The organism is Bacillus sp. DJP31 (genome assembly GCF_049310945.1).
GTDB lineage: Bacteria > Bacillota > Bacilli > Bacillales > SA4 > Bacillus_BS.
Window position 1 is genome coordinate 1 of record NZ_JBMERO010000002.1, and the last position, 115,343, is coordinate 115,343.

Below are 115,343 nucleotides of genomic sequence, written 5' to 3' on the forward strand. Positions count from 1 at the left end.
GCTCTTTCCAAAACATCTGTACATCATTATTTATTAATAATTTCTGTTTATCTGATAGTTCTTCTCTTATTAACCTCAATCCGAAATACTTAAGTTTCCAGTCATTATCATGATTACTTAATAGATTGATAATTTCACTTGAAGGTAAGCTTCTATTTTTGTTTCCTAGAATTTTCAAACTATACTCAGCTAAGATTCCTGAAGTCAAATCTGGCTTTGCGATTCTTCTAATAACAAAACCGCCTGTATTGGCATCTTGTTGTCTAAGGATATAATCTACTATTTTCTCTTTTTTTACCAAGTCCAAATTCCCTGATTTACCCAAAATGTCTATAACTAGAAAAGTAGCAAACATTGTACCTTCTTTCTGGTGAGCTATTACATTATAGGAGCCCTCTTTAGTCTCTAAACCAACAATATGATTGATTAAGTCTGAGTTTAATGAATTTCCTAACAAAATATTGATATTAACAATGTAATATACATCCACTAATGCTATTTCTTTTTTCATTGATTCCTTTAATAATTTTTCTTGCCAGTATTCTTTTATTAATGAACTGTTAGCAATTCCATATTCATTGCAAAGATAGGCTAAATCATAGAAATACCCATAATGGCTGTCTACTGAAAGATTAAAAGATTTTAAAAATCCCTTTAAATCATTAACAGTAGTTTCACTAATTTTTAAATTTTCTCCTAAATAGAGATGATATGTAAATAATTCATCTAGTCTTTCTTCATTTGAAAGATTAGACTGTTTTAATAATGTTTGTATTTTCTGGTCATAGTTGCTTTCATAGATTAAAGGTTGTTCTGTCATCTTCAATATAGAATTAATTTTTAGTTTATCTATTTCATTTTCGGCTTTATATTGTTTAACATAATTAATTATATCTATTTTATTATATCTTGTATTCAAATATTGCAGCGTATAAACCGCTTTCCAAGTTTCATCCAAGGATGTCTCTTTATTAATCATAGTGTTGTAGTTTACATATTTCCCATCTTCTACCTCACCTAGCTTAATTAAAGCTATTGTGCTTTCAACCCATTTATTATTTAAATTACTTACTTTGTTAAACGACCACCTGCTAAAGCAGGTGGATTTAGACATAAATGTCAACGACTAAAGTCGTATATCAAGACTGAAGTCTTCTCAAAGTCCTTGTGCTAAAAGCATACTAAATTAGACTAAACTCATTCTTAAATCTTGAATATTTCATCTTTTCCCTCACTAAACTGGTTAGCTATATAGTTTCTAATAATTTCCTCAGTGATATTGCCAACTGTTGCACAGAAGTACCCTCTTGCCCACAAATGTTGTCCCCAGAATCTTTTCTTTAGTTCTGGAAATTCATCTTGTATAAGCCTGGATGATCGTCCTTTTAGGTACTGCATAATCTTACTTGGCGCAAGGCTTGGAGGACACGATAATAACAGGTGGATGTGATCTTTGCCCACACTTCCCTGCAGAATAGTGATCCCTCTGGCTTCGCATCCTTGCCTTATTAGCTCTCGCGTTCTTTTGGCAATTGGACCATGGAAAACCTTATACCTATATTTTGTGACCCAGATAACGTGGTATTTTATATCAAATACAGCATGACTACTTTTTTGATAACCGTCCATACTTCACCTCTATTGTAGTATGGACATTTAAAGATAAGGCTAAAAGCGTATACCGTCTAAAGACGGTGGATTTAAACCACGCATTTGTAAATTAAAGATGTCGGCTCTTTTATTGAAAATTCTATGCCAGAAAATGCGGCCAATTTTTTCCCTATGACGACATCAGGTCTGGCTCCAAACATAATAGATGCTCTACCTTTTACACGAATATATAAGATTACTTATATTTGATAGCCTCAGAAATATCCCCCTTCTGAAAATATGAAAAAATCACATACTATTAGGAAATTATGACAAAATAAACAATTACGAATCAAAAATTACATTAATCAACATAATAACATTAAAATATCAACTCAACTACGAGTACATAGGAGTGAATTTATGAAAACCGATCAGCTTAACCAACTAGATAATTTAAGAAAACTACAAGAGAAACTATCAAACGGATCGATTGACTATTGGAAAGAATATTCAAATATCGACACATGGCAATTTTGGGTAAATGTTAGTATGTTAGTAGTACCACTCATCATTCTTTTTATATTTATTGATCGACAAAAAGCATTTCACTTAGGTTTTTTTGGATATAGCATTCATGTCTATTCGGGATATATTGATGGTTTTGGGACTAGACATGGATATTGGGAATATCCATTTCAAGCAATACCTATCCTCCCTATCAGCTTTGCACTAGACACGTCATTAATTCCAGTCGTTTTCATGCTACTTTATCAATGGACATTAAATAATAACAAGAATTATTACCTTTACGCTTTTCTGGTATGTGCGATATTCTCATTCGTTTTTAAGCCTATAATGTCTGCATTAAGTTTAATAAGACTAGAAAATGGTGCGAATTTCTTCCATCTATTCCTAGCATTCATTGTAGGATCTATTCTTGCGAAATGGATAACAAACTTATTTTTATATTTTGAAAAGGGACGATAGTATGTAATTTTAAGAATAAGGTACCCCATTCTAAATCTTCATCTTCAGGGCTACTTATTTATCTAACAAAAGTTTACAAATCTTAAACAATAACTAAACTGTTCACATAACCTAACTGGAATTAGGACAATCTAAAAACACCATTGGGCTATGGCCAAGCGGTAAGGCAACGGACTTTGACTCCGTCATGCGTTGGTTCGAATCCAGCTAGCCCAGCTACTTTACTATTCACTAATAAAAAAGCAGATAATCGGTTAAATTAAATTCAACCATTACCTGCTTTTTTTATGAGGCAGAGCAATCTAACTTTGCTCTTGTTTTTGTAATATTTCTCAGTGCTGATTGATTATATCCTATGACCAATCGCTTACCGTCTGTAATTATCGGTCTACGTAACAGTCGGGGTTGCTCGACCAAAAGGGTCAATATTTCAGTTATGGTCATCTCGTTTACATCGATGTTTAAATTTTTAAACGTCTCACTTCTAGTTGCCAGAATTTCGTCTATACCCTCAGTAGTTAAGGATAATATTTGCTTTAATTCAAGTAAAGAAGGTGTTTCTCTAAACAAATGCCTCTCTTCAAATTGAATATCATGTTCCTTTAACCATGCTTTCGTTTTTCGACAAGATGTACAACTAGGATATGTGTAAAACATTAGCTCACTCATACTTCAACCTCCATTCATTCAACCATCGTAATGTTCATATGTGCAATTTACTTAATTCACGCAATTTATATTTATTATATATAAGTATCGTATATCATTTGTACAATGTATGTATAGTTATTTGTTTATTGAACATCATATATTTTTATACAAAATGAGATATCACTTCGAGTTATTCAAAAATAAGTCACAAACATCCTTGTTTCATATATTTACATCAGAGGAATCGTCTATTATAATAAATAGGTGATGGATTCAGGCATAAAAGGAGGGATACATATGGATCGTATGTACCGAGTACTGGGGTTTTGGACTGGGATATTTTCAGTCATGTTCTTTTTAGGTGATATGTATACAACCTCATTATTATTCTTAGGGCAAACTGTATTTTTTGTATTATTAGGCTATTTAAACCTTTCAGAACGTATGTATATTTATATTTTCGGTGCTTACTTAACCGTATTTTTTATTGGATTTACGTACTGGACCACATTTATGATGGTCCCAGGAACAGGCGGTCACTAATACAAGTATAATAAAAAGCGATGGGAGAATACTCCTCATCGCTTTTTATTTTTTAGTGACGTTTTTAGACTGAACGACGACGTGAAAAGAACTGCTAATCCCACCTTGCATCAGGAGTGACCGTATCGCACGGTTTTTTTTACTTTTCTCAGAAAAAGGGTCTGTATCCATATGCTCTTGAAGATAATCTAAAATACCCTCCTTCATTAGAAATTCATCCTGACGAAACAAGCCAAGAAAATCTAGTCCGCTATTTATCCCTGCTTTTATTAGCTTATCGAAATGAATATGAGTCGTTAAATCCATTTCACCAACATGTTTCAGTGGATCCCGGATGAGCTGGTGCTTGTAAAAGCCACGTAGGCTACCCTCTCTATGGTAAGGTGTATTCCATTCTTCATCTGTGTAGCCGTAATCAATCGTATACACAAGCCCTTCTTGAACCCATTCTCCTATTTTTTGAATGAATGAGCACATTTGACGAGGAATTTCACATTGTTGACCTTTGTTTATGCTCACTTGAAAGTCCTGAATAAAATTACTAATATCTTGGTTCACAAGTGGAACTAATTTTTCATGAAGCTCGTTTCCATTTTTTTCGGTCACACGTACCTCCAATAACTCGTTGTCCACCTTTTTTATAACATCTACTGGAAACGCATCGAAGAGTTCATTAGAAAAAATAATTCCTTTAAAATAAGGGTGAATTTTTTTTAGTTCCTCTAGTTCGGTTATGACTTCGACATTTTCATGACACTTCACAGCTTCTTCTATGATTCGCCTATGGTATGGGCTTGTCTCTAATATAAAATAACTTCCTTTAGAGTACGTTTCTGGTGATTGCTCTCTCCATACATTAAGAACTGTCTTGGCAAAAGTACCATTTCCCCCACCCATCTCGACAATAATAGGTTGAACGGCTTGTTCTGTCATATGCTTTATAAACACTTTGGCTAAAGTTTCTGCAAAAACGGGAGAGACTGAGCTACTTGTATAAAAGTCTCCTGACCTGCCAATTTTCTGTTGATCTTTCATATAATATCCGTAAGTCGGATGATATAAAGCCAATTCCATAAAGGTTGAATAGGATATAGAGTGGTTTGAATCTTTTTGAATGGCCTTTACAATATGTTCAATCATCTTTTCTCCAATCAATAACCATTTAAGAAAGGGTTGGTGTCCATCTCTTGCTGAATCGTAGTCTCTCTCCCATGACCAGATAATACGAGAGTTTCTTCAGGAAGTGTTAATAACTTTTGGTGAATACTTTTCATAAGTACATCTTGATTTCCTCCTGGAAGATCGGTTCGACCAATACTACTCTCGAATAGGGCATCTCCGGAGAAAACAAGTTGTTGATCTTCTAAATAATACGAGACACTTCCAGGTGAATGCCCAGGTGTTTCCAATACTTTAAGTTGGAAAGTTCCAACCAACAAATCACCTTCCGTTAAAATGATTTCATCTGCTTTTCTTAAACGGATTGGCTCCATATAAGGAACTTGGTTTGATAGGTTTAAAGAGGGATCTACTAACCAATCCTGCTCTTTTCTATGGATATAGACTGGAATCCCCCACATATCCCGCACATCATCCACAGCGCCAATATGGTCATAATGGGCATGTGTTAACAATACAGCAATGGGCTTTAACTTGTTTTCTTTTACGAAACCAAAAATTTTATCCGGCTCACTACCTGGGTCTATAAGTAAGCAGTCCAATTGTTCATTCCAAAAGAAATAAGCATTGGTTTGAACAGGTCCTAAAGACATTCTTCTCCATTTCATGTGTTTCCCTCCATTTACAAACTACTACCGTTATTTTACACTAAAAGAACGTGTTTCTAAAATAAAACCTTCTTTTGAAAGGAGAAGTATGGAACGAGTAATAGGAATTGAATTAATCCAATCTGAGTTTCATGATATTATTGAACCCTTTCTATCCCTTACGACCTCTTACAAAGAAAGAATTGAAACCTTTTACGTCTTTACTTCCCTTGATGAGGTAAACGATCTAGTAGTTGAGTTGTCTGAATTTGAAATCATTGAATCCATTCACAAACTTTATTTTTTGGAAAACCCAACCCTTTTTCATGACTTTACTGACTATGGCTTTCACACTTCATCAGGCTATTATTTACTTGAAGGCATGACTACTTATTTCACAATTGATCAGAGGGATGAGGGTGATCAGGAGATGGCTTTGTTACAATTTGATGAACATTTACTTGCCATCGATGAAGGGATTTATTATGTAGATCAACACCACCAAGAACTGATTCAAAATATTGCCAACGCCTACAACATCTCGATTCATTTTTTTGAACTCGACAAATGATCCTAAAACGATTAAAATAAATATGATAAAGGCTACATATGCTAGAGGTCAACATCACTAACATATCGTGATTAAGGATAGAAGATAACCTCTCATGTAAAAAATTAATAGAAGGGGGTATTATTCATGGGTTTAATTATTATTTTTGCATTAGTTACTTTACTTGCTGTAGTTGGGGCGGTCCGTTCCCTTCGCGAAAAAAATATGATGGGTTTAGGGTTTGCTGCAGGTACAGTTATCGTGTTTGGCTGGTTTACCATCATGACTCTTATCCATCATGGTTTTCCAACAGCACATTAAATTTAAAATAGAAAAGCCATCAACATTATGTTGATGGCTTTTCTATTTTCCTTTTCACACTCTCTAGCTTATCGTTCATTGTTACTTTCTTATCACGGCGGTCATCAATTCTAATATTGGTTGCCACTCTTTGTATCCCTTGTTGAAAAGGAGCTTCATGTATGGCTTGTATCACTTTAAATAAAACAGGCAATTCTCCCTCAATCAAAGTACTCATCGGTGTTAACTGAAACGAGATTAATCCATCCTCTTTAAACTTTGTCAGGATACTTTGAATTTCAGCCACATATGTACTAACGCTTGGTGTTTCTGTACCTATAGGAATAACTGTTACATCTACTATTGCCATACCTTTTCCGCCTCTCACATTTGTTTAATCAATGAACTTATCTCTTTCTTCTTCATATCTATAATCTCTTCTAATTGATAACCGATTAAACATAGTGTTCCATCCGGCGATATATTCAACGGGCGATCTAAAGAATCTTCTAGGACCAGAGTTTCTTCCCCATTTATGAGAGAGAACTTCATTAATTGTAACGATGCAAGCTCATTATTTTCTTCTTTAGGCTTGAAGTAAATAAAACTATCTGTTTCTGAGTCGTAATCATAATTCGGAATCCACCATCTATCTGAGAATGTATTAATCATCGGTAATTTGAAGCTTCCCTTTAGTTGCATCATCTCTGTGTCAAAAAATTGATACAACGATTCTGTTTCAGTACCAGAGATCGTGACTAATAGGTCCTTATACGTTCGGTAAGCTAACACACTGTCTAGAATTTTAATTTCCACATTGTCTTGACTATCCAAACTTAAGAGAGGAGCATTTAAATTTCCGTCGTTTTCCCATTTTAGATAGGCAATCTTTGTTGGTCCAACCCATTGAACAAAAGGTTGACTCACTTCACTTATTTGTTGGAGGTTTTGATTCACATCTAGTACATAGTTTTGAAAGGACCAATCTTCCTGAAAGCTTGTTATAAAAACTTCCATTTCTTTAAATGGATTCCATACATACTGAATCTCAACTGAATCTATAGTAGTTGACATCTTTTCTTTACCCTGCTGATCTACTATTGTTACTTTTGCTTCATTGCTAGAAACGGACGTTTGTAAAGCAAAGTAGCTTCTATCTTGACTTGCTTTGAGAGTGATTATTTGTTCAGTGGTTTCATAAAACAACTCCGCTACTCCAGTGTAAAGGTGATATTTATAAATTTTAGATCCATCACTATCATCTGTTATGTATAAAATAGTCGTATTGTCATACCAATCACCTATAGAATTGAATTGGCTTCCATTCAGTTCAATAGGGATGATTGATAAGCCACCGAAGAAATGTCCAGATGGCCCCTCCTTAAAACTACTATTTGTCTCTTTTAATGCAGCATCAACATTTCCATCCGATTTAAATGAAGAACAGCCAGAAAGTATGAAGAACTGCAAAGCAATCATGCATACAAATGCAATTTTGACCAAATTTCTCACCTCTACTACACGTCTACTTATTAATACGTTTATTATCATCAAAAAGTTACATTCTCTTCACAAAAAGATTACCTTCATGGTAACACATATAATTACGGTTAAGTATCAAATCCCATTCATCCCACAACTGAAGTCTCGGGTGATCTGGGCTATTTCATAAATGGGAGACGAATACACTCATGACTCTTATTAAGAAAAGCACAAGCGCCTTGATCAGCCTCAGGCATAGTAAATTGTTTGAAGCAAAAAAAAGTGTGATCTTCCCTTTTATTTGCTTCAGGTTATTTGACCTCGAGGGTCTAGGCGCTGGAGCTAGACATAGACCCTGTTTGAAAAAACTTATGCCTTCTTATCTTTCAAAAAAACAGCCGCACTAATGCGACTGCTCTGGTTTACTTAAATGATTCCTCTACATATATAAACTAGCTAAGAATATCCCTAGACTTTCTTCATAAATTTCATCATATTGGGATAAAGGTAACGGATTAACTCCACTTCCTAATTCAATCGTAAAACCTGGTCTTCTCCACCTGTAGATATACCAGTCTCGAAATCCTGCGTGACTGTCAATATTCCGAATCGCCTTATAGCCACTTACTCGTTCATATTCATTAGCTAATTGGGCAGCCTCTGGAGGCTCAAGACCTAAATATCCCCAATACATCTCTTCTCCTTGTGTATGGAAAGCAAGGACTCTTGAAAAATCACTTCTCAACGTAAGGTTAGCCATTGCGATTGCTTCGGGTTCAGTCAGTGGTTCGTCACCTGGGTAATCCCTTGGTGCAGGTTGCTTCGGTATTTTCCGCTCTTTTTCAATCTCCCAGTTAGCAGGATACTGATTATTTAAGTCTACTCCACGTATGTTCGCCTTCCAATTTGAAAAATCAAGACTAGCTTTGTTTATCTCTAACACATTGCTCCTATATGGCTCTAAGTTTGGTGGTCCCGTTAAAACCAAATCAACACCATCCGGATTAACCATCGGCACAATTGACAGGGTTACCTCTTTGTAAAAGGGTTGCATATAAAAGCCACGAATAGAGCTATCGGTTGTGAGTGCAACCAAATAATCATTCACAAACTGCATAACGAGCGGTGTAGTAATCCATTCATTCGCATGAAAAGAACCATTGATGTGTACTCTCTTTGACCCATTTCCAATTTTAATCTCATACAATTCATTTCCAAGCACTGAATTTCCGATCGATTGAATCTCAATAAAAGGATAGATCTTTTTTAGCTGTTGAAGATCCTCGACAAGTCTCTCATAGGAATACTCCTGTTTACCATTAATCACTCTAGTTATCTTTCTTAATGGGAGCCTGATGATACTACCCACCTGTAAGTTCTGAGCGTTATAGCGAGGATTTAGAAGTACAAGAGCATCTACAGCAATGTTCCTCTGACTAGCAAGTTTCCAATAAGTATCACCTTTTTTTATCGTATACCATTCTTCTGTAAAGCCAGATATATTTACAATACCACCAATTTGTAGTCCACTCTGATAAGCCGTTTTGTTAGAATCGATTACTAATGGTAAAGGCAATGCAAATAGTTGACTGTAATACCAAAGCGTATCACCAGCTCGAACCCTAACCTCCATGTATTCCCCTCCTCCAAAAAAAGGCATGCTGATTAAATGTATGTGAGTGAACAACGAAATATTAATTGAACAAAGGACCTTTGCTAAAAAGGAAGAAGGGAGTGGGCACTGAGAATCGATCACATAAAACCACCAACAAAAAAAGCCCTGATTTCTCAGGACTTTTCTTATTGTACCCCTTGCTCACCACGATAATTATTTCCATCATAGAATCGCAAAAGATCTCCATAAACAATCTTATCCGAATAATCTAATTCTCTCTTAGCCTTATCCAGATACGGCTCACAAATACTACCTTCTACAACTTCTCCTGAAGTCTTGTCGAAGCATTGGTTATCCGTATAAATGTATTGATCTGTAATAAAACTTCCATCACGTAACACAGTAAATGGAATTTTCCCTTTAGAGAATATATCTGTTCCAAAATGAACATCATTTCTAGAATCTATTCCCATTAAATGCAATAGTGTAGGTTTAAGGTCAATTTGACCAGATACAGTTGAAATCGTTTTACCCTCTTGTCCAGGAATATGCACAATTAATGGAACTCGTTGTAATTCAACAGAATCTACCGGTGTAATTTCTTCTTTACCTAAAAACTGTGCCATTGCTTTATTATGGTTTTCTGAAATTCCATAATGATCACCATAAATGACAATAATTGAATCTTCATACATACCTTCATCTTTTAATCGTTGAACAAAATGTTTAATCGCTTCATCTGTATAACGAACTGTTGGAAAATAACGATTTAACGTTCGGCTATTCGATGTATATTCATTTACCATTTTATCTTCTTCCCCTAATTCAAATGGGAAGTGGTTCGTAAGTGTAATCAGCTTTGTATAATAAGGCTCTTGTAACGTCTTTAAATGCTCAACAGATTGATCAAAGAATTCTTTATCCTTTAATCCCCAACCAATTGAGTTTTCTTCAGTAACATTATAGTCACCTATTTCAAAGAAACGATCATACCCCAATGAGTCATACATAATATCACGATTCCAAAAACTTTTATTATTTGCATGAAGAACAGCAGAAGTATAGCCATGTTCTTTAACAATTTCAGGTGTCGCTGTATATTCGTTTGTTCCATGAGTAAAGAAAACGGCACCTCGGCCAAGAGGATAAAGTGAGTTATCTAATAAGAACTCAGCATCTGACGTTTTTCCTTGACCTGTTTGGTGATAGAAATTCTCAAAATAAAAGCTATCTTCTATTAAGTCATTTAGAAAAGGTGTAATTTCTTGTCCGTCAATAGTTTCACCAATCACAAAGCTTTGTGTGGATTCCATGGATATGACGATAATATTCTTATCTTTTGCGATTCCAAACAGTTCATCATTTGGTTGTCGAAGATTAGCTTTTAAATAGTTTTCAATCTCCACAAACTCACTGCCGTTAGCCCACGCTCTTTGAGCAGAAGATTTAGACTGTAGAATGGCATCATAAATGTGATAATTATAAGTACCTATATTTTTCACTAAAATTTCACGGTCAAATGTTCTCGTTAATAACTGTGGTCTTTCTGTTTCAGCTAGACCAAGATTAACAACAGAAATAATAATTGCGACTAAAAGGTAAGCTTTCTTTTCTTTTCTTTGAATAAGTCCAGCCATTGTTTCAATACTTTTACTCTTTGCAACTTTTAAAGCTGCCCACAAAATAAATAAATCAATAAAAATCAGTAGATCTGGGAATGTAATTAATTCTGTAATACTATTTCCTAAATCACCCATGTTGCTTGTCTGAAATAAGACAGGAATTGTTAAGAAATCATTAAAGAAACGATAAAAGACAACATTACCAAAAAGAATAAAGCTAGTGATAAAGCTAAAAACGAATAATAAGCGCGTTCTATACTTCTCTTTCACCAAAAGTGTGATCCCTAGTAAAAATAATAAAAAGCTTAATGGATTCATAAACAAGATGAATTCCTGTTTCCATGACTCTATTTTAATATCAAAGCTAGTTTTATAGACTATATACGTCTTTAGCCACAGCATGAAAATTGTTAAATATAACGGCCACATTCTTTTTAAAGTGGATTTATTCATAATCTTGTACCTCCTTGGAGCAATTTACTACTCTATTTAATAATCAGAATATTACATTCTCTTTTTACAATTATTGGTTTATCTCAAAAGGAAACACAGTTAATATTAATGTTTTTTTTACAAAAAATCAATGTTTATTTTACAATAGACTTTTATAATGAAATTATCACAACATTTTTATAGGCTCGTCTTATATGACGAATGAAGTCCACAAAAAGTTTCAGTTATAGGTACATTTCCTAACTAAAAATATAAAAAAGAGACTCTATACCTACTCAGAGTCTCTTTTTTATAAAGAAAAAACTATTCTATTTTCCTGTGTTTGACTTAACTAACCATGCTCCACCAATTACACCGGCATCATTTCCTAGTGTGGCGATGGAAATCTCTGCCCCTATTGCTACTCTTGGAAATGTAAATTTTTGAAAATATTCTTTTACAGGTGCTAGTAATAAATCACCAGCACGTGACACACCTCCACCTAGAACAATTTTCTCGGGATTGACTCCGTTTGCTAAGTTTGCAAGTGCTAATCCTAAATGAAACGCAGTTTGGTCTATAACTTTTAACGACAGAGGATCATTCTTTCGAGCAGCGTCAAATACATCTTTCGCCGAAATCTTACTATCCTTTTTAAGAAATAGTGACGATTCTGGATGTTGGTTAACCATCTCCATTGCTTGTCGAACAATTCCAGTTGCAGAAGCAATCGTTTCCAAACATCCTGACTTTCCACAATTGCACGGAGCCCCGTTCACTGGAATGGAAGTAATATGACCAATTTCTCCACCCGCTCCATTAGCTCCATGAATGACTTCTCCATTGGCGATAATCCCGCCACCCACGCCAGTGCCGAGGGTTACGACGATAACATTAGTTGCTCCTCCACCTGCACCTTTCCACATTTCACCCAAGGCGGCTATGTTTGCATCATTATCAACAAATGCTGGCAAACCAGTAGCCTCTTCTAGGTGCTTTTTTAGTGGATAATCCTTCCAGCCTATATTAACTGCTTCATAAATTAACCCAGTATCCATTTGTACAGGACCCGGAGCTCCCATTCCAATTCCGGCTAACACATCTTTTGTTTCGCCAAGTTGCTGAAGTTTCTCTTCAATGGCTGAAGCGATATGCGATGTAATATTCTCTCCATCATTACTTAAGTCAGTTGGGATCTCCCATTTATGGGTAATTTCTCCTTCAACCGTTATAAATGCCATCTTTATAGTTGTACCACCTAGATCAATTCCTACTAGCCATTTTTGTTTCATACTAATTCATTCCTTCTTCGTCTGTCTTTTTCCTTTTCTATTGCTTGTCTTATTAGGAGGTGTCCGAGTTTATAGTTTTGGACATCAAGCAGCTGCAACTGGTACATTTCACGAAGTTCATCTTCCATCATGTCTAGATCTGCTAACCGATCACCTATGTAAATAAACGTACCATGTTTCATTAACAATTGCTGAACATCATAGATTGTTTTCATTTTTTCACCTACTATGCATTTCTTCGGAGGTACTATTCACTTTAAGAGTAGCGATAATCTTTTTACAGGTCAAGCTTTTAAGTAATACAAAAAAGTGCCATGAAAATGACACTCTACTCGTTTAACGATCAGGATCTTTTGGATGTAAAGCAGTAGGTCTTCTATTTTTTAACGGGATAGGTGCTCTAAATAACACATCTCGCATAGCTCTGTACGAAAACGGAATAAAAGGCCATAGATAAGGTAAATTAAATGATTTCATACGAACCAGCATCACAAGCCAAGCAGTCATTCCTATTACAAGACCAATCACTCCACCTATAGCAGTTAGGATTAAAAAAAGTAAGCGTACAATTCGATTTGCTAAACTCATTTCATAGCTTGGGGTTGCAAAAGAGCCAATAGCTGCAATAGCAAAATATAAAATGACCTCATTAGAAAGGAGTCCAACTTCGACTGCCACCTGACCGACCATTAAGGCAGCAACTAAACCTAAAGCAGTTGCCAAAGCGGATGGAGTATGAATAGCTGCCATCCTCAGCATATCCAAACCGATCTCGATAATTAAAAATTGGGCTATAAGGGGAACTGCTCCCACATTGTTTGGTCCAATAAAGCTAAGTGCTTCAGGTAAAAGCTCTGGTTGAACAGCAAACAAATACCATAATGGCAACAAGAATAGTGAAGCCCACACGGCTACAAAACGAACCAAACGAAGATAGGCACCTACAACCGGTTTATTCCGATATTCCTCCGCATGCTGTAAATGATGCCAAAATGTTGTTGGAGTAATCATGACACTTGGTGAGCCATCCACAATAATCAGTACATGACCTTCGTACAAATGAGCCGCTGCCGTATCCGGTCGTTCGGTGTATCTAACAACTGGATATGGATTAAGATGACGCCCTGAAATAAATTCTTCTATCGTTTTTTCAGCCATTGGTAAACCATCAGTATCTATTTTGCTGATAGAATCCTTAACTGCTTTTACTTGTCGCTCTTCTGCAATATCCTCTATGTAACATACACAAATATCAGTTTTACTTCTTCTGCCTACTTGCATATATTCCATTCTTAAAGTCCTGTCCCTTACTCTTCGTCTTGTTAAGGCTGTATTAAAGACTATGGTTTCTACATAGCCATCTCTGGCTCCACGTACAACGCGTTCTAAATCAGGCTCTTGTGGCCCTCTGACAGGGTAGGTCCTTGCATCAATCATAATGGCATAGTCTATCCCGTCTACAATCAGTGCAGTCGGTCCAGCTAGGACAGTATCCACAACAGCGTCAAGATCATCCACCTTTTCAATTTCTACATACGGGACATGAGTTTTTAATAGCTTTTCTAAAGGATTTGGTTCAAGTTGCTGTGGTTCAAGAGTAGAAAGTAACTTCATTAAATAGTGAAGGATATCATCTTTAACAAAACCATCAATTAAAAAGAAAGACATTTTTCTCCCAGCGTATTCTTGATCCAGCTGGATGACATCAAAGCTTTTGTCAACACCAAGCTCTTGTTTTAAGTAGACTAGATTTTCTTCTATATTGATAGACACATTCTTTTTTTCTTTGATCATATTCCCACCTCATCATAGACATTAGAATCTATGTTCTACATCCATCATTAACGTAACAAGTAGGAAACATACGTAAGCACTGTAAGAATTTGACCCTGATTATCTTACTAGGAATGATTGTACCATCTGTTTCATAATATTTAGGGATAGGTCGTTTGGAGGGGTTGATAAAAATGAATTTAAAAATGAAGCGAATGATTTATATTGCCGTTATTTTCTTACTAACTATTACACTTACAAAGCTTCTGTATCCTCAAGAAGTAAGAGAAAGCCTAACCTATTTTCCGATTGACCCTTCTTTATCCTTTTTAACAGCGGAAACTATACTTACTTTACAAACCGAGAAGGGAAATGATGAGCATTTCGTAGACTGGGAGACCATCTCAGAAACAGACAAAAAGGTCTATTTACGACAAGATGTCTCCATTTTGTTTCGTGGTGGATTTTTAGTAGATTCCATGTATCAATGGAAAGAGAATGCTTCTACCTTAGAGCAATTGAAAAATGTTAGAGGTGAGGAGAGTAGCTTATTTCAGTCTATTTCTCTTCATCATGCCGAAATCCATTTACAAGACGATGTCATTAAAAGTGCCCAAACCATGACAATGAAAAACCTTTACATAATCGATTCTTCCTTTAGCCCACTAGATTCTTTTCAAAAGCCCTCTAATAAAGAACAATCAGAATGGAAGAAAATTGTTGATCATGTCCTAACTGAGCATCTAAATTATAGCTGGAATGAGTTGATTAGCTATTTCCAAATAAATAGAGAAAATTATTATGAAATAACCATGCTAGATTTAATAACATACAACAGCAAACCACTGCCAGGCTTTGACCAAGGCAAGTCTCAAGAAATAATTGGACAGCTATGGGAAGGACTATACAAAAATTACCTCCTAGGAATTAAACTTTCTCCTAGTGAGACCATCTCTCCAATCGGTAGTAAAGTTCCACTTATCCTATTGAGTAAAGACCTTACACATCTTTATATATTAATTGAAGGAAAAGACGGAGAGAAAATTAAACTAGTGCAGGAGCTGTGAGGCTAAAATCATGGTTGAAAGATTTATCGACAACAATCCAAATTTACCCATATTTTTAGATCTCTCCATAAAAAAACCTGCTGAAGTTTAAGCAGGTTTTTCATCTAAATGCTTGTTTTAAGAAACGTTCCCGGATAAAAGGCAGTTGCATAGCGAACTGAACGGCCAAACGTCGAACTAGTGGGTTTCCAAGAATTGAATTTAATACTCGATAACGCTTTCTAAAGATAGAATACACAAGAAAAACAAGAGCAGCTACTAAAACAGAATTCCGCATCATCCATCCCTCCTACTACTAATGTGCAACAGAGGGCTCAATCTTATCCATTGGAAATGTTCAACAACAAATTTATTAGTAGGCCGATTAAAGTAGCGATCATTATAGATAAAAAGTTTGTTTTATCATTGTTCATCCATGCCTTTCCACTCACTAACTTTGTGTCATCATGGCAATGCTTTAATTTCTCTGTTAGTACATGACATTTGGCACACTTATATTTCGCTTGAATGGTCGCACCAATGATGGTGTCAACCAAAGAGCCTAGTGAACCTACTGCTGTTATGATTAATACAGTTTGAAGGGTAAGCTGGTCAAATAAAATATAGGAAGATAAAGCGATTATAAGAGCACCAAATAAAGTTGCGATGCTACCAAGAATGGAAATGGCACCAGATGTTCCGGCTGGCACAATTTTTAAAGTTAGCACATGAATAGGTAACTTTTTACTTAAGCTCCCAATCTCGGATGCCCAAGTATCTGCATTGGCTGCTGCAATAGAGATACAAAAAGAAAGGAGCCAATAGTCAGAAGGAAAAAGCCAATATAATAAACTAAAGAGTGCTGGCAAAGATCCATTTGCTAGAACTTGAGCGTAATCTCTTTGATCACCTTTTTCTACTATATCCTCCATCGTCTTTTTCTGCTTCCCTTTATATTTACTCCAAAAACTTGATGTAGCAAAGAAGATTCCGAGTAGAATAATTCCTTCTATATGTAGTCCAATTGTGATGAAAATCGCAATTATACATGCAGATATTGCACCGCTAAAGGTCAAACTTCTTACTTTAAATCCTAAAAAAACGAAAACAAGAATTAGTATAAAAAGTAGAGTATTATTCAAGGCAATCAATAATCCTTTTTTCCGTGATAATTATTTGTACAGGTACATCAAACGACTCAATAGGAAGCTTGGGTAAAAGCTGACATTCAAACAGTAAAGAAATTGTTTGTTCTTGATACCCCTCTAAATAACGGTCAAAGTAACCCCCACCATATCCAATTCGATACCCTTTTTCAGTAAAGCAGACGCCCGGTACGATCAATAAATCAATCTTTTGAGGGTCAACTGACTTTGTTTTTGAAACAATAGGTTCCAGCAAACCAAAATAAACCGTTTCTAATTGATTAAAGGTAGTAATTCTTTTGAAGACCATCTTCTTTTCTTCAGGCAAACACTTTGGAACAGCTACTTCTTTCCCTTCTTGCCAAGCTCGTTCAATGATTTCCCTCGTTTCTATCTCATTGCCTCGGGAGATTGTGATGCCGATAAGATGGGAGTTTTTCCAGCTTTCCGTTGAATATAAAGTGTCTGCAATTTGCTTTGAGAATTTTGTCACTTCATTTTCAGAGAATGATTGAAGTCGTTTTTTCATGTCCAGTCGGAGTTCTTTTTTTGTTTTACTCATATAACAACACCCCAAAGGTTTATTGATACATATCTTTAATGGTAATCACTTTTAACGCAAGTAATTCTTCTTCTGTGAGCTTTGATTGAACGGTAAGAAGGAGCTCAGCTTCTTCCTTTGAAGTTAATCCATTAGAAATCATAGACTGCATGTCTTTTATTTCACTTAATGTGAATTTCTTTAACAACACCTTGGTTGCTTCTTCTTTTGTATTAAAAGGAAGATTCTCTGCATTTGAAAGAGTTTCATCCTCTAAGAATTGCTGTAATTCAGGATTATTTTTCACCTCTTCTAAGATGAGATCTATCTCACCACTATTTTCTAACTCCGCATAGACCTGAGCTATCACTTGGTCAGCAACATACCCAGTACCCACCTGATACACACCATATCCGATGACTGTTAATAGGACCAAAGAAACAATGATACCGATTATGTATTTCATTTTATTACAAACTCCTTTCTCAGTTACCGGCAAAAAAATTATAGTAATTAAAGTATATAATCAAACCTCTATTAATTTCAAAAGAAAAGCCATTTTCTTGCTAAATCAAAATAGCCGCAAACCTTCAATTATAAAGGTCTACGGCTATGTTTTGTGAACATTATTTTGTTTCACGGTGAAGAGTAACTCTCTTTAGTCTTGAGCTGTATTTCTTAAGCTCAATACGTTCTGGATTGTTACGCTTATTTTTCTTCGTAATATAGTTACGATCGCCAGTCTCTGTACATGCTAGAGTAACAGTAACGCGCATTATATATCCCTCCAAACTTTCATTACATTCAATCAGACTTTACTATGATAGCATTTTTAATTAAGAAATGCCAGTCCAATTTTACCGTAATTAAAAAACAATAAAAAACGAGCTTCATCGAATGTAGTAAAGCTATTTTTTCAACTCAAGTGGTGTGTGCTGTTCATGTAAAAGCACTTGGTAATATTGTGCTGTTTTTTCACCAATACAATCCCAATTGTATTCTTCAATAGCTGTCTTTTGTCCATTTTCAGCGATTTTTCTGGACAATGCTGGATTGGTTAAAAGCGCAATGATGGCCTTGGAAAGCTCTTTAGATGACCCAGGTGCAACGGTTAACCCTGTCACTCCATTTTTCACAAAGCTAGTGAGTCCACCCGTATGTGATACCACAACTGGTTTTTTTGCAATCATCGCTTCTAGTGCGGCAATGCCAAACGGCTCATAAAGACTTGGAAAAACGGCAATGTCACAGCTTCTCAATAGTTCATTCCGTTCATCATCGTGTACAAAGCCGATTAGGTGAATATGGTCACCTAATCCTCTCGAATGAATTTCATCCTGATATTTCTTTTCTAACGGACCTTTACCGGCAATAATAAACGTAACATTCGAATGCTTTTTTAGCACTAAAGGTGCCGCTTCAATTAATGTTTGAAATCCTTTTTCTGGCACCATTCTTCCAATCGAAAAAACAATATGGTGATGGTCAGGAACGGATTCTATCCAGCCTTGATTTGCGCATGAAGACGGGTTAAAGTACGTGTGATCTACCCCATTTGGAATGACCACTAACTTTGCATGGGATAATGGGTCCAACTCCATAATCTCATTTTTCATATATTCACTGCAAATGAGTATAGAGGTTGCTTCTCGAATTAACCGAAGTTCACTCTCTTGTATACTTGTTTGCAAATCTGTATAAATCCCTTGATTCCTTCCGTGCTCTGTTGCATGTATGGTAGCTAATAACGGAATAGTAAAGTGTTGTTTTAATGTGATTGCAGAGCTTTCAACTAACCAATCATGCGCATGAATGATGTCGAAGTTTATCTTTTTTGAAAGTTCTAATGCCTGCTCTACAATGCTCAGGTTTAGACTTCCAATCCAATGGAGAAAATCCTGCACTCCCGGCTGATAGCTATTCACTCTATATACATGTACCCCTTCTAACATTTCATATAATGCACTTTCTTGGTCTTCCTTCGCTGTAATCACATACACCTCGTGCCCTAGTTTAGCAAGGGCTTTGGACAATTCAAAAACGTGACGAGCTAGGCCTCCGATAATTCTTGGAGGATATTCCCAAGTTAGCATCAATATTTTTAGAGAGTTAGAAGCTAGAGGAAGCTTCTCAATATATTGATCATGTTCAGAATGAAGCGGTGAGAGATCAATATTTAACATAAAAGGATAGTCTGATTCTAGACTCATTAACAGTTCCTCTGTTATATTCCCTTTTTCGAGTTGCTCTAAGACAGATACAAAACGCTCGATATGTTCATTACATCGATTAGCGGCATATTGGCTAGCACTTTGGTTGTCTAAAATAAATGCCCAATCACTACTAGTAGCTAGCATCCAGTCTCGACATAATTGCTGAATGGTGCGTTGAATTAGTGGGTTCGATAGGTCCGTCGTTGAGTATAATTCGACTAATTTTTTTTCCATCCAATGCAAGTGACGATACATCCATTCATTCCGCTCATTTAACCAAACGTCCCCATACCCTTCACGTCCCCATGTTGAGAATGTGACATGAGCTGTTTCTAAATCTTGATAATGTCGTGCGAGATACTCACTTGGAGTGATCGCTTCTATTTGGTTGTTTGGAGTAGCAAGTACTTCGCTAAACCATGCAGGTCCTTCAAACCACCAATGTCCAAACAATTCCGCATCAAAAGGTAAGGTTACAATATGAGGAGGAAAACTTTGTCCACCAAACTGGTTTAGCTGTTCCTCTAAGGTTGCTCTAAAATCCCTAGCATGCTCAACCGTTTTTTGGTTTGCCCATTCAGGAACATAGATCTCTTTCCATTCAGTATCACCTGTTATGCGATGATATTTTAAACCCGTGTCAATTCTGATCCCATCTGGGTGAACAAAAGATTGAATATAATCCCAATCTCTTTCATAAGCTAGATCCCTGTAAAATTCACGGTAGTCACGATCGCCTGGATATCCTTCTGATGAACTCCAAATTTTATTAGATATTTTTTGATTTCTTGCAAATAGGGCGATTCCATGTGGAGAGTAAACAGGAGCCCCTACACCCTTTGTAGGTATCGGATCAGCAAAGTTTAAGGAATGCTCGTCCACAAAGGTATACTGTATCCCTTCACGATAAAGAATTAAATCTACCCCTGGAGTATAGGCGCATTCAGGTAACCAAATTCCTTTTGGTTTCACACCGAAATGTTCTTCAAAACATGAGATACCTTGCTTAATTTGCATTCTGACGCCTTGTTCGGTTTGTAAATACGGTAAAAAGGTATGGGTCGCAGAAGAAGTGATACATTCAATCATTCCCTTTTTAAAGAAATGTTTGTAACCTTCTAAAATGTTCTGATCATATTTTAAAAATGTTTCTCTAATTTTCTCGTATCGATCTTCGTAGAATTGTATAACGACTTTTTCTTTTGGATCTGTTACACTTGCCTTTTCCTTCTGTATGAGTGCATCCGTTTTATCTAAAAAATGCAAATATCTTCTTTGTACCAAGGGATCAGCTAGCATTTCCATTAGTGGTGGTGAAAATGATATCGTCCATTTTTGCTGTTGATTCTCTTTTTCCAAATTCCATAGTAATGGTATGTAGCTTTCTGTAATCGCTTCGTAGAGCCATCTTTCCTCTAATCGATTCGCTTCTCGGTGTCTTACATAAGGCAGATGAGCATGAAGAACAAAGTTCACATACATAGAATTCATAATATTCACCCTCAATTATTTGATTTTTTCATAATAAGAATAGGTAGAAAAATTCTCCAGCCAGCTTGGGCTTGACACTAAGCCTGTCTTCCATTTATACACATTCTCTGAAAACATCCCCACTTGGTTAGGCGAGTTCCGAGGCGTTTCAATGGAATTTGAACGAAGAATAGTAAAAAATGCTCCTTGATCTGTTTTAATTCCAAGATCAGCGATATATGTTCGATTTGGTTCAAGTTCTGTAATAAACCAATTGTTTATCATTTCAGGTAATGGAATTTCACATTCAAAGTGAGCATTTTGCCCATTAAATACAAGGGAAGTAACATCATATACTTTTAAAAATTTAGGTAGAAAACTCCATTCTTGACCAAAATGATGCTCTAAGAAGCTTTTTTTAATAGATGATAGCTCCCAATATGTATAAATAGTCGTTGCATTTTTGACCATTGCACACATCATATCTAAATTATAGGATGAAGGCTTGTCCAGATACTGAGACAGTTTGTGAGGTTGATCTTCCATCTCATGTTGATCTTCGTTATTGCCCTCAGTCTCTTTTATATGCTTACTCCAACGGTAATGAATTTTTCCAACCGTTGTCTCCATTTCCTTGGCAATCTCTCTAAAGCTTAATCCTTCATTTCTTAGATTAATGATCTCCTGTATCATGCATTCCACCCCAAACTTTTAGTCTATGCTCTCACATGAGTGTTATATGCCTTTTCTATTGCTTTTGTTCATCTTAACATTCGTTTCAAACTCTCACAATAAACACATTTTGTCGTATTATGCGGGATTAGATGGGACATAAGGTTTAGTAAATATTAAATTTTTGAAAACGTTTTCTTTACAGAATTAGACATTATTTTCAACGCAGATACTACAAAAAAAAACAAAAAAAGAGCGAATTCAACGCTCTTCATTTTGTTTAAGATAGAGATCATCTGTATCAACTAACGGTGCATTAACTAAAAGTAAGGCTGGGGATATACCCGTTCGACTTCTTTCTTTGTGATAGAAATCTTCATTAATTAATGAATTGGCTCGGCTTGCACTTGTATCATAGACATTACTTTCCGAATGAACTTTCGTTTTATTTGAAATTTTGTTGTTTGCTTCAATTATATTTTTGTCTTCGTCCATGTTAGTCCTCCTCCTTAGAATTCACAACTAGTTTTAGGAGTTTACAACCGAACTATACAACTAATATAGGATTAACCCAAGAATAAAAGTAACAACGACAATCAGCAAAGGTGCTACTTTCCAATAGGTGAGAAGAAAAAAGAATAGAAGAGCAATAGCAAATGATAAAGGCTCGTTCACAGCACTCGTAAAGACTGGGTCATAAAAAGCAGCGATTAATATACCTACTACAGCTGAATTTACACCCGTAACCGCACCTTGAAGTTTTTGACTTGATGAGATTACATTCCAAAATGGGATTGTTCCAATGACTAATAAAAAGGCTGGAAGAAAAATAGCAATAGTTGCTACAACAGATCCAAAGATTCCCCCTTGAACGGCTCCAAGAAAGCTTGCAAAAGTAAATAGAGGCCCTGGAACTGCTTGTGCCAATCCGTATCCTGACAGAAATTCATCTTTCGTTACAAAACCTGACGGTACAACTTCTCGTTCCAATAAAGGTAAAACCACATGCCCACCACCAAAAACGAGTGAGCCTGAACGATAATATATATCTGCAATCGTTAGCCAACCTTGTTCAAATATTGTTGTTAAGATAGGCAGTATGCCAAGTAATAGGAAGAACAAGGCTAAGGAAATGAAGGCTACTGTTTTTGAAATAGGGAAATGAAGTTTACTGACTCCTTCGTTTTGTTTACGAAATAGATACATCCCTACTACAGCAGATGAAATGACAACGATCACTTGAGATGCAACAAATGGCCAGATGCTTATAAGAACGGCCGTGAGTATAGCAATTGTCTTTTTACTTCGATTATCTGTGATATTCTTCCACATCCCCATTATTGCTTGCAGGACCACAGCTACAGCCACTAGCTTAAGGGCAAATATACCTTTGGATAAACTTTCAGGTATATGTGAAAAATACACACCAAATAGAAGCAACACTAGGATAGATGGGAGAGTAAATCCTATCCAAGAAATGAATCCACCTACTATTCCTCCCCGAATTACGCCAATCCCGAATCCCACTTGGCTGCTTGCAGGACCAGGAAGAAACTGACAAATTGCAACTAATTGTGCATATGCTCCTTCATTGAGCCATTTTCTCTTTTCAACATATTCATTTCTAAAGTAACCTAGATGAGCAATAGGCCCACCAAATGAAGTAAGACCTAATAGTGTTGAGACTTTCAAAATCTCTATATAAGTTACTATCCGATCTCTCATACCTTCTCACCTTCTTACGTTTTCTTATACCATTATATCAATTGTTAATCCTTGAAAAGTAAAGGTTTTGTAAAGTTGGTTATAGGACAGTTGTGCTTCAAGTTTAGTTTTCTCTTCGGATATGGTATAAATGAAAGAGATATCTTTTGGAAAAAGAAGTACGAGGTGAAATCATGGAGTTTGTTATTATTGGATTATTCTCGTTTGCGATTCTCTTATTAATTTTATCCTTTTTTAAACGAGATAAAGTAAAAGATTTAGAAGAACAGTTAGAACAACTATCTTTAATGACCATACAGGAAAGTTATCAAATGAACAAAAGAATCAAGATTCTTGAAGAAGAACTATTATTCCAGGACGATGATTTACAAAAAACCTTTAAGAAGTAATGGAAACTAAATAATGAGAGGTTAAATTAAATATGAGTAAGAGTTTTTTACGTGGTCTTTCAATCGGTATTATTTTAATAACATCTATATTTACCCTTTATTTAAATCCGTTTAAGGATGAAAAATATCTAGAAGAGCAGCAAAAACTCAGTGATCAAGCTGTTTCAACTTATCTTAAGAGTAAAGGTCAGACAGTCATTACGTTAAATGAATATAATTCACTTAAACAAACGAAGGAAGACTACACTAAATTGGAAGATGAATCTAGCCAATTAAATGAGACTAAAGAACAGCAAAAAGCTATATCTTATGGCTATAGATTAGAGATTAAAGAAGGTATGAATAGTCCTGATGTAAGTGAAGAATTGGAAAATGCAAATATTATTGAAAGTGCAAAACAGTTAGAAGAATACTTACAAACCATGGATTGGGAAAGTTCCATACAAATTGGTATATTTGAAGTAAAGAGTGAAATGACACTTGAAGAAATCGCAAAAATTATTACTAAAAAAGGGTAGTTGGACTCCAATTTTTCACAATCTGAAGCGGTTCGGATGTTTTTCTGTCATTTAAATACATACATGTAAAAAAACCTTAGTCATAAATAGACTAAGGTTTTTTTTATTACGCATTTAAATCGTAATGTTGTCCTTTAACTAAGTAAAAGATATTCTCAGAAATATTTGTTGCATGATCAGCTGTTCGTTCAATGTATCTAGTAACAAATGCAAGCTGAGTAATTTGGGCAATTTGTTCAGGATGCTTTGGCATCATAGAAAGTAGCTCTTTAATAATTTCCCCGTACATCTCATCTACTTTGTCGTCTAATTCAGAGATTTTTTTAGCAAGTATTAAATCTTGTTCATTATACGCTTTTAATGAATCCCTTAGCATTTCTAAAGCTAGTCGATGCATTTTTGGAATATCTTCTAATGGCTTAATAAATGCTTCTGATCCAATACGGATTGTTGCTTTTGCAATATTAACTGCATGATCTGCCATACGTTCTAAATCTGCTGCTATTTTTAATGCTGCCATAATTCTACGTAAATCCGTGGCAACTGGTGATTGCTTAGCAATTAATAGGATAGCAAAATCATTGATTTCTTCTTCAAGCTTATCAATTTTATTATCATTCTCAATAACGACAAGTGCTTTTTCTATATCTTTGTCTAATAAGGATGCCATTGCTGCTTCAAGGGCTACTTCTGTGAGTTTACCTAACTCTAAAAGCATTTCTCTTAACTTATTTAAATCAACTTGAAATTTTTCACGAACTGTCAATAGGATCACCTGTCCTTAATTATTGGAATAATTAACCAAATCTACCTGTGATGTAATCCTCTGTTCTCTTATCATTTGGATTTGAGAAGATGTTATCTGTTGCTCCAAATTCTACTACTTCTCCATTTAGAAAGAAAGCAGTTTTGTCAGAGATACGTGCTGCTTGCTGCATATTATGTGTAACAATAATAATACTATAACTCTTCTTTAATTCTTGAATTAGCTCTTCTATTTTTAATGTTGAAATCGGGTCTAATGCAGAAGTAGGTTCATCCATTAGAATGACATCTGGCTCAATAGCTAGGCAACGCGCAATGCAAAGTCGTTGCTGTTGTCCACCTGATAAACCATATGCATTTTCATGAAGACGATCTTTAACTTCTCCCCATATGGCCGCCCCACGAAGACTCTGTTCTACAATTTCATCCAACACTTTTTTGTTACGAATTCCATGAATTCTAGGGCCATACGAAATATTTTCATATATGGACTTTGGAAATGGATTTGGTTTTTGAAATACCATTCCTACTCTTGTTCTTAAATCTTCTACCTTAAATGATTTATCGAGGATACTTTTCTCTCTATATAAAATTTCTCCAGAGATACGTACAACTGGAATGAGCTCGACCATTCTGTTTAACGTTTTAATATAAGTTGATTTACCACAACCTGATGGTCCAATGATTGCAGTGACTTCATTTTCAGCTATAGAAAGGTTAATGTTTTTCAACGCTTGATCCTCACCGTACCAAAGGTTAAGGTCTTTCGTATCATACACGATTGTCTTATTTATTTTAGCGGTTTCAGAACTATTCCCCTTAGCCACCACATCAATTTTTCTCTTTTCACTATTAGACAGGACTGTCATAGTTCAAAAACCCCCAAAAATTAAAATCTTCTCTGAAATTTATTTCTAATAATGACTGCAATGGAGTTCATCAAAAACAGGACTAACAATAAAATAACGATCGTAGCTGCAGCAAGGTTTGCATATTCATCCACAAGTGCAGAGTCAATCGTCCAATAATATATTTGCATAGGTAATATTGTAAACTTATCTAAGATCCCGTCGGGTAGAGGGATAAGTAATGCTGGTATACCTATAACAACTAGTGGGGCGGTTTCACCTATAGCACGTGATAAGGCTAAAATAACCCCGGTTAATATACCAGGAATGGATGCAGGTAACACAATATTCTTAATGGTTTGCCATCTTGTAGCACCCATACCGTATGAAGCTTCTCTTAAAAATTGTGGAACTGCACGAATTGCTTCTTGGCTTGCAACCACAACTACAGGAAGAACAAGTAACGACATGGTTAAACCACCCGCCAAAACAATAGAACCTAAATCAAGATTTCTTACAAAGATAGTCAATCCCAGTATTCCAAATACGACTGATGGAACACCTGCAAGGTTTGATATATTGGTTTGTATAAATGACTGAAGTCGACCCTTTTTAGCGTATTCCTCTAAATAAATCGCCGTACCAACACCTAAAAACATGGTCACTGGAGCGACAACAAGCATGAGCCAAAAGGTACCAAGTAAGGCCCCCATAATCCCGGCCTTTTCTGGGTCGGTAGATAATTTATTAAAGATAAAGTCTGTATCAATCCAGCCCCAACTTTGTGACACAACTCGGTAAATGAGAATAACTAAAATAACTAATCCAAATAAAGTGGCCAAAAAGAATAACGTTTTCGCAAGATTATTAGCAAATAATCTTGTACCCATTTTTTTTTGCACTTGAGTAACATCAACATACTTCATAATTAATATTCCTCCCTTACTCTACGAGAGATATATTGTGCAATAAGGTTCATAATTAAAGTAAAAACAAACAATGTCATGGCAACAGCATATAAGCTGTAATACAAGGTAGAACCAGCAGGTGCATCTCCACCCGTTACTTCTACAATATAGGCAGTCATCGTTTGCATCGATTGAGTGACATCAAATGTGAAATTCTTTGAGCTTCCACTTGCGATCGTCACAATCATTGTTTCTCCTATTGCACGAGAAATACCAAGCACAAATGAAGCAATAATTCCTGAAATAGCAGCAGGAATCACGACTTTCCAAGTTACCTCAAGCTTAGTGGAACCAAGGGCTAATGCTCCCTCTCTCATTGCATTTGGAACAGAGCTCATTGCATCTTCAGAAAGAGAGGCTACCATAGGAATAATCATGATTCCCATTACGATACCTGGACTGAGGATATTAGTAGGTTCTAAAGCAGGGATAAATGTTCTTAGTATAGGGGTAACGAACGTAAATGCAAAGAAGCCATATACAATCGTCGGAATACCAGCGAGTATTTCGAGAAGTGGCTTTAACGTTTTTCTAAGTTTTTCAGATGCATATTCACTTAAGAAAATCGCTGTCATTACACCTATAGGAATAGCAACAGTCATCGCAATGATAGACGAAATAATTGTGCCTGTTAATAGTGGTAATACACCAAAAGTAGCTTCATCACCAAGTGGCTTTAATTTTGTTCCTGTAAAGAAATCTAAGATAGGGACTTCTTTAAAAAAGATGATTGTTTCACTTAAAAGTGTAATTAATATACCTAATGTAGTCAAAATTGAAATAATAGCAATAGCAAATAAAAATCCTGGTATTAATTTTTCCGTTACTGTTCCTACATTTACGGAACTTTTTCTCTCTTCTATTAGTTCACGGATATTTAACTTTTTCTCTTTTTCATTCTTTTTATCCATCTTTAAAACCCCCTTCATCCTTATTTATTATGTAAGATGAACCATAAAATCATTCAAAAAAACACATAAGAAGATGAGAAGTTACTACTTCTCATCTTCTTGAATAAATTTAGCTTCCTATAAGAAATTACTTTAATCCGTTTAAGAAGTCAAGTGAAGTTTGAATGTCTGCATCAGATAGTGGAGCGAATCCAGTTTCAGCAGCAACTTCTTTAGCATTTTCCATAGTATAGATAGCATAATCTAAAACTTGTGGCTTTTCCTTCGCCATACCTACATTTAGGTAAGTAAATACAGGGCGAGTAAATGGAGCATAGTCACCATCTTCAGCAATAGTTTCAAGTGATGGCGCAATTGCACCCTTACCAAAGTCAACCTTTACAGCAGTTAACTTATCATCGTTGTTAGCATAGTAACCATAACCAAAGAATGCTATAGCGTTCTTGTCTTTAGAAACTAAATCAACTAAAGTTGAGTATTCTTGTTGTAGGTTAGCACCTTCAACTAAAGCTTGCTCATCAAGAATGTTTTCAAAGAAAAACTCGTAAGTACCGTGGTTTTCATTTGGACCATACGTTTTGATTTCTTCAGCTGGGAAGTCAGCGCGAACATCAGACCATTTTTTCTTACCCGCACTTGCAAGGAAGATGTCGATGATTTCTTGTTGAGTCAATTCCTGAGCCCATTCATTATCTTTATTAATAACGAATGTTAATCCGTCTAATGCAACTTTCATTTCTTGAACTTCAAGTCCTAATTCTTCAGCAGTAGCTTTCTCTTCGTCTTTAATTTGACGAGAAGCATTGTTATAATCAGTACCATCTTCAATTAGGAATTTTTTGAAACCAGCAGAAGTTCCTGCACGGCTTACTTCAACAGAAACGCCTTCTTGAGCGCTTGTCATGTAGTTCTCAGCCATTTTAGCCATGAAAGGATATACTGTACCAGATCCGTCGATTACAACACTACCTTCTAGTTCTTTCGCTGCTTCTTCATTACCTTCAGTAGTTTCACCTTCAGTTTCAGTTTCAGCTGGTTCTTTTGTTTCTTCTGCTCCACCACATGCTGCAGCGAATACTACAAGAGTTGCCATTACTAAAAGCAATAGTAAGTTTTTTAAGCTTTTCATTCCTTAATTCCCCCTAAAGTTGGTTGTTGTTTTGTCCTACGAGATTTAGAATAAGCTTTTAGTGTTAACCTTGTTTTAACCTAATGTAAAGCTTTTGTAAATTCGTGCAGGAATTTGTATGAATTTGTAACCATCTAAATATTTTAGCTCATACATAGTATTAGTAGCCATCGTTTTTTTTCATACTTTAGTATGCTTACATAAAAACCAAACTACAATCAAACTGTTGTCCCACCCTCTCCGTCCGTTACCTTCCTTTGTGAGACAGTAGATGAGTATCTACTTTTTTCACGATCTTGCTTATTTATTTCAATATGACGAACGAATAAGTAAATAAAGGCATGTCCACCACCTAGGAAACATAAAAGGATGGGAATACTTTTTTTCTCGTTAAAAATACCAACTGCAAGTAAGAAGCATATTACAGATACAATTCTTCCACCGTTTAAAAAGAGTTCACGGACAACAATATATTCAATTCTCATTTTCGCAGCATTCCAGCTCTGACCTATTACATCATAAGTTAATGACATATATGGAATTAATAAAAGCGGATACGCTATGGCGATTACAACGGCATATGTAAGTAACCCTGCATACGTTAAATCAAATATAATTAAAAAAATGGCCGCATATAATAGAAGGCCTCCAACTAGGATCGACTTTTTTCTATACTTTTCTTTAATTAATCTTGTTGTCATATAGTAGCAGACAAAGGCAACAACAGAATTTATTAATCCAAATTTCCCTAAGGCTAGTTCACTATTTGTTGTTATAAAAACGAAAACGGAAATAACAAAGATAAAAGTGCCCTCTCTTAAACCTTGAAAAAAATGAGCATTTGTAATCATCCTCCAATTACGATTGTTTTTTCTCTCCTTTATAATTCGAATAAATTGAAAGGTTCCGCTAGAAGGTCTTCGTTTTAAAAACATACTTAGCACTACAGCACCCGCAAATAGTACTAGAGAAACAGTGAAAATTACTTTGTAGCCTGCAAACCTTTCCATACTAGATATAATATATCCGGCAAGGATTGGTCCAATCATTCCGGCGAATGAAGTGAGAAGTCCTAAAAATCCATTAAAAAAATCTCTCGTTTCTGGTTCTGTTATCTCGAAGGTTAAAACGTTAAAGGCTAACCAATAAAATCCATAACCAACACCTAGTAAAGCTCCTAACAGAACTAAATACTGTGAAGCAGCCTCTCCGATAACCAAAACAGTTACGAAGAATATTGCTAATGATGAAACACCTAGTCGTAATACAATGACACGGTCAATTTTTTTTGCCCATCGTCCAGCTAGTATAAATGTTAGAGGTTGAAAAATAACGATCGATAAATTGTAAATTCCTATATCAAGAAACTCTCCTGTTTGTTTCCACAGATAGACATTTACAAATGTATTAGATAGACCGATACTTAAAGAGTAAAGGCCTCCAATACTTAATAACAGGATTAAATCTCTATTAATTTCTACGTCACCGATTATTTTTTTCATCTTCATAGCCTTACTCCCCTTTGTATGAAATGTATTTTCCCTCAAAAGGATAGAGATATGTAAGAAAATCATAATCTGTAGAGACTAAAATTTACAAACAATTAATATCAACTTCCACTAAAATACAGTAATATATATATAGTAAGAAAGTATTAGTATCGGAAATAGTAGTAGGGAGTAATGTTATGCTAACCTATATCGGAGAAATTGCCGAAATGATTCCAACCATATACGCTGATTCCCTTGGAACAGATGCACATACCATCTTTGAACATAACCCTAATATAGAAGGGATTATTGTTGTTACTAGCCAACAACATCCAGTGGGCTTAATTATGAAGTCAATGTTTTACAAAAAACTAGCACTTCGGTACGGCTTAGATTTATTTATGGGTAGGTCTGTAGAACTAATAATGGACAAGAAGCCATTAATTGTTGATTACTTTATACCCATAACAGAAATAAGTAAGCGGGCAATGGATCGCGGACAAGACCATTTATATGATTACGTAATTGTCAGCAAGGAACAATATTTCTTTGGCATCGTTAGCATCAAAACACTACTTATTAAATTTGCTGAGGTTCAGGTTGAAGTCGCTAAATATACAAATCCACTATCTGGATTACCTGGGAATAATTTAATTGAAGAAAAAATGACCAATGTCTTAACAGAAAGTGAATACTCTGTCCTATACATGGATCTGGATAATTTCAAGGCTTTTAATGATACATACGGCTTTAACAAAGGTGACGCTCTTCTTCGAGAAACCGCTTCAATTATTTCTCGAAACGGTAAACATTCATTTGTTGGTCATATTGGAGGAGATGACTTCATTTCCATCATTCCTCACTATGATTACGAAGAAATTTGTGAACGAGTTTTATCTGATTTCAATGCTTCTATTAAGGATTTTTATTCTAGAGAAGATTTTGAAAGAGGATTTGTCCGAACAAAAAATCGTTCTGGAATTGAAGAAGATATTCCACTTGTTACTTTATCCATTGCTGTTATTACAAATAAGGCGGGAAACTTCCGAACTATTGATGAATTAAGTCAATCTGCAGCTGATGTTAAAAAGATTTGCAAGCAAATATCAGGCAGTTGTTACAGTGTCAATCATTCCTTGGAACATTGTCAATAGACATACCTTATTCTATAGTGGTCTGTTTTACACATACAAAAAGACGACATACACTGGTATGTCGTCTTTTTGTATGTAGTTTACTTAGCTGCTGTATATCTCTTTGTAACTTCTTCCCAATTAATAACATTCCAAAATGAAGAGATGTAATCAGGTCGACGATTTTGATAATTTAGGTAGTAGGCATGCTCCCATACATCTAGTCCTAATATTGGTGTCTTATCTTCCATTAGTGGTGAATCTTGGTTAGGTGTGCTCATGACTTCAAGCTCACCATCACTTACAACTAACCATGCCCAACCCGAACCAAATCTTGTAGTAGCTGCAGTTGCAAACGTTTCTTTTAACCCGTCATAGCTACCAAATTTATCATTAATAGCCGTTGCTAGGTCACCAGTTGGTTCCCCACCACCGTTTGGAGAAAGAATCGTCCAGAATAAGCTATGGTTAGCATGTCCTCCACCATTATTTCTTACAGCAGTGCGAACGTTTTCAGGAATTGAATTTAAATCAGCAATAAGGTCTTCAATGCTTAGGCTTAAAAGTTCCTCATTACCTTCTAATGCATTATTAACATTTGTAATATAAGCATTGTGATGCTTTGTGTGATGAATGTTCATGGTTTCCTTGTCAATATGAGGCTCAAGAGCATCATATGCATAAGGTAGTTCTGGTAATTCAAATTTCGCCATAATCTATTTTCCTCCTATTATGTAGTAACTTTAAACATCGATTGAGTGATGTTCTTCCTGATACTAACATTACCAAAATAAACCGATTCTTTCAATTAATTAGATTCGCACCCAAAATAGTATATCCAACTCATTTACGAAATATCTGATTAGATTTGAAACTTTATAGAATAACAATAAAGAAATAAATGATCATAATAATTTGGATAATCAACTTTACAATTGTGCTACTTAAGAATCCAATAACGGAACCAATCCCTACTTTTACAGCTTGTTTGAAGTCCTTTTTCTCTACTAATATCTCTGCTGCTATTGCACCAATAAATGGGCCGAGTATGATTCCAGCAAATGGTATAACAAAAGGACCTACAAGCAATCCAATTGTACTTCCCCAAGCAGCAGCCTTTGAACCACCAAATTTTTTAACTCCAATTAGATTTCCTAAGTAATCTGCGAGTAGAAGTAAAGCAACAAATAGCCCTTGTATGATCCAGAACCAAACACTTAATTCTTCAAAACTGAAAAGAAATCCATAAACGATAAATCCTAAGAGTAGGAGCAGCATACTTGGGATAATTGGATAAACCAACCCAATAAATGCCCCTATAAATAAAATAATAACGAATATCCAATAAAGTATTTCCATCAAAGTCCCTCATTTTCCTTGTTTATATAATCATGCTTACTATAAAATGAATTCGTGTACTACAAAGTACTAAGGAGGCAAACTTTCATGAATTTATTCAAACAATGGTATAAAAGCCTTTATTCACCTAAGGATATAGTTAAGCTACGATTTCAATCCATAGGAAAAACAATTTTATATGTGTTTTTCTTGTCATTACTCTCCATTGTTCCTTCTGCCATATACGGCAGTAAAGAAATAACAGAGGTTGTTGGTAGTATTAACGAAATCGCACTTTCCACCCTACCCGATTTCACAATTGACCAAGGCAAGCTAACCTCGTCAATTACTGTCCCAGAAAAATATGAATATGGTGATACCATCATACTGTTTGATTCTACTGGTAAGCTGTCAGCAGATGACCTTGAAGATTACGACAAAAGCTATGGATTTTTTTTAGATGAATTTGCTTATTATTCTAACGGCTACGTCCAAAGCATACCATACGATCTATTGAGTGATCTAACCATAACAAAAGAGAATCTTTTAGATTTTCTCAATTCTGTAGAAGATGTGTTACCCATTATTATTATCCTTTTTATTATTACAACCTTCCTGCTTGCTGCTAGTATAAAATTTGTTGAAATTTCATTGTTTGCCCTTTTCGGACTTTCAATATGTAGACTCATATCCAAGCATCTTCCCTACCGAAGATTATGGGTGATTAGTGCTTATTCCATCACTCTTTCTTTAACATTTTTAACAATGATGACCCTACTGAAAATCAACGTTATTTCTTCATATTTTGTCTATTGGTTTGTTTCATTGACCATTCTTTATTTAGCCTTGCGAGAGATTCCGGGAAAGAAATAATGCACTAAACTTCGAGAACTTTCTAGTTCTCGTTTTTTTATTTTTTTATGATTATCCCTTTAACTCAGAACGAAATTCCCCGACACCAATTGTTTTTAAGAAAAGGTCAAATATGTGTCTATTTGGGATTTTCTATAGAAAATCTGTTTTCGAAAAACTTTGTTGCTTTTTAGAATAGGGGTTGATTGTAACGAGAGGATGCACCATTCCCCGGGGTGGGCGGTGAGCCTCCTCGGCCGAGAGAACGCCTTGTGTTGAGTCTCACCTGTCCCACTGCTCTAAGCAGGTGCCCGAGCACCAACTGTTCCAATCAACTCATTTATTTAAGGGTTGCTTGACCACTTTTTAGAGAAAGAGCTTAAAGAGGGTGTTCAAAAAGTCCGGCAAAAATAGCTTCAAATTTCTTCGTCAGCTCGTCTCTCCGCTCCTCACGTATACAAAACATACGCTCCGGTGCTCAAGACTTCGCTTCCTCGAACTTCTTTGCTCTTTTTGTCCTCCTTTTTGAACAGACTCTTAAAGAAAAACACCAACACGACTACTTATTCTGAGCTAGTGGGATAATCAGTATTGTTTATACTAATATCTTCTATATGACAAGTGAGTTAGTTTCTAATTGGCAAAGTTGAGCTATTCCCCAACCTTTTTTATGACTATCTTTGTTCCATCTACTTTAACGACTATGATATCAACTCCACTATCCACCCATTCTCCATCCGTTACCGCACTAAAGTGTTTTCCATTGATCTCAATAGTGCCGACTGGACGAAAAGGCGTAATAGCTTTCCCTTTCTCGCCAACTAATGCAGGAAAAGTGCTGTTCACAGAATTATAACCCTCTTCAGATGTTAAACGATCCTTTAAGGCCATTTTAGACCACATTTTTCGGCTCGGAAATTTCTTTAAAAGCAAAGGCGCAAGAGCAGCACCCATAAGCAGTCCAAAAGCAGAAACAACCCCATAAATTATCGTAGGTGCAGGGATGATGACGGCTGTAATCATCATAATCAAACCAATGACGGCTATCGTTCCATCGTTTATAAATTTTCCATCAATAAAGACAAAAAGTAACCCAGAAATATATAAAAACAATATCCAGAAAATATTTTCACTAGAAATATGAAAGACAAAGTAGCTTGTAACAAGTGCTAACCCTATTACTCCTAGCACACCCTTTGTCCTTACAAGCATTTCTCCAACAAGAAAAAGAGTCCCAAGAAGTAACACTAAAAATCCAACCGAAGGAATTAATAAAAAGTCCATCTTCCCCACTCCCAAATAATAGTTATATTCTTTATACGTTTGAAAACTAGAAAAGTTTCCTGATAGTTATGGAATTTTTTTTCTGAAAATAAGGAATATTAGCATTGGACAAGCATAGCTTCTTATAAAGATGATTAAAAGAGGTGTGCTTTTATGAAAAAGCTTTCTATATTACTTGTCGTACTCCTAGTTGTGTTTAGTATTTTTTATGATTTAAAAACAGGAACCTTACCCCTTACTAAAGCTGTAGCTGCAACAGATGAAAAAAATAACGCTGAAAAAGAAGGAAAAAAACAACATCAGAATAATGATCAATCAATTGTTGAAGTAATTGTAAAGCCTGGTGATACTGTATTATCGTTAATTGAACGGCACCAACAAGGCAGCCTTCCTATATCTATCTCTACAGTCATCAAAGACTTTCAGAAGCTGAATAACGGAACCTTACCAGAAAAGATCCAAATTGGCAAAACCTATAAATTACCTGTATATAAGTAGTAACTCATTCAAACTACTTGTTATTTTTTCAATTAGATTGTTACAATAGACTAGACTAAGAAAGAATATATTAGTCCTAAAAATGGTTATGCAAATTTCATGACCAAAAGGAGCGATCTAATCGTGGGTGAACTTGTACATCGTACGAAAACACGCCCTGTCAAGGTTGGCAATTTGACAATTGGCGGTAGTAATGAACTCATCATTCAAAGTATGACAACGACCAAAACTCATGATGTTGAAGCAACAGTTGCGGAAATTAAACGTCTAGAGGAAGCTGGCTGTCAAATCGTTCGTGTTGCATGCCCAGACGAGCGAGCAGCATATGCCATTGCGGAAATTAAGAAAAGAATATCCATCCCTCTTGTTGTTGATATACATTTTGATTATAAACTCGCACTAATAGCCATTGAATCTGGAGCCGATAAAATTCGGATTAACCCAGGAAACATTGGTCGCCGCGAAAAAGTAGAGGCTGTCGTAAAGGCCGCTAAGGCAAAGGGGATTCCGATCCGAATTGGTGTGAATGCAGGATCACTTGAAAAGAAAATTATTGATAAATATGGTTATCCTACTGCTGATGGAATGGTTGAAAGTGCACTACATCATATAAAAATTCTTGAGGAATTAGATTTTCATGATATTATCGTGTCAATGAAAGCCTCAGATGTTCAATTAGCCATTGAAGCGTATGAAAAAGCAGCTAAAGCTTTTGATTATCCTCTTCATTTAGGAATTACAGAATCCGGAACGCTATTTGCCGGAACAGTTAAAAGTGCTGCTGGTCTTGGAGCGATTATTAGTAAGGGAATTGGTAATACCGTTCGGGTTTCTTTAAGTGCTGATCCTGTTGAAGAAGTAAAAGTAGCTAGAGAGCTGTTAAAATCCTTTGGACTTATTTCAAACGCTGCTACCTTGATCTCATGTCCAACTTGTGGTCGTATTGAAATAGACCTAATAAGTATAGCTAATGAGATTGAAGAGTATATCTCGACGATCAAAGCTCCAATCAAGGTAGCTGTGTTAGGCTGTGCTGTAAACGGTCCAGGTGAAGCAAGAGAAGCTGATATAGGGATAGCTGGAGCTCGTAAAGAAGGACTTCTTTTCCGTCACGGTGAAATTATTCGTAAAGTACCTGAAGCAATAATGGTTGAAGAATTGAAGAAAGAAATCGATAAAATTGCTGCAGAAAAAATTGCAGAGCAAGAAAAAGCGAAAAGCTTGACACCTAAATAGGTGTCAAGCTTTTTTCAAACTTAAAAGAACGGTAAGATAAACATTCCGACAATGATTGAAATAGCTCCTATACCAATTGCCCATGCACCGAGTTTTGTTGCTCCTCGTCTTCGTGCAATGAAGCCAATGATAATCCCAGCAGCTCCCAATACAATAGGTAGTACGAATAATGAAAGGATGGATAACGCTAACGCTAACCCACCAATTCCTCGTCCACTTGTCACATCATCTACGTTTGCTTCACTCGTACTAAATTCACGTTTATTAGCTATACTAGTGCTCGCATTACGTGAGATTGTTTCTTTATCGCTATCACGACGATTAAAATCAATAATATTCGGTGCAACTTCTGCAGCATATTCCTCATTCTGCTTTGTAGTCTCCGAACTAGCATTGAATGCACTAGTAGAGAAATTACTGCTAGCAGTATTGTTGGTAGTAGCTTCACTACCACTAATGTTGAAATCAACGATCTTAGGGGCAACTTCTGCTGTATATTCTTCGTTTAGATTTGTACTTTTGTTTTGTTTAGAAACAGTAGCACTAGTAGCACTTTCAGTTTTGTAATTGGAACTGATTTGCTTTGGAGTAAATTCTGCTTCATATTGTTCATTTGGAATACCATAGTTGCTTTCGTTTTGGTCCTTAGTAGATGTTGTAGCATTTAATTCACTATCGTAACTCCTGTTATCACTGCTTGTGCTTGCACTAGGAGCAAACTCTACAGCATAATCCTCGTTTGTATAAGCATCTACAGTGGGTGCATTACGATTAAGCTCATACTTTTTAACTTCTACTTTTTTAGTGATTAGCTCTTTGTCACGGTTATAACCATTTTCCATTGTAGAATCCCTCGCTTTCCTTAGTTAAGGAGCCTTCTTAGTATGAGATTTAACCGGGAATTTATAGGTGTTAAAATTTTCAAAGGAATGGTTGAAACGATGAACAGAATGTTTAGAAATAATGTGGTACACTTATGTTAATGAAGTAGGAGGGTTTTGATTAACATGCAAAAAAGAAAACTTGGTATAGATATTGATGGGACCATTACATGTCCCACTTCCTTTATTCCTTACTTAAATAAGTCTTTTCAACTAAATTTAACCTTGAGTGACCTTACTGTTTATGATCTATCAGCCATCATTGGAATTTCCAATGATGAATTTTCGAAATGGATGAAGGAGAATGAGCTTTTAATATATAAGGATGCCAAAGTCGTGGATGAACATGTAATGGATGTTTTGTCAAATTGGGCTAAGGTACACGATTTATCTTTCATCAGTGCACGTCATAATGATCATTTTGACATTACAGAAGAATGGTTTTTGAACAACCAGGTTCCCTTTCATCATATCGAGTTAATAGGTAAACATGATAAATTGGAAGCTGTAAAACGTCATGAAATCGAAGTGTTCTTTGAAGATAAACATGATAATGCTTGTGACATTAGTGTAGAATGTGACATACCTGTTATCTTATTTAATACCCCCTATAATCAGGATCCTGTTCCATTGAAAGTGGTTAGGGTTAACAATTGGCAAGAAGCTAAACTATGGGTTGACCAATATTTTAAGGAAAATTAAAAAAACACACGACTTTGCGTGTGTTTTTTTATATCTAATTAAACGCACTTAGGACATTTTCCATACACTTCAAACTTATGACCAGTAATATCATATCCTGTTAGATCTGTTGGTACTATATCCATCGGACAAGCTTTGATTTCCTTCGTCTCTCCACATAACATGCAGATGAAGTGATGATGATGTTCATGGGTCGCACATTTAAATCGAAAATGCTTCTCCCCTTCAAGCTCAGTGGCTTCTAATACACCCATCTCTGCAAAAAGTGACAAATTTCGGTAGATTGTATCAAAGCTTAACCCAGGATAATCATCCTTCATATTATTCAATATATCTCTGGCTGTTAAATATTTATTAACCGAGGAGAAAATGCGAAGCATCTCTTCTCTTTTATCTGTATGCTTATACCCTTTTCTCTTCATTAAATCTATAGCTTCTTGTAAGTTCATCGCGTTTTAATTCACCTTCCATTTTTGAGCAGCAATTGTACCTACTAAAAGGACAACCGAAAGTATAACAATAGTTCCACCTGGAGCTAAGTTTAAATAATATGATAAAATTAATCCGCCAATAACCGCTATTTCACCGAAAAGGATTGATAAGAATATTGTTTGTTTAAAGCCTGTTGCAACCCTAATACTTGCCGCCACAGGTAACGTCATTAACGAAGAAACCAGGAGAATTCCCACGACTCTCATCGATGCTGCTATAACTAGAGCAACCATCATAATAAAAATAAAATTTACTAGCTTTGTTTTTATTCCTGCTGCTGTAGCATGCTCTTCATCAAATGATAAAGAAAAAAGTTCTTTATAAAATAGTAGGATAACAATGATAACGGAAAGTGTAATTGCCACAATTGTCCACATATCGGAGCGACTAACCGCATTTACGCTTCCAAACAAATAATTAAATAAATCTGTATTAAAACCTTCGGCCAACGATATTAAGAGAACCCCTAAACCAATCCCTCCTGAGAGAATAATCGGAATGGCTAATTCTTGATAATACTTGTATACCTTACGAAGCTTCTCGATAAATAAAGAACCAATGACGGAAAAAGCCATCCCCATATAAAGAGGGTTTAGAGTATAGGCACTCCATTTTTTTTCTAAAAGCAAGCTAGCTGCAATTCCAGCTAACGTTATATGACTTAAGGCATCTGCGATTAATGCTAGTCTTCTGACCACAATAAAAACGCCTAGTAATGGAGCTAAAACACCAATTAAAAGTCCTGCAATAAACGCATTTTGAATAAATTCGTATTGAAATAGTCCTGCTAGCATTTTTCACAGCCTCCATGATCATGTGTTAATACATGAACATGATGCCCATAGAAGTCAGATAAGTTATCCTGCTGCTTTGAGAACTCTTCTGTATTTCCATGGAAGTGGAGATGATTATTTAAGCAAGCCACATGACTTACTTTGTCAGTAATGGTGCCTATATCATGTGTTACTAATAGGAGGGTGATTTTTTTTTCTACATTTAGGCTACCAAGCATTTGATAGAAGTTATGGACTGTCTTAGAATCAACCCCAACAGTAGGTTCATCAAGTATCAGAAGCTCTGGTTCACTAACGAGTGCTCTTGCGATAAACACCCTTTGCTGTTGTCCACCAGACAGCTCTCCAATATTACGATTCATAAATTCGTTCATTCCAACAGCTTCAATTGCATGACGAATCAATTCCTTATCAGTGCTCGTTATTCTTCTAAACAGACCCTTTTTAGAAACAAGACCTGTCGTAACAACTTCAAATACGGTTGCTGGAAAACCAGAATTAAAGCTATTCGCCTTCTGGGAGACATAGCCAATTTTATGCCATTCTTTGAAGTTTTCAATTTTTTCGCCAAATAGTTTTATAGAACCTTCGGAAGGATGAAGCAAGCCAAGCAAGCATTTTAGTAAGGTTGACTTCCCAGAACCGTTAGGTCCTACGAGTCCGAGAAAAGCCCCTTTAGGAATACTAATATTTATATCATCTAATACTTTTTGTTGATTATAACGAAACGATAAATGTTCTATTTCCATTATTGTTTGATTTGCCATGTTTTCCACCAACTTTAAGAATCATTACGATTTACCAATCATTCACATAGTATACATGAGCCTAGTAAGATTGTAAATAAATTAAATCAGCTCCTTTTAAGAGCTTAATAAAAGCTTTTGATTTTTTGTCGTTTTCTTGTGAATACCTTACCCTACCTGCCATATATATGTTACTGACAGCTAATTTCACAAAGAACAAAGAACTGCAAAACTTCTTTGTATGGAACCCATTTGGAATTGAGCCCATATACTGTGAAAGGGAAAGGGAGGTACATCATGAAACTATTGGAGCAAATTGTTAACCAGAGATTAAACCGTTTAACAAAAGATGATTTACTGAGATACTCTAAGCAGCATGACATTACGCTTACTAATCAGCAGGCCGAGAAGATTGTAGGGTTGATTAGAGGGAAGAATATTAATATATTTGACCCAACCGAAAGAGTCAGCTTAATTAAGCAAGTAGCCACTATAACAACACCAACAATCGCTAAAAAAATTAATGAGTTATTTCAAGAATTTACTGGAACAAACTAAAAACGAGAGACTATGCTCTCGTTTTTTCTCTAAAATCTTCCTGCCATTTTTCATTGAATTTCTGGTTTTGCAGCATCTCAATCTCTATTTTATAAGGTGGAAGCTTATCACTTTTATCTTCACCAATATAAGGAGTCTCAAGAATTTTAGGTATATCATAGAGTGATGGATGATGAACGATATAGTTCAGTGCTTCAAACCCGATGTGCCCAAACCCGATGTTCTCGTGTCGATCCTTCTTAGCGCCAAACTCATTTTTACTATCATTTATGTGAAGAACCTTAATGCGGTTGATCCCAATAATCTTATCGAACTCTTCTAGTACACCATCAAAATCATTAACAATATCATAACCAGCATCATGAATGTGACATGTATCTAGGCATATAGATATATTCTCGTTATACTTTACCCCATCAATAATCATAGCTAATTCTTCAAATTTGCTTCCACACTCAGACCCTTTTCCAGCCATTGTTTCCAAGGCAATTTGAACCTGTTGATTGGGTTCAAGGACTTCATTCAGACCTTCGATTATCTTGGCGATTCCTACATCTATACCTGCCCCTACATGTGCACCTGGATGAAGAACGATTTGTCTTGCACCTAGTGCTTCAGTCCGTTCAATTTCAGATCGTAGGAAACGAACTCCTAAATCAAATGTATCTGGATTTTGCGAATTTCCAATATTAATGATATATGGAGCATGTACCACAATATTTTCAATTCCATTTTCTTTCATGTGCAATAATCCCGCTTCTATGTTCAAGTCTTCAATTTTCTTTCTTCTTGTGTTTTGTGGAGCGCCTGTATAGACCATAAATGTATTAGCACCGTAAGAAACAGCTTCTTCACTTGCAGCTAACAGCATTTTTTTCCCACTCATTGAAACGTGTGATCCTAATTTCAACATAAGAGTCCTCTCCTCCTTTGTTTTTTACATTTTTATCGTTTGTTGGAATCTTTTCTTTTCAGTGTTCTTTTATATTTTTCAGTTTCGCCTTGTAGTTTCTTTTTGTAGCCTGGTTTCACTTTACTTGGCTTTTTAATAAAGCTTTTAGCCTTCTTATCAATATCTGAGAGTTCTTTTTTTCGTTCTTTTCTTTTCTCACGAGCACCTAGGTCGATCCATTCTTGGCCCTTTATATCAATGTTCTTGAAGGAAATTCCTAGTTTTTCCAATCTATTTACTGCATCTTCATCCGATGGTTCATAAATCGTGACAGCAACTCCTGATAAACCTGCTCGTGCTGTTCGACCCACTCGGTGAACATAAAAATCTAAATCTGTTGGAATTTCAAAGTTAATAACATGACTAACCCCTTTAATGTCAATTCCTCTAGAGGCTAAATCGGTTGCTACTACATATTGAAACTCTGCATCGTTGATTTGCTTCATCATTTTTTTTCGTTCTCTTGGTGGTAAGTCTCCATGAATAATTCCTACCGTGATTCCATTTTGACTTAATGTATCTGCAATTGTATCTGCCATTTTTTTCGTGTTGGCAAAAATAATGGCTAAATAAGGATTTATCGAACGACACACGTCTACCAATAAACTCGATTTACTTCTATGCTTTAATGGCACTAAATAATGCTCTATTTTCGCAGCTGTTACTTGCTTTGGTTCAACATGAGTAAATTTCGGATTCTTCATATATTTTTTCAAAAACGGTTTCAGTTTCTCTGGAATCGTTGCAGAGAAAACGAGCATCTGAAGGTCTTCCTTCATCTTTGCACAAATCTGATCTACATCTAAAATAAAGCCCATATCAAGCATTAAATCAGCTTCATCAATGACCATGGCATTGGCTGTATAAACTAACAATGCTTGCTCTTTAATCAAATCATTGATACGCCCAGGTGTACCAACAACAATATGTGGTTGAGTTTTTAATCGCTCAATTGTGCGTAGCTTATCTGTCCCACCAATGAAATTCTTTGCAGTTATGGCAGGGTTTAATGAGATGATTTTCTGAACTTCCTCATAAATCTGCTGTGCTAATTCTCTTGTGGGTGCTGTAATAACCATTTGTACTTCTTGTTTTTCTGGGTCAATATTATCAATCAAGGGTAGTAAGAATGCATGTGTTTTACCCGTACCAGTCTGTGATTGACCGATGACACTTTCACCCTTTTGAATAGCAGGAATTAAACGTTCTTGAATTTCTGTCGGCTTGTAAAATTGCAATTGTAATAAAGCATCTATAATAAACTGCTTAAATCCAAATTGCTCAAATAGTGTTGTTTTCTTCATTTATCATTCACCTCATAATGTTTTATACGACTTAGTAAGTGTAACCTATTTTTTCGCATCTTCTTATTATAGTTGAACAGAAGACAGATTTCCATGTATCTTGCCTATTTGTTCTTGTCCTTTCAAACATATTTAAACTCCCTCGCATATTGTATCAATGACAAATTCATTAGAAAGGGGGATAAATATGTTTCCAAGAGGAGCAAGAGTACCGATGGGCCAAATGTATAATATGAGTCGAATTTCACCATTCCAGCCATTTCCCGGAAGCCAAGCACCCATACCAAGTAGAGGTGCCGGAGGTCTATTATCTAAATTTCTTCCTAAACAAGGCGTAATGAATGGCATTCAATCACCCGGGCAAGGAGCCGGCGGCTTTTTATCTAACTTACTTTCAAAGCAAGGAGCGATGAAAGGCATTGGGGCACAAATACCCGGCCAAGGTGCTGGTGGCTTTTTATCAAACTTACTAACAAACCCAGGCGCAGCAAGTGGAATGCTAAATAATATTCAAAAGGCAGTCAATATGGCTAATCAAGTTGCACCTATGGTTCAGCAGTATGGACCAATGGTTAAAAACATCCCATCATTAATCAAACTATATAGAGAATTAGGTTCAAGTGATGATGCAGAAGATAAAAAGGGTGTAGAAGACACTGTTGAGGCAAAGGATGTCCCTGTCTCAATAGATAGCAAAGAAGAAGAAATGCCTAACATAAAAAAGGGAACTTCCAAACCAAAGCTATACATTTAATATAGCTTCTTTTTTGTCACCCTTGTCTTCATACGATATAATAAAAGATAATAGTATTTCATGCTATTATTTTTTTAAATCGATCACATTATCCTTTTATAGATACAAATTGTTAGATCAAGGGGGACCTAATATGGAAGTTATAAAAATTTCTCCAAGGGGTTATTGTTACGGTGTAGTTGATGCAATGGTCATTGCCAGAAATGCTGCGCTTGATAAGAGTTTACCGAGACCTATTTATATTCTTGGCATGATTGTCCACAATAAACATGTCACAGATGCCTTTGAAGAAGAGGGTATCATTACATTGGATGGGCCGAATCGATTAGAAATTCTGAAGCAAGTTGATCACGGAACTGTCATTTTCACTGCACATGGTGTATCACCAGAGGTTAGAAGAATAGCTCAAGAAAAAGGTCTTACTACACTTGACGCAACATGCCCGGATGTTACCGTTACACATGATTTAATTCGTAATAAGAAAGCTGATGGCTATGAATTTATATATATAGGCAAAAAGGGACATCCAGAGCCTGAAGGTGCTGTTGGTATTGCACCTGAAATTGTTCATCTAGTAGAAAACGTTGAAGATGTCATGAACCTGGAGATACATTCCGAAAAATTGATTGTAACCAACCAAACAACAATGAGCCAATGGGACGTTCAAGATATCATAGCGAAGGTTCAGGAAAAATATCCACATGCTGAGGTCCATAGAGAAATATGCCTTGCTACACAAGTTAGACAGGAAGCAGTAGCGGAACAGGCACCGGATGCTGACCTTACCATTGTAGTAGGTGATCCTTTAAGTAATAACTCAAACCGTCTTGCTCAAGTGTCTGAACAAATTGCAGATACGTTGGCCTATCGAATTTCAGACATATCCGAGCTAAAGCTTGAATGGTTACAAGGTGTAAAGAAGGTTGCCGTTACATCTGGTGCCTCAACCCCTACACCTATTACCAAAGAAGTTATAGCCTTCTTAGAACAATACAATCCAGAAGATACCAAAACGTGGGAATTAATTCATGCTGTTCCACTAAATAAAGTATTACCGAAAGTAAAATCAAAATAGCATCCTGCGGGATGCTATTTTTCATCTAAATGTAAATGGATTTGTGTTTGTTTGAGCAGTGAAAACATTAACATTAAACTTTTTTACCACTGCACCCTTTTTAAGTAATGAAGCCACACCGTTCATCATTACCTTTTCCATATGGTGACCGGGGTCCACTATAGATAGTCCTAGTGCCATTGCTTCATGCGCTAAATGATAATAGATGTCTCCACTTACAAACACATCTGCACCTGCAAAATGAGCATGTGGGATATATTTGTTGCCATCCCCACCTAAAACAGCAACTTTTTTAATTTTTTTTGTTAAGTCGCCGACAATTCTAACTCCATCCACATCTAAAGTCTTTTTTACAAATTGCGAAAACTGCTCTAAAGTCATTTCTTCTTTTAAGAATCCCACTCTTCCAAGACCGTGTTCCTTCCCCTTATTATCTAACGGGTATATATCATAAGCAATTTCCTCGTAAGGATGTGCCTGTATCATGTCTCGTATTACTTTACGCTGAAGGCTACTTGGAAAGATGGTTTCGACTCTTACCTCTTCTACATGTTCTAACTTACCCGTTACACCAATAAAAGGATTAGCGCCATCTTCAGGTTTAAAGTTGCCAATCCCCCTACTACTAAACGAACAATGGCTATAATTCCCGATATGACCAGCTCCGGCACTAGCAAGAGCGTTCTTTACTTTTTCAGCATGCGTTTCAGGGACGAACACGACTAATTTCTTAAGCTTTGCTGTTTGGGTGGTAGTCAAAAGCGTTACCTCTTTTAATTCTAGGGCCTCAGCAAGCAAATCGTTCACTCCACCTTCTGTTATATCTAGGTTTGAATGAGCAGAATAAACAGTTATATCATGCTTTAAACATTTTTCAATAATTCTCCCCGTAACAGTGTCCGTTCGAATATGTTTAAGTGGGCGAAAAATTGGAGGATGATGTGATAGGAGGAGATTAACATTTTTCTTTATCGCCTCATCTACCACTTCTTCTAATACATCCAATGTAACCATTACATTATGTATTGATTTATTTAATGTACCAATCTGGAGTCCAAACTTGTCATCTTCAAAAGCAAGAGACATCGGGGAGAATCTTTCGAATATTTCTATAATCTCAAAACCATTAGGCACTTTAGTCACGTTATTTTAATGCCTCCTCAATATATTTAATATATAGGTTGAGCTCTTCCTGCTTTAGATGAATTTCTTTGGTAACACTTGCCACATCTAATTGATTGAGTATTCTAACCCAATTTTCTTTTTCAAGATTCCACTTTTTGATAAAAACAGGATTTTTCTCTTTTAATAAAAGAGGACCAAGTAATAGTTGTTTATTTAATTCATCTTCATCATAAGGTCGCATGGGATTTCCAACTTCTGCAACAAGCACCTCATAGATCTTCTCATCTTCTTCAAGAATGTATTCCTGAATAATACACCACCCATTTTGTAGCAGCCACTTTCTAATTGAAACCGCTGATATATTGGGTTGTAGGATTAATCTTGATACACCTCTTAGTTTCTCTACTCCCTCATCAAGAATGGAGGTAATGAGGGAACCTCCCATTCCACAAATCGTGATCGTATCAATTTCTCCTGGTTGTATAACTTCCAATCCATTCCCCATTCTTACGAGTATGGATGAATCTAAGCCTAATCGACTAACTTGGTTTTTAGCCGTTTGGTAAGGCCCTTCTACAACCTCTCCTGCTACTGCAGAGCTTATTATTCCGTTTAAATAGCAATAAATAGGGAGGTAGGCATGATCTGATCCGATATCTGCCAGCCTTACTCCCTTTGGAACAGCATGAGCTACTTTCTCTAATCGTTTGGATAGCTTTAGTTCATTCATAATCCCACCACTTTCAATCTGTAAAAATAAGTACCACCATCATAATCAATTAGATGGATGGTTACAACTCTTGGTTTTTAGAAAAGCACAATCAACTTTTGTATACTAAGAATACTTTAAAGTTCTGTTTTTTTGACCTTTTTTGACCTTGAGAGGCTAGGGATAGATAACATGAAAAAAAGTCTTTGCTTTCGCAAAGACCTTTACAATATTATTTTTTCTCAGCTAACCATGCTGCTAATGATTTTGCTTGCTCAGCATTTAAGCCCTGTGCAGGCATAGTTCCTTGTCCGTTAAGTATAACTCCTTGGATATGTTCTGCATCATATTCACTACCAATTTTAGCAAGTGCAGGACCAACAACACCTTGCAATTGGTCACCATGACAACCTAAGCAGTTTGCTGCGTATAATTCTTCAGGTGCGGCAGGCGCAGCAGTCTCGCCACCACCTTCTTCACCTTTTGCAATTTCATCCATGTTGTCAACTCCAACGAATGAAATAAGAAACATAAGACCAATGCCTAAAATTGCGATAAGTGCAAATGGTATTAATGGATTACGATTCATGTCCTATTCCTCCTTATGTAATTCAACTATGATTAAAGTAACTAAACTAAAGAACTGAACTAATTGGTTCAACAATGACAATTATACTCATTTGATCGTTAGTAAGGTCTATAAGACCCTTTTAGATTATAATATTACTTTTATTTTATACGAGCAATCTCTATTTTACTTGAAATTCTCCTTAAGTAAAAGACCTAATGTCAAACTAAGAGTGAAATTCACAAAATCGACAAAAAAACTTCATCTTGACGATGAAGTTTTTAGTGTTTTGTTCAGCAGTACCAAAAACGTTAAGAACATTTACTATGCTTGAGGCTACCAAGGTTTTATCTTGATTGTCTAGCTCCAACCTCCCAGCCCGCCTGAGGTCAAATAACTCAAGCAAAAAAGGCAAAGTACGCTTTTATAAATTGAGAAAATTAGCTTTTCGGGATCTACCGGGTCACTTCTTGTTTTCTTGCTAACAACCAATTTCTCTTGCAATTACAATACGCTGTACTTCTGATGTTCCTTCACCGATTTCTAGAAGTTTTGCATCTCTCATGTACCGTTCTACATGATAGTCGCGCATATATCCATTTCCACCGTGAATCTGTACTGCTTGATTGGTTACTTCCATACAGATTTCTGAAGCATACAGCTTACACATGGAGGCTTCAATTGAGAATGGTCTTCCTTGATCCTTTAACCAAGCCGCTTTGTAAACCATATTTCTTGCTAGCTCGATTTTCATGGCCATATCAGCTAGCTTGAACTGAATAACTTGAAATTTCGAAAGAGGTGATCCAAATTGTTTACGTTCCTTTGCATATGCTAATGCCTTTTCATAGGCACCCTGAGCAATCCCTACTGCCATAGCTCCAATTCCAATTCTTCCTCCGTCTAAAGTGACTAGAAATTGCTTGAAACCATCTCCGCGTTTTCCTAAAAGATTCTCCTGTGGTACACGGACATCTTCCATTACTAATTCAGTAGTGTTTGAAGAATGAAGGCCCATTTTTTCATAGTTATCAATAACAGAAAAACCTGGTGCATCTGTTGGAACAATAATTGCACTAATTTCCTTTTTATCTCCGTCTCTACCTGTAATAGCTGTAAGAGCAAGATACTTCGCATAGCTAGCATTTGTTATATAGCACTTGTTCCCATTAATAATATAATCTGAGCCCTCTTCTACAGCTACTGTCTGTGTTCCACCCGCATCTGAACCTGCATTAGGCTCTGTTAATCCAAAAGCACCAAAGGATTCACCTGAACAAATTTCAGGCATGTACTTACTCTTCTGTTCTTCAGTTCCGAACATGGCAATAGGTGCTCCACCCAGTGAAATATGTGCAGAATATGTAATTCCTGTAGAGCCACAGGCACGACTTAACTCTTCAACAACAATGGCAAAACTTATCGTGTCCGCTCCAGATCCACCGTATTCTTCAGGGAATGGTAATCCCATTATTCCTAATCTTCCAAGATTATTGAATATTTCTTTTGGGAACTGCTTCTCTTTATCTCTTTTCTCAGCACCCGGAGCAACCTCTTCGTCTGCAAATTCACGAATCATTTTTTGCAAAAGCTGTTGCTCTGATGTTAAATCGAAGTTCATGATTTCCCCTCCCTGAATGTGTATGCGTTTACATTACTTATTCATTATAAATGAAATTCGGGAATTTTCATAACATTTGTAACCTTTTTTTAATTTTACAAAGCAGTGAGCCTCTCCTCACTGCTAGTTAGAAAATAAAGTATTGTACCGATAAATATCCAAAAAACAAAAGGCTGCCTGCAATCCCTGAATATTTTATCGTTTTCATCTCCATTTTTTTCCCAACAAGGAACCAGAGCAAGCAATGAGAAAGAACGGTTGCTCCTATGACAAAAGAATAATCATCATAAAAATAATCCACCAATTCTATTGAAGTCACAAAAAATAATAAAAAGGCAAAAACAATAAAAAAGGTCTGGTATAAATGATTTTTCTTATGAAAAAACAAGGAAAATGCAACTAAAATAATAATTAAAATGAAATTTAAGCACATTTGCAAACCAAAGGACATTTCAGTAAAATAAAGTGCAAGAAAGGTTATCGGTAACAAAAACAGAAAAAGTACAGGAAGTAAGGCTATAAATCCAGTTATTTTTAAGTTTTTTTTCTTACCTTCAATTTCATGGTTTCCTTCCGAGTAAAGAGTTAATAGGAAATTACAGTATTGTTCTGGGAGTAAACGATTTTTCTTCCAGTACTCAATTTCTTTTAGTATGATTTCTTTTCTTTGTAGATCCATCCTTATCACCTAAGTTCCAAAAAAAATAGCCTACTTCAATTTTAAGAAGTAAACTACTGAATGTAAATACTTTATTCTAAAAAGTCTTTTAAACGCTTGCTTCTGCTTGGATGACGTAGCTTTCTTAGAGCTTTTGCTTCTATTTGGCGGATTCGTTCACGCGTAACACCAAATACTTTTCCTACTTCTTCTAAAGTTCTTGTACGGCCATCATCAAGGCCAAAACGGAGACGCAATACATTTTCTTCACGATCTGTTAAAGTATCCAAAACATCTTCTAACTGCTCTTTAAGCAACTCATAGGCAGCATGTTCAGAAGGAGATGTAGCATCCTGATCTTCTATAAAATCACCAAGATGGGAATCATCCTCCTCACCAATTGGTGTTTCTAATGATACAGGTTCCTGAGCAATCTTTAAAATTTCTCTAACCTTATCAGCTGTTAGATCCATATCTTCGGCAATCTCTTCTGGTAATGGTTCTCTACCAAGGTCTTGAAGAAGCTGACGTTGAACGCGAATGAGCTTGTTTATTGTTTCTACCATATGAACTGGAATACGAATTGTTCTTGCTTGGTCAGCTATAGCTCTTGTAATGGCCTGCCTAATCCACCAAGTTGCATACGTACTGAACTTGAACCCTTTTTCAAAGTCAAACTTCTCAACTGCTTTTATTAAACCCATATTTCCTTCTTGAATTAGATCTAAAAATAGCATTCCACGACCAACGTAACGTTTCGCAATACTAACAACGAGTCGTAAATTGGCTTCAGCCAGGCGGCGTTTTGCTTCTTCGTCACCTTTTTCAATTCGTTTAGCTAATTCAATCTCATCTTCAGCAGATAATAGGTCAACTCGCCCAATTTCTTTTAAATACATTCTGACAGGATCGTTAATCTTCACACCTGGAGGAACACTTAAATCGTTTAAGTCAAACTCCTCATCTTTAGCTAATTGTTGAACGTTAGGGTCCTCTTCACCATCACCAATAATTTCTACACCTTGTTCACCAAGGTGTTCATAATATTCATCCATTTGGTCTGATTCTATTTCAAATCCAGACATCTTTTCTGCGATTTCCTCGTAAGAGAGAACTCCACGCTTCTTCCCTATTTCTACAAGCTGTTCCTTCACTTGGTCAAGGGTTAATTCTTCTGTGTCTGTTACTACATCTTTAGAGTGAGCTGGTTTTTCAGCCATAAGATCCCCTCCTTCCAAATTATTGCGAGGTATTTATACATAAACATTACTTGAGATCTTTTCTCATCTGGATAATTTCCATCTCGATTTGAGCTGCTCTCACAAACTCCTGTCTACGCTCTGCATCTCGCCTCTCGGCTTCCTTTTCCTTTATTTTTACTGCTTTAGGAAAATTCAACACCAGTTTTACGTAATCTGTTAATTCTTGTGGAGATATTTCTTCATTAATAGTAAGCATAGAAATTTCAGATATCATTCGTTGTAGGTCTAATTCCTCTATCCTACTTAGAAAAGCATTCACATTCGGTGAATTCCCCTCTTCATAAAATGCATAAAGATAGGCAGCGATTGCACTATGTTCTTCTATATTAAACAGTTCAAGGAGTGCATTCTGTACTTTATATGCTATATCACTATCCTTTAACATATGAGCAAGCAATAACCGTTCTGCGTTGTGATATGCCGGAAGCATCCTTTTTGGGATTAATGGCCTATTAGATATAGTATTTCTTGATGTAGGCTGGTTATCCCTCTTTTTATATTGCTTATATACCTGAAATTGTTGAGATTTTAATGCTTCTAATGAAATAGAGAATTCCTCAGCAAGTGATCGTAAGTAGTGATCACGTTCAACTGGCTTTTCAAGCTGGGCTATTTCTTTTAAAACCTCATCAATATAAGAAATCCGGTCAGCTTCATCTCGCAAATCCTTACCTTTTCTTAAATACTGCAGCTTAAAAGCCATCACCGTTAAACTTGCCCCTATTACATCGGTTCTAAACTTGGACTCTCCAAATTTATTGATGTAGTCATCAGGATCAAGTCCTTCTGGCATGACTGCAACTCGCACTTCGCACCCAGCAGCCTTGAGCAGGGATGTAGCACGATATGCAGCTTCAATTCCAGCTTTATCGGAATCATAACAAACCGTAACATTGTCTACGTTTCGTCTAATAATCCGAATTTGTTCATCTGTTAAGGCTGTACCCATCGTTGCGATTACATTTGATATGCCTGCACGGTGCAAGGCAATAGCATCCACAAATCCTTCTAAAAGGATAGCCTGTTGTTTTTTCCGGATATGAGACCTTGCTAGATGAAACCCATATAGGGTTTTACTTTTTTGAAAAATTTCTGTTTCTGGACTATTTAAGTATTTGGGCTCACCTGAATCAATAATTCTACCGCTAAATGCCGTAACTTGACCTTGTAAATTCCAAATAGGAAACATAATTCTATTTCGGAATCGATCAAAGTATCGACCTTCTGGATTTCTAATTGAAATTCCTGCACTTTCAAGTAGGTCCAGTGAGAAACCTCTTTTTTGTAAAAAATTTGTAGCAAAGTCCCATGAAGAGGGTGAATAGCCAATTCCGAAGGTATCTATAATTTCTTTTGTAAGTCCTCGATTATTTAAATATTGTAAAGGTTGCTCGCCTTCCTTTGTATTTACCAATAAATGATGGTAAAATTTCTTTAAGAGCTCGTGGGCTTCAATCATTTTCAACTCGTGAGAAGAGTACTTAGACGTAGCAGGCTGGTCATATGATTCTGGAAGTTCAACACTTGCATTTTTGGCAGCATGTTTTATTGCTTCTAAAAATGAAAGACCTTCAATTTCCATTAAAAAAGAGAATATATTCCCACCTGCTCCACAACCAAAGCAGTGATATATTTGTTTCTCGGTTGAAACAGAAAATGATGGTGAATTCTCACCATGAAAAGGGCATAATCCAAAGTAATTTTTCCCTTGTTTCTTCAATTGAACATATTCACTAACAACGTCTACAATGTCTATTGTATTGCGAATCTTTTCGATAATATCTTCAGAAATCCGACTCACCTTTGACAACTCCATTGTTATTATTTCGATATTTAATCCTATTCTCCTTCAAGATTCGACAAAATTTTTTCGAAATTCATTGAAAAATTTCTTCTATCCTCATTAGAGAATGGACTAGGTCCTTTTGAGTGATGACCTTTTCGCCTTTCTTTTGCCGAAAGGTACCTCATGTTTAAAGCCAATCCTATCGTTTCCTCAACAAATTGCCTTCCGCGAGGAGAGATGACGATCATTTCTTTTGCAAGTAACAAGCTTGCAAGACCAATATCTTGGGTAATCACAATGTCATGTCTTTTTGAGTGATTCATGATATACATGTCGACTTCTTCCTTGTTAGAGTCAACATATATCCACTTACCACCAAAGTTGTTTGTCGAAACATGGGCATATGAGGCTACAAAGGTAACATCAAATTGAAGCGAGCTTGCGATATGTAAAATTTCACTTTTAACAGGACATGCATCTGCGTCAACAAATATTTGATAATTTTTTTTCGTCATATTTCTCTATTCTACATCCCTCCAAAAGAATCCTTCTAACAAATACATGTTTTAACTTTCTTACTATTACTGGACATGCTTTTTGTTTAGAAAAGATATTCTTTAAATCGCTTTTTCCACATCATTTAGATTGAAACAACTTGCTATACCATAACAAGAGAAATTCCCCCTGCAAAAGTTATACTGTCTAATTAGACAAAAAAAATACATTTCCTCTTGACAAATGCTCTACAGTTAGTTTATTCGTAAACAGCAAAGTCTAAACCTAAAATCACTCTTTTTTATCAACAATTTTTAATTATATTACAATAAAGGAAATTATGCTATAAAAATGTGCCCAAGAGTTAATTTACTCCAAGGATTTTTGCTAGTTAGATTAGATTGTTCAGTTAAATTGGTAACTATTCAGAAACCTATTTGGAGGAGTGCGGCATTGTAGGAAAACACTAAACTATATAAAATCACATTTTCATATCATACGTAAAAAAACACACTCTAGAGGTGTGCTTTTTTACGTATGATTTGATTGATAAATATTTTGAATGACGTTTGCTGTTTCTTCAACCGCTTTATTGGATACATCAATTACTTTACAACCAATTCTTGTTGCAATCTTTTCAAAGTATTCCAGTTCCTCTTTAATTCTTTCGATATTAGCATAGCTGGCTTCATCATTAAGTCCAAGAGCTTTTAATCTTTCTTTTCGAATATCATTAAGCTTATCAGGGCTAATTTTCAAGCCAAAGCAGCGAGAAGGTTGGACCTTAAATAACTCCTCAGGAGGATCTACTTCTGGAACAATTGGGACATTCGCTACTTTTAGTCGCTTATGTGCTAAGTATTGAGACAATGGTGTTTTTGATGTTCTAGATACACCTATAAGCACAATATCCGCACGCATTATTCCCCTTGGATCTCTTCCATCATCGTATTTAACAGCAAACTCTATTGCTTCTACCTTTTTAAAATAATCTTCATCTAATTTACGTACATTCCCTGGTTCACAAAGCGGCTTAAGACCTGTCGCTTGTTGTAGCTTGTCAATTAACGGTCCGATAATATCGACAGCTTCAACTTTTTCCCTCTTAGCCTCTTCAAGTAAAAAGTGACGCATTTCAGGAATTACGAGAGTAAAAACAATAAGTCCATTATTCAATTTTGCTAGATGAATCACTTCAAGCAACATAGCTTTGTCTTCAATGAAAGGTATTCTACGTAAGTCATTACTTGACGTTTGAAATTGACTTATGGCTGCTTTTACGACTAATTCTGCTGTTTCTCCAATCGAGTCTGACACCACATAGATGATCTGTTTGCTCATCTAAGCCCTCCATCCTATGATTTGTTTTGTTTGAAACTAACAGGTACTTACGTTTTTAAATGACTTCATCATTCCCAAGATCAACAAGCACCTTCGTCATATTTGTCTTCGTAAGTCTACCTACTACCTCAAGGCCCTTTTCTGTTTCTTTAATAATTGGAACAGCATCAATTTGTTTTTCAATTAACTTTAAGGCAATATCAATTAATAAATCTTCTCGTTTGCATACGGTTATGTTCGGCATTCTTGTCATAATGATATTCACTGGTATGCTAGATAGTTCTTGTTTTCCAAGACTGGCACGTAATAGATCCTTTCTAGATAACACACCAACTAGAAGAGATTCCTTATTTACTACGAATATTGTGCCAACATCCTCTAAAAACATTGTACATATCGCGTCATAAACGGATACATTTTCATCAACTACAACAGGAATCGATTGGTATTGCTTCACTTGAATTTTTTTTATTTTTTCAGTAAGTAACTGTGAACCCGTTTTTCCCGTGTAAAAGTAACCTACCCTTGGCCTTGCGTCTAAATATCCTGCCATTGTTAGAATCGCTAAATCAGGTCTTAATGTTGCACGTGTAAGATTCAATCGACTCGCAATATTCTCACCAGTAATTGGACCATTGTCCTTCACAATCTGTAGAATAAACTCTTGCCGTTTATTCAGCTCTATTGGTAACACCACCTTCTAAAAAAGAGAGATCCTAATGTGTTATACTTATTAATTATTATTATATAGTATTTAGCTGAAACTTGGCTACTCAGAACCTTAATAGAAAAAAACCTCGGTTCTAGTTACATCACCGAAAGTTTAAGGGTAGAACTTTTTTCTTCATGGTTGCATGGGACTTTGAAATTTTTCGAGCTGACTTAAAAACTTTTTGGACTTTAACATTAATCCAGAGTACTCATCATAAAATCGAGTGATGACTAATTTTAGTTCCTGTTTTGTTTCAGGTTTAACCGAAATAGTACCTAGTCGATTCAAATCAAATGAATAAAATAGTCGAAGAAGCCTTACAGTAGCTGGTGTTATTAGGAGACTTCTCGGGTCTTTTCCAACACATAAGTGACACAAAAAGCCACCTTCTTGTACTGAGAAGGAAAACTTTCCTTCTGTTCGAGAGCAACTTACACAACTACTTAAATGAGGATAAAGTCCAATTATTTGTAGCATTTTCAGCTCATAAATCATAGTCAGAATTTCTAAGTCCATACCTTCATTTATTAAATGTAAAGTTTGATATAGAAGTTCAAATAAGTATGGGTTTGGCTTTTTTTCTTCGAGAGCCTTATCTGTAAGTTCGATTATATAGGAGGCGTAAGCAGTAGCAAAAATATCAGACTTAATATGTTTCATGCTAATTAAACTTTCACCCTGCTTAAGAGTTCCAAGTCCGGAGCTTGTTTGAATTAGGAAAGATCCATATGTGAAAATTTGTGATATAGAAGCTAAGCGACTGTTTGGTTTTTTTGCTCCACGTGCCATTAATCCAATTTTCCCAAGCTCTTTTGTATACATGGTGACAATTTTATTTGTTTCACCATAGTCATTCGTTCTTAAAATGATTCCTTCAACTTTTTGAAGCAAAACAGTCACCTTCCAAGGGGAGGTCAGGAAATGGGAGAATCTATTTCTGCTAGCTCCTCATTAAAATCTTCGGTTCTTGTTTCATGCTCCTTTTCAAGCTCTTTAAAAAGAAGGTACGTGTCTATGTTACCTGTCTCGCTAAACACTTTCCAAGTAAAATGTAGCATAAAAACCCCACCTTTCTAATTTTTACTAGCATTGACAGAAAACAGAAAACCATTTCCTTAAATTTAGAATGACCTTTGTGCCCATGTTTCATGTGAGATAAATATTGTTAAATTTTAATACTCATCAAATCCAAAATCACGTAGGTTTGACGATTTGTTCCGCCAGTCCTTCTGTACCTTAACCCACAACTCTAAGAATACCTTTGAACCAAGTAATGCTTCAATATCTTGTCTAGCTCTTTGGCCAACTTCTTTAAGCATTGACCCCTGTTTCCCGATAACAATTCCTTTTTGAGAAGATCGTTCAACAATTATTGTTGCACTAATATAAACGGTATCTTTACCCTCTCTTTTTTCCATTGAATCCATTACTACTGCAATTGAGTGTGGTATTTCTTCTCTCGTTAAATGCAACACTTTTTCCCGTATTAATTCAGTTACAATAAATCGCTCAGGATGGTCAGTTACCTGATTTTCTGGGTAATATTGTGGTCCTGATGGCAAGTATTTTTTAATTTGAGCGATCAATGTTTCTACATTATTCCCTTGAAGTGCAGAAATTGGGACAATCTCTGCAAACTCGTATAGATCTTTATATTGAGTAATGAGATTTAATAGTTTCTCTGGAAGAACTTGATCTATTTTATTAAGGATCAGAAATACTGGTGTATTCGTTTCCTTAAGACTTTCAATAATAAATTCGTCTCCACGTCCAAATCCTTCTTCGACGTTGATCATGAATAAGACGATATCTACTTCTTTTAATGCACTATGAGCGACTTTCATCATAAAGTCTCCCAGTTTATGCTTAGGTTTATGAATACCTGGTGTATCTATAAAAACGATTTGTGAATCGTCTTCAGTGTACACTCCTTGAATTTTATTTCGAGTTGTTTGTGGTTTATCACTCATGATGGCGATTTTTTGTCCTACAACCCTGTTTAAAAATGTTGACTTTCCTACATTAGGACGACCAATGATTGATACGAAGCCAGACTTATAGCCTTCCTTTATCATTTTAAATCCTCCGGTGAAAAAGCCCCTGGTAGTAATTCGGAAACGGTAAGTTCATGAATCTCACCATTTAAGTTGGTTAGAATGACCAACATATCCTTTGGACAAAGCTCTGAGATAACTTGTCGGCAAGCACCACAAGGTGGAACAGGTCGTTCTGTATCGGCTACAACCGCAATGGCTACAAAGTCATTATCAGCCTCTGATATCGCCTTAAAAAGAGCCGTACGTTCTGCACAATTTGTCATGCTGTAGGCAGCATTTTCGATGTTACAGCCTTTGTATACTTTTCCGTCTCTTGTTAATAGAGCTGCGCCCACTTTAAATTTAGAATAAGGTACATAGGCTAATTCTCTTGCTTTTTTTGCTTCTAGGATTAATTGCTCTTTGTTCAATGTTTTACTTCCCTTCTATCAGTCGAGTACGACTATCTACATTTTACCTTAAATCCAATAAAATTTCACGTCAAATTGCAAGAAAATTTAAATTATTAATCTGACGATTTTATTCATAAATATAATGAGTCCAATCATAACCGATACGATGGCAAAAATAAAGACTGCGGCAGCTGAAAGGTCTTTTGCCTGCTTTGCTAAAGGATGATACTCCTTTTTAGTAACAAGGTCAATTGTTCGTTCTATCGCAGTATTTAGTAACTCTAGAGAGATCATACCTGCTATCAGGATGAATATAATCATCCATTCCGTTGAAGTTACGTCTAAGAAAAAAGCAACGATACAAACAAGGATACCAATGAGTGTATGTATCCTAATATTTTGTTCAGTGCTATAGGCATGTAGAATACCTTCCCATGCATAGCCAAAGCTCCTCAAAAGTCTCGTCAATTTTCGATACATTACCTTGTCAGGCCAAAATCATCTAGGATTTTAGTCTGAAGAGTAAACATTTTTTTCTCATCCTCTTCATTTAAATGATCATAGCCGAGTAAATGAAGAAATCCATGTACACTTAAAAACCCCAATTCCCTTAAAAAGGAGTGGCCATATTCTTCAGACTGTTCCGTTGCCTTTTGCACTGAAATAATAATATCCCCCAAATGCTTAGGTATATGGTCTCCTAAAATTTTTATCTCTCCTTCGCCCAATTCTTCCATTGCAAAAGAGATAACATCAGTTGCTTGGTCCTTGTCCCGATATTCACGATTAATCTCTTGAATTCGTTCGTTAGTTACAAAGGTCACCGCGAGTTCCGCACCTTCTTTAACGTCCTCTACATTTGCAGCAAACTGAAGCAAATCTTCGATTCTTTCTATCTGTTCATGCTGGAGTGATATTGTTTCATCTAAAAAATCAATCATTAGCTTCAAGCTTCTTTCACCTTCTTATTCGTAACTTCTGGATATTCAATTCTAGAGTGAAAAATCCCTTGCATCGTCTCACAAAATGATTTAGCTATTTGATCCAACTCCTTCATCGTAATATCACATTCATCAAGTTGTCCATCCTGTAAGCGGTCATTAATGATATTCTTTACAACAGATTCAATTTTTTGAGGTGAGGGATGGCTCATCGATCTAACTGCAGCTTCAACACTATCTGCAATGCCTATAATCGCCGTTTCCTTTGTTTGAGCCTTTGAACCGGGATATCTAAACTCTATCTCAAGGATTTCTTTTTCACTATTTTGACATGCTTTATGGTAGAAATACTTTAGGAGCGTTGTTCCATGATGCTGCTCGGCAATATCAATAATCTCTTTTGGCATCTTATTTTTCCTAAGCATCTCAGCACCATCTGTAGCATGAGAAATAATAATTGTTTTACTAAGCTGAGCGGAAATTTTGTCGTGTGGATTCTCTCGATTCATTTGATTTTCAATGAAAAAATGTGGTCGTTTCGTTTTTCCTATATCGTGATAATAAGATCCAACTCTTGCTAATAGGCCATTTGCTCCCACCGCTTCACATGCAGCCTCTGAAAGATTTGCTACCATTACACTATGGTGATAGGTTCCCGGTGTCTCAGTTAAAATCTTTCTTAATAACGGGTGATTGGGATTGGATAACTCAATAAGTTTCATTGTAGACAGAATTCCAAATCCAGCTTCAAAAAATGGTAACAACCCTATTGCTAGTACGGCAGAAACAATACCCGATAAAAGAGCCATAATAAAGTAAGGTGTAGATTCAAAACTTATTATATGACCATTTTTTAACATGACAAGAGCAGATATCAGGATAAAGTTAATAATGCCAACAAATAATCCTGCCTGTAGAATTTTTGTTCTTTGGTTATGTTTCCCGAGAAATAATATACCGGCAATACAGCTTATTAAAATATAGATACCGATAGAGAAATTAAAAGTATTAGAAATTCCACCGTTAAAAATAATACTTCCACAAATCGCAAATATCATACTTGCAAGCATAGCGATACGCTCGTTAATTAATAGTTTAATGAGGATTGCGCCCATTGCGACTGGGACCACATAGCCAATCTCTGAGAAATTGATCTTTTGGAACAAACTAATTATTTTCATGAGAATGATGGTAATGGAACAAATGAACGTATAAATCGTTATGTATTTTAGTTCATTCTGTTGGCCGTCTTTAAAATAAAAGTAAACAGAACTAATTAACAATAAGATTACCAATACTAAACCTATAAACGGCAGACTTGTGTCTTTGTTATCTAAGAATCCAGCTAAAACAAGCTGACGATAAACTTCTTCGTCAATTAATTCTCCTTCTCTAACTAGAATTTGCCCTTGTAAAATATAATCAGGTTCAATGGCATCCATTGCGGCTTTTCTATTGGCATCTGTTGATTCCTTATCAAAAACAACGTTAGGTACAATAGCAAATTTACAGAGTTGAACGATTGATCTCTTTATATCTGTATTTACATTCACATATCGAAGTTCCTCATCTACTCTTTCACGGGCTAAATCAATTTCCTGAACCTCAATCTGCTTAGACATAATGGTGTTAACCGCCGTTACTGCACTGTCCCTTGCCATGACTCTAGTCTCAGGAGTGGCTAATAGGAGTGAGGCAAGTGAATCTCTTGAAATCTCCTTATGAAGTCTAACTTCATCCGGTAGAGTATCATTTAATAGTCCGATTTTCTCATCTAATGTTACTTTTTCTAAAAGTTCTTCTCGTGAAGGAGCTGTTATTTCACCCGTCTCCTCATTTTCTAAATCGAGGGGTCTTGAGAGAATATCAGCCTCGACTTCAGTAATGGCTTTAAAGATGGCATCTATAATATCAATTTGATTTTGAGCATAGTTTTTTTTCAGAGAGTAGACGTCATCCACTTGCTCAACTGCATCATTTCTTTTCTGCTCAGTTTTTTGTGCGTCTGGGATTAAGGTAGGTGACACAATGGTCTTTTCTGCATCAGAAAATAGCTTTAACTCCAATTGCTCTGGTCTAATGTTGCTGTACATTGAAAAAAATAAAATGGTGGCAAACAAAAGGTACAACCCTGTTATAAGGAAATGATCGTTTTTTATTAATTGTACATAATGTAGTATTTTCTTCCAATATGCCATGGTAGGACCTCCTTTTTGCCTTTTAGCAAAGCTACTTTAGTACAAGAATAACATGACGTATTAAGAATTACATAGTTTTTCGAAGGAACAATTCTAAAACATCTGACTAAAATGCAATAAAGAGCCCATAGTAGGGCTCCTTTAATGGCTTATATCTTCATATGCCTTAATGATCTTCTGTACAAGTGGATGCCTTACAACATCAGATTGCTCTAGATAGATGAACGTTATGCCTGGAACGTTCTTAAGGATGGTTTGGGTAACAGATAAACCTGAAGCAACACCCTTTGGAAGATCAACCTGAGTAACGTCTCCAGTAATCACCATTTTAGAATCAAAGCCTAGTCTAGTTAAAAACATTTTCATTTGTGCTGTAGTTGTATTTTGGGCTTCATCTAAAATAACAAAAGCATCATCTAATGTTCTACCTCTCATATATGCTAAAGGCGCAATCTCGATGGTTCCCCTTTCAATCATACGGAGTGTATGCTCTTGACCAAGGACATCATGTAATGCATCATACAAGGGCCTTAAGTATGGATCCACTTTCTCCTTTAGGTCACCAGGTAGAAAGCCTAGGCTCTCGCCTGCTTCTACTGCTGGCCTTGTTAAGATTATTTTTTTTACTTGTCCATTCTTTAAAGCGGAAACAGCCATAACGACAGCTAAATAGGTTTTTCCTGTGCCCGCTGGACCAATACCGAATACTAAGTCACTTCGTTTGATGGCTTGAATATAGTGTCGTTGTCCAAGCGTTTTAATACGAATTGACTTTCCTTTTGCATTCTTCGTAATCTCCTCATCATAAAGCTGAATAAATTGATCCATCTTACCAGCCACCGCTAATTGCACCGCATAGGCTACATCTCGGTCAGAGATTGATATTCCTTTACGAATAACTTGTAACAATCCATCCAACACTTCTTCAACAAGCTCATACTTCTCTGACTCAGTTGAAACAAGTACAGCCTCTCCCCTTGTCACGATGGATACACTTAGTAGCTCTTCAATTCGTTTAAGATGAGAGTCTTGATTTCCAAATAAAGCTATCGCTTCATTCGGATTATCTAATTGTGGTTTGATGGTTACGAATTCTGCTGGCATCCTTTAGTCTCCTTGAACAATAGGTTGTACTGTTGAAATTTCTTCTATAACTTGGTAATGTATACTTAATTTAACTTTACCATTCTCCATACTTTCGTGCAAAACTTTTTCCCCTTTTATTTTAGCTTGTTCATCCAACTGCTTCTTTAATTCACTCCTTCCATCTTCCAATCCAACTTTTATCGCTTCTTGTTTCGAATATTCTCGTTTAGCCGTTTCACTTTCTCGAATTGTTTTCTGACTATATCCAACAGGCATTTTCCATTTTAAGAAATAAAATGATTTCTTTTCATGACTCGATTCATAGTTGGTAAATGTAGTTCTTCCAAATCCCCATACGGGGATGCTCCAATTTCCTATATCTAAATAATGCTTTGTTTTTACAAGGCCAGTTAAAACAGTAAAGGTAGTAGTTAATGGCACAGTCACGTCTGCTTTAAACCATGTTTCTCCCATTATCTTACCTCTAGCACTAACTACTTCTGTCTGTCCTTCTTTTCCAATAAAGCCAGATACTAGCAAGTCCCCTTTTTGGACATAATCATTGATTGCGACAAGCGCTTGGCCTTCCTCAACATACATGTTGGAAATAACTGCTTTCTTCCTTGCTACTAAATGACGTGGACTAAAAAATTCAGTCTTTTTGGGCTGATTTTTCTCAACGACCTGAAGATGATAGGTCGTCCCATTTAAATCGACACCAACCCAAGTAATATCGTTGATTTTATCTGATAAGTGTTTTTGAATTTCATCAACGTCATTGATCATGAATTGAAATTTTCCTTTTTCTACACCAATCTTCTGTAACTCTTTACGTATGATATGTTCAGTTTCAGGGTTAGCTCCTCGTACTTCTATATTCCACACCATATTCGATAGAATGAATAATATAAGTAGACAAGAAAATGCGCCAATCACAAATCCGCTATTATATAGTGCGCTTTTTAGTAAAAAGGGGAAACCGCTTCCCCTTATAAAGGATAGCTTACAGCCACTTTTGCGTATGATTCTTCGGATTTTATGTATGTCTTTTAAATGAATGGAGCATGTCACAGCATCCGATTGTCGTGCTACTTCCCAAATAGCAATTCCCTGCCTCACACACTCATTAATAAACCGCTCAATTCCTTTTCCTACTATTTTTATTTTTACATGTCCTGAAAAGAAGATTGTCCACTGATTTTTCATTCTAAAAAAACTCCCCCTTAAAAGATTTTAAGCCTTTTCTAAGTAAATAACTTGTTCGATTTTACCTTCGAGCAATATTTCTTCTGGAAGGATTGTTTTAATAACAAATGAGTTTCCTTTTATTAAAAGCTGTCCTTGTTTTAAAAGTAGCCGAAGCTCTTGATCTGAAAATGAAAGCAATCCTCTATGGTTTTCGATATAAATATGTATTTGACCAATCATCGTTATCCTTGGCAAGTCCATCGTCACATCAGCCGGTAATGATAGTTGATGTGTCATCCATCGTTTCATCTTTGTTCTAAGTTTTTTCATAAATGGACCCCCTTTCATCTCATATTTATGTTTAAATATGGTTACGTATCACAGGTTTTTGTAGGAAAATGTAAAGATGATTAATTTATAGGGGCAAAAAGCAAAAAAGCTGCCAAATTAGTTCGGCAGCTTTTTTGAAAGAGATGAATGGTGAGGTTTTTTGGAGCGAGGTGCCCCTAGTATCTCTGCCATTACGACTCCTTGTATTAAATTTTGCTTTGTGAGATTTCGGATTTGTACTTGAGAATGATTTGTAATAGGTTTCATTTTCTTAGTTATTGAATCTTCTCTTTTTTGTTGATAAGGTATGGATGTGTAAGGAGTAACTAGCTCTTCATTCCTTACTTCAATTATAGGTACTGTTACAACTTGTTCTTCCTGTTCTCGCTTTGGTTTCCTTTCACCAAAGTGCTGCGGATGCATTGGATCTAGCCTAGGAGGAATCAGAGGCTTTCTGTTCTCTCCTTCTGCGTCCTCCTTATTCTTTTTAGAAAAGAGTGAGATTGCACCAAATATGAGGGCAAGGATTATTGGAAAAAACCCTTCCATTTAACGTCCTCCCTTAACACGTGAGTTCATTATTTTACGTCCTCTTCAGTAATTACGTTTGATTTCCCAATTGAATCTCTCATATCTGTGTCAGCACTAATATTTTTGATGTTCATATAGTCCATTACTCCAATATTTCCTGATCGCAAGGCCTCTGCCATCGCAAGTGGAACTTCTGCTTCTGCTTCCACTACTTTAGCACGCATCTCCTGAACACGAGCTCGCATTTCTTGCTCTGTTGCGACAGCCATTGCACGTCTTTCTTCCGCTTTCGCTTGTGCAATTCTCTTATCTGCTTCGGCTTGATCTGTCTGTAGAACTGCCCCTATGTTCTTCCCGATATCAATATCTGCAATATCAATGGACAATATTTCAAACGCTGTCCCTGCATCTAATCCTTTTTTCAATACTGTTTGTGAAATCATATCAGGATTTTCTAAGACCTTTTTGTGGTCTTTTTGTGAACCAATTGTACTTACAATCCCTTCGCCAACACGAGCAATGATTGTTTCTTCACCAGCACCACCGACCAATCGATCAATATTGGCACGAACTGTAATTCTTGCTTTGGCCTTAACTTCAATTCCGTCCATTGCAACACCTGAAATAAATGGTGTTTCAATTACTTTTGGGTTAACGCTCATTTGAACAGCTTGTAGCACGTCACGGCCTGCAAGATCAATGGCTGCAGAACGCTCAAACGGTAATTCGATATTAGCTCTGTGAGCCGCAATCAATGCATTTACCACGCGGTCAACGTTACCACCGGCTAAATAATGACTCTCTAATTGATTAATATTGACATCAATTCCTGCCTTTTGTGCTTTGATAAGAGGATTGATAATTCGACTCGGAATAACCCGACGAAGTCTCATTCCTATTAGGGTAAAGATGGTAATCTTAACTCCTGCAGCTAATGCTGAGATCCACAACATTACTGGTACAAACGTCAATAATACAACTAAAAAGATAAACCCAATTCCTACTGCTAGTAAAAGTAATAATGTACTTGATTCAATCATGTAAAATCCTCCTTTAAATTAGTCCTCTGTTACTAGTTCTCTAACAACGGTCCTAGCTCCTTCAATTTTAACAATCTTAACTCGTGTATTTTCTTCAATAAAGCTACCTTCTGATACAACATCTAAATATTCTTGATTAAACTTAGCCAAACCCGATGGTCTTAAAGGAGTAGTTGTTACTCCTTCTAACCCAAGTAGCTCAAGCCGATTAACATTCGATACGTAGCCTGAATCAGTACGAGTGGCGTCTTTAAGAATGATGCGATCAAATAGTCTAATATTTTTATTAAATACTTTAAGTAAAAGCAAGGAAACGACTATACATGACACGATAGCAATAAGAATTGAAATTGCGGCTAGCTCGAAACTTCCTGTGGAAAGAAAGATACTTGCAATTACTGCAATAAAGCCGATAATACCTAATATCCCACCTGGGACAAATAGCTCCAGGACCATTAATAGAAAACCCACAAAGAATAATATGATTGCTTCCATTCCTGCGAGTCCTGCTACCAAATGACCGTAGAAAAATAATAGCAATGAAGAAAGTCCAACCGTACCCGCTACTCCGAATCCGGGTGAATACAACTCAAGTAATAGTCCTATGCTCCCTAAAGATAGCAGAATGGGTACTACAACTGGGTGAGTGAGAAAACGTGCCACATTCTCTGAAAAGCTTACTTCAGATTGTATGATAACATGATCCCTCAGCCCTAGCTTCTCTAGTAGTTCATTTAAACTATTTACTGTGCCCTCTGAATAACCCACCTCTAAAGCCTGAGTAGGTGTCAAAGTTAAAAACTTTCCTTTTCCTGCATTCAGTTCAGGTAGATCAATATTCTTATCCGCCATAGCCAATGCATAAATTGGGTCTCGGCCATTTAACTCTGCAGCACTTTTCATTGCCGCAAGCCAATAGGACTCTGCTTTTTCACCTGCTGTATTTCCTTGCCCATCAATAATACCAGCAGCACCCATGGTGGAACCTGGTGTCATATAAATCTCATCAGCATTAAGGGCAATATAGGCTCCTGCAGATAGAGCTTGTTTGTTTACAAACGCGATTAGTGGCAGTTCTGTAGTCGTTATACTTTTCGCAATATCAGAAGCCGCGTCTACTGCTCCTCCGGGAGTATTTATGTCCAAAATGATCACTTTGGCATTCATTTCCTCCGCTTCTTTAATCGAACGATTAATAAAGGCAAGTAACCCATTTTCCACAGTCTTTTCAACTGGTATAACATAAACGCTCTTTGAATCATTACTTTCAACCGCATTAGCCGAAAAGTTTGCTAGGATTGAAGATAAAAAGAGCATGAAAAATGCAAGCCAAATATAGCGTCTAACCCTCATTCATTCCCCTCCTTTCTTTAAAGTGTATGAATACTTATTATAAAGTACTACGTTTGACTTTGGTAAAGGTTTCAAAAAAAAAAGTTAACGCTACTATTCTTTAGCATACATGATAATTATATTCATAACAAAAGGCGCGAGAAACCCCTTTTAGCCCAGGCAAAGCAAATGTTCTATACAACAAAAAAACACCTTCAAAAATGAAGGTGCTAGGATAAATGTTGTTGGACTAAACGATTTACGAGACCGCCATCTGCCTTACCTTTTACTTTAGGCATTATAGCACTCATAACTTTCCCCATATCTGCTTTTGAAGAGGCGTTCACTTCTTCCATTGTTTCTTTAACAATTTCAGAAATTTCCTCTTCACTTAATTGTTTTGGAAGGTACTCTTCTAACACAATTATTTCAGCTTTCAATTTATCCACAAGGTCTTCACGACCAGCTTTTATAAACTCAAGGAGGGAGTCTTTACGCTGCTTAACTTCACGAGAAAGGACAGTTAAATCGTCATCTTCAGAAAGCTCACTTGTTTTTAGCTTAATCGCTTCATTTTGCAGTGATGCTTTGACCATTCGAATAACGGATAGCTTTTCCTTCTCTTTGTTCCTCATCGCTTGTTTCATGTCGTTGTTTAAACGTTCAAGAAGACTCATTCTTACACCCTCTATTAGAATTTACGCTTTCTAGCTGCCTCAGACTTTTTCTTACGCTTTACGCTAGGCTTTTCATAGAATTCACGCTTTCTTGCTTCAGAAAGTGTACCAGTTTTTGATACGGAACGTTTGAAACGACGTAGAGCTTCCTCGATAGATTCATTCTTACGTACGACTGTTTTAGTCATTCTATTTCCCTCCCTCCGAACAATCACGTGCAATAAATTAAACATGTAACTCAATAAACATGTCTTTTGCCATTATAATATATCAGTCACTTAGCGTCAACATGTTTTCAGCCATGGTAGTAGTTCTTTAATTCTGTTTTCTTGTCTAAGATCATATATTTTGACCTTCCTACATATAGCGGAATTTCTAGCTTGTCAAAATCCGGCAGTCCATTTTCTAAGAATTTATCTTCGTCTCGGTGAAATTTAGTAATCTCTCCAACGACCCAATCATGGTCACCATACGTTTGGATATCCATTACCTTACACTCATAAGCCACGTAAGCATCGTGTAAAATAGGACACTTTACGGTCTCTCCTTTATCATATCCAAGATCTAGCTCCCTGAATTTATCAACATCGTTTCCCGACAGAGTTCCACTTGATTGTATAATTGAGGCGAGGTGTCCTGGTAAAAAATTGATGACGAATTCATTAGAGCACGTAACAAGATTATGAGTGAATCTTTCTTTTGCTATGGCTACTCCATAAATGGGTGGATTATAGGAAATATATGTATGCCAGCCTGCTGCCATAATGTTTGTTTTCTCTTCAAATTTGCTGGTAACTATTGCGACCATTCCAGGGTAACTATGCATTACTATTTCATTTGTACTTTTTAACATTCACTCACTCCTTTGTTGGTCTTTATTTCACACCTTGTCCATAAGATAAACTAGAGGTGAGTCTATGTCCATAGATATCATATGGTTCGTTGTGTTTATAGCAATATTTATGTTTGGCTTGACTATTATGAGGTCTGGTTTAAATCGTCTTGCAACTGATCAAGTAAAAGAGAAGCTATTGCTCCTAACGAATAACCCTTTGCAAGGGCTTCTCATTGGAATGCTAATTACGGCCGTTTTACAAAGTAGCTCGGCTGTCATGGTGATTACCATCGGTTTTGTTTCAGCAGGATTGTTAACCTTTAGAAATAGTATTGGAATTATGCTTGGAGCAAATATCGGGACGACCATTACAGCTGAACTAATGACGATTCAAGTAGGTGAGATGTCATTGCCCATTGTCCTTGTAGGGATCTTGCTCCTTCTAATTCCTAACCGGACTACATTTTCAATTGGGACGGCACTAGTTGGAATAGGATGCATGTTTGTAGCAATGAAAGGATTTACTTTTCTTGCCCATTCAATCTATTCATATTCTATTGTCAAAACGACCCTTCTATATACCAATCACAATGACTTAGCAGGCATACTGCTAGGTGCCTTCTTATCTGCCATTATTCAATCTAGCTCGGCCGTTATTGGAATTTTAATGGGCTTTCTTCATCATCAACATATATCTATAAATGCTGGAATCGCCATCATGCTCGGTGCAAATATTGGTACTTGTGTCACAGCTATATTAGCAAGCATTAGTACAACAGTAGAAGCGAAATGGACAGCCTATGCACATATATGGCTCAATGTTTTTGGGGTCATCCTATTTATCCCCTTTATCAATTTGCTTTCAAAATTCGTTATAACACTTACTCCTGTATTAGAGACACAACTTGCTCATGCGAGTGTGATCTTTAATATTGCATGTTCTCTGCTCGCTTTACCACTAATCAATGTATTTGCTAATTTTATTATGAGCACTTATAAAAAATAGAGCCACACGAGCGTTTGTCTACTCGAGTGGCTTTTACTATGAAAAACTTAGTAACTATTTGTTCCTTTTTCCCCTTTAACAATGGCGATACCAGAGCTAGCGCCAATTCTAGTCGCTCCTGCAGCAATCATTGCATGTGTAGCTTCTGCATCGCGAACACCACCCGAAGCTTTTACTCCGAGAGAAGGTCCTACTGTTTCTCTCATTAAGGAGATGTCTTCTATTGTCGCACCGCCTGTTGAAAAGCCTGTTGAAGTTTTCACGAAATCAGTACCAGCACTTACCGCTAGCTTGCAAGCCCGTATTTTCTCTTCTTCAGTTAGTAGTGACGTTTCAATGATTACTTTAACAAGTGCTTTGCCCTTTGCAGCATCTACAACAGCACGAATATCTTGTTCAACGAGTTCGTCATGTTTGTCCTTTAATGCACCTATATTGATGACCATGTCTACTTCTGTAGCTCCATTTTGAATGGCATGGCTTGTCTCGAAGGCCTTTGTGTCAGAAGTTGTTGCTCCAAGTGGAAAACCAATTACAGTACAAACCTTAACTTCTGTACCAGTTAATAACTCTGCTGAAAGTTTAACCCAAGTAGGATTTACACAAACTGATGCAAAATTATAACTTTTTGCCTCTGCACATAACTTTTCAACTTCTGCCCTAGTGGCATCTGCTTTTAATAATGTATGATCTATCATTCTTCCGATATCTACTGCCATTATGTATTCCTCCATGTGTTGAGTGTTGTCCGTACCTCTTCATCATATCATTTCAAGAAATAAATTACGAGAATTCTTTAATCACGGTTAGTATTTTACATTTTGTTGATAACTAACCCGTTAATTTGACAAATTCCTATAGTAACTTACTAAAAACCTCACTCAGTCCTCTTTTTGTTATTGGTTCTTTCTAAAAAGACTGTTGTTTTTTGGAGACTGCTGAAAAAGTCCTTTTTTTAAAAAATATGTGCTAAAATACCTGTTGATTGTAACGAGAGGATGCACCATTCCCCGGGGTGGGCGGTGAGCCTCCTCGGCGTTAACGCCATGCGTGAGTCTCACCTGTCCCACGCATCCCAGCAGGTGCCCTAGCACCATCCGTTCCAATCAACATATACTCCCTAAAATAGCTCATTTTTCGATAGTTTCTACTTTTTCAGTGGCCTCGTTTTTTGATAGGTGTTTGTGAAAGCAACCCAATGCTTAATAAGCTGTTTGGAGCGAAATGTTCGAGACTCCTACTTAGAGCAAATTGTGATCATAAAAAAAAGCCCAAGCAATGGGCTCTATGAACTTAACTTTGTATTATAGTTCTCTAACAACTCGTGTTGTTCCACTACTCTAACAAATTGACCCTCGTTATAGGGATAACCTGCTCTTGTGATTTTCACCTTAACAATTTGGCCAATCATTTCTTCAGTAGCCGGAAATACCACCTTTAAATAATTGTCCGTGTAGCCAACATACAAGCCTCTAGTAGGGTCTTCCTTATAAACTTCTTCAGGAATAACCTCTAGTACTTCATTCTCAAATTGAGAGGCATACTCTTTGGCTAGTTGGTTGGAAAGTTCAATTAAACGATGAACTCGTTCATTTTTCACTTCTTCATTTACTTGGTCTTCCATTCTAGCTGCCGGTGTACCTGTCCGTTTTGAGTAAGGGAATACATGTAGCTCAGAGAATCCGTAATCTTGAATAAAATTGTACGTTTCCATAAACTCTTCTTCCGTTTCACCTGGAAAACCAACAATCACATCTGATGTTACGGCTAACCCCGGTAAAGCCTCACGAAGACGTTCCAAGCGCTCAGCGAAGAATTCCATCGTATATTTTCGACGCATTCTCTTCAGCACGCTGTTTGATCCTGATTGAAGGGGTATATGAAGATGGCGAACAATCTTATCTGATCGATCTAGTACTTCTATCACTTCATCGGTAATTTGACTGGCTTCAATTGAGGAAATACGAATTCTTTTTAGCCCAATTACTCGCGTGTCGAGTGCTTTAAGAAGCATGGCAAAGTTATAATCCTTCATATCCTCACCATATCCACCTGTATGAATGCCAGTGAGGACAATCTCTCTATACCCTGCATCAACGAGCTGCTGGGCTTGTTTAATGACCTCTTCAGGGTCACGAGATCTCATTAGACCACGAGCCCAAGGAATAATACAAAATGTACAAAAATTATTACAGCCTTCTTGAATCTTTAACGATGCACGTGTTCTATCTGTAAAGGCAGGAACCTCTAGTTCCTCATAAACACGTGCCTTCATAATATTTCCAACAGCATTAATTGCCTGACGTTCTTGTTTAAATTGCTCAACATAATCTAGCATCTTTACTCGATCCTGGGTGCCCACTACAATGTCTACCCCTGGAATCGCCATAATTTCAGCTGGAGATGTTTGGGCATAACAACCCGTAACACAAATAACACCGTTAGGATTTTTACGAATTGCACGGCGAATCACTTGACGGCTCTTCTTATCCCCAGTATTTGTAACTGTACATGTATTGATGACATAAACATCTGCCAATTGTTCAAACTCCGTGCGTTCATAGCCAGATTGTTTAAACAACTGCCAAATTGCTTCGGTTTCATAATGATTTACTTTACAGCCTAATGTATGAAAAGCCACTGTTGGCATTTTAGTTCACTCCTTGTAATTCAAAGTGATATGAAATGGCAGATAAAACGTAAAAAGGTGCTGTTTCAGTTCGTAAAATTCTTGGACCGAGTCCACAAGTTACAAAACCCTGACCATTTAATTGCTTTATCTCTTTTTCTGTCAATCCGCCTTCTGGACCAAAGACAACAAGTATCGATTGACCAGGCTTCATCGTATGTAAGAGGCTTGCAAACTGAGATTTCTCTCCAGCTTTTGCAGCTTCCTCAAACGCTACCATTTTATAATCAAACTTCTCACTCAATTTTATTAGTTCTTCAAATGAACATGGTTTCTGAATGGCCGGAATCCTGGTACGGTGTGATTGCTCTGCTGCTTCCTTTGCAATTTTAACCCAGCGATCAAGCTTTTTGTCGCCTTTTTTTTCATCCCACTTCGCAATCGATCGAGCCGCATTAAAAGGGACAAACTGATTACAACCTAGCTCTGTTGCTTTTTGAATAATGAGCTCGAGCTTATCCCCTTTAGGCAGCCCACTCGCAATAATTACGTTAACAGGAAGTTCTTTTGTTTCCTTCAACCATTCTACAATAAGTAGATGAACATCATCATTGGTTAATTTCGTAATTTCACATAGGAAGGATTCACCCAAATCATTACAACATATGATTTGATCTTCTAAATCCATACGCATCACACGGTTAATATGATGGGCATCATCTCCAGTAATGATAAGCTCCTGATTGGAAAACTGTGTGGAAGGAACAAAATATCTTTGCATAATTTCACCCGCTTATTTGGCTATGGTCTGATTAAGGATCATTACTTCTCTAACTATATTTCAAGAAAATAAGAGGAATAGCTATTGCTACCCTCTACTCCTGTAATGGACGTCTCGCAATAAACGATATCCAATCTTCCATTGTCAACGTTTCAACAATTTCGAATCCCGCTTCTAGAAGACCGCTTTTTACATCTTGTTTCTTCTGTTGAATGATACCAGCTGTAATAAAGTATCCACCTGGCTTAACAAGGTGGAAAGCCTCGTGCACAAAACGTAAAATAATTTCTGCTAATATGTTGGCTACAATCACATCTGAGGGCTCTTTTATATCGTTTAAAAGATTATTCTGAGAAACAGTTACACGATTACTGACTTTGTTTAGCTTTACATTGAGAGCGGCTGTTCTGACCGCAATGTCATCTAAGTCATATGCACGAACGCTATTTGCTTCTAGCAGTGCTGCTGCAATACTCAACACCCCAGAGCCTGTTCCAACATCAATAACTGTATCACCAGGCTTCACTGTTTTTTCAAGTGCTTGAATACACATAACGGTTGTAGGGTGTGTCCCTGTCCCAAACGCCATACCTGGGTCTAGTTCAATGATTAACTCATCACTACTAACCTTTTCGTAGATCTCCCATGTAGGAACAATTGTGAACTTTTCTGATATTTTTACAGGATTATAGTATTTCTTCCAAGCCGTTGCCCATTCTTCTTCATTTACTTCACTAATGGTCACTTGGTTATGTCCAATATCAATGTTATAAGTAACGAGGGCGTTGATCGATTCCTTAATTTCTTCTACTGCTTCCCCTAAAAAGCTATTCACTGGTAAATAGGCTTTAACAATGACACCTTCTAGTGGATAATCATCTGGATTGAGCTGGTAGATTTCTCCGAATTGTTGTTCACGTTCCTTAAGTAATTCGCTCGGATCTTCAATGACTACGCCACTTGCCCCTGCCTCATGTAAAATATTTGATACAGGCTCAATTGCTTCATTTGTCGTATGAATACTAATTTCAGACCATTTCATTTTCTACCAACTCCATTCCAGTTATTCTCCTTTAAAAGCACGTTTAACCTTTGCAAAAAAGCTATCATGCTTTTCATCCGGGGCATCTATACCGCTAAGTTCAGTAAACTCTCGGATTAAATCCTTCTGTTTGGCAGAAATCTTTGTTGGTATAATCACACGAATCTGTATATGCTGATCTCCTTGACCATAACCACGCACATTTGGTACACCTTTTCCACGCAATCTGAATTTCATACCTGTCTGAGTTCCAGCTGGAATTTTTAATTTAATCTTCCCATGAATTGTCGGAACTTCAATTTCATCACCTAGCGTTGCTTGAGCAAAGGTTAATGGCATCTCACAATAGATGTCATCTCCCTCACGGTCAAAAAACTCATGTGTTTTGACGCGGAACACTACATATAAATCTCCAGAAGGACCACCATTTGTTCCTGGCTCACCTTGGCCAGTTACTCTTAGCTGCTGTCCATCATCCACACCGGCTGGAATTTTCACGTTGATTGTCTTACGTTTTTTCACCTTTCCAGATCCACTACAGGTCGAACATTTATCCTTAACCATTTTGCCAGTACCACTACAGTAAGTACATACTCGACGATTAACGATGCGACCAAAAGGTGTATTTTGTTCTACATTTAGCTGTCCTGTTCCCTTACAATGTGAACACGTTTCTGGTTTCGTGCCTGGCTTTGCTCCAGAGCCGGAACACGTGTCACATGTTTCCTCTCGAGGAATCTCGATGTTCGTATCTTTTCCAAAGACAGCTTCCTCAAAGTCCAATGTCATCGTGTATTGTAAGTCTGCTCCTTGTCTAGGTGCATTTGGGTCTCGGCTTCTGCGGCCACCCCCACCAAAGAACGTATCAAAAATATCCTCGAAACCACCAAAACCACTGCCACCACCACCACCAAATCCTTGACTCGGATCTGTATGTCCATATTGGTCATATTGGGCACGCTTTTGATCATCACTCAAGACCTCGTTTGCTTCTGATATTTCTGTAAACTTTTCAGTTGCATTGGCTTCTTTATTAATATCCGGATGATATTGTTTCGATAGCTTTCGGTAAGCCTTTTTTATCTCATCTTTTGATGCACCTTTACTAACTCCAAGGACATCATAGTAATCTCGTTTACTCATGACTTTTTCCACTCCCATTTCTACGACTGGAAGATAGACTCCCACATTCACATAAATTATATTGTACCATTTTTTTTTAGAGTTGAGAAATGAAATAATTTTACAAAGAAAAAAGTCAAAGCCAAGACATGCCTGACAATGACCTTCTCTATAGCCTATTATTTCTTCTCTTCGTTTACTTCTTCGAACTCTGCATCTACTACATCATCATCTTGATTTGCTGCACCTTCACCTTGAGCTGCTTGAGCTTGTTTAGCCGCTTCTTCATAAAGCTTCATAGAAAGCGATTGAACAATTTCTTGTAATGCATCTTTTTTGGTGCGGATTTCGTCTAAATTATTTGCTTCAATTGCAGCTTTTAGTGCATCTTTTGCTTCTTCTGCATTTTTCTTATCTTCTTCAGATACCTTGTCATCAAGATCTTTTAGTGTTTTGTCCGTTGTAAACACGAGTTGGTCAGATTCGTTACGGAGTTCAACCTCTTCTTTACGTAACTTATCTGCCTCAGCATTTGCTTCAGCATCCTTAACCATACGTTCCACTTCTTCATCCGATAATCCAGTTGATGACTTGATCGTAATGGATTGTTCTTTATTCGTTCCTAAATCTTTGGCACGAACATTTACAATACCATTTTTATCAATGTCAAATGAAACTTCGATTTGTGGAACACCTCTTTGAGCTGGAGGAATATCTGTCAGCTGGAAGCGACCTAGCGTTTTATTATCAGCAGCCATTGAACGTTCACCTTGTAGGACATGAATGTCAACAGCTGATTGATTGTCTGCAGCAGTTGAGAATACTTGTGACTTACTTGTTGGTATAGTTGTATTACGATCAATAAGTTTTGTGAATACAGAACCCATTGTTTCAATACCTAGTGAAAGCGGTGTAACGTCAAGTAAAACAATATCTTTAACATCTCCTGAGATAACTCCACCTTGAACAGCCGCTCCTAATGCAACTACTTCATCTGGATTCACACCTTTATGTGGCTCCTTACCAGTAGCCTTTTTAATGGCTTCCTGAACAGCCGGGATACGAGTTGATCCACCAACTAAAATGACTTTATCAAGATCTTTAGATGTTAGTCCTGCATCTGATAATGCTTGACGAACAGGTCCCATCGTACGCTCAACTAAGCCTAATGATATTTCGTCAAATTTCGTACGAGTTAGTGATACTTCCAAGTGAAGTGGTCCTGACTCACCAGCCGTGATGAATGGTAATGAAACCTGCGTAGAAGTTACACCAGACAAGTCTTTCTTCGCTTTTTCTGCTGCATCCTTTAATCGTTGCATAGCCATTTTATCTTTAGAAAGGTCAATTCCGTTATCTTTCTTGAACTGCTCTACTAGGTAGTCGATAATTACTTGGTCAAAGTCATCTCCACCAAGACGGTTGTCACCAGCAGTTGACTTTACTTCAAATACTCCATCCCCTAGCTCAAGGATTGAAACGTCAAACGTACCGCCACCTAAGTCATAAACTAGGATTGTTTGTTCTTCGTCAGTCTTATCTAAGCCGTATGCCAGAGCAGCTGCTGTTGGCTCGTTAATAATACGTTCCACTTCTAATCCTGCAATCTTACCAGCATCTTTAGTTGCTTGACGCTCAGCATCATTAAAGTAGGCAGGAACTGTAATAACAGCTCTCGTAACTGGCTCCCCTAAGTACTCTTCTGCATAACCTTTTATATATTGAAGAATCATTGCTGAAATTTCTTGTGGTGTATATTGTGTTCCTTCAACGTCTACTTTATAGCTTGTTCCCATATGACGTTTAATTGAAATGATTGTGTTGGGATTTGTTATTGCTTGACGCTTTGCAACCTCGCCCACTTGACGCTCACCGTTTTTAAATGCTACCACAGACGGCGTTGTACGGTTTCCTTCTGGATTTGGAATTACTTTTGGTTCTCCACCTTCTAAAACTGACACACACGAGTTTGTTGTACCTAAGTCAATACCAATAATTTTACTCAATGATGAAACCTCCCCATAATTTTACTATTTTGATGTTATTGATTTACTTTTACCATTGAAGGTCGAATCACTCGATCCTTTAATTTATAACCTTTTTGGAATTCCTCAACGACTGTATTTGGTTCGAAGTTCGAATCCTCAACCTGCATCACAGCTTGGTGTAGGTATGGATCAAATGATTGACCTACTGATTCGATGACCTCCACGCCTTCCTTCTTTACAGCCTCTTCTAGCTGACGGTATACCATTTCCATCCCTTGAAGAATGGATTTCATTTGATCATTGTCAGTTTCAACCTTAAGTGCTCGTTCAAAATTATCAAGAGCAGGTAAAACATCAGAAACCAGGCTTTGAGCTCTATATTTCTCCCCAGCTTCTTGGTCAAGTCTAACTCGACGTCTGTAATTATCAAAATCAGCTTGAAGACGTAATACTCGATTTTCCTTTTCAACAAGTTCTGCTTCTAGATCAGCTAATTTTTTTCTAGAACTTGTTAACTCATCCTCAACATCAACATCAGTAAATAAAACATTTTCTGAAATAATGGTTTCATCAACTTGTTCCAGATCAGATGCTTCGGTTGATTTGGTAAGTTCTTCTTCTAGAATATCCTTCTCGTTTGTCACTAGTTTCACCTCCCTTAAACGTAGTTTTTATGTAAAGAAGGGATTAATCACCTTCTTTTTGAATTCAAAACTTTATTATTGTACTCATTCGCCTTATTTTTGATACAAGTTCTCTAATACTTTCGTTAAATCTTTAGAAATCAGTTGTAGAATGCTTACAACTCTTGAATATTCCATTCTTGTTGGTCCTAAAATAGCAATTGTCCCTAGTTGCTCACTACCAAAGGAGTAGGTGGCCGTTATTAAACTACAGTCATCCATCGCTTCGTTTTGATTTTCTTTTCCAATCGTAATGTGTATACCCGATTCCTTTGAACGAAGTAATTGATAAATCTCTTTTTCTTGTTCAATGATTTTCAGTATCGACCGCACTTTACTTATGTCATGAAAATCAGGCTGTGAAAGCATATTTATTTTTCCACCATAGAAGACTCGTTCCGGTCGTTTAACTGAAAAAGTCCCTTGGTCTTCTATAGCACCCATTAGATTCTTATAGCTTTTTAAATGGGCTTTAAGGACAGATGCGACTTCTTTGTATATCTTGTCTTGTAGATCTACTATCGGAACACCAATTAAGCGTTCATTTAGAATATTTACAAGCCTTTCAATATCCGAAACATCCATATTCTCTGGAATGGTAAGTGTTCTATGTTCCACATGCCCTGTATCTGTCACAATAATAGCAACTGCAGTGGTAGGACTGATTGGAATAATTTGAATTTGCTTTAGTCGATTATTCGTAACCTCAGGACCTAGCACAATTGAAGTATAATTCGTAATGTCAGAAAGAATTTGTGCTGATTTTTGAACCACTTTTTCCATTTCAACAATTTGTTCTTCAAAAACTGACTGAATTTGAAACAAGTCTTCTTTCAATAGTTGCTGAGGTGCCAATAAATGGTCTACATAAAAACGATACCCTTTTTCAGAAGGAACTCTCCCTGATGAGGTGTGCGTTTTTTCAATAAATCCCTGCTCCTCTAAATCAGCCATTTCATTTCGAATGGTCGCAGAGCTAAAAGTAATCTCACTCTTTTTTGAAAGAGTCCTTGAACCAACAGGTTGAGCGGAACGAATAAAATCATCAATGATAACTTGAAGAATCAAGAGCTGGCGATCCGTTAACATCCAATATCACCTCTGTTAGCACTCAATGCATTCGAGTGCTAAATCTATTAATAAATTATCAAAACTTGTTATAGATGTCAATGCAAAAGCTCTAGGAAAGGAAAACATTTTATACGTTTAAGAAAGATTGAAAGACTTCATTCCCCAATAGCTTTCCTTTTCTAGTTAGAGAAATAGCTTGGTCGTTGGATTGAAGTAAGGCACTTTTCATATTTTCTTCAATTTGTCGACCAAAAACATCTAACAATTCTACCCCGAATTTGTGACTAAAGTGTGAAACCGATACTCCTTCTGTTTTTCGTAGTCCAAGGAAAAGCTCTTCCTCCATTTGTTCACGACTCGTGACAACATGCTCCTCTATAAATGCCATACCATTTTCAGAGACTGAATTCATATACTTTTTTAGTGGTCCAGCATTGGCATATCGAACACCATTTAGATAGCTATGTGCTCCTGCACCAAATCCGTAATATTCCTCGTTGTTCCAATACGTCAAGTTATGCTTACTTTCAAATTCCTTTTTAGCAAAATTACTAATTTCGTATTGTTCATACCCATGCTTATCCATTTGATCCATCAATAGCTCAAACATATTTGCTTCACTGTCTTGTGATGGCAACGGCAGAATTCCTTTTCTCATTAAGTTATAAAACACCGTCTTTGGTTCAATGATTAAGGAGTAGGCGGAAAAGTGTTGAAGTTCTAAAGAAAAGGCTTGATCCAAGGTTTCTTTGAAATCTGCGAGTGTTTGGTTAGGTAAGCTATAAATAAGATCTATACTTATGTTTTCAAATCCAATTTTCCTGGCACGTTCAATCCCCTTAAACACATCATTACTTTCATGTGTTCGGCCAATCTTCTTTAGCAGCTCATTATTAAAGGACTGTACGCCGATACTCAGTCTATTAATGCCTCCTTGCTTTAAGGTTTCTAGCTTCTCTTTTGTTAAATCCCCTGGGTTTGCTTCGATAGTGAACTCAACTTGATCACCTATCACCTGGTAATGCCTATGAATGATTTCGAATAGCTTTTCAAGTTGTACCTCACTCAACGAAGTTGGTGTCCCCCCACCAATAAAAATGGTGTTTATTTTTGAAGTGGGATATCGCTCTAGCGTATTCTTCATTTCTAAATTTAGCGTTTCTAAATAATCATCCACTGGTTGTCCCTTTAAAAACACTTTATTAAAGTCACAGTAATGACAGATTTGGTGACAAAACGGAATGTGAATATAGGCTGCTTGTATCATGGTAAACACTGCTTTCATTTAAAGTTTCTGTTAAACAAAATACCGCAGATTATCTGCGGTATTTTTGTTTTATTTAGTAGGCCCAGAATCATCCATGCGAAGAACAGCCATAAATGCTTCTTGTGGTACTTCTACCGACCCAACTTGCTTCATGCGTTTCTTACCTTCTTTTTGCTTTTCTAATAGCTTACGTTTACGGGAGATATCCCCACCATAACATTTCGCTAATACGTTTTTCCGCATTGCTTTAATTGTTGAACGAGCAACAACCTTTTGACCGATTGTTGCCTGAATAGGTACCTCGAACTGTTGTCTAGGGATTAATTCCTTAAGCTTTTCAACAATAATCTTGCCACGTTCATAGGCTGAGTCATTGTGAACAATAAAGGATAACGCATCCACTTTTTCAGCATTAAGGAGAATATCCATTTTGACAAGCTTAGATTCTTTATAGCCAATCAGTTCATAATCGAATGATGCATAACCTTTTGTATTGGATTTTAATTGATCAAAGAAATCATACACAATTTCTGCTAAAGGTATCTGATACACAATGCTGACACGGTTTGCATCTAGGTATTGCATATCAATGAAATTTCCTCGTTTTCTTTGGCAAAGCTCCATGACGGAACCCACGTAATCATTTGGAACCATCATAGATGCCTTTACGTATGGCTCTTCAACACGATTGATCTTTTGCGGATCAGGCATGTTCGAAGGATTATCAATTTTGAGTTCTTCTCCATCTGTTAAATACACAAGATAAATAACACTTGGAGCCGTTGTGATGAGATCAATATTGAACTCACGCTCGATCCGTTCTTGAATGATCTCCATATGAAGCAAACCTAGGAATCCACAACGGAAACCAAATCCTAATGCTTGAGACGTCTCAGGCTCAAATTGGAGGGCTGCATCATTTAATTCAAGTTTTTCTAACGCATCACGCAAATCGTTAAATCTCGAAGAATCAATTGGATAAAGTCCACAAAACACCATTGGATTTAATTTACGGTAACCAGGTAATGGTTCGGTTGCCCCATTCTTCGCACTTGTAATTGTATCTCCAACGCGAGTATCTCCAACGGTTTTGATTGCTGCTGATAAAAATCCAACATCTCCAACAGTAAGTTCATCCATCATCGTAGCTTTTGGTGTAAACACTCCCACTTCGTTGACTTCAAATTCTTTTCCAGTGGCCATCATTTTTATCTTATCGCCTACTTTAACCGTCCCATCCACTACACGGATATAGGCAACGATTCCTCGGTAAGGGTCATACAAAGAATCAAAAATCAAGGCTTTTAATGGTCCGTCTGGATTCCCTTCTGGAGCTGGAACTTTTACAACAATCTGCTCTAAAATTTCTTCGATCCCAATTCCTGCTTTCGCTGAAGCAAGAACGGCCTCAGATGCATCGAGTCCAATCACATCTTCGATCTCTTGTCGGACTCTTTCAGGCTCTGCATTAGGTAAGTCAATCTTATTAATGACGGGAACAATCTCGAGTTCATTGTCTAAAGCTAGATAAACGTTAGCTAGAGTCTGAGCTTCAATTCCTTGTGCTGCATCAACTACTAGTACTGCACCTTCACATGCAGCTAAACTGCGAGATACCTCATATGTAAAGTCTACATGTCCAGGAGTATCAATGAGATGGAAAATATAATGATTCCCATCCTTTGCTTTATATTGTAATTGTACAGCATTTAATTTAATGGTAATTCCACGTTCACGCTCTAAATCCATTGAGTCTAAAAGCTGATCCTTCATCTCACGAGAGGTTAATGCCCCCGTTTTTTCTAGAATTCGGTCTGCTAATGTTGACTTACCATGGTCAATATGAGCAATGATGGAGAAATTTCTTATACTTGCTTGTCTAATACGACGATCTTCATTACTCTTACTCATGTTTATCACTCCTACAATCTACCAAAACATACATTAAATCTGATTATAGCAATACATTTAGAAAGATTCAATGTAAACAGCATAGAAAAGCGGAAGCACCTTGGTTAACCACAGGCATAGTAAACCTAGAGGGGCTAGGTGCTAGAGCTAGACAAAGGCACTTGTTGAATGTGCCTAAAAAACAGTAAACCTGTGAAGTAGTCACAGGCTTTAGAAGTTTATATTAATTCAATTGAGATAATGCTGCTGAAAGTACATCTAAAAGTTTTTGAAAGAACATGGACACACCGTCTGCAAATTTACTACCTAACGATGAAAAGAGGTTAAAGGCTTCTAAGTCCTCTAATTTTTCTTGTTTGACACGGATATCATGACTGGTCACCTTTTCTCCAAGCAAGGCAGCCTCTAATTCACCTGATGAATCCTCTGTAATTTGAAATGCACCACTAAAATCAGGGTCATCGTAGCCTTTCATTTCTCGTATCCCCTCATTTGCTTGTTGCATCCCTAATAAGACTCCCATAAAGAGAATCGTCAATAACAGAAAGAATTTCAAAGTGAATTTAATCATGATTACCAACACCTTTTTTTCTATTCAGTAGTACCGTTTACCTTTTCGGCTTGCCAGTAGTATTCACTGAATACATCCGCGATTGCAGCAGCAGTAAGATTCAATTCTTCTAAATTATTGTCAACACCACCGAATTCAATTACTAGTGAATTCTCAGATAGATCTTGATTGAATTTACCATTTGTTAGTCTACCTTGCTTAGTAGAAACCCCTCGGCTAAGGCCAGGGTATTTTTTTTCTAGTAGATCATGAAGACTATCTGCAAGCTTTAAATTTTCTTCATATCTTGCATGTTTACCACCTATCACGAAAACAGTTCTTGCATAAGAAGCACCGTTTATATTTACTGTAGTCAGTTCTCTACGCTGAGAGTCACGATGTAAATCGAATAGAAATTGAATATCTTGATTATTAGTCATTGCGCTCTGAACAGTTGGTCTAGAAGCATCATAGGATTTCGCATAAATCCAGCCCTTTTCATTCAGTACTCCAGTAAAATCGGTCTTGTCCAGGTTCGTTCCAATCCCTCTAGCTTCAAGCTCCTCAGAAAGTTTTTGCCCAACAAGTGTAATGTTTGCTGTTGAATGAAAAGCTTCATCTGGGCTTGTTACATCCTTAAGTAGAGGTAGAAACGATTCTCTTGTATGCGTATGATATATAAACACAACCTTTTTTCCTTCTGTACTGTTTACAGGCGGAACTGGTTTCTGATCGTCTTCTCTTTCCACATTGTCGACTGTTTGAACCGCTGCTTCTCGTTCTGCTAATAACACATCCATTGGTGGTGCAGATTCCATCGGCATATTGGTATAGTTTGTCCCACTCCCAGCAACAAGAAGCTCCCCATCAAATAATGCAAATCCAGGAAGTTCTCCGCCTAATAAGCTTCTCGGATCATCAGGGTTGATGTTTGTCGCGCTCTGAAAAATTGTACTCATATAGGTTGGAGGAGTTTGTTCCTCAGGAACGGCCTGCAGGAAGTACCGATTTTCATAACCTAATAAGTAAATAAGCGAACTCTCCGTAAAGCTATTTGTCAATGAATGAACCGAAGATGATGAGATTCGGTATTCTGGTTTTAAGGATGTTAGTATTCCAGTTAATGTAAACATTGTCATGATACAGAAAGCAAAGCCCAGCATTATTTTTATGATGCTTGTCCCATTTAGGGAGATCATTATCCCCTGGTTGCGATTCCAATTCATGCTCCCACTCCTCATTGCTTGTCTACTAAATCATTATGAACAAGCACGACGGAATAGAACCAATATTTCACTATTACTTAATGAGTATAGGCACCTAAGTTATCTTGATCTACTTCGTGATGCAATGCGGCATTTAGACCTCCAGCAATGACATTAGCCATGTCCTCAATGAAAGTATCTACTTCCTTTGGAGTCACCATCAAATTATGACCAATGGGGGCTAGTACTTCATAAATCAACTTTCTCTTTTCATCATCTGGTAGAGTTCCTACAAGTCCCAAGAATGTAGAGCGATCCTTCTCTTTTGGAAGATCCTCATCTGTTAATTGTCGCTTTTCACCAAATGTCATGGACGCAGGCGCTAATGCACGAGAAGGTCGATTCCCTTCTCTCATTTCCTTTCCAAAGTGCTTAAGGATGAAATCAATTGTGTCACTAGTAATAGACACCGCATCGACAACAGTTGGAATACCAATTGCTATTACAGGAATACCAAGAGTTTCTTGGCTCAATTCCTTTCGTTTGTTACCTACTCCTGACCCTGGATGAATGCCTGTGTCCGAAATCTGAATGGTCGAATTTACTCTTTGAATAGACCTAGCTGCTAGTGCATCTATCGCTATCACAAAATCCGGCTTCGTTTTTCCGACGACTCCAAAGATGATGTCACTTGTTTCAATTCCTGTAATCCCCATCACTCCAGGTGTAATTGCACTAACCGATCGAAATCCATCCGCCACATTCTCTGGCTGAAGTTCAAATAAATGCTTCGTAATTAATAAATTTTCAACCGTCATAGGCCCTAAAGCATCCGGAGTAACATTCCAATTTCCTAAGCCCACAACAAGACAGCTAGCATCATCTGCTATTCCTAATTGTTTGATAAACCCGGAGAATTCCTTCGCAAACACCTTTTCAACCACTTGTTGAAGCTCCGTATCCTGTTGGCGAATACCTTGAGTCTCTAATGTTAAATACCTTCCCTTTTTCTTTCCTATTGCACTAGCACCTTGTTCTGTAATTTCCACATACGAAACCTTAATTCCTTGAACATCACGTTCCTTAACAATGACACCTTCGATATCTTCAGTTGTCATTGCCTTTCTTCGTTCTTCCACAACCATCTCTCTTGCTTCAACCGCTAAATCCGTTCTTACTGAATAGAAACTTAAATCAAGCTTTTCACTCAAACTGATTCCCCCCTAAATTTACTTTATTGCTTAGTTTTTCCAAGTTAAAATTGATTCATTCACGTCTTATATAAACTCGATCTTTAGAAATGCTATTTTGTGAAACATCTATTGCAATTATGTCTCGTATTTGATAAAATATTTCTTGTTCTGACTTTAGAATTTTTTATGAAATTCTTTTTAAACTATGATTACTTATAAACACCCATTGATTAATTAAGGACACCCGAGCATATAAACACTCGAGTTTCATTTAGGGAGGTGAAAGAATGCCTAATATTAAATCTGCTATTAAGCGTGTAAAAACGAATAACGAGCGTCGTGCACAAAACGCATCTGCAAAATCTTCAATGCGTACAGCTGTTAAGAGTGTTGATGCACTAGTAACAAACAGCGACCTTGACAAGGCAAAAACTGCTCTTGTTGAGGCTAGCAAGAAGCTTGACAAAGCTGCTCGTAATGGTTTAATCCACAAGAATGCTGCAGCTCGCCAAAAGTCTCGTTTAACTAAGAAAGTTAACGCTGCTAACAACGCTTAATTTTTTAAAAAAAAGCATTGCCTCTGTCTGTTGACAAAGGCAATGCTTTTTTATTTCATTTGTTGATGCTGCTTTAATATAAATAACTCAATCGCTAATTTTTTATCCATTCTTCCTGTTTTGATTGCATAATCCATTTCAGCTAATTCGCTAAGTGACTTTAATAAGTACTCACTAGTAAATTGGGCTACCTTTTGCAGCGCAAGTTTAACTCTAAAAGGATGAATTTTTAATTGAGTAGCTATTTGTTGTTGACCGTACCCTCGATGTGACAGTTCCTTTACTTGATATAAAAGGCGAAACTGTGAAGACAACAAGGATAAAATTTTTATAGGTTCCTCGTTTAATTTTAGAAGATCTTGAAAGATTTCCATCGCTTCAGACACTTTTTTCTGAATGACACAATCAATTAGTTCGAATATATTGTCCTCAATTGTTTTTGAAGAAAGAAGTTGAACAACATCACTTGTAATTGTACCCCCAACTCCAACATACATTGTAAGCTTTCCTAATTCTTGAACTAACAGAGTAATGGAGCCTCTAACATACTGAAGAACTAGTTGGATGGCACCATCTGTGATTGTGACCTTTTGCTGTTTCATTTCTTCTTTTATCCATTCAGATAACGATCTTTCGTCTGGGAGTGTTGACTCAACCATTTCCGTTTGCTTTTTTAAAAGCTTTGTTATTTTTTTTCTTTCATCTAACTTTTCTGCGTTAACAACAATTATAAAAATGGCAGTTGGTGACGGGGATAAGACATAAGACTCCAGCAATTGAAGGTCATGATGAACCTTTTCTTTTTCCTTTGCACCTGTTAAAAACCATGCATTTTTTACAATCACCACTCTTTTGTCACCGAAGAAAGGCAGTGTTTGAGCATCCTCTATCGCAATCTCAATAGGAACTTCTTCTAAATCATAGGTTGACAAGTTAAAATCACGTTCTTCCTCATCTAAAACCGTACTCAGTAATAGTTGAAGGGTTTTGTCTATGAAATAAGACTCACGACCAAACATCAAATAGATAGGAGCAATTTGGTTCGCTATAATTTTTTTATGTATTTCTCTAATCATAAGTAGTAGTCCTCTCTATACCGAACTACTTTCATCCTAAAAGGAAATGTGTATTTTTGCAAGCAAGGAAGGGAATAAACTCTAAATAGAGTCTATTCCCTTTTTATGTGAACGCTTCAGAAATGGTCCTAGGAAACGATCTCTGAAACGATGCTCCTGTTGTATTATTTAGAATATCCTTAAGTAATAGATGTATTTGTGTTAACTCTTGTCAGTAAAGGAAAATAAGCAAGGAGTGTAGATTTTTCTATTGGATTGGCTTATAATAAATACGTGCGAGGAGGGGTTACAGTGAATGATTTTGAAAAAAATGTCCAAAGTAAACGTAATGATGCTGTTGATTCTGGAGTAGGCTTTGCCGTATCATTTGGTTTTTTTGCATTAATTTTTATCATTGGAACAGTTATAAAAATAGTAGCAGCTTAAAATGGGGACTGTTTTAACACAGTCTCTTTTTTATTTGGGGTTAATTAGAACTAAATTTCATTTCAAGTTATCTTATGGAAGTTTTGTATGAAAGGTTCCGATGCGGTTTGGTGAAAAAATAAATCGTATGGCACCTTGCTGATCAGTTCTTAATATTTTAACTTTTTGTTGATGTAACCGAGTCAGAATTTCTTCATGAGGATGCCCAAAGCGATTTTCATACCCTGCTGAAATTAGTGCAACTTTTGGCTGAGTAACTTTAAGGAATGATTCTGTAGTGGACGTTTTACTACCATGATGGGCAACTTTTAAGATACCGGCCTGTAAATTGGGATACCTCGCAATTAGTGCTTCTTCTGCATCTACTTCAATATCTCCAGTAAATAACCATGACTCCCCACCTAAGATCGTCGCTAAAACAATTGACCCGTCGTTTTTATTTGAAAAGACTTGAAAAGGGGCTACTAACTTAAATGGGATACCACTTACACTCCAACTATCACCACTTTTAACTCTTTTAACTTCGACTTGTTCTTCCTTTGCAAGTGAAATTAGCTCTTCTTCCATTTCGTTTGGTTCATTGTACTCACCGATTAGTATTTCTGAAATCTTCATATGCCCGAGGATATAGGGTGCTTCCCCCATGTGATCCATATCCGGATGTGTCAAAATTAGCTTGTCGATTTTCCGAATACCTTTTGACTTTAAATATGGAATAATAATATCTCCACCAATCGAAAACGAGTTCATCTTTTGTTTCCATTTATCCACATCAAACTCCACTCTTCCACCTGTATCAATCAAATAGACACCTCTTCTATATGGAAGTTCGATTAAGATTGAATCACCTTGTCCGACATCAATGATTGTGACTTCACCTCTTGGATTCATATACGGAAAAGCGAAGTGTAGCAGTATTACTAAAATAATTGGCACAAAAGGAAATAGATGAAATTTTTTTCTCCGTTCCCAACAAACAAAAGTAAACAGAATAGCCACAAGATAAAGACAAGTAATAAATAGAGGAGGCTTCCCGAGAACAAGTACATGCCAATCAAAATCTGATATATAGACAGCAATTTGATTGATTATATTTAAAACAGTGTTAAACTCGGTGGAAATTATGTTTAAAAACGGAAAATCAACTAGCAAAAGGAAAAACAATAAAATACAGATGGGTAATATGATGAAAGTAATGAGAGGGATATAAATAAGGTTTAGCAGAGTGCTCAAAAGTGAAAATTGGTAAAAGTGATAAATAAGGAGTGGTAGTGAGCTAATTTGGGCAATGGTACTTGCTACTATTAAGGTGAGAATCGGGTTTGTAAGCTTAAGGAGGATGGTTTGACTTGATATTATGAGAGCTAACGTAACCGCAAACGACAGTTGGAAACCAACGTTAAATACATAAAAGGGGTTGTAAAATACCATGACAATAAATGCCAAGCTAATTAAGTCCAATGTGGATAAAGGGAACGTTCTATATCTAATTTTTAGTAAAACAAGAAAAGTCATAATAGCAGCCCGAATAACGGATGGACTTCCTCCAGCTAGCACTCCATAAACCGGTAAGAGGATCATCATGAAAATCATTACTTTTTCCTTCGTTAAACCCATACGCACCAACCCAAGATAAACAAATGCACAGATTAGACTTACATGCATTCCAGAGATCGCTAGTAAATGAATCAACCCTAGCTCCTGATAGGCAATTAACACATCCTCTTCTATTAATCCTCGTCCACCAAATATCAACGCTTGGACGAAACCATTTAATGGACTTGGCATATTTTGTTCTATGGAATTTAAAGCGGTGTCACGTTGATGATTAATATGATCGATAAGGGTCATCCGCCTATTTTTACAGCTAGACATGGAAAAGGAGGAGGGAGAAACCATCCAATGAACCTTCTGCCAATATAAGTATTTTTTAAAATCAAAACTATTATAATTCCGTGCTTCTTGAGGAGGTTTTAGTTCCCCCTCAAAACTACATATTGTTCTACTCTTCAAGCGTAATAATCCATTTTTTTCTTGTTCAGTTTGAATTTTATATGTGAAATATAATTTCTCCCCAGATGCGAGTTCAAAATTAAAACGTAAACTATCCCCATTAATAGTAGGGGTAGTAATAATTTTACCAGTAAATGATGAGGTACCTTCTGTTAATTTACTGACGTTAGTTGATTCATGAAAATAGAAATTATATCCAAATAAGATAAATGCCACTATAAACCCTATTCCTATTTTTATATCTCTTTGTAAAATGAAACATACTACTATCAGAGCAAAGAGAAGGAGAATTAAGGACAAGTTAAAACTTACAAACATGATCCCAAGAAGGCTAGAAAAAGCTATATATACCCACTTATTATTCATCATATTTGGTCACTTCTTAATTATAAGTTGTAAATATTGTATTAGCTTGATTTTGTAGCTCAATAATTTCATTTTCGGATACACCAGCCTTTGATAGTTTTTCAATAAGAGTGGATATGAGTTGCACTTTCTCCTTATTTTTTGTATCAATAATCATATTTTCTAGCTTTACTTGAGCGACCGTTACACCGGATTGTTTAAAAAGTTCAATAGCATACGGATGATTCTTATAATCTTTTGAATAGTAAACGGACTGAATTCCACTTTGGATAATACCTTTACAACATTGTAGGCATGGAAAGTGAGTAACATAAATTTCAGATCCTTGTGTCGGTACCCCGAATTTGGCACATTGTATCACGGCATTCATTTCAGCATGGATAGTACGTACGCAATGATGGTCAATAACATAGCAGCCCTCGTCTATACAATGGGTGCCACCAGTAATCGAACCATTATAACCACCTGCTATAATTCGTTTATCTCGAACGACGGTCGCACCAACAGCCAATCTAGTACACGTACTCCTCAATGCAAGTAGATGGCTTTGTGCCATAAAATATTGATCCCAAGATATTCTATTCAAACTAATTCCTCCCTTTTTTGTTCTATTTCAAAAACAGCTAGTTAATTGTGACATATTCCCTTAAACTTTCTACTGACTTTTCACCGAAACCCGATACTTTATCTAAATCTTCAATGGATTGAAACAGACCGTTTTCCTGACGATACGCAATTATTGCATCAGCTTTAGATGGTCCAATACCAGGAAGTGTCTCAAGCTCCACCTTTTCTGCTACATTTATATCGACCAATTTCTTTTCATCATTTAAAGGGGCTTGGATACTTGTCCAATCAGAGGGTTTTTCCCCTTGTTTAGGGACATAAATAACCATCTCATCCATTACTTTTTCAGCAAGATTTACTCCCTTTTGTTCAGCCTGCTCTGTAAAACCACCTGCCATCATGACGACATCCATAACACGATCGGATTCTTTTACTTCATACACTCCTGGTGAGATGACTTCTCCTTTAATATCAATGAAAAAAATCGGAAGTGGTTCTTCCTCTTCTTTCACTTCCTCTGGTTTTACCTCATTTTCTGGATCCGTCATAGATTCCTCCCAATCTATATCTTCAGAATTTGGCACCTCACCAGAAGTAAAAGTAAATACTACAAAACCAAAAACAACCATAACAATAAGCACAATATACCAATATTTACGGATGTAATCCATATGAATTCCTCCCTATCTTTGTCAAAATTGAATAGATGTGTGTCTGAATAAACACATAAAAAAGCCGAATGCGTCATATATGTGTATGAGAGAACCGTAAGTGGAGGAGGGAATGGTAAATGAACGTAGGAATCATCGGAACAGGTAACATGGGGACGATTTTAATTGAATCCTTCATTGAATCTCGTGCCGTTAAACCTTCTGACCTTTTTATTACTAATCGAACTTTACCTCGAGCAGAGAAGTTAAAAGCCATCTACCCGGAACTCAACGTGGTTCCAACATCAGAGGAAATTATTCAACATTCCGAGGTCATTTTTATTTGTTTAAAACCATTGGATATTTATCCATTACTACTAAAAATAGCCCCCCTAGTGCAGAAAGATCAGTGTATTGTTTCAATCACGAGTCCTGTGAGTGTTAACCGACTTCAATCTGTCCTTCCTTGCAATGTAGCTAGAGTCATACCAAGCATTACAAACCGAGCCTTGTCAGGAGTTTCCTTAGTGACATTTGGTGAAAGCTGTTCAATAGATGCTCAAAATCTTGTAAATGGGTTGTTTCAACAAATTTCATCGACAGTGATGATTAAGGAGGAAATAACAAGAGTAGCTTCAGACATCGTTAGCTGTGGGCCTGCATTCTTTAGTTATATCTTACAACGATTTATTGATAGTGCTGTACAAGAAACAGAGATATCAAAACATCAAGCAACAGAGTTAGCAAGCGGAATGTTGATTGGTATGGGGAAGTTATTAGAAAAAGGAATTTTCACATTGCCAACTCTCCAAGAAAAGGTATGTGTAAAAGGTGGAGTCACTGGAGTGGGCATTAAAGTGTTAGAAGAAGAGCTAGGAGAAATGTTTAATCATGTTATCCAAAGGACTCATGAAAAATACTACGAAGATATAAAAGAAATTAAAGAACAGTTTGAGTTCACTAAAGACTTTAATTAACTAGTTCTACATGGAAAGAAAAAAACCTTTAAAAATAAACCATCTTTTTTTCGATGGTTTATTTTTTTTCACAATAAAAAAGAATTCGCTCTCTTTCATTCTTACTTAGGTTATCTTTAAAATCAGATGTAACTTCTATTGAGGAAAACCCAGCAGCCTTTAGCCAGGCTTCATACGTGGCTATTGGATAGGTTCGCTGAACATGCACTTCATCATACCGTTTATAGAGGTTTTGATTACCAGTATTCACGAAGAAAGTAAGCTCGTGTTCGACACTATAAGGAAAATCGCCTTCGAAACAATTCCAAATAAAAGAAATCTCTTCATCTGTACTGACAAAGGTTTGATCCATAAATATGGATTCTATCTTTTCAGTAGAGTGGACATCGAACATAAACTGCCCATTTGATTTTAGGGAATCATAAACACCCTTGAAGGTTGAAGTCACTGCTTGCTCATCCTTTAAATAGTTTAATGAGTCACAAAAACATAGAACGAGATCAAATGATGCTGTGCCCACTAAATTCGTCATATCTTGTTCTAGGAAAGTGATCTGAACTTGCTCGTTCCGTGCCTTCTCATCCGCAACTGAAAGCATTTCAGTGGAAAGATCTATTCCGGTAACATCGAAACCCATTTTGGCAATCGGAACGGAAAGTGACCCAGTCCCACATGCTAAATCTAGCACTTGACCATACCGCTTTTCAGCAGGGATCCTATTAAGGAAGTACTCTAGCCATGACTCGTAAGGCACGTCCTTCATAAGCTCATCATAAATATAGGCAAAATGCTGATAGGTCATTGAATGAGTACACTTTGAATATCTTCAGTTGGAGCATCTCCCCAAAGGCGTTCTAGATTGTAGTACCCTCTTTCATCCTTATGAAACACGTGCGCAATTACATCACCAAGGTCAACCAGAATCCACCTAGCCTCATCAAAGCCTTCCATTTTTCTTACACTAATTCCGTTTTCTTCTGCTTTTTCTTTCATTCCTCTAGCAATTGCTTGTACCTGCTTATCGGAGTTTCCGTGGCAGATCAAAAAATAATCCGCTACAAGTGAAATCCCTTCCATTTTTAGTGCTACGATATCCTCTGCCTTTTTGTCATCTGCTGCTTTTGCTGCTATAAATAATGCTTCTTTCTCAGTCATTCAATCATTTCCTCTCAGCTTTATATTCTCGAATCAATTCATTATAAGTAAAGAACGTATCAGGGTATATCACTTGTTTCTTCTGCATTAAAAAGCTAATTGTGTTTCTCAAGGTTAAAATGACAGCTAAATCTAGATTTGTTTCCGCCACTTCCCTAACCTCATCCACACCAGGAAAAACCCTTCCAGGTTCAATATAATCAGCTACATATATAATCTTATCTAAAATCGTCATGCCCACATTACCCGATGTATGATATTTTATCGCATTTAGTATAACCAGATCTTTGATTCCTACTTCATTCTCCACTAAATACGCACCAACAGGAGCATGCCAGAGCTCTTTGTCATGTTGGAGTAGATCTTGCTGAAGCTGTTGAGTGATAATAATTTGTTTCATCTCATCTTTAGGTCGAAACTTCGCATAATCGTGAAAAATAGCCGCAATCTCTGCTTTATTTTCGTCTGCTCCATGGATATGTGCTAATTTAATTGCCGTCTCCATAACACCGATTGTGTGTATATATCGCCGCTCAGTCATTTGTCCTTTAACGATGGATAAAGCCTTTTCCCTATTCATATAAGTGATTCTCCTCAATATATATTCGAACGGATGGGGGAAGTAATTGTTCCGTATTTCCATTTTCCCTCAATCGATTTCGAATAAATGTTGATGATATGTCAAATAAGGGCGTGTCTAAAGAAATAATAGGATACTTTGTATGATGTGAGAAACCGGTTCTTCCAACACCTACAAATGTAAGTAAAGACAAGAGCTCCTCTATTTTGTACCATTTTGGGAGGTACTCAATCATGTCTCCACCTATGATAAAATAGAAATCGTACTTCTTATACTTTTCTTTTAGTAATTTGACCGTATCAAGGCTATAGGAAGGTCCTTGTCTTTCCAGTTCAATTGGTTGAACGTGAAAATGTATATGCCCGTCTATGGCAAGCTTTACCATGCGGAGCCGATCCGTTGACTTTGTTACATTCCCTGCTTCCTTATGAGGAGGTATTTGAGCTGGCATAAACCATATCTCATCAAGAGACAAGGCATGAAGTACTTCATACGCAATTAAGAGATGCCCATTATGTGGAGGATCAAATGTTCCGCCTAAAATACCAATTTTCTTCATAGGGATCCTTTTTATGACGGCATTACTAATTGCTTATTTTCTTTCGACTCTTTATATAGGACAATAGTATGCCCAATCACTTGAACAAGTTCAGCACGAGCGCCTTCACTAATTTTTGCGGCCACATCATGACGATCCTCTTCACAATTTTGCAAGACACTAACCTTTATAAGTTCTCTCTTTTCTAATGCATCATCTATTTGTTTAATCATGTTCTCATTGACTCCACCCTTCCCAACTTGAAAAATCGAGTCAAGATGATGGGCCTTTGAACGTAAAAAACGCTTTTGTTTGCCGGTTAACATTTAGTTAACACCTCCTAGTTTGTTTAGTACAACATTTCGCATCACATCAATGTTTGGATAAATCCCAGTCCACTTTTCAAATGAAAGAGCACCTTGAAAAACAAACATATCAACACCATTCAGAGTTTTTGCACCAAAACTCTTAGCCACGCGTAACCATTTCGTTTCAATGGGATTATAAATGATATCACTCACAATGGTATTTTCCTTTATATGGCCTAAATGAATGGGAGTATGATCAAGACTTGGATACATTCCTATTGAGGTGGTATTAATAATAATATCATAGGAGTCAACTACTGATTCAGCTTCAGATAAATCCATGGCTAAAGAAGAACTAGAATTCCTAGAGTGGATCAGCTGTCTAGCCGTCTCTTTCGTACGATTCGCAATATCCACCTTCTCAACACCCTCATCTATTAGTGTGAAATAGATTGCTCTAGCAGCGCCGCCTGCCCCTATTAATAGGATGGACTGATCCTGTATTCTTTTTTTAGGGATTGCTTCCTTTAAGCTAGTCACATAACCTGCTCCATCTGTATTATAACCAATGAGTTTGCCAAATTCATTTACGATTGTATTAACCGCACCAATCTTCTTTGCAAGAGGATCAATTTCATCTAGCAGTGTCATGATGGAAACTTTATGAGGAATCGTCACATTTAGTCCAGCTATACCAAGTCCACGTATTCCCTCTATTGCAGCAGGCAATCTATCAGGAGTAACATGAAAAGCCATATACTTGGCAGTTAGTCCAAGATTACTAAATGCTGCATTATGCATGGATGGTGACATTGATTGGGAAATCGGGTCCCCTATAACACCGTAAAGCTTCTCCATATTCCGCCTCCTTTATATGAGGGATCGGCGTAGTGAAACCCCTACTCCTTTTGGCGCATAAGCTACAATCCTTGTTCCTGGTTCTTGTATGGTAACCCAACCAAGTCCCGAGAACACAACATCCACTTTTTCGTCACGAATGGAAAACGGGAATGCAACCAAGTCAGGAAACTCTTCTATATCTTCTTGTCTAGGAGGACTTAATAACTCTCCAACATGATTTCGATAGAGCTCGTCCGCATTTTGAAGCTTTGTTCGGTGAATGGTCAAATCATTGGATACATAACAAATAAAGGACTGTCTAGCACCACTTACAAAATCTAATCGTGCTAGACCACCAAAAAACAAGGTCTGTTCAGCATTTAATTGAAACACCTTTGGTTTAATCTCCCTTTTTGGCGTAATGAGCTTCAAATCTGCTTTTTGGACAAAATGAGCCATTTGATGATGGTTGATAATACCGGGTGTATCAATAATAGACGCATTCTCGTCTATTGGAATATCAATAATATCTAGCGTCGTTCCTGGGAAATGGGAGGTTGTAATAAGTTCCTCTTCTCCACCAAATTGTTTTAAAATCCGATTGATAAATGTTGATTTACCTACATTTGTGCTTCCAACAACGTAGACATCTTTACCTTTTCGATGCTCTTCAATAGCTGCAACCAGTTCTTCAATTCCATTCCCTTTTTCTGCACTTATTAGGAATACATCCTTTGGCTTCATTCCTAATTCTTTTGACTCCAATTTCATCCATTGAATCACTTTATTGGGTTTAATAGATTTAGGTAGTAAGTCTACCTTGTTCCCGACGAGTAAAATGTCGTTATGCCCAACAAAGCGATGCAAACCAGGAAGCCAGCTTCCAGTAAAATCAAAAATATCAACAAGCTTTACAACTAAAGCATTCTCCTTACCGATTCCATTAAGAATCCTAATAAAATCCTCATCCGTAAGTGATACGTCTTGAACCTCATTATAATGCTTTAAACGAAAACACCGCTTGCAAATTACTGGATCCTTTGTAAGAGCCGAGATAGGAGCATATCCTAGCTTCTTCGGCTCTTCTGTTTGAATGGTCACTCCACATCCTATACATTTATACTGTTCTGTCACTCCGTTATTCCTCCCATTGAATCATACCTTTTTGCTTCAGTTTCTTTAAAATGCTTCTCTCAACTCTTCGATTAAATTTCGTTATGAAACCATCCGTCTGTTTGACGGGTACAACTAGAATCGTATGTAATCCCAAACGGTTTCCTCCAAGGACATCGGTAAGCAACTGATCACCTATCACGACCACTTCTTCTGCCTTAAGATTCATGCTTTTCAAAGCTTTTTGAAAAGCAGTTCTCAAAGGTTTCCTTGCTCTGAAAATAAAAGGGATATTAACTGGTGAAGCAAATGCTTCTACCCTCTCCTTATTATTGTTAGAAACAATCGTCACGGTTATATTATGATTTAACATGGATTGAAACCATTGCTTTAATTCTGGTGTGGCATCCGGTCGATCCCATTCTACAAGTGTATTATCTAAATCAGTGATGATACCCTTTATCCCTCGTTTTACAAGTTCAGCTGGACTAATTTCATAAATACTTTTCACATGTTCACTCGGTAAGAACATACCTAACAACTTATACACCTCAATTTAACTTTAGATACAGACATTCATCATAACGAATTTCCTGTAAACATTCAAAATATAATTAAAAAAATACACTAGAATAGTTAAAAAGCTAGAAAAAAAGGAAGAAAAACAAAAACTTTTCGACAAAATCTTCAAATTTTCTACACCTGTGGATAAAGTTACTAACATTTTACCCAATGAAGAACCTGTGTTTATTCCTTTTATAAACAATCAGTCCACAACTTATCCACCAATGCCTGTGGATAAGAGAACGATTGTTCTAGAATTTAATTCATGATAGATTAAGAATACATAAAAAATTAACTACTAATATATGCGATAAAATAGAAAAAAAGAACGTACATTATAAAATTTTTTAGGAGGTGGGCTTGCCATTATTGGCAGTGACTATGAAAAAATTAACGGATGAACTACTCATTGAATCGTATTATAAAGCGACAGAATTAAATCTTAGCCCAGAATTTATCCACTTAATTGAAAATGAAATAAAACGCAGATCTTTAGCACATAGAATTAAAGTTTCCTAATATTTTTGAAAGAGCCATTACAAAAGTAATGGTTCTTATTTATTTCCGAAGCTCATTCCACTCTTTAAGCCACACATCACTTACTTCATTCATTTGCTTTTCTTTGTACAGACGCTCCAAAACTCGATACTTTCTAGGATCTTCCACTATGTTTGATACTTTTATTGTCGTTTGCGATGAAATTTCCTGTATAACTTCTCCACTTCCATGACGATAATAAGGGTTCAACCTAAGCCCAATCATAGACTCTCCTTCATGTTTAACAAATACTACATGACTAATTTTTTCATTCATTAGTAGTAAGGGAATTAAGCCTTCCGTTGCTTCTTCGCTCTTTGAAAATGCAGCACCTATTTCGTCAGCACTAATAATGGATCGATAATACTCCCTAGGTAATAAAGCTGGATCTTCTTTGCCTTTTGCTGAACATCCAATTAAGAAAACACTAAGAATAAACAGTAAAAAGAAACCTCTCATTTCGCTCCTCCTTTCCTATTTAATATGCTAATTCAAACCTTACTCCATACTATTTATCCTTTATTTATAAAGAGGTGGATAATAGTTGAAGTTCACTATGAAATGTGGGTACAATTGAAAGTAGAATGTTTTTTTAAGGAGGTTTACTTTAAGTGCTTCACTTTTTGGTCCTTGCACCGCTCCTATTTGCCTTCTTGGCTCCAATTCTCTACAAGAATTTAAAGAGTATTCATACCGGATGGTTTGTCCTAGTCATACCGTTATTTATTTTTATTTACCTGATATCTTTACTTTCATCTGTCATGGAACGGCCACTCATTGAAAAGCTAGACTGGATGCCATCACTTGGTATCAATTATGACCTTTATGTGGACGGCTTAAGCCTATTATTTGGATTATTAATCTCCGGTATTGGTAGTTTGGTCATTTTTTATTCGATCTATTACTTACATAAAACAGAAAAACTAGGTCATTTCTATCTTTATTTACAACTGTTTATCACGGCCATGCTAGGGGTCGTTTTCTCTGATAACATGTTTGTTTTCTATATGTTTTGGGAGCTCACTAGCTTATCTTCCTTTTTATTAATTGGTTTTTGGAACCATCGGGAAAAATCGAGATACGGGGCATTAAAGTCCCTTTTGATTACCGTTTTCGGCGGGTTGTCTATGTTTGCAGGACTAGTTTGGATGTCAATAATAGTTGGAACTTCTAGTATTCGTGGTCTCATTGAGGGATCGGATTTAATTACAAGCAGTCCTTTTTTCATACCTATTTTAGTCTTGATTCTCTTAGGTGCTTTTACAAAATCGGCACAGTTTCCATTTCATATTTGGCTACCTGATGCAATGGAGGCACCAACACCAGTCAGCGCGTACTTGCATTCAGCTACAATGGTAAAAGCAGGAATTTATTTAGTAGCAAGGCTTTCCTTAATTTTTGCAGGTACGGATGCATTTTTTCTAATCGTGTCAGGGTTTGGGTTGCTTACATTATGTTGGGGATCCATCATGGCGGTTAAACAAACCGATTTAAAGGGGATACTAGCTTACTCAACCATTAGTCAATTAGGGATGATCATGGCTATGCTCGGATTTGGTACAGGTGCAGCTGTTTTTGCTGCCATATTCCACATCTTAAATCATGCAACATTTAAAGGAAGTTTATTTATGGTCGCGGGTATCGTGGATCATGAAACTGGAACGAGAGATATTAGAAGACTCGGTGGGCTGTATTCATTAATGCCTATTACAGCAACGTTAGCCTTATTCGGTGTGTTTTCAATGGCAGGTGTTCCTCTTCCCATTTTTAATGGTTTTTTAAGTAAAGAGATGTTCTTTAGTGCTGCTGTTCATTTACGAAATGAAGGAGCACCGATTTACCAAATGGTAGCACCTTATATTCCTTTCATTGCAGTGCTAGGTAGTATTTTTACGTTTATCTATTCAATGATTCTTTTCTTTAAGACTTTTACAGGAAAGTTACAACCATCTAATTTAGAAAGAAAACCACATGATCCACCAATTGGGATGTTACTCTCACCTATCGTGCTTGTTGTATTAATTGTAGTCATTGCTCTATTCCCTGGTCCCTTTAATGAGTATTTATTAGCCCCTGCTGTTGCAGCAGTGATGGGCGAGGCATCACAAACTAAGATTCAATTTTGGCACGGATTCGATAATCCATTGAAAATGTCGCTGATTGTTTTGATTATAGGTTCGATTGCTTATGTATTAAAAGACAAATGGCTTCATGTATATGACAGGATTCCAGCTAAGTGGAGTGTGACTAATGGATATGATTACCTTGTAACTGGTCTATTCAATGGTTCGAAAAAACTAACAAATTCCTACATGAATGGCTCGTTAACAAATTACTTCAGAATGATTATTGGGTTTATTTCTCTAATTGGTCTTTTCACCTTGTTTTATACAAATGGATTTGCCTTTACTTGGGGTGGAGCTAGCTTCTCTTTTGCTGAGTTTGCCATTGCCTTAACGATGATGATTGCAGCCATTGCGATTATTTTTACACCAAATCGAATCGCAGCTATTCTTATACTCGGTGTGGTCGGCTATGGCTTGTCTCTACTATTTGTCTTTTACTCTGCACCAGATTTAGCGTTAACACAGCTCATCGTAGAAACAGTTACAGTTTCTTTATTTTTACTTTGCTTTTACCATCTTCCAAAGCTAAAACCAGTGAAAGAAAAAACATCAACCAAGATCGTGAATTTGGTTATATCCTTGGCATTTGGGTTACTCATCACATTAATCGGCATCTCATCACATAGTTCAAAATGGTTTGATACTATTTCTAGCTACTTTATTGAAAACTCCTATACTCTTGGAGGCGGAAATAATATTGTGAATGTCATATTGGTTGATATAAGAGGTCTAGATACAATGCTTGAAATTAGTGTCCTAGCATTAGCAGCTCTCGGTATTTTAGCCATGATAAAATCGACTAAAAAGGAGGATGTTGATTAAGTGGAAATACTAATGTCCATTCTGTCTGGAGTATTGTTTACTTGCGGAATCTATCTGCTACTTCAAAAACAGCTCCTCCGAATCATTCTAGGTACAGCCTTACTCTCACACGGGGCACACTTATTTATTTTAACGATGGGCGGACTTAGAACAGGTGCTCCACCTATTCTAAAGGAAGGAGTAACTTCTTATACAGACCCCCTTCCACAGGCATTAATTCTAACATCAATCGTCATTAGTTTTGGTGTGACATCCTTTTTATTAGTACTTGCTTATAAAACGTATAAGACAAACCAAACCGATAATCTAGAAGAACTAAGGGGAACAGAAAATGAGTAATTTCAATAATTTAGCGATATTACCAATCTTGTTACCTATTATCGCTGGTATTCTATCGGCTTTTCTCAATAGAAGAAATGTACTATTGAAATGGGTTACAGGTATTTTTGTCATTTGTCAGCTACTTGTTGTCTCATATATTATGCTTCAAGTGTTTGCACAAGGACCGGTCATTCTCGAGACAGGAGATTGGCCAGCACCTTATGGAATTATTATCGTGGCAGATGAATTGGCGATGCTTTTAGTCGTGACAACCAATCTAATCTCTGTTGCCGCCGCATTCTATTCATTTAAGACAGTTAATCAAAATGAGCAAAGATATTATTTTTATACATTTTTTCACTTTTTAATCGCGGGTGTTTCTGGTGCATTTTTAACTGGGGATTTATTTAATCTATTTGTATTTTTCGAAGTCCTTTTAATGGCATCATATGCCCTCATTATTTTAGGTGGTTCTAAGCAACAATTTCGAGAATCCATTAAGTATATGCTCATTAACGTGTTCTCTTCGATATTATTTGTGACGACCATTGCGTTTCTTTATTCAGTAACTGGAACAGTAAATATGGCTCAATTAGCTGTACGAGTGGGAGAATATGGGCAAACAGGTATTTTAACAACGATAGCAATCATGCTCTTTATCGTTTTTGCCACTAAAGGGGCGTTATTCCCTCTTTATTTCTGGTTACCTAAATCCTATTCTGTGCCACATCCTGTCGTCTCTGCACTATTTGGTTCTTTGTTAACAAAGGTAGGTATTTATTGCATACTAAGGATATTCACTTTAATTTTTGGCCATAATGCAGCCTTCACACACCAATTGTTTATTGTAATCGGGGTAATAACCATCCTTTTTGGAGTAATCGGTGCGTTATCTACTCATAATATTAAACTCATTATCGCTTACAACATTGTACCTTCCATAGGCTTTATCTTGATCGGAATTGGTGTTTTTAGTGTCACGTCGCTCGCTGGAGCCGTTTATTATTTAATTCATGACATGATCATTAAAGGAGCCTTATTTCTAATAGTCGGAACGATTGTAATGATTGCTGGTACGTCAGATCTTCGAAAAATGGGTGGTCTACTCCATCAATACCCAGTAGTAGGCTGGCAATTATTCATAGCTACACTCGTTTTAGCAGGAATTCCTCCGTTTAGTGGGTTTATCGGGAAATACTTATTGGTTCGAGGTGGATTAGAAGAGGGACATTATTTCGCAACTATATCTGCGACCCTACTTAGTCTCTTGACTCTTTTGTCTGTTATGAGAATATTTATCGGGGCATTTTGGGGTGAGCAAATGAAGGAACACCGGACAGTCTCAACGAAGGGACTACTTGCTCCCGTCTCCTTTTTATTAGCCTTCTCCATCCTACTTGGTGTTGGAGGAGATTATATTTATCCATACGTCCAATATATCGGTGACACACTAGCGAGTCCTTCTTATTATATTGAGAATGTTCTAAAGGAGTAGTTGCTCAATGGCCTTTCAGCTCATATTAAATAGTATACTTGCATTCGTTTGGATGGTTTTAGTAGAGAAATTCACATTCGGAACTTTCTTTATCGGTTATATCATTGGACTGATTTTGTTATTACTATTTAGACGGTTTATTCCTGGTAACTTCTATGGTGGAAAAATCATGGCCATATTGAAGCTTGTTTTTATTTTCCTAAGAGAACTCCTATTATCTAATTTAGAGGTTGTCAAAATCGTGTATCGACCGAAGCTAGATATTCAGCCAGGTATTATTGCATTGCCAACTGAATTAAAATCAAATTGGGAAATAACCTTATTAGCCAATTTGATTACTCTTACACCTGGCACATTATCGATTTCTGTTTCGACTGATCATCAAATTATTTACATTCACGCTATGGACATTCGGGATAAAGATGAAATTATTCATTCGATTAAGCATACGTTTGAAGATGCAATTATGGAGGTGACCAGATAGTGAATGATATGATGCCTATCATCTTACACTGGTGTGTTAATATTTCTCTAGTCATGACTTCAATTTCCATCATTTTATTGCTTTATCGAACGGTTAAAGGGCCATCAAATCCAGATCGTGCAATTGCACTCGACAGTATTGGTATTACTTTAATTGCAATGACCGCTTTGATTGCTATACAACTAAAAACGACCTTTTTTAATGAAGTGATATTATTAATCGGAATTTTAGCTTTTATTGGGACAGTAGCAATAGCAAAATTTATTGAAAAAGGTGTGATTATTAAATATGACCGGGATGGATCTTAGCCCATTTGTCACCATTTTAATATGTTTTTTATTGCTCTTTGGTACATTTTTTATTTTTTCTAGCGCCTTAGGATTAATAAGGCTTCCAGATGTTTACACACGAGCACATGCCGCTTCCAAAGGAGCAACACTCGGAATTGCAAGTGTCCTTCTTGGAACATTTATTTACTTTTTATATTTTGAAGAAGAATTAAGCAGCTCATTACTACTCGGTATTATTTTTATTCTCTTAACCCTACCCGTTTCAGGGCATATGATTGCTAGAGCTGCTTATAATAGTGGTGTACCTCTTTGGAATAAAAGTATCAAAAACGATTTGGAAAAGAGACGCCAAAGCGAATGAACTAATCTGTTTTCCCTGTTCTAATCGTCCCAAGTACTTGTCCTATTTGAACATCCATTTTTTTCGATAAGGCATTCGGACTAAATGATGCCTTTTCAAAAAGCAAGATTACAGTTGAACCGAAAGCAAAGTAGCCAATCTCTTCACCTTTTTTAATGGACTCTCCCTTATGGGTAACTTCAATCCCGTTTACGAACATTGCTCCAACTTTTACTAGTGCAAGATAGGCACCATTACTTACAATTTCAGAGATGACACGGTAATTTTTAGTGAATGGACTTTTGCCATATTTAACACCCCAATTATTAACTGGATAGGATGAAGTCCCGAGTGACCACTGCGCGACAATATCACCAGATATTGGTGCATGAATTCGGTGATAATGACTAGGACTTAAATAAAGAATAAGAAAAGTACCATTTATGTATTTTCTCTTTTTCTCATTGTCTCCTAGCATTTCTGAAATGGAGTAGGATTTACCTTTCGCTATAAAAGTATGATCGTCTGAAATTTCGCCAAAGTCTTCAAGAACCCCATCAACTGGGCTGGTTACTACTTGATCTCCTATTTCTATTGTTCGAGATTTATTCTTAAGTTTCCGAGTAAACAAATCATGTAAAGATTGATATTCCGTAATTGATTTTTCCATTTCATCCAAGTTAAGTTGATAAACCCGTGTAAATGAAGGTATCATGAATCGACTGTATGGAGAACGAGTAAAACGTTCTAACCATTTGGATATAAGCGGCCTATTTGTTAGTTCAATAAAAAAACGATATAACTTTTTTTTCAAGATATTGCCTCCTGATTTAGAAATAGCTTTACGAAAGAACATAAAATGACTAAAATGAAAAATACATTCTAGAAAGATCTATGATTTACCCTTTAAGGGAGTGATTGTTTTGTTAATTTGGGAATACCTAGATCATACAATGAAAAAACTAAAATCTCAAACAGCCAACATACTGACCCTTTTTAATCTTACACTTGGTGGGTTTGCGATAATAGCTGCTACTCAAAAAGAATTGAACTTATGCTTACTACTCATTTTCCTCGCCGCCTTAGCTGACCGATTTGATGGTATGGCTGCACGAAAGCTAAACATCGTATCAGAGATTGGAAAACAGCTTGATTCAATGTGCGACATCATTTCGTTTGGCGTTGCGCCTGCTCTCCTTATTTATCAGGCAGTCCTTTCACAATATGGGGCACCTGGAGCATTATTTTCAATCATCTACATTGGCTGTGGCGCTGTTCGACTAGCAAGATTTAACGTTACTGAAAATACAGGGTACTTTATTGGTCTTCCGATTACGGCAGCTGGTTGTTTATTGACACTTAGCTTTTTAGCCGTTCCTTTTTTACCAGAATTTATGTACATGTATTTTATTTTACTTTTATCTTTCTTGATGATAAGTACGTTTAAGCTAAAAAAAGTATAATGAAAAAGCACCTTTTAAACAGGTGCTTTTCTTCATTCTATCTATTATTTTGTCATTTCTAAGAAATCATAGACATCCTGTAAGGATAATTGAATGGCTTTCTCCCAGAAATCCGGCTTTGTTAGGTCCACCGCTAAATGCTTCTTAGCTAGTTCCTCTACGGTCATTCGCCCTGTATCTCTTAACAAGGAGATATAACTCTCTTCAAAAGCGCTACCTTCTTGTAATGCCTTTGCATAAATACCAAGAGAAAATAAATAGCCAAAAGTATACGGGAAGTTATAAAAAGGTACTCCTGTAATATGGAAGTGTAGCTTTGATGCCCAAAATGTAGGGTGGTACTCATCTAATGATTCATGATAAGCTGATTTTTGAGCTTGCACCATCAATTCATTTAAGCGTGCTTGACTAACCATACCCTGTTTTCTCTCATCATAGAAGGAGTTTTCAAAAATATATCTTGCATGTATATTCATAAATAAAGCAACACTTCTTTGAACCTTGTCCTCTATTAATGCCAACTTCTCTTCTTCTGAATTTGCATATTTCACTGCGGCATCAGCCACAATCATCTCAGCAAATGTTGATGCTGTTTCAGCCACGTTCATAGCATACCGTTGATTTAATGGCTCCAGATCATTCATCACGTGTTGATGGAAGGCATGGCCTAACTCGTGGGCAAGTGTTGAAATGTTAGACGCAGTGCCTGAATAGGTCATAAAGATGCGAGATTGTTCTGTTTCAGGAAAACTTGTGCAAAATCCACCTGGCATTTTTCCACTTCTGTCTTTTGCTTCAATCCATTTCTCTTCAAATGCCATCTTAGAAAAACCTGCCATCTTCGGACCGAATCTAGAGAATTGCTTAAGGATAAACTCAGCTCCATCTTGGTAAGAAACCGTGCTTGTCGAAGAGGTTAATGGTGCATCTAAGTCATACCAACTTAATTTTTCTACCCCTAATAAAGAGGCTTTCCTCTCCAAATATTTAACGAATACTGGCTTATATTTGTCAATTACATTCCACATTGTATCAAGTGTTTCTTTGCCCATTCTGTTCATCAAGAGCGGCTCTTTAAGCGTTTCATCCCAGCCTCTTTTTTTGTACACACTCAATCGAAATCCAGCGAGATGGTTTAATGTTTGTGAGAGCAGATCTCCTTGCTCTTCCCATGTCTTTTCCCACTTTTCAAAAATAGCTTTTCTTACTTGACGGTCTGGATTCGAAAATTTATTAGAAGCCTGACCTACAGATAATTGTTGAATTTGACCATTTTCTTCAAAAGGAATCGTGATTCTTCCAATAATGGTGTCATACAATTGAGACCATCCGTGATACCCATCTACCCCAAGACCTAAAATAAGAGTTTCTTGCTCCACATCTAATTTTTCTGCAGAACGTTCTCTTCGTTCATTTAAAACGAACTGTAAAGATTTGAATTCATCTTGCTCTAGAAGTTCAGTCCATTCACTCTCATTAATAGATAAAATGAACTTATCTAAAGTTGTTAAAGATGATTGAAACTGAGCAGATAAACTAGTAATCCTACCTAGTAAATCCCCAGCCTTTTTATCATGTACATTTTGAGCCTTCAAACAAGACACAAATGCACTAGCTTCTCTAACTTGATTCATCATTCCTTGGACCTCGATTAAAAGATTATGCAACTCACTTACATTTGTAATGCCTTTTACTTTTATAGTCATTTGCTGAATACTCTCATCTAATTTTGTTACATATGTATGGAATTTCTCTGATTCACTGCCACCTTTAAAAATATGATCTAAATCCCAAGTTTGCTCATAGGTACTCATCAATTTCTCCCCCTTTTTTCGAATATATTTAGTATATCGAAATTTTCTAAACATTTCTATTAATAAATACAACGTATAAGGCTCGTTTCAACTCCTCTTTTTCCAAGTTCATTCACTCTACTACTCTAATTGATTATTAACTATAAAATTACAGTAGCTTAATATTATTATGATATAATTTTTCGTGTTATAGCGATTGTACATAACCTAGGAGGTTGCAAATTGAAGAAATTAATCACAAAACTACCCGAAAAACTCAGTTTTAAGGACTCATTAAATATTAAAAATACGAACAAAGGTCTATATGGAAGAGTGTTCTCAAAATTCAGCTTAAGAAATAGATTGCTAAGCTTATTTATCTTTTTATTAATTATCTCTATTAATGCTGTCGGGATTAGTTCCTATTTGAAAGCAAAAGAAACAACTATTAAATCCATTGAAAATAGATTAAATCGCGAAGCTGAAATCATGGCATACACCGCAAAAAATCTTAAGTTCTTGTATGTAAGTGATAATCAGTATTTTATGCAGCAGCTAGAAATTAGTATTCGTGACCAACAAGTAAAGCTAGAAAAGGAGAGGATGAAATCTGATATATTTTATATATCAAACAATGTGGCAAACCCCTTTTCAGTAAGTAGCAAATCAAACATCACTTTTTCAGATTCTTTATTGAATAAAATTGGTGAAAAAGAAAATGGAGTCTTCCACTCTGCGATCAATGGAGAGGATTATACAATATCTGTCCATGAGATGACCGAGCTTAATGGAAAATATGCCTTATTTGTACCTACTAAATCCTATTTAGGTCCAGTAGATGGAATGGCCAAATTTACGCTAATTGTCATTATCTCAAGTTTAGTCATTTCTACAATTCTTCTACTGTTATTCGTTCAGAGCGTTACAAAGCCTCTTACAACATTACAGAACGTTATGAGAAGTGTTCGAGCAGGTAACTTAAATCAATCTATATCCATTAAAACAACCATACCTGAGATTACTTCATTAAATAAAAGCTTTAACATGATGCTAGGGCAAATGCTAGCAGTTATACAGGAATTAAATGACACGACAATGGAACTTGAAAAAACGGGAGGAGAGTTAAGTAATTCTTCTGAGGATGCATTATCTTACAGCCGACAGCTGATCGAAGCGATTAATGTAGTAAAGGTAGGAGCAGAACAAACAGCTAGTAACTCTGAAACTAGTGTAAGTGGCTTCCAAACAATGAAGGAAAGTATTGAAGACTTATTGATAAACATGGAAACTGTCTCATCAAGCTCAGAGGATATGAATCAATCTGCGAAACGCGGAGAGAAGAAATTGAGTCAATTAATTGGAACGATTCACACGTTTGAAGAGGATTTTGAACATATGACTACAACCATTCAGCAGGTAAAACATCATTCTTCTTCTATAACGAGCTTAGTCGGACTCATTCAAGGAGTTGCTGAACAAACAAAGCTTTTAGCTTTAAATGCAACGATTGAGGCAGCAAGGGCTGGGGATGCAGGCAAAGGATTTGCAGTCGTAGCAAACGAGGTACGGAAGCTTGCTGAGCAATCCACGAAGGCGACTGAAGATATTACAAGTTCCATTTCAGTTATGGAGGGTGCGACCTTACTCGCAACAAAAGAATTTGAACAAATGCTAAAGAAAATCAAAATAAACCTCTTAACTGCTAATCAATCAAAGGAATCATTTGATGAGCTTATGATAGAAATAGATACGGTCAGTGACAAGCTGCATGGGATGCAAGGGGAGCTTAAAGACCTGCATCAAGTTCTACCTGAGCTTGAACAAGCTACTGTAAATTTTGCTTCTGTATCGCAAGAAACATTAGCGAGCACTGAGCAGATGCTCGCCACAAGTGATGACCAGATTCAAAAAATGGAAAACACACATGAAATCGGGATCAAGTTAAGTGAACTTTCTAATTCCCTATCTACAATAACGAAACAATTTAACGTAAAGTAAACAAAGAAACGCATTCCCTAGAATTGTTCTAAGGTATGCGTTTCTTCTTTTCTTTGTCCTATCACATTCATTTTCTTATCCTTTTTTTCATGTACAGACACAAACAAGCTCACTCGTACATAGGTATAAGATAGGCGAGTGCCTACATACTTTTAGGAGGTGAACGGAAATGACAGGATTGTTAGCTGCTCTAGGATTCTTCGTAAAAGAACTTGTATTATTTGTATCCTACGTAAAGAACAATGCATTTCCTCAACCTTTATCTGCTAATGACGAACAAAAATACTTAAAATTGATGGCAGATGGAGATGATGAAGCGCGTAATCTCCTAATTGAACATAATTTGAGATTAGTTGCTCATATAGTCAAAAAATTCGAAAACACCGGTGAGGATGCTGAGGACCTTATATCAATCGGGACGATCGGGCTTATAAAGGCCATAGAAAGCTACTCACATGGTAAAGGAACAAAACTCGCAACATATGCAGCAAGATGTATTGAGAACGAAATATTGATGCATCTGAGAGCTCTCAAAAAGACTAAAAAAGACGTATCTCTTCACGACCCCATCGGTCAGGATAAAGAAGGAAATGAGATTTCATTAATTGATGTCTTAAAATCAGAGTCAGAAGATGTTATCGACACCATTCAATTAAACATGGAGCTTGAAAAAATAAAGGAATACATTGATATCTTAGATGACCGTGAGAAAGAGGTTATTACCGGTCGTTTTGGTCTTGATCTTCAAAAGGAAAAGACACAAAGGGAGATTGCGAAAGAACTAGGTATTTCCAGAAGCTATGTATCAAGAATAGAAAAGCGTGCGTTAATGAAGATGTTTCATGAATTTTATCGTGCGGAAAAAGAACGAAGAAAGTCTTAACTTGTATAGTAAAAACAGTTGGCCCCGATGTTTCGGGGCCTATTTTGATTAGATAAATGGTTGATTCATTGTATAACGAAAGTCTTTTGACTTCTCGCGAAGCTGTTCAACTACTAATCCATTCTGATACTCATCGAATGTTACTTCCGTTTCTTTTTTCTTACTAAAAATAGAAAATAACAATAAGTGAAAGGGTACCATACTAACTCCTCCTAGTGTTTACTATTTCTTGTTAGGTGGAATCCTTCTCCACGCATAACCAAACGACAATTACATTCTTCTTTTTATTCATAACCATTTTGACTACCTCCCCTTTCTAATTTTTTATTTCATTAGATTAAGTTTCGAAGTGAACATTTTCGATCTCTAATTTCTTCCGTGATTTTTTGGATCGCTACTTCACGTTTAATTTCTTCTTGCGTGTAATTACGTTTTGAAAACGTTATTGATAAAAATAATAGGTTCAACGTCATACTACCACCTCCCTAAATAATATTTTATACTGGCTGTCTACCTAAAAAATGGCGCAAAAAAACCACAGGACTTCACCTGTGGTTGCCATAATAAGCATAAAAATCCACAGGTGCATATTCGCCCTGTGGATGTTAGTAGACAAAGTTAGTTTCTAACAGTTCCTATTGACAGGTCGAACAGTTTTTACATATTGAGTTGTAAGCTGAATCATTACCACATCTAACATTTCAGTCGACCTCCTTTAAAGGATAATTTTGATTACAGAGGTAATTATATCCAAAACACTCTAATTTGTAAACCACCTTTTCTAAAAAATTATATTTTCTTAAAAAATAGGCAATTCCAACAAGACTTGGCCATATCTATTACAAAGGGGGGACAAAGATGGATCTTACGACAACGATTTTACTGATCATTGGTTTTATTACATTATTTGGTGTAGTCTGTCATCTACAAACCATCGTGACCTTAAAGAATTGGCAGCAAGAGTTAATCAAGCTCGATGAACACCAGACTTCACAATCAAATGTGATATGGATCAATAAGGTGATGAAAGAATACGAAACCTATAAACAACTACAGCATGAATCGATAAATACCATTTCTCTTGTCGAGAAGCACTTCTTAAAAGAACCTATTCGCCTATTTGGAGTTTTAAAAACCCCTGTAGGAAATGTATTAAAGATTCAGCAATTGCTTCCTGTGACATCGATAATTTTTGGAATATTGGGGACGTTTATCGGACTCACTCTTGCCATATCTGCAATGGAGCAGACATTGACAACATTAGTTTCACCGACTCAAGATATTTCTATGAACACCATTGTGTCATCGATCATTTCCCCTTTTCAAGGGATGAGTTTGGCATTTATCACAAGTATTGCAGGAATCTCGAGCTCCCTTTTACTTAATCTATTTCAATCTGGATTCCTGTCTGGAGGCACTTCAATCAGCTATTATAAGGCTAGTATACTAGCAGAAGCTGAAAGCTTATTAGATCATTCTTTTTCAAGCAAAATTCAAAATGAAAAACCTAAGGACTTAATGGAAAAGATATTAGACCGATTTTCAAATAAAGTGGAGGAAGCATTTGAGAACTCTGTTAGTGCGTTCGGAGATAAAATGATTCACCTCACTGAAGAGTTAAATGGAATCACCTCTCAATTATTAGACATGGTGGTGCAGCAAAATAAAGTGACTGAAAGCTTTTCCGAGAGTTCTCAACGGCTTAAAGAGTTTGGAAGTGAGCTCTCCACATCCATTGGCTCCTTAATGAATGTCCGTAGTGGGGTGGATTCTGAGCTTCATACACTTCAAAAAACCATAAAAGGGCTTGAAAAACATCTTCAAGGTTCTATTGAAAAGCAAGAGACGGGACAAAGGCGCTTTGAACAAATGTTACAGCGAACGGATCAGCTTCTTAAGGAGTCAGGAACAAAAACCACTGAGATCAGCCAGCTTTTTTTAAAGGGATTAGACGAACAAATGAGCAGAGGCTATGCGAAACAAGATGAGATGGAACGACGGCTTTACCAAAAGCAAGAGGAAATGACGTATGTTTTTCAAGAAAAGCATTCGCAATACTCACACGCTACACAGGACTTCGCTTCATCTGTCCACCAGCTAGAAAAAGCTTGGCATGATGTTGTGGAGAGACTACGAAGAGATGTATTAGATAATAAAATGGACCAATCACGGGGCAGAATAGCACCTCCAGTTAACAATGAGAACAGAGAGTTAATACGAACAATAGAAATGATAAGTGAGCGTTCTTCTTATGAGATGAGTCAAGTTCAACAATATTTAACAGAGGTATACCAAGTTCTCCTTCGAATGTATGAGCAGCAGCAATATGTAGGTGCAGGTCCAAAGCGAAACCAAATCCCTTCAAGGATCAGTGAGTAGGTGAACGGATGAGCAGACATAGAAGTCGAATGTTACTTGAGGATGAGGATCAGCAGGATTATTATTGGCCATCTTTTACAGACATGATGTCAATGGTTGTACTTGTGATGCTTTTTATTGCGGTAATTGCCTTCGTCCAAGCGATTTATACTGCCTATGATCAAGCAGAAATGAAACAAGAACTACAACAAGCAGCAGACATCAAAAAACATATTTCAGATTTAATTGAAAAACGATTAGAGGAAAATGTAGGAAAGGATAATGTCATTCGAGGACCAAATAATACAATTTCCATAGAAGGAGATATTTTGTTTGATAGCGGTAGTGCTGATGTTAGCGCGGAAGGAAAACTTGTCTTAGCCTCACTAAGTGAGGGGATCTTAAAAATTTTAGAGGACCCTGAACTCAGTCAATATTTATATATCATTTTAATCGAAGGTCACACAGATTCTGTTCCATTCGATAATTGGTCCCTTTCCACAGACCGTGCTGTTTCGGTTGTAAAGAGTATGTTTGAAGCTAATCCAACGCTTTCAAAAAAGGAGTTTGCTCAGTATATCGCTGCTACTGGTTACTCTGAATTTAAGCCAACTGTAGAATCTCCTCAAGGAGAGCCAAATTCTAAAAACCGACGCATCTCTTTCCAAATTATTCTAGATGACGAAAAATGGCAGGAGTCATTAAAGACCATTTTACAGAACAAAGAGTAGAAAAAAGTGACTAGTAGTGAATCATTAAGAGTCAACTTTAATCACATAGTATCAGCATAAAAAAACTCAGAGTTTACGCTCTGAGTTTTTCTTTTTGACTGTTTTCATACGCTGTTGCTTTTAATAGATGTAAGATATAAAGTTTATCCGTTGATTTTTCGTTGCAGGCACTTGCTTTTTCGCGGGGAGGGATGCGAGCGCCCGCCCCGGGGAATGGTGCATCCTCTCGTTACAAGTAACGACACTTCTAAATAGCAAAAAAGTTTACGAAAACAACCTTTCTTTTTAGAAGCTTCCCAAAATACAATTACTTGAACTTTTTTAAAACAATCGGTTTTGGAAAGTCATTCTGAGTAAAAGGAATAATCATTTTTTAATATGATTTAGCTCCTTAAAACGGAACCCTTTATCGTGGATAACAAATCTCTTTTACATTTCTTCATCTAGTTCACTTAATGCTTTTTTATACTGTATGGTCTTTTTAAAAAAGTAAAAGGCTATGGCTAGAAAAACGACCGTCGATGCCATCATAACATAGGTTTGAATGATACTTTTTCCTTCATCCGGAATTAATATACCAATAAACAGAAAAACACTGACAGCTAGTAAAACCATACCAAATCGGGAGTAATCGGCTACTTTATCTTGTATATCTTTAAATTTTGGATTCATAAACACACCCTGCTTTCTATGAAACTTATAAACTAGTTTATCATAGGGAGGACTTTAGGATCGAATGTAAATAAATCCAACAACGTTTTCTTGGCTATTCAATTCATACATTACTTTTACTATAGCTTATATTTGATATATGAGACTTTCGAACCTCAGCCTCTGCCTATTGAAAAAAAGCTTCTTTATGGATAAAAATAAGAAGCCTTCCAAATGGAAGGCTCTACTTTAAGACATTGCTTGCTTCAAATCTTCAATTAAATCCTGAACGTCCTCGATGCCAACTGAGATACGGACTAAACCGTCTGTAATCCCTAATTCTTTACGTCTTTCTAGAGGAATCGATGCATGAGTCATTCTTGCTGGAACGGAAATTAAGCTTTCTACTGCCCCTAAGCTTTCAGCAAGAGTGAAATATTTTACCTTCGCTAGTAGCTGATCGGCCTTTTCTTCGCTTCCTACATCAAAGGAAATCATTCCACCAAAGCCTTCACACTGCTTCTTTGCAATTTCATGATTCGGGTGACTCTCGAGGCCAGGGTAATATATTTTTTCAACAAGAGGATGGTTTTGTAAAAAATCAACCAGTTGCTTTGTATTCTTCTCGGTCTCTTCCATTCGTAACCCTAAGGTCTTAATCCCTCTTATTAATAACCATGAATCCTGAGGACCTAAAACACCACCTGTTGAGTTTTGAACGAAATGCAGATCTTCTGCAAGCTGTTTGCTACCCACAACCACAAGACCCGCTACAACGTCACTGTGACCTCCTAGGTATTTTGTTGCACTATGCAGAACTATGTCCGCACCTAGGGTTAGAGGTGTTTGCCAATAAGGAGTACTAAACGTATTATCAACAATTGTTACTAGTTTATGTGATTTAGCCAACATACTTGCTGCTTCAATATCTGTAATTTTCAACAGTGGATTTGTCGGTGACTCAATGAATAGGGCTTTTGTATTTGGTTGTATTGCTTTCTCAATATTCGATAGATCGCTTGTGTCTATAAAAGTTGCTTCAATTCCAAAGCGATTTAACACTTTTGTCATGACTCGGAATGTACCACCATAAACATCATCTGTTAATAGGACATGATCGCCACTCTTAAACAGCATCATGACAGCCGTGATGGCTGCCATACCAGATCCAAAAGCAAAACCTGCTTCCCCGTTTTCTAAATCTTTAATTAGTTCTTCTAGTGCATGACGAGTTGGATTTCCTGTTCTTGAGTATTCAAATCCGCTATGCTTTCCAACTGCTTCTTGCTTATACGTACTCACTTGATAGATTGGAACAGAGACGGCTCCTGTATGTGGATCACCTGAAATCCCACCATGGATAAGCTTGGTTTTTCTTCTCATCTTAAATACCCCCTTGATAAATTTTCTTACTTAAGTAACGTTCACTACTATCTGCAAAGATGGTCACTATATTGGTTCCTGGTTTAGCCTGCTGCGCTTCAAGAAGGGATGCATGTATTGCGGCTCCAGCTGAGCTACCAACGAGAAGACCTGCTTGTAGAGCAAGTTCCTTGACTCGATCAAACGCATCTATATCTGACACTGTATGAATGCTGTCAAAATAAGTAGGATCCATATATTCTGGTAAAAACTCCATACCAATTCCTTCAGTCTTATGCGGTCCTGATTCTCCACCATTTAAAATAGATCCCTCAGGTTCAACAATGACTGATTTTAGCTTTGGGTTTTTCTCTCTTAAGTATTTTGCCGTACCCATAAAAGTTCCGCCTGTTCCCGCTCCAGCAACAAATACATCAATATGACCTTCCAGTTGTTCCCAAAGCTCAGGACCTAGTGTTTTATAGTACGTATGAGGGTTTGCTGGGTTTCCAAATTGCTGTGGTGAATAGGAGCCAGGTATTTCTTTAAGTAGCTCTTGAGCTTTTTGAATGGCGCCCTTCATTCCTTCACTCGTAGGTGTTTGAACGATTTTTGCACCAAGTGCCTTCATTAATTCTTGTTTCTCAACACTGAATTTCTCAGGTACACAAAATAAGACGTTGATGTTTTTTCCGATAGCAGCAAGGGCTAACCCGATTCCCGTGTTTCCTGCTGTAGGCTCAATAATGGTTCCGCCTGGCTTCACTTTACCGGTTTCAAGTGCTTCTTGAAGAAGTTCTACTCCTAAGCGGTCTTTAATGCTGCCACCAGGATTGTAAAACTCTAGCTTGGCAAAAAGCCTAACTCCTTCAGGCATTGGAAAGCAGGTTATTTCTACTAAAGGCGTGTTTCCAATTAGCTCGTGGACATTTTTATATACTTTCATTTGTTTCATTCTCCTTAAACTGCCCGATCATCGAAACGACAAGCTCTGAAGAATGAAGTGCTGCCTTCTCAAGAAATTGCTCGAATGAAAGATTAGATTCTTTTCCAGCAATGTCAGATAAAGCACGAATTACAACAAACGGTACTTTAAACTGATGACATACCTGAGCAACAGCTGCCGCTTCCATTTCAACCGCATAAAGATTAGGTAGCTTAGAACGAACGTATTCTACCTTTATAGGATCCTGCATAAAGGAATCACCTGTTGCAATTGTACCTTTTACAACCTGAACATCATTCATCTTATGAACAGCTTGATAAGCAGCCTCTACGAGCATGTGGTCTGCCTCAAATGCTGCTGGTAGACCAGGGACTTGACCATATTCATATCCAAAAGCCGTAACATCCACATCATGGTGACGGACTTCCGTTGAAATAACCACATCCCCAACGTTTAGAGATTGCATAAAACCACCCGCCGAACCAGTATTTATCACATAGTCTGGTTGAAAAATTTGAAGTAAAAGGGTTGTACTCATAGCAGCATTTACTTTTCCAATCCCTGACTTTAGTAAGATGATCTCTATACCCTTAATTTTGCCGACCCAAAATTCACAACCTGCTATCATTTCTTCTGTTCTTCCCTC

At 36.7% G+C, this 115,343-nt stretch carries 127 protein-coding genes and 1 tRNA gene (1 of these 128 running past the window's edge); 32 read left to right on the plus strand and 96 right to left on the minus strand.

Annotated elements, in window-relative coordinates; all coding sequences use genetic code 11:
- Both ACOI1C_RS02390 and tnpA read right to left on the minus strand, forming a co-directional pair.
- Positions 1-1,114, minus strand: a 1,114-nt coding sequence (locus tag ACOI1C_RS02390; protein ID WP_422507642.1) for a hypothetical protein, incomplete at its 3' end; no start/stop codon positions are given.
- Positions 1,115-1,203: 89 nt separating this feature from the next.
- Positions 1,204-1,629 (minus strand): IS200/IS605 family transposase, encoded by a 426-nt coding sequence (gene tnpA, locus ACOI1C_RS02395; protein ID WP_422507644.1) that lies wholly within the window; start codon positions 1,627-1,629, stop codon positions 1,204-1,206.
- 384 nt (positions 1,630-2,013) lie between these two features.
- Here tnpA and ACOI1C_RS02400 point away from each other — a divergent pair, with 384 nt between their 5' ends.
- Both ACOI1C_RS02400 and ACOI1C_RS02405 read left to right on the plus strand, forming a co-directional pair.
- Positions 2,014-2,580, plus strand: a complete 567-nt coding sequence (locus tag ACOI1C_RS02400; RefSeq protein ID WP_422507646.1) for a CBO0543 family protein — start codon at positions 2,014-2,016, stop codon at positions 2,578-2,580.
- 144 nt (positions 2,581-2,724) lie between these two features.
- A tRNA-Gln gene (locus ACOI1C_RS02405) sits at positions 2,725-2,796 on the plus strand.
- A gap of 69 nt (positions 2,797-2,865) precedes the next feature.
- On the opposite strand, the gene ACOI1C_RS02410 is transcribed toward ACOI1C_RS02405, so the two are convergent.
- Positions 2,866-3,249 (minus strand): Spx/MgsR family RNA polymerase-binding regulatory protein, encoded by a 384-nt coding sequence (locus ACOI1C_RS02410; protein WP_422507648.1) that lies wholly within the window; start codon positions 3,247-3,249, stop codon positions 2,866-2,868.
- Positions 3,250-3,528: 279 nt separating this feature from the next.
- Between ACOI1C_RS02410 and ACOI1C_RS02415 the strand changes: the two genes are divergently transcribed.
- Positions 3,529-3,774 (plus strand): DUF2626 domain-containing protein, encoded by a 246-nt coding sequence (locus tag ACOI1C_RS02415; protein ID WP_422507650.1) that lies wholly within the window; start codon positions 3,529-3,531, stop codon positions 3,772-3,774.
- Between the two features lie 45 nt (positions 3,775-3,819).
- Here the strand turns inward: ACOI1C_RS02415 and ACOI1C_RS02420 are convergent, their stop codons facing one another.
- The gene (locus ACOI1C_RS02420) at positions 3,820-4,914 is read right to left on the minus strand and encodes a class I SAM-dependent methyltransferase (RefSeq protein WP_422507652.1); all 1,095 of its coding nucleotides are present in this window, start codon (positions 4,912-4,914) and stop codon (positions 3,820-3,822) included.
- An 11-nt stretch (positions 4,915-4,925) separates the two neighbouring features.
- Positions 4,926-5,561 (minus strand): MBL fold metallo-hydrolase, encoded by a 636-nt coding sequence (locus ACOI1C_RS02425; protein WP_422507654.1) that lies wholly within the window; start codon positions 5,559-5,561, stop codon positions 4,926-4,928.
- 88 nt (positions 5,562-5,649) lie between these two features.
- Here ACOI1C_RS02425 and ACOI1C_RS02430 point away from each other — a divergent pair, with 88 nt between their 5' ends.
- Both ACOI1C_RS02430 and ACOI1C_RS02435 read left to right on the plus strand, forming a co-directional pair.
- Positions 5,650-6,111: a hypothetical protein gene (locus ACOI1C_RS02430; RefSeq protein WP_422507656.1), complete on the plus strand. Its 462-nt coding sequence runs from the start codon at positions 5,650-5,652 to the stop codon at positions 6,109-6,111.
- A 126-nt stretch (positions 6,112-6,237) separates the two neighbouring features.
- Positions 6,238-6,411, plus strand: coding sequence for a DUF2759 domain-containing protein (locus ACOI1C_RS02435; protein WP_422507658.1), 174 nt, complete (start codon positions 6,238-6,240; stop codon positions 6,409-6,411).
- A gap of 25 nt (positions 6,412-6,436) precedes the next feature.
- Here ACOI1C_RS02435 and ACOI1C_RS02440 read toward each other — a convergent pair whose 3' ends face one another.
- From ACOI1C_RS02440 to ACOI1C_RS02470, 7 genes are all read right to left on the minus strand, one after another.
- Positions 6,437-6,760: an MTH1187 family thiamine-binding protein gene (locus tag ACOI1C_RS02440; RefSeq protein WP_422507660.1), complete on the minus strand. Its 324-nt coding sequence runs from the start codon at positions 6,758-6,760 to the stop codon at positions 6,437-6,439.
- A 14-nt stretch (positions 6,761-6,774) separates the two neighbouring features.
- Positions 6,775-7,893, minus strand: a complete 1,119-nt coding sequence (locus tag ACOI1C_RS02445) for a hypothetical protein (protein ID WP_422507662.1) — start codon at positions 7,891-7,893, stop codon at positions 6,775-6,777.
- 418 nt (positions 7,894-8,311) lie between these two features.
- Complete coding sequence (locus ACOI1C_RS02450) at positions 8,312-9,505, minus strand: M14 family metallopeptidase (RefSeq protein ID WP_422507664.1); 1,194 nt, start codon at positions 9,503-9,505, stop codon at positions 8,312-8,314.
- A 167-nt stretch (positions 9,506-9,672) separates the two neighbouring features.
- Complete coding sequence (locus ACOI1C_RS02455; RefSeq protein WP_422507666.1) at positions 9,673-11,562, minus strand: LTA synthase family protein; 1,890 nt, start codon at positions 11,560-11,562, stop codon at positions 9,673-9,675.
- Positions 11,563-11,870: 308 nt separating this feature from the next.
- Positions 11,871-12,833: an ROK family glucokinase gene (locus ACOI1C_RS02460; protein ID WP_422507668.1), complete on the minus strand. Its 963-nt coding sequence runs from the start codon at positions 12,831-12,833 to the stop codon at positions 11,871-11,873.
- Entirely contained in the window at positions 12,830-13,048 is a 219-nt protein-coding gene (locus ACOI1C_RS02465) for a YqgQ family protein (RefSeq protein ID WP_422507670.1), read from the minus strand. Before ACOI1C_RS02465 ends, ACOI1C_RS02460 begins: the two co-directional genes overlap by 4 nt.
- Before the next feature lie 121 nt (positions 13,049-13,169).
- Positions 13,170-14,627 (minus strand): spore germination protein, encoded by a 1,458-nt coding sequence (locus tag ACOI1C_RS02470; RefSeq protein WP_422507672.1) that lies wholly within the window; start codon positions 14,625-14,627, stop codon positions 13,170-13,172.
- Between the two features lie 173 nt (positions 14,628-14,800).
- Between ACOI1C_RS02470 and ACOI1C_RS02475 the strand changes: the two genes are divergently transcribed.
- Positions 14,801-15,673, plus strand: a complete 873-nt coding sequence (locus ACOI1C_RS02475) for a hypothetical protein (RefSeq protein WP_422507674.1) — start codon at positions 14,801-14,803, stop codon at positions 15,671-15,673.
- A gap of 100 nt (positions 15,674-15,773) precedes the next feature.
- Here ACOI1C_RS02475 and ACOI1C_RS02480 read toward each other — a convergent pair whose 3' ends face one another.
- The 9 genes from ACOI1C_RS02480 to chrA all read right to left on the minus strand — a co-directional run bounded on the left by ACOI1C_RS02480 (position 15,774) and on the right by chrA (position 23,418).
- Positions 15,774-15,950 carry a hypothetical protein gene (locus ACOI1C_RS02480; protein WP_422507676.1) on the minus strand — a complete coding sequence of 59 codons (177 nt, stop codon included), beginning with the start codon at positions 15,948-15,950 and terminating at the stop codon, positions 15,774-15,776.
- Between the two features lie 43 nt (positions 15,951-15,993).
- The gene (locus ACOI1C_RS02485) at positions 15,994-16,794 is read right to left on the minus strand and encodes a DUF92 domain-containing protein (protein ID WP_422507678.1); all 801 of its coding nucleotides are present in this window, start codon (positions 16,792-16,794) and stop codon (positions 15,994-15,996) included.
- The gene (locus ACOI1C_RS02490; protein WP_422507680.1) at positions 16,787-17,359 is read right to left on the minus strand and encodes a 5-formyltetrahydrofolate cyclo-ligase; all 573 of its coding nucleotides are present in this window, start codon (positions 17,357-17,359) and stop codon (positions 16,787-16,789) included. Before ACOI1C_RS02490 ends, ACOI1C_RS02485 begins: the two co-directional genes overlap by 8 nt.
- A 19-nt stretch (positions 17,360-17,378) precedes the next feature.
- Positions 17,379-17,804, minus strand: coding sequence for a hypothetical protein (locus ACOI1C_RS02495; protein ID WP_422507682.1), 426 nt, complete (start codon positions 17,802-17,804; stop codon positions 17,379-17,381).
- Positions 17,805-17,964: 160 nt separating this feature from the next.
- A complete protein-coding gene (rpmG, locus tag ACOI1C_RS02500) occupies positions 17,965-18,114 on the minus strand; it encodes a 50S ribosomal protein L33 (RefSeq protein ID WP_422507684.1) in 150 nt (49 codons plus the stop codon).
- 132 nt (positions 18,115-18,246) lie between these two features.
- On the minus strand, positions 18,247-21,042 hold the full coding sequence (locus tag ACOI1C_RS02505; RefSeq protein WP_422507686.1) for a 1,4-alpha-glucan branching protein domain-containing protein: 2,796 nt from the start codon (positions 21,040-21,042) through the stop codon (positions 18,247-18,249).
- A gap of 15 nt (positions 21,043-21,057) precedes the next feature.
- Positions 21,058-21,714 carry a DUF4912 domain-containing protein gene (locus ACOI1C_RS02510; RefSeq protein WP_422507688.1) on the minus strand — a complete coding sequence of 219 codons (657 nt, stop codon included), beginning with the start codon at positions 21,712-21,714 and terminating at the stop codon, positions 21,058-21,060.
- Positions 21,715-21,954: 240 nt separating this feature from the next.
- A complete protein-coding gene (locus tag ACOI1C_RS02515) occupies positions 21,955-22,188 on the minus strand; it encodes a hypothetical protein (RefSeq protein WP_422507690.1) in 234 nt (77 codons plus the stop codon).
- 60 nt (positions 22,189-22,248) lie between these two features.
- On the minus strand, positions 22,249-23,418 hold the full coding sequence (gene chrA / locus ACOI1C_RS02520) for a chromate efflux transporter (protein WP_422507692.1): 1,170 nt from the start codon (positions 23,416-23,418) through the stop codon (positions 22,249-22,251).
- 146 nt (positions 23,419-23,564) lie between these two features.
- Here chrA and ACOI1C_RS02525 point away from each other — a divergent pair, with 146 nt between their 5' ends.
- Positions 23,565-23,807 (plus strand): hypothetical protein, encoded by a 243-nt coding sequence (locus ACOI1C_RS02525; protein WP_422507694.1) that lies wholly within the window; start codon positions 23,565-23,567, stop codon positions 23,805-23,807.
- Between the two features lie 32 nt (positions 23,808-23,839).
- The gene (locus ACOI1C_RS02530) at positions 23,840-24,325 is read left to right on the plus strand and encodes a hypothetical protein (RefSeq protein ID WP_422507696.1); all 486 of its coding nucleotides are present in this window, start codon (positions 23,840-23,842) and stop codon (positions 24,323-24,325) included.
- Positions 24,326-24,431: 106 nt separating this feature from the next.
- Here ACOI1C_RS02530 and phoU read toward each other — a convergent pair whose 3' ends face one another.
- The 6 genes from phoU to ACOI1C_RS02560 all read right to left on the minus strand — a co-directional run bounded on the left by phoU (position 24,432) and on the right by ACOI1C_RS02560 (position 30,454).
- Entirely contained in the window at positions 24,432-25,091 is a 660-nt protein-coding gene (phoU, locus tag ACOI1C_RS02535; protein ID WP_422507698.1) for a phosphate signaling complex protein PhoU, read from the minus strand.
- Between the two features lie 31 nt (positions 25,092-25,122).
- The gene (gene pstB / locus ACOI1C_RS02540; protein ID WP_422507700.1) at positions 25,123-25,959 is read right to left on the minus strand and encodes a phosphate ABC transporter ATP-binding protein PstB; all 837 of its coding nucleotides are present in this window, start codon (positions 25,957-25,959) and stop codon (positions 25,123-25,125) included.
- A gap of 20 nt (positions 25,960-25,979) precedes the next feature.
- Positions 25,980-26,864, minus strand: coding sequence for a phosphate ABC transporter permease PstA (gene pstA / locus ACOI1C_RS02545; RefSeq protein ID WP_422507702.1), 885 nt, complete (start codon positions 26,862-26,864; stop codon positions 25,980-25,982).
- Between the two features lie 2 nt (positions 26,865-26,866).
- Positions 26,867-27,817 (minus strand): phosphate ABC transporter permease subunit PstC, encoded by a 951-nt coding sequence (gene pstC / locus ACOI1C_RS02550; RefSeq protein WP_422507704.1) that lies wholly within the window; start codon positions 27,815-27,817, stop codon positions 26,867-26,869.
- Positions 27,818-27,944: 127 nt separating this feature from the next.
- Positions 27,945-28,946, minus strand: coding sequence for a PstS family phosphate ABC transporter substrate-binding protein (locus ACOI1C_RS02555; RefSeq protein ID WP_422507706.1), 1,002 nt, complete (start codon positions 28,944-28,946; stop codon positions 27,945-27,947).
- Positions 28,947-29,164: 218 nt separating this feature from the next.
- Positions 29,165-30,454 (minus strand): MFS transporter, encoded by a 1,290-nt coding sequence (locus tag ACOI1C_RS02560; RefSeq protein ID WP_422507708.1) that lies wholly within the window; start codon positions 30,452-30,454, stop codon positions 29,165-29,167.
- Between the two features lie 179 nt (positions 30,455-30,633).
- Here ACOI1C_RS02560 and ACOI1C_RS02565 point away from each other — a divergent pair, with 179 nt between their 5' ends.
- Entirely contained in the window at positions 30,634-31,590 is a 957-nt protein-coding gene (locus ACOI1C_RS02565; RefSeq protein ID WP_422507710.1) for a GGDEF domain-containing protein, read from the plus strand.
- Positions 31,591-31,670: 80 nt separating this feature from the next.
- Here ACOI1C_RS02565 and ACOI1C_RS02570 read toward each other — a convergent pair whose 3' ends face one another.
- Positions 31,671-32,282 carry a superoxide dismutase gene (locus tag ACOI1C_RS02570; RefSeq protein WP_422507712.1) on the minus strand — a complete coding sequence of 204 codons (612 nt, stop codon included), beginning with the start codon at positions 32,280-32,282 and terminating at the stop codon, positions 31,671-31,673.
- 163 nt (positions 32,283-32,445) lie between these two features.
- Positions 32,446-32,928, minus strand: a complete 483-nt coding sequence (locus tag ACOI1C_RS02575; protein WP_422507714.1) for a DUF456 domain-containing protein — start codon at positions 32,926-32,928, stop codon at positions 32,446-32,448.
- Between the two features lie 87 nt (positions 32,929-33,015).
- Here ACOI1C_RS02575 and ACOI1C_RS02580 point away from each other — a divergent pair, with 87 nt between their 5' ends.
- Positions 33,016-33,780: a DUF1189 domain-containing protein gene (locus ACOI1C_RS02580; RefSeq protein WP_422507716.1), complete on the plus strand. Its 765-nt coding sequence runs from the start codon at positions 33,016-33,018 to the stop codon at positions 33,778-33,780.
- 630 nt (positions 33,781-34,410) lie between these two features.
- Here the strand turns inward: ACOI1C_RS02580 and ACOI1C_RS02585 are convergent.
- On the minus strand, positions 34,411-35,043 hold the full coding sequence (locus ACOI1C_RS02585) for an NfeD family protein (protein ID WP_422507718.1): 633 nt from the start codon (positions 35,041-35,043) through the stop codon (positions 34,411-34,413).
- A gap of 153 nt (positions 35,044-35,196) precedes the next feature.
- On the opposite strand from ACOI1C_RS02585, the gene ACOI1C_RS02590 reads away from it, so the two are divergent.
- Together ACOI1C_RS02590 and ispG are read left to right on the plus strand one after the other, a co-directional pair.
- Positions 35,197-35,541, plus strand: coding sequence for a LysM peptidoglycan-binding domain-containing protein (locus ACOI1C_RS02590; protein ID WP_422507720.1), 345 nt, complete (start codon positions 35,197-35,199; stop codon positions 35,539-35,541).
- A gap of 99 nt (positions 35,542-35,640) precedes the next feature.
- Entirely contained in the window at positions 35,641-36,777 is a 1,137-nt protein-coding gene (gene ispG, locus ACOI1C_RS02595; RefSeq protein ID WP_422507722.1) for a flavodoxin-dependent (E)-4-hydroxy-3-methylbut-2-enyl-diphosphate synthase, read from the plus strand.
- A gap of 20 nt (positions 36,778-36,797) precedes the next feature.
- Here the strand turns inward: ispG and ACOI1C_RS02600 are convergent, their stop codons facing one another.
- Positions 36,798-37,112: a hypothetical protein gene (locus ACOI1C_RS02600; RefSeq protein WP_422508155.1), complete on the minus strand. Its 315-nt coding sequence runs from the start codon at positions 37,110-37,112 to the stop codon at positions 36,798-36,800.
- Positions 37,113-37,784: 672 nt separating this feature from the next.
- On the opposite strand from ACOI1C_RS02600, the gene ACOI1C_RS02605 reads away from it, so the two are divergent.
- Positions 37,785-38,360 (plus strand): hypothetical protein, encoded by a 576-nt coding sequence (locus ACOI1C_RS02605; RefSeq protein ID WP_422507724.1) that lies wholly within the window; start codon positions 37,785-37,787, stop codon positions 38,358-38,360.
- 38 nt (positions 38,361-38,398) lie between these two features.
- Here ACOI1C_RS02605 and ACOI1C_RS02610 read toward each other — a convergent pair whose 3' ends face one another.
- From ACOI1C_RS02610 to ACOI1C_RS02620, 3 genes are read right to left on the minus strand one after another with little or no spacing between them, the layout of a single operon-like run.
- Positions 38,399-38,809 (minus strand): Fur family transcriptional regulator, encoded by a 411-nt coding sequence (locus ACOI1C_RS02610; RefSeq protein WP_422507726.1) that lies wholly within the window; start codon positions 38,807-38,809, stop codon positions 38,399-38,401.
- Positions 38,810-38,815: 6 nt separating this feature from the next.
- Entirely contained in the window at positions 38,816-39,646 is an 831-nt protein-coding gene (locus tag ACOI1C_RS02615; protein ID WP_422507728.1) for a metal ABC transporter permease, read from the minus strand.
- The gene (locus ACOI1C_RS02620; protein WP_422507730.1) at positions 39,640-40,413 is read right to left on the minus strand and encodes a metal ABC transporter ATP-binding protein; all 774 of its coding nucleotides are present in this window, start codon (positions 40,411-40,413) and stop codon (positions 39,640-39,642) included. Before ACOI1C_RS02620 ends, ACOI1C_RS02615 begins: the two co-directional genes overlap by 7 nt.
- A gap of 276 nt (positions 40,414-40,689) precedes the next feature.
- Between ACOI1C_RS02620 and ACOI1C_RS02625 the strand changes: the two genes are divergently transcribed.
- Positions 40,690-40,950 carry a DUF2624 domain-containing protein gene (locus ACOI1C_RS02625; protein ID WP_422507732.1) on the plus strand — a complete coding sequence of 87 codons (261 nt, stop codon included), beginning with the start codon at positions 40,690-40,692 and terminating at the stop codon, positions 40,948-40,950.
- A 10-nt stretch (positions 40,951-40,960) separates the two neighbouring features.
- On the opposite strand, the gene ACOI1C_RS02630 is transcribed toward ACOI1C_RS02625, so the two are convergent.
- Positions 40,961-41,863, minus strand: coding sequence for a deoxyribonuclease IV (locus ACOI1C_RS02630; RefSeq protein ID WP_422507734.1), 903 nt, complete (start codon positions 41,861-41,863; stop codon positions 40,961-40,963).
- Between the two features lie 32 nt (positions 41,864-41,895).
- A complete protein-coding gene (locus tag ACOI1C_RS02635) occupies positions 41,896-43,206 on the minus strand; it encodes a DEAD/DEAH box helicase (protein ID WP_422507736.1) in 1,311 nt (436 codons plus the stop codon).
- Between the two features lie 187 nt (positions 43,207-43,393).
- Here ACOI1C_RS02635 and vrrA point away from each other — a divergent pair, with 187 nt between their 5' ends.
- Together vrrA and ACOI1C_RS02645 are read left to right on the plus strand one after the other, a co-directional pair.
- Positions 43,394-43,960 carry a VrrA/YqfQ family protein gene (gene vrrA, locus ACOI1C_RS02640; protein ID WP_422507738.1) on the plus strand — a complete coding sequence of 189 codons (567 nt, stop codon included), beginning with the start codon at positions 43,394-43,396 and terminating at the stop codon, positions 43,958-43,960.
- Between the two features lie 133 nt (positions 43,961-44,093).
- Positions 44,094-45,035, plus strand: coding sequence for a 4-hydroxy-3-methylbut-2-enyl diphosphate reductase (locus tag ACOI1C_RS02645; RefSeq protein ID WP_422507740.1), 942 nt, complete (start codon positions 44,094-44,096; stop codon positions 45,033-45,035).
- A 21-nt stretch (positions 45,036-45,056) separates the two neighbouring features.
- On the opposite strand, the gene ACOI1C_RS02650 is transcribed toward ACOI1C_RS02645, so the two are convergent.
- The 26 genes from ACOI1C_RS02650 to ACOI1C_RS02775 form a co-directional block, all read right to left on the minus strand.
- A complete protein-coding gene (locus ACOI1C_RS02650) occupies positions 45,057-46,178 on the minus strand; it encodes a Nif3-like dinuclear metal center hexameric protein (RefSeq protein WP_422507742.1) in 1,122 nt (373 codons plus the stop codon).
- Between the two features lies 1 nt (position 46,179).
- Entirely contained in the window at positions 46,180-46,890 is a 711-nt protein-coding gene (locus ACOI1C_RS02655) for a tRNA (adenine(22)-N(1))-methyltransferase (protein ID WP_422507744.1), read from the minus strand.
- 211 nt (positions 46,891-47,101) lie between these two features.
- Positions 47,102-47,458 carry a cytochrome c550 gene (cccA, locus tag ACOI1C_RS02660; RefSeq protein ID WP_422507746.1) on the minus strand — a complete coding sequence of 119 codons (357 nt, stop codon included), beginning with the start codon at positions 47,456-47,458 and terminating at the stop codon, positions 47,102-47,104.
- A gap of 460 nt (positions 47,459-47,918) precedes the next feature.
- Entirely contained in the window at positions 47,919-49,058 is a 1,140-nt protein-coding gene (locus tag ACOI1C_RS02665; RefSeq protein WP_422507748.1) for an acyl-CoA dehydrogenase family protein, read from the minus strand.
- A gap of 127 nt (positions 49,059-49,185) precedes the next feature.
- Positions 49,186-49,737, minus strand: a complete 552-nt coding sequence (locus ACOI1C_RS02670) for a hypothetical protein (RefSeq protein ID WP_422507750.1) — start codon at positions 49,735-49,737, stop codon at positions 49,186-49,188.
- 71 nt (positions 49,738-49,808) lie between these two features.
- A complete protein-coding gene (rpoD, locus tag ACOI1C_RS02675; RefSeq protein WP_422507752.1) occupies positions 49,809-50,936 on the minus strand; it encodes an RNA polymerase sigma factor RpoD in 1,128 nt (375 codons plus the stop codon).
- 46 nt (positions 50,937-50,982) lie between these two features.
- Positions 50,983-52,794 carry a DNA primase gene (dnaG, locus tag ACOI1C_RS02680; RefSeq protein WP_422507754.1) on the minus strand — a complete coding sequence of 604 codons (1,812 nt, stop codon included), beginning with the start codon at positions 52,792-52,794 and terminating at the stop codon, positions 50,983-50,985.
- A gap of 23 nt (positions 52,795-52,817) precedes the next feature.
- Entirely contained in the window at positions 52,818-53,279 is a 462-nt protein-coding gene (locus tag ACOI1C_RS02685; protein WP_422507756.1) for a YaiI/YqxD family protein, read from the minus strand.
- Positions 53,280-53,790: 511 nt separating this feature from the next.
- Positions 53,791-54,600, minus strand: coding sequence for a pyruvate, water dikinase regulatory protein (locus ACOI1C_RS02690; protein ID WP_422507758.1), 810 nt, complete (start codon positions 54,598-54,600; stop codon positions 53,791-53,793).
- Positions 54,601-54,655: 55 nt separating this feature from the next.
- Positions 54,656-55,294, minus strand: a complete 639-nt coding sequence (locus ACOI1C_RS02695) for a helix-turn-helix transcriptional regulator (protein WP_422507760.1) — start codon at positions 55,292-55,294, stop codon at positions 54,656-54,658.
- A 150-nt stretch (positions 55,295-55,444) separates the two neighbouring features.
- The gene (gene recO, locus ACOI1C_RS02700; protein WP_422507762.1) at positions 55,445-56,203 is read right to left on the minus strand and encodes a DNA repair protein RecO; all 759 of its coding nucleotides are present in this window, start codon (positions 56,201-56,203) and stop codon (positions 55,445-55,447) included.
- A gap of 23 nt (positions 56,204-56,226) precedes the next feature.
- On the minus strand, positions 56,227-56,370 hold the full coding sequence (locus ACOI1C_RS02705) for a YqzL family protein (RefSeq protein WP_422507764.1): 144 nt from the start codon (positions 56,368-56,370) through the stop codon (positions 56,227-56,229).
- 114 nt (positions 56,371-56,484) lie between these two features.
- Positions 56,485-57,387: a GTPase Era gene (era, locus tag ACOI1C_RS02710; RefSeq protein ID WP_422507766.1), complete on the minus strand. Its 903-nt coding sequence runs from the start codon at positions 57,385-57,387 to the stop codon at positions 56,485-56,487.
- On the minus strand, positions 57,384-57,779 hold the full coding sequence (locus tag ACOI1C_RS02715) for a cytidine deaminase (RefSeq protein ID WP_422507768.1): 396 nt from the start codon (positions 57,777-57,779) through the stop codon (positions 57,384-57,386). The genes era and ACOI1C_RS02715 overlap by 4 nt, the downstream gene beginning before the upstream one ends.
- Before the next feature lie 87 nt (positions 57,780-57,866).
- On the minus strand, positions 57,867-58,229 hold the full coding sequence (locus ACOI1C_RS02720) for a diacylglycerol kinase family protein (RefSeq protein WP_422507770.1): 363 nt from the start codon (positions 58,227-58,229) through the stop codon (positions 57,867-57,869).
- 11 nt (positions 58,230-58,240) lie between these two features.
- A complete protein-coding gene (gene ybeY / locus ACOI1C_RS02725; RefSeq protein ID WP_422507772.1) occupies positions 58,241-58,711 on the minus strand; it encodes an rRNA maturation RNase YbeY in 471 nt (156 codons plus the stop codon).
- Complete coding sequence (locus ACOI1C_RS02730; RefSeq protein ID WP_422507774.1) at positions 58,708-60,900, minus strand: HD family phosphohydrolase; 2,193 nt, start codon at positions 60,898-60,900, stop codon at positions 58,708-58,710. Before ACOI1C_RS02730 ends, ybeY begins: the two co-directional genes overlap by 4 nt.
- A gap of 141 nt (positions 60,901-61,041) precedes the next feature.
- Entirely contained in the window at positions 61,042-62,004 is a 963-nt protein-coding gene (locus ACOI1C_RS02735; protein WP_422507776.1) for a PhoH family protein, read from the minus strand.
- 3 nt (positions 62,005-62,007) lie between these two features.
- The gene (yqfD, locus tag ACOI1C_RS02740) at positions 62,008-63,192 is read right to left on the minus strand and encodes a sporulation protein YqfD (RefSeq protein ID WP_422507778.1); all 1,185 of its coding nucleotides are present in this window, start codon (positions 63,190-63,192) and stop codon (positions 62,008-62,010) included.
- A gap of 27 nt (positions 63,193-63,219) precedes the next feature.
- Positions 63,220-63,504, minus strand: a complete 285-nt coding sequence (gene yqfC / locus ACOI1C_RS02745) for a sporulation protein YqfC (protein ID WP_422507780.1) — start codon at positions 63,502-63,504, stop codon at positions 63,220-63,222.
- Positions 63,505-63,621: 117 nt separating this feature from the next.
- Positions 63,622-64,053, minus strand: a complete 432-nt coding sequence (locus ACOI1C_RS02750; RefSeq protein WP_422507782.1) for a hypothetical protein — start codon at positions 64,051-64,053, stop codon at positions 63,622-63,624.
- A gap of 29 nt (positions 64,054-64,082) precedes the next feature.
- Positions 64,083-65,072, minus strand: coding sequence for a flotillin-like protein FloA (gene floA / locus ACOI1C_RS02755; protein ID WP_422508157.1), 990 nt, complete (start codon positions 65,070-65,072; stop codon positions 64,083-64,085).
- A 21-nt stretch (positions 65,073-65,093) separates the two neighbouring features.
- Positions 65,094-66,428: an NfeD family protein gene (locus ACOI1C_RS02760; protein WP_422507783.1), complete on the minus strand. Its 1,335-nt coding sequence runs from the start codon at positions 66,426-66,428 to the stop codon at positions 65,094-65,096.
- Positions 66,429-66,637: 209 nt separating this feature from the next.
- Positions 66,638-67,084 (minus strand): GatB/YqeY domain-containing protein, encoded by a 447-nt coding sequence (locus ACOI1C_RS02765; protein WP_422507785.1) that lies wholly within the window; start codon positions 67,082-67,084, stop codon positions 66,638-66,640.
- Between the two features lie 14 nt (positions 67,085-67,098).
- Positions 67,099-67,272 (minus strand): 30S ribosomal protein S21, encoded by a 174-nt coding sequence (rpsU, locus tag ACOI1C_RS02770; RefSeq protein ID WP_163179102.1) that lies wholly within the window; start codon positions 67,270-67,272, stop codon positions 67,099-67,101.
- Between the two features lie 107 nt (positions 67,273-67,379).
- Positions 67,380-67,937 carry a flavin reductase family protein gene (locus ACOI1C_RS02775; protein ID WP_422507787.1) on the minus strand — a complete coding sequence of 186 codons (558 nt, stop codon included), beginning with the start codon at positions 67,935-67,937 and terminating at the stop codon, positions 67,380-67,382.
- A gap of 64 nt (positions 67,938-68,001) precedes the next feature.
- Between ACOI1C_RS02775 and ACOI1C_RS02780 the strand changes: the two genes are divergently transcribed.
- The gene (locus ACOI1C_RS02780) at positions 68,002-68,925 is read left to right on the plus strand and encodes a Na/Pi symporter (RefSeq protein ID WP_422507789.1); all 924 of its coding nucleotides are present in this window, start codon (positions 68,002-68,004) and stop codon (positions 68,923-68,925) included.
- Positions 68,926-68,972: 47 nt separating this feature from the next.
- On the opposite strand, the gene deoC is transcribed toward ACOI1C_RS02780, so the two are convergent.
- From deoC to gpr, 13 genes are all read right to left on the minus strand, one after another.
- Entirely contained in the window at positions 68,973-69,644 is a 672-nt protein-coding gene (gene deoC, locus ACOI1C_RS02785) for a deoxyribose-phosphate aldolase (RefSeq protein WP_422507791.1), read from the minus strand.
- A gap of 566 nt (positions 69,645-70,210) precedes the next feature.
- Positions 70,211-71,575 carry a tRNA (N(6)-L-threonylcarbamoyladenosine(37)-C(2))-methylthiotransferase MtaB gene (mtaB, locus tag ACOI1C_RS02790; RefSeq protein WP_422507793.1) on the minus strand — a complete coding sequence of 455 codons (1,365 nt, stop codon included), beginning with the start codon at positions 71,573-71,575 and terminating at the stop codon, positions 70,211-70,213.
- Position 71,576: 1 nt separating this feature from the next.
- Positions 71,577-72,335 carry a 16S rRNA (uracil(1498)-N(3))-methyltransferase gene (locus tag ACOI1C_RS02795; RefSeq protein ID WP_422507795.1) on the minus strand — a complete coding sequence of 253 codons (759 nt, stop codon included), beginning with the start codon at positions 72,333-72,335 and terminating at the stop codon, positions 71,577-71,579.
- Positions 72,336-72,429: 94 nt separating this feature from the next.
- A complete protein-coding gene (gene prmA / locus ACOI1C_RS02800) occupies positions 72,430-73,377 on the minus strand; it encodes a 50S ribosomal protein L11 methyltransferase (protein WP_422507797.1) in 948 nt (315 codons plus the stop codon).
- A gap of 21 nt (positions 73,378-73,398) precedes the next feature.
- Positions 73,399-74,520, minus strand: a complete 1,122-nt coding sequence (dnaJ, locus tag ACOI1C_RS02805; RefSeq protein ID WP_422507799.1) for a molecular chaperone DnaJ — start codon at positions 74,518-74,520, stop codon at positions 73,399-73,401.
- Between the two features lie 158 nt (positions 74,521-74,678).
- A complete protein-coding gene (gene dnaK, locus ACOI1C_RS02810; RefSeq protein ID WP_422507801.1) occupies positions 74,679-76,505 on the minus strand; it encodes a molecular chaperone DnaK in 1,827 nt (608 codons plus the stop codon).
- Positions 76,506-76,540: 35 nt separating this feature from the next.
- Positions 76,541-77,131 (minus strand): nucleotide exchange factor GrpE, encoded by a 591-nt coding sequence (gene grpE / locus ACOI1C_RS02815; RefSeq protein WP_422507803.1) that lies wholly within the window; start codon positions 77,129-77,131, stop codon positions 76,541-76,543.
- A gap of 93 nt (positions 77,132-77,224) precedes the next feature.
- Positions 77,225-78,259 carry a heat-inducible transcriptional repressor HrcA gene (hrcA, locus tag ACOI1C_RS02820; RefSeq protein WP_422507805.1) on the minus strand — a complete coding sequence of 345 codons (1,035 nt, stop codon included), beginning with the start codon at positions 78,257-78,259 and terminating at the stop codon, positions 77,225-77,227.
- A 109-nt stretch (positions 78,260-78,368) separates the two neighbouring features.
- Positions 78,369-79,508, minus strand: a complete 1,140-nt coding sequence (hemW, locus tag ACOI1C_RS02825) for a radical SAM family heme chaperone HemW (protein WP_422508159.1) — start codon at positions 79,506-79,508, stop codon at positions 78,369-78,371.
- 69 nt (positions 79,509-79,577) lie between these two features.
- Complete coding sequence (gene lepA / locus ACOI1C_RS02830; protein ID WP_422507806.1) at positions 79,578-81,419, minus strand: translation elongation factor 4; 1,842 nt, start codon at positions 81,417-81,419, stop codon at positions 79,578-79,580.
- Between the two features lie 223 nt (positions 81,420-81,642).
- The gene (locus tag ACOI1C_RS02835) at positions 81,643-81,990 is read right to left on the minus strand and encodes a YqxA family protein (RefSeq protein ID WP_422507808.1); all 348 of its coding nucleotides are present in this window, start codon (positions 81,988-81,990) and stop codon (positions 81,643-81,645) included.
- Between the two features lie 20 nt (positions 81,991-82,010).
- Positions 82,011-83,195: a stage II sporulation protein P gene (spoIIP, locus tag ACOI1C_RS02840; RefSeq protein ID WP_422507810.1), complete on the minus strand. Its 1,185-nt coding sequence runs from the start codon at positions 83,193-83,195 to the stop codon at positions 82,011-82,013.
- A gap of 77 nt (positions 83,196-83,272) precedes the next feature.
- Positions 83,273-84,385, minus strand: coding sequence for a GPR endopeptidase (gene gpr, locus ACOI1C_RS02845; RefSeq protein ID WP_422507812.1), 1,113 nt, complete (start codon positions 84,383-84,385; stop codon positions 83,273-83,275).
- 269 nt (positions 84,386-84,654) lie between these two features.
- Between gpr and rpsT the strand changes: the two genes are divergently transcribed.
- Entirely contained in the window at positions 84,655-84,924 is a 270-nt protein-coding gene (gene rpsT, locus ACOI1C_RS02850) for a 30S ribosomal protein S20 (protein ID WP_422507814.1), read from the plus strand.
- Positions 84,925-84,974: 50 nt separating this feature from the next.
- Here rpsT and holA read toward each other — a convergent pair whose 3' ends face one another.
- Complete coding sequence (gene holA / locus ACOI1C_RS02855) at positions 84,975-86,000, minus strand: DNA polymerase III subunit delta (RefSeq protein WP_422507816.1); 1,026 nt, start codon at positions 85,998-86,000, stop codon at positions 84,975-84,977.
- A gap of 291 nt (positions 86,001-86,291) precedes the next feature.
- Here holA and ACOI1C_RS02860 point away from each other — a divergent pair, with 291 nt between their 5' ends.
- Positions 86,292-86,426 carry a YqzM family protein gene (locus tag ACOI1C_RS02860; RefSeq protein WP_422507818.1) on the plus strand — a complete coding sequence of 45 codons (135 nt, stop codon included), beginning with the start codon at positions 86,292-86,294 and terminating at the stop codon, positions 86,424-86,426.
- A 72-nt stretch (positions 86,427-86,498) separates the two neighbouring features.
- On the opposite strand, the gene ACOI1C_RS02865 is transcribed toward ACOI1C_RS02860, so the two are convergent.
- Genes ACOI1C_RS02865 through ACOI1C_RS02875 form a run of 3 tightly spaced genes read right to left on the minus strand, consistent with a single transcriptional unit; the run spans position 86,499 to position 90,043 of the window.
- Positions 86,499-88,808 (minus strand): DNA internalization-related competence protein ComEC/Rec2, encoded by a 2,310-nt coding sequence (locus tag ACOI1C_RS02865; RefSeq protein WP_422507820.1) that lies wholly within the window; start codon positions 88,806-88,808, stop codon positions 86,499-86,501.
- Between the two features lie 13 nt (positions 88,809-88,821).
- Complete coding sequence (locus ACOI1C_RS02870; protein ID WP_422507822.1) at positions 88,822-89,391, minus strand: ComE operon protein 2; 570 nt, start codon at positions 89,389-89,391, stop codon at positions 88,822-88,824.
- 37 nt (positions 89,392-89,428) lie between these two features.
- On the minus strand, positions 89,429-90,043 hold the full coding sequence (locus tag ACOI1C_RS02875; protein WP_422507824.1) for a helix-hairpin-helix domain-containing protein: 615 nt from the start codon (positions 90,041-90,043) through the stop codon (positions 89,429-89,431).
- 119 nt (positions 90,044-90,162) lie between these two features.
- On the opposite strand from ACOI1C_RS02875, the gene comER reads away from it, so the two are divergent.
- Entirely contained in the window at positions 90,163-90,999 is an 837-nt protein-coding gene (gene comER / locus ACOI1C_RS02880) for a late competence protein ComER (protein WP_422507826.1), read from the plus strand.
- Between the two features lie 58 nt (positions 91,000-91,057).
- Here comER and ACOI1C_RS02885 read toward each other — a convergent pair whose 3' ends face one another.
- The 8 genes from ACOI1C_RS02885 to ACOI1C_RS02920 are packed head-to-tail and all read right to left on the minus strand — an operon-like array spanning position 91,058 to position 96,074.
- The gene (locus ACOI1C_RS02885) at positions 91,058-91,801 is read right to left on the minus strand and encodes a class I SAM-dependent DNA methyltransferase (protein WP_422507828.1); all 744 of its coding nucleotides are present in this window, start codon (positions 91,799-91,801) and stop codon (positions 91,058-91,060) included.
- A complete protein-coding gene (gene rsfS / locus ACOI1C_RS02890) occupies positions 91,798-92,154 on the minus strand; it encodes a ribosome silencing factor (RefSeq protein ID WP_422507830.1) in 357 nt (118 codons plus the stop codon). The genes ACOI1C_RS02885 and rsfS overlap by 4 nt, the downstream gene beginning before the upstream one ends.
- Positions 92,155-92,158: 4 nt before the next feature.
- Positions 92,159-92,734, minus strand: coding sequence for a bis(5'-nucleosyl)-tetraphosphatase (symmetrical) YqeK (gene yqeK, locus ACOI1C_RS02895; RefSeq protein ID WP_422507832.1), 576 nt, complete (start codon positions 92,732-92,734; stop codon positions 92,159-92,161).
- Complete coding sequence (locus ACOI1C_RS02900) at positions 92,727-93,293, minus strand: nicotinate-nucleotide adenylyltransferase (protein ID WP_422507834.1); 567 nt, start codon at positions 93,291-93,293, stop codon at positions 92,727-92,729. Before ACOI1C_RS02900 ends, yqeK begins: the two co-directional genes overlap by 8 nt.
- 11 nt (positions 93,294-93,304) lie before the next feature.
- Positions 93,305-93,598, minus strand: a complete 294-nt coding sequence (gene yhbY / locus ACOI1C_RS02905; protein WP_422507836.1) for a ribosome assembly RNA-binding protein YhbY — start codon at positions 93,596-93,598, stop codon at positions 93,305-93,307.
- A complete protein-coding gene (aroE, locus tag ACOI1C_RS02910; protein WP_422507838.1) occupies positions 93,599-94,438 on the minus strand; it encodes a shikimate dehydrogenase in 840 nt (279 codons plus the stop codon).
- A gap of 12 nt (positions 94,439-94,450) precedes the next feature.
- Positions 94,451-95,554 (minus strand): ribosome biogenesis GTPase YqeH, encoded by a 1,104-nt coding sequence (gene yqeH, locus ACOI1C_RS02915; RefSeq protein WP_422507840.1) that lies wholly within the window; start codon positions 95,552-95,554, stop codon positions 94,451-94,453.
- 4 nt (positions 95,555-95,558) lie between these two features.
- Positions 95,559-96,074, minus strand: coding sequence for a YqeG family HAD IIIA-type phosphatase (locus tag ACOI1C_RS02920; protein WP_422507842.1), 516 nt, complete (start codon positions 96,072-96,074; stop codon positions 95,559-95,561).
- A 404-nt stretch (positions 96,075-96,478) separates the two neighbouring features.
- Here ACOI1C_RS02920 and ACOI1C_RS02925 point away from each other — a divergent pair, with 404 nt between their 5' ends.
- Positions 96,479-96,616, plus strand: a complete 138-nt coding sequence (locus ACOI1C_RS02925; protein ID WP_422508161.1) for a sporulation histidine kinase inhibitor Sda — start codon at positions 96,479-96,481, stop codon at positions 96,614-96,616.
- 39 nt (positions 96,617-96,655) lie between these two features.
- On the opposite strand, the gene ACOI1C_RS02930 is transcribed toward ACOI1C_RS02925, so the two are convergent.
- The gene (locus tag ACOI1C_RS02930; protein ID WP_422507844.1) at positions 96,656-97,093 is read right to left on the minus strand and encodes a hypothetical protein; all 438 of its coding nucleotides are present in this window, start codon (positions 97,091-97,093) and stop codon (positions 96,656-96,658) included.
- A 152-nt stretch (positions 97,094-97,245) separates the two neighbouring features.
- Between ACOI1C_RS02930 and ACOI1C_RS02935 the strand changes: the two genes are divergently transcribed.
- Genes ACOI1C_RS02935 through mnhG form a run of 6 tightly spaced genes read left to right on the plus strand, consistent with a single transcriptional unit; the run spans position 97,246 to position 102,533 of the window.
- Positions 97,246-99,582, plus strand: a complete 2,337-nt coding sequence (locus ACOI1C_RS02935; RefSeq protein WP_422507846.1) for a Na+/H+ antiporter subunit A — start codon at positions 97,246-97,248, stop codon at positions 99,580-99,582.
- Positions 99,583-99,921, plus strand: a complete 339-nt coding sequence (locus ACOI1C_RS02940; protein ID WP_422507848.1) for a Na(+)/H(+) antiporter subunit C — start codon at positions 99,583-99,585, stop codon at positions 99,919-99,921.
- The gene (locus tag ACOI1C_RS02945) at positions 99,914-101,398 is read left to right on the plus strand and encodes a Na+/H+ antiporter subunit D (protein WP_422507850.1); all 1,485 of its coding nucleotides are present in this window, start codon (positions 99,914-99,916) and stop codon (positions 101,396-101,398) included. Before ACOI1C_RS02940 ends, ACOI1C_RS02945 begins: the two co-directional genes overlap by 8 nt.
- Positions 101,399-101,405: 7 nt before the next feature.
- The gene (locus tag ACOI1C_RS02950) at positions 101,406-101,882 is read left to right on the plus strand and encodes a Na+/H+ antiporter subunit E (RefSeq protein ID WP_422507851.1); all 477 of its coding nucleotides are present in this window, start codon (positions 101,406-101,408) and stop codon (positions 101,880-101,882) included.
- An 8-nt stretch (positions 101,883-101,890) separates the two neighbouring features.
- The gene (locus tag ACOI1C_RS02955) at positions 101,891-102,190 is read left to right on the plus strand and encodes a Na(+)/H(+) antiporter subunit F1 (protein ID WP_422508163.1); all 300 of its coding nucleotides are present in this window, start codon (positions 101,891-101,893) and stop codon (positions 102,188-102,190) included.
- A complete protein-coding gene (mnhG, locus tag ACOI1C_RS02960) occupies positions 102,171-102,533 on the plus strand; it encodes a monovalent cation/H(+) antiporter subunit G (protein WP_422507853.1) in 363 nt (120 codons plus the stop codon). The genes ACOI1C_RS02955 and mnhG overlap by 20 nt, the downstream gene beginning before the upstream one ends.
- Position 102,534: 1 nt before the next feature.
- Here mnhG and ACOI1C_RS02965 read toward each other — a convergent pair whose 3' ends face one another.
- The gene (locus ACOI1C_RS02965) at positions 102,535-103,326 is read right to left on the minus strand and encodes a phosphatidylserine decarboxylase (RefSeq protein ID WP_422507855.1); all 792 of its coding nucleotides are present in this window, start codon (positions 103,324-103,326) and stop codon (positions 102,535-102,537) included.
- Between the two features lie 109 nt (positions 103,327-103,435).
- On the opposite strand from ACOI1C_RS02965, the gene pssA reads away from it, so the two are divergent.
- On the plus strand, positions 103,436-103,975 hold the full coding sequence (gene pssA, locus ACOI1C_RS02970) for a CDP-diacylglycerol--serine O-phosphatidyltransferase (protein WP_422507857.1): 540 nt from the start codon (positions 103,436-103,438) through the stop codon (positions 103,973-103,975).
- A gap of 44 nt (positions 103,976-104,019) precedes the next feature.
- Here pssA and ACOI1C_RS02975 read toward each other — a convergent pair whose 3' ends face one another.
- Positions 104,020-105,789: a M3 family oligoendopeptidase gene (locus ACOI1C_RS02975; protein WP_422507859.1), complete on the minus strand. Its 1,770-nt coding sequence runs from the start codon at positions 105,787-105,789 to the stop codon at positions 104,020-104,022.
- Between the two features lie 222 nt (positions 105,790-106,011).
- Between ACOI1C_RS02975 and ACOI1C_RS02980 the strand changes: the two genes are divergently transcribed.
- Positions 106,012-107,766 (plus strand): methyl-accepting chemotaxis protein, encoded by a 1,755-nt coding sequence (locus ACOI1C_RS02980; protein WP_422507861.1) that lies wholly within the window; start codon positions 106,012-106,014, stop codon positions 107,764-107,766.
- 169 nt (positions 107,767-107,935) lie between these two features.
- On the plus strand, positions 107,936-108,649 hold the full coding sequence (gene sigK, locus ACOI1C_RS02985) for an RNA polymerase sporulation sigma factor SigK (RefSeq protein WP_422507863.1): 714 nt from the start codon (positions 107,936-107,938) through the stop codon (positions 108,647-108,649).
- Positions 108,650-108,697: 48 nt separating this feature from the next.
- Here sigK and ACOI1C_RS02990 read toward each other — a convergent pair whose 3' ends face one another.
- Positions 108,698-108,850, minus strand: a complete 153-nt coding sequence (locus ACOI1C_RS02990) for a hypothetical protein (RefSeq protein WP_422507865.1) — start codon at positions 108,848-108,850, stop codon at positions 108,698-108,700.
- 131 nt (positions 108,851-108,981) lie between these two features.
- On the minus strand, positions 108,982-109,122 hold the full coding sequence (locus ACOI1C_RS02995; RefSeq protein WP_422507867.1) for a YrzI family small protein: 141 nt from the start codon (positions 109,120-109,122) through the stop codon (positions 108,982-108,984).
- Between the two features lie 385 nt (positions 109,123-109,507).
- Between ACOI1C_RS02995 and ACOI1C_RS03000 the strand changes: the two genes are divergently transcribed.
- Positions 109,508-111,028: a hypothetical protein gene (locus tag ACOI1C_RS03000; RefSeq protein WP_422507869.1), complete on the plus strand. Its 1,521-nt coding sequence runs from the start codon at positions 109,508-109,510 to the stop codon at positions 111,026-111,028.
- Between the two features lie 8 nt (positions 111,029-111,036).
- Positions 111,037-111,738: an OmpA/MotB family protein gene (locus ACOI1C_RS03005; protein ID WP_422507871.1), complete on the plus strand. Its 702-nt coding sequence runs from the start codon at positions 111,037-111,039 to the stop codon at positions 111,736-111,738.
- A 429-nt stretch (positions 111,739-112,167) separates the two neighbouring features.
- Here ACOI1C_RS03005 and ACOI1C_RS03010 read toward each other — a convergent pair whose 3' ends face one another.
- The 4 genes from ACOI1C_RS03010 to mtnN all read right to left on the minus strand — a co-directional run.
- Entirely contained in the window at positions 112,168-112,410 is a 243-nt protein-coding gene (locus tag ACOI1C_RS03010; RefSeq protein WP_422507873.1) for a YrhC family protein, read from the minus strand.
- Between the two features lie 228 nt (positions 112,411-112,638).
- The gene (locus tag ACOI1C_RS03015) at positions 112,639-113,772 is read right to left on the minus strand and encodes a bifunctional cystathionine gamma-lyase/homocysteine desulfhydrase (protein WP_422507875.1); all 1,134 of its coding nucleotides are present in this window, start codon (positions 113,770-113,772) and stop codon (positions 112,639-112,641) included.
- Position 113,773: 1 nt separating this feature from the next.
- Positions 113,774-114,697 carry a PLP-dependent cysteine synthase family protein gene (locus tag ACOI1C_RS03020; RefSeq protein ID WP_422507877.1) on the minus strand — a complete coding sequence of 308 codons (924 nt, stop codon included), beginning with the start codon at positions 114,695-114,697 and terminating at the stop codon, positions 113,774-113,776.
- A protein-coding gene (mtnN, locus tag ACOI1C_RS03025) for a 5'-methylthioadenosine/S-adenosylhomocysteine nucleosidase (RefSeq protein WP_422507879.1) crosses the window boundary here: on the minus strand, positions 114,684-115,343 show its 3' portion. Its footprint extends 60 nt past the window's final position; 660 of the gene's 720 nt are visible here — the last part of the coding sequence; its start codon lies off the right edge, out of view — the gene reads right to left on this strand; it ends in the stop codon at positions 114,684-114,686. Before mtnN ends, ACOI1C_RS03020 begins: the two co-directional genes overlap by 14 nt.

Bases quoted from the DNA above. Each gene is read 5' to 3' on its own strand.
- tnpA (WP_422507644.1), bottom strand. From the start codon at position 1,629: ATGGACGGTTATCAAAAAAGTAGTCATGCTGTATTTGATATAAAATAC.
- hrcA (WP_422507805.1), bottom strand. From the start codon at position 78,259: ATGTTAACGGATCGCCAGCTCTTGATTCTTCAAGTTATCATTGATGAT.
- ACOI1C_RS02635 (WP_422507736.1), bottom strand. From the start codon at position 43,206: ATGAAGAAAACAACACTATTTGAGCAATTTGGATTTAAGCAGTTTATT.
- ACOI1C_RS02460 (WP_422507668.1), bottom strand. From the start codon at position 12,833: ATGAAACAAAAATGGCTAGTAGGAATTGATCTAGGTGGTACAACTATA.
- ACOI1C_RS02925 (WP_422508161.1), top strand. From the start codon at position 96,479: ATGAAAAAATTAACGGATGAACTACTCATTGAATCGTATTATAAAGCG.
- era (WP_422507766.1), bottom strand. From the start codon at position 57,387: ATGATAAAGGAAGGCTATAAGTCTGGCTTCGTATCAATCATTGGTCGT.
- ACOI1C_RS02470 (WP_422507672.1), bottom strand. From the start codon at position 14,627: ATGATCAAAGAAAAAAAGAATGTGTCTATCAATATAGAAGAAAATCTA.
- ACOI1C_RS02580 (WP_422507716.1), top strand. From the start codon at position 33,016: ATGAATTTATTCAAACAATGGTATAAAAGCCTTTATTCACCTAAGGAT.
- yhbY (WP_422507836.1), bottom strand. From the start codon at position 93,598: ATGTTAACCGGCAAACAAAAGCGTTTTTTACGTTCAAAGGCCCATCAT.
- ACOI1C_RS02885 (WP_422507828.1), bottom strand. From the start codon at position 91,801: ATGACCTATCAGCATTTTGCCTATATTTATGATGAGCTTATGAAGGAC.
- ACOI1C_RS02990 (WP_422507865.1), bottom strand. From the start codon at position 108,850: ATGGTACCCTTTCACTTATTGTTATTTTCTATTTTTAGTAAGAAAAAA.
- ACOI1C_RS02665 (WP_422507748.1), bottom strand. From the start codon at position 49,058: ATGAACTTCGATTTAACATCAGAGCAACAGCTTTTGCAAAAAATGATT.
- comER (WP_422507826.1), top strand. From the start codon at position 90,163: ATGAACGTAGGAATCATCGGAACAGGTAACATGGGGACGATTTTAATT.
- ACOI1C_RS02795 (WP_422507795.1), bottom strand. From the start codon at position 72,335: ATGCAAAGATATTTTGTTCCTTCCACACAGTTTTCCAATCAGGAGCTT.
- rpoD (WP_422507752.1), bottom strand. From the start codon at position 50,936: ATGGCTGAAAAACCAGCTCACTCTAAAGATGTAGTAACAGACACAGAA.
- lepA (WP_422507806.1), bottom strand. From the start codon at position 81,419: ATGAGTAAGAGTAATGAAGATCGTCGTATTAGACAAGCAAGTATAAGA.
- vrrA (WP_422507738.1), top strand. From the start codon at position 43,394: ATGTTTCCAAGAGGAGCAAGAGTACCGATGGGCCAAATGTATAATATG.
- mnhG (WP_422507853.1), top strand. From the start codon at position 102,171: ATGACCGGGATGGATCTTAGCCCATTTGTCACCATTTTAATATGTTTT.
- ACOI1C_RS02505 (WP_422507686.1), bottom strand. From the start codon at position 21,042: ATGAATTCTATGTATGTGAACTTTGTTCTTCATGCTCATCTGCCTTAT.
- rsfS (WP_422507830.1), bottom strand. From the start codon at position 92,154: ATGACTGAGAAAGAAGCATTATTTATAGCAGCAAAAGCAGCAGATGAC.
- ACOI1C_RS02590 (WP_422507720.1), top strand. From the start codon at position 35,197: ATGAAAAAGCTTTCTATATTACTTGTCGTACTCCTAGTTGTGTTTAGT.
- ACOI1C_RS03020 (WP_422507877.1), bottom strand. From the start codon at position 114,697: ATGAAAGTATATAAAAATGTCCACGAGCTAATTGGAAACACGCCTTTA.
- ACOI1C_RS02655 (WP_422507744.1), bottom strand. From the start codon at position 46,890: ATGAATGAACTAAAGCTATCCAAACGATTAGAGAAAGTAGCTCATGCT.
- pstC (WP_422507704.1), bottom strand. From the start codon at position 27,817: ATGGATAAAAAGAATGAAAAAGAGAAAAAGTTAAATATCCGTGAACTA.
- ACOI1C_RS02705 (WP_422507764.1), bottom strand. From the start codon at position 56,370: ATGCTACATTTTACTTGGAAAGTGTTTAGCGAGACAGGTAACATAGAC.
- dnaG (WP_422507754.1), bottom strand. From the start codon at position 52,794: ATGGAGTTGTCAAAGGTGAGTCGGATTTCTGAAGATATTATCGAAAAG.
- ACOI1C_RS02425 (WP_422507654.1), bottom strand. From the start codon at position 5,561: ATGAAATGGAGAAGAATGTCTTTAGGACCTGTTCAAACCAATGCTTAT.
- ACOI1C_RS02835 (WP_422507808.1), bottom strand. From the start codon at position 81,990: ATGATTAAATTCACTTTGAAATTCTTTCTGTTATTGACGATTCTCTTT.
- ACOI1C_RS02620 (WP_422507730.1), bottom strand. From the start codon at position 40,413: ATGGCAAATCAAACAATAATGGAAATAGAACATTTATCGTTTCGTTAT.
- ACOI1C_RS02945 (WP_422507850.1), top strand. From the start codon at position 99,914: ATGAGTAATTTCAATAATTTAGCGATATTACCAATCTTGTTACCTATT.
- ACOI1C_RS02585 (WP_422507718.1), bottom strand. From the start codon at position 35,043: ATGGACTTTTTATTAATTCCTTCGGTTGGATTTTTAGTGTTACTTCTT.
- deoC (WP_422507791.1), bottom strand. From the start codon at position 69,644: ATGGCAGTAGATATCGGAAGAATGATAGATCATACATTATTAAAAGCA.
- ACOI1C_RS02730 (WP_422507774.1), bottom strand. From the start codon at position 60,900: ATGGCATATTGGAAGAAAATACTACATTATGTACAATTAATAAAAAAC.
- ACOI1C_RS02555 (WP_422507706.1), bottom strand. From the start codon at position 28,946: ATGAAAAGCTTAAAAAACTTACTATTGCTTTTAGTAATGGCAACTCTT.
- ACOI1C_RS02630 (WP_422507734.1), bottom strand. From the start codon at position 41,863: ATGTTGAAATTAGGATCACACGTTTCAATGAGTGGGAAAAAAATGCTG.
- ACOI1C_RS02560 (WP_422507708.1), bottom strand. From the start codon at position 30,454: ATGAAGATGAAAAAAATAATCGGTGACGTAGAAATTAATAGAGATTTA.
- ACOI1C_RS02955 (WP_422508163.1), top strand. From the start codon at position 101,891: ATGATGCCTATCATCTTACACTGGTGTGTTAATATTTCTCTAGTCATG.
- ACOI1C_RS02410 (WP_422507648.1), bottom strand. From the start codon at position 3,249: ATGAGTGAGCTAATGTTTTACACATATCCTAGTTGTACATCTTGTCGA.
- ACOI1C_RS02670 (WP_422507750.1), bottom strand. From the start codon at position 49,737: ATGGATCTACAAAGAAAAGAAATCATACTAAAAGAAATTGAGTACTGG.
- ACOI1C_RS02570 (WP_422507712.1), bottom strand. From the start codon at position 32,282: ATGGCGAAATTTGAATTACCAGAACTACCTTATGCATATGATGCTCTT.
- ACOI1C_RS02900 (WP_422507834.1), bottom strand. From the start codon at position 93,293: ATGAAGAAAATTGGTATTTTAGGCGGAACATTTGATCCTCCACATAAT.
- ACOI1C_RS02565 (WP_422507710.1), top strand. From the start codon at position 30,634: ATGCTAACCTATATCGGAGAAATTGCCGAAATGATTCCAACCATATAC.
- ACOI1C_RS02645 (WP_422507740.1), top strand. From the start codon at position 44,094: ATGGAAGTTATAAAAATTTCTCCAAGGGGTTATTGTTACGGTGTAGTT.
- ACOI1C_RS02530 (WP_422507696.1), top strand. From the start codon at position 23,840: ATGAGTAAGAGTTTTTTACGTGGTCTTTCAATCGGTATTATTTTAATA.
- ACOI1C_RS02490 (WP_422507680.1), bottom strand. From the start codon at position 17,359: ATGAGTAAAACAAAAAAAGAACTCCGACTGGACATGAAAAAACGACTT.
- ACOI1C_RS02435 (WP_422507658.1), top strand. From the start codon at position 6,238: ATGGGTTTAATTATTATTTTTGCATTAGTTACTTTACTTGCTGTAGTT.
- ACOI1C_RS02510 (WP_422507688.1), bottom strand. From the start codon at position 21,714: ATGATACAGGAGATCATTAATCTAAGAAATGAAGGATTAAGCTTTAGA.
- ACOI1C_RS03000 (WP_422507869.1), top strand. From the start codon at position 109,508: ATGGATCTTACGACAACGATTTTACTGATCATTGGTTTTATTACATTA.
- rpsU (WP_163179102.1), bottom strand. From the start codon at position 67,272: ATGACTAAAACAGTCGTACGTAAGAATGAATCTATCGAGGAAGCTCTA.
- ACOI1C_RS02865 (WP_422507820.1), bottom strand. From the start codon at position 88,808: ATGATGAATAATAAGTGGGTATATATAGCTTTTTCTAGCCTTCTTGGG.
- ACOI1C_RS02775 (WP_422507787.1), bottom strand. From the start codon at position 67,937: ATGTTAAAAAGTACAAATGAAATAGTAATGCATAGTTACCCTGGAATG.
- ACOI1C_RS02420 (WP_422507652.1), bottom strand. From the start codon at position 4,914: ATGATTGAACATATTGTAAAGGCCATTCAAAAAGATTCAAACCACTCT.
- ACOI1C_RS02575 (WP_422507714.1), bottom strand. From the start codon at position 32,928: ATGGAAATACTTTATTGGATATTCGTTATTATTTTATTTATAGGGGCA.
- ispG (WP_422507722.1), top strand. From the start codon at position 35,641: ATGACCAAAAGGAGCGATCTAATCGTGGGTGAACTTGTACATCGTACG.
- pstB (WP_422507700.1), bottom strand. From the start codon at position 25,959: ATGACAGTCCTGTCTAATAGTGAAAAGAGAAAAATTGATGTGGTGGCT.
- yqfC (WP_422507780.1), bottom strand. From the start codon at position 63,504: ATGAAAAAACTTAGAACAAAGATGAAACGATGGATGACACATCAACTA.
- ACOI1C_RS02690 (WP_422507758.1), bottom strand. From the start codon at position 54,600: ATGAGCAAACAGATCATCTATGTGGTGTCAGACTCGATTGGAGAAACA.
- ACOI1C_RS02995 (WP_422507867.1), bottom strand. From the start codon at position 109,122: ATGACGTTGAACCTATTATTTTTATCAATAACGTTTTCAAAACGTAAT.
- rpmG (WP_422507684.1), bottom strand. From the start codon at position 18,114: ATGCGCGTTACTGTTACTCTAGCATGTACAGAGACTGGCGATCGTAAC.
- rpsT (WP_422507814.1), top strand. From the start codon at position 84,655: ATGCCTAATATTAAATCTGCTATTAAGCGTGTAAAAACGAATAACGAG.
- ACOI1C_RS02615 (WP_422507728.1), bottom strand. From the start codon at position 39,646: ATGCTAGCAGGACTATTTCAATACGAATTTATTCAAAATGCGTTTATT.
- ACOI1C_RS02950 (WP_422507851.1), top strand. From the start codon at position 101,406: ATGGCCTTTCAGCTCATATTAAATAGTATACTTGCATTCGTTTGGATG.
- holA (WP_422507816.1), bottom strand. From the start codon at position 86,000: ATGATTAGAGAAATACATAAAAAAATTATAGCGAACCAAATTGCTCCT.
- ACOI1C_RS02440 (WP_422507660.1), bottom strand. From the start codon at position 6,760: ATGGCAATAGTAGATGTAACAGTTATTCCTATAGGTACAGAAACACCA.
- prmA (WP_422507797.1), bottom strand. From the start codon at position 73,377: ATGAAATGGTCTGAAATTAGTATTCATACGACAAATGAAGCAATTGAG.
- ACOI1C_RS02495 (WP_422507682.1), bottom strand. From the start codon at position 17,804: ATGAAATACATAATCGGTATCATTGTTTCTTTGGTCCTATTAACAGTC.
- ACOI1C_RS02430 (WP_422507656.1), top strand. From the start codon at position 5,650: ATGGAACGAGTAATAGGAATTGAATTAATCCAATCTGAGTTTCATGAT.
- yqfD (WP_422507778.1), bottom strand. From the start codon at position 63,192: ATGAAAAATCAGTGGACAATCTTCTTTTCAGGACATGTAAAAATAAAA.
- ACOI1C_RS02930 (WP_422507844.1), bottom strand. From the start codon at position 97,093: ATGAGAGGTTTCTTTTTACTGTTTATTCTTAGTGTTTTCTTAATTGGA.
- ACOI1C_RS02480 (WP_422507676.1), bottom strand. From the start codon at position 15,950: ATGCGGAATTCTGTTTTAGTAGCTGCTCTTGTTTTTCTTGTGTATTCT.
- hemW (WP_422508159.1), bottom strand. From the start codon at position 79,508: ATGATACAAGCAGCCTATATTCACATTCCGTTTTGTCACCAAATCTGT.
- ACOI1C_RS02875 (WP_422507824.1), bottom strand. From the start codon at position 90,043: ATGGATTACATCCGTAAATATTGGTATATTGTGCTTATTGTTATGGTT.
- ACOI1C_RS03015 (WP_422507875.1), bottom strand. From the start codon at position 113,772: ATGAGAAGAAAAACCAAGCTTATCCATGGTGGGATTTCAGGTGATCCA.
- aroE (WP_422507838.1), bottom strand. From the start codon at position 94,438: ATGGAGAAGCTTTACGGTGTTATAGGGGACCCGATTTCCCAATCAATG.
- spoIIP (WP_422507810.1), bottom strand. From the start codon at position 83,195: ATGAATTGGAATCGCAACCAGGGGATAATGATCTCCCTAAATGGGACA.
- ACOI1C_RS02760 (WP_422507783.1), bottom strand. From the start codon at position 66,428: ATGAGGGTTAGACGCTATATTTGGCTTGCATTTTTCATGCTCTTTTTA.
- ACOI1C_RS02610 (WP_422507726.1), bottom strand. From the start codon at position 38,809: ATGAACTTACAAGAAGCTATAGATTTAATGAAGAGAAAAGGGTATAAG.
- ACOI1C_RS02605 (WP_422507724.1), top strand. From the start codon at position 37,785: ATGCAAAAAAGAAAACTTGGTATAGATATTGATGGGACCATTACATGT.
- cccA (WP_422507746.1), bottom strand. From the start codon at position 47,458: ATGAATCGTAATCCATTAATACCATTTGCACTTATCGCAATTTTAGGC.
- ACOI1C_RS02685 (WP_422507756.1), bottom strand. From the start codon at position 53,279: ATGACGAAAAAAAATTATCAAATATTTGTTGACGCAGATGCATGTCCT.
- chrA (WP_422507692.1), bottom strand. From the start codon at position 23,418: ATGAGAGATCGGATAGTAACTTATATAGAGATTTTGAAAGTCTCAACA.
- ACOI1C_RS02400 (WP_422507646.1), top strand. From the start codon at position 2,014: ATGAAAACCGATCAGCTTAACCAACTAGATAATTTAAGAAAACTACAA.
- ACOI1C_RS02750 (WP_422507782.1), bottom strand. From the start codon at position 64,053: ATGGAAGGGTTTTTTCCAATAATCCTTGCCCTCATATTTGGTGCAATC.
- yqeK (WP_422507832.1), bottom strand. From the start codon at position 92,734: ATGAATAGGGAAAAGGCTTTATCCATCGTTAAAGGACAAATGACTGAG.
- ACOI1C_RS03005 (WP_422507871.1), top strand. From the start codon at position 111,037: ATGAGCAGACATAGAAGTCGAATGTTACTTGAGGATGAGGATCAGCAG.
- ACOI1C_RS02415 (WP_422507650.1), top strand. From the start codon at position 3,529: ATGGATCGTATGTACCGAGTACTGGGGTTTTGGACTGGGATATTTTCA.
- ACOI1C_RS02465 (WP_422507670.1), bottom strand. From the start codon at position 13,048: ATGAAAACAATCTATGATGTTCAGCAATTGTTAATGAAACATGGTACG.
- ACOI1C_RS02625 (WP_422507732.1), top strand. From the start codon at position 40,690: ATGAAACTATTGGAGCAAATTGTTAACCAGAGATTAAACCGTTTAACA.
- ACOI1C_RS03010 (WP_422507873.1), bottom strand. From the start codon at position 112,410: ATGAATCCAAAATTTAAAGATATACAAGATAAAGTAGCCGATTACTCC.
- ACOI1C_RS02450 (WP_422507664.1), bottom strand. From the start codon at position 9,505: ATGGAGGTTAGGGTTCGAGCTGGTGATACGCTTTGGTATTACAGTCAA.
- mtaB (WP_422507793.1), bottom strand. From the start codon at position 71,575: ATGCCAACAGTGGCTTTTCATACATTAGGCTGTAAAGTAAATCATTAT.
- dnaJ (WP_422507799.1), bottom strand. From the start codon at position 74,520: ATGAGTAAACGAGATTACTATGATGTCCTTGGAGTTAGTAAAGGTGCA.
- ACOI1C_RS02765 (WP_422507785.1), bottom strand. From the start codon at position 67,084: ATGAGTCTTCTTGAACGTTTAAACAACGACATGAAACAAGCGATGAGG.
- ACOI1C_RS02455 (WP_422507666.1), bottom strand. From the start codon at position 11,562: ATGAATAAATCCACTTTAAAAAGAATGTGGCCGTTATATTTAACAATT.
- ACOI1C_RS02975 (WP_422507859.1), bottom strand. From the start codon at position 105,789: ATGAGTACCTATGAGCAAACTTGGGATTTAGATCATATTTTTAAAGGT.
- ACOI1C_RS02780 (WP_422507789.1), top strand. From the start codon at position 68,002: ATGTCCATAGATATCATATGGTTCGTTGTGTTTATAGCAATATTTATG.
- ACOI1C_RS02735 (WP_422507776.1), bottom strand. From the start codon at position 62,004: ATGCCAGCAGAATTCGTAACCATCAAACCACAATTAGATAATCCGAAT.
- ACOI1C_RS02475 (WP_422507674.1), top strand. From the start codon at position 14,801: ATGAATTTAAAAATGAAGCGAATGATTTATATTGCCGTTATTTTCTTA.
- pstA (WP_422507702.1), bottom strand. From the start codon at position 26,864: ATGAAGTATGTTGATGTTACTCAAGTGCAAAAAAAAATGGGTACAAGA.
- ACOI1C_RS02515 (WP_422507690.1), bottom strand. From the start codon at position 22,188: ATGGACGAAGACAAAAATATAATTGAAGCAAACAACAAAATTTCAAAT.
- sigK (WP_422507863.1), top strand. From the start codon at position 107,936: ATGACAGGATTGTTAGCTGCTCTAGGATTCTTCGTAAAAGAACTTGTA.